The following is a 95,416-nucleotide window of genomic DNA, read 5'->3' as shown; positions in this document are numbered from 1 at the left end:
GTAGCCAGCAGGTCCTGGGTGCGGCCCATCACTCAGTCTGTCACCCTCTGCCATCCCTCTATCACCTCCCTCCAACCCTACCCCACCCCTTCTCCCCCTACCCCCCCCCCCGCCCCTCCCCCCCCCTCCCCCCGCCCCCTCTCCCCCTTTCCCCTCCCCCAGTGCGTCGTGCCCGGTGGCTCAGGTCTTGTGCCTGGAACCGCGGAACGAGGCCCACAGCATGTCGCCGACGCCGACGACCACCACCGCACCGATCAGCTGGAGCAGATGGCGGATCCAGTCGATGCCCTTGGTGTCGTTGACACCGATCCAGGTGGCGACGGCGTTGCCGAGGACGCTGCCGATGATGCCGAAAATGATCGTCAGCCAGAGTGGGATGCTCTGTTTGCCGGGCAGGATCGCCTTCGCGATCAGACCGAGCACCAGACCCACGATGATTGCCCACAACCAGCCCATGTCGCCTCCTCGTGCGACGCGATGTCGCGCATGTGCGCCCAGTCTCGGCCCGCGGGCCGCGCACCGCATGCCGGAGGGGTCCGTACGTGCGGCGCGGGTACCGATATGTACGAACAGGGCGTGCCCCGGTCTCGAGGCCGTCGGGTGCCGGGCGTACCGTGGATGCGGTCCGGTCCGGGGAGCGTCCGGCGCGGGAACGAGGTGTCCCCCGGCCCGCCAGGGTCTTTCGAACGAGAGACCCGAGGCGCTGGGGGAAGGGTGATGGAGACGTGATGCGGAAGCAGAGCGGTGGCGAGGTCTTCCGGATCACGGGGGCCCGGCAGGGGCTCGCGGACGATGTGCGCGGCAGGCAGCGGCGCTATGTGATCTCGATGTCCGTACGGACGGTTTCGGTGGTCCTGGCCGCGGTGCTGTGGAACGTCGAGCGGTATGTCGCGATCGTGGCGCTCGCACTCGGTGTGCTGCTCCCGTACGTGGCGGTGGTCATTGCCAACGCGGGCCGGGAGAACACCCCTTCGCTTCCCTCCACCTTCGTACCGGCACCGATGCGGCCGGTACTCGACGCGGCGCCCGCGGCCGGTGCCGCGGAATCCGGCCCGGAGGGTGACGGGGTCCGCCGCGGCGGGGAATCGGTCTGAGCCCGGCCGGGTGCGCACGGCACTCGATCCTCAAGAAAACCTCAGATCAATCATGAAGTTACGGTGCACCGCACCCCGGTCTGCGTGACATACTTCGTAAGCGCTCCGCATCCCCCGTCGGAGCGACGGACCGACGCCGGGCAGCTCCCCCCGTGGCTGCTCGGCGTCGTTTTTTCTCCGGCCGGGGATGCGGTCGGGCGCCGGCCTCGTGGGCCGGGCCGGGGGCCGGCACCGGCGCTGACCTAGGGTTGAGTCCGTGAACTCCCCTGAATCCGCGGCCGAGACCGCTGCCGCCGCACCCATCTGTTCCGCCAAGGGCTGCCGGGCCGACGCCGTATGGGTGCTCGCCTGGAACAACCCGAAGCTGCACACCCCGGAGCGTCGCAAGACCTGGCTGGCCTGCGAGGAACACCGGGAGCACCTCTCCTCGTTCCTCGACGTCAGGGGTTTCCTCAAGGATGTGGTGACGCTGGCGGAGTGGGAGTCCCGCGCCGACAGGCCCTAGAGCCGGACCGGCGTCAGCCGCCGATCGCCGACATGGGCCGGTCGGGCTGCAGGAAGGACGGGTCGTCCAGACCGGATCCGGCCTTCTTTCCCCACATCGCGAGGGTCCAGATCCTGGCGATCTCCTCGTCCGGCGCGTCCGAGCGCAGGGCGCCGCGCAGATCGGTCTCCTCGCGGGCGAAGAGGCAGGTGCGCACCTGGCCGTCGGCGGTGAGCCTGGTCCGGTCGCAGGCCCGGCAGAAGGGGCGGGTGACGGAGGCGATGACGCCGACCCGGTGGGGGCCGCCGTCGACGATCCAGCGCTCGGCCGGGGCGGAGCCGCGCTCCCCGTCGCCCTCCTCGGTGAGGGTGAAGCGGGTGCGCAGCGACCGGAGTATGTCGCCTGCCGTGATCATGCCGTCGCGCTTCCAGCCGTGCTGGGCGTCGAGCGGCATCTGCTCGATGAAGCGGAGCTCGTAGCCCTGCTCGACGGCCCAGGCGAGCAGCTCGGGGGCCTCGTCGTCGTTGAGCCCCGGCATCAGGACGGTGTTGACCTTGACCGGGGTGAGCCCGGCGTCGCGGGCGGCTTCGAGGCCGGCCAGCACGTCGTGGTGGCGGTCGCGGCGGGTGAGGGTCTTGAAGACGTCGGGGCGCAGAGTGTCCAGCGAGACGTTGACCCGGTCGAGACCTGCGGCCCCGAGTGCGGCGGCGGTGCGCTTGAGACCGATGCCATTGGTGGTGAGCGACATCCTGGGACGCGGGTCGAGGGCCGCGCAGCGCTCGACCACGGAGACGAGCCCGGGGCGCAGCAGCGGCTCGCCGCCGGTGAAGCGGACCTCGGTGATGCCGAGCCGGGTGACGGCGATACGGATCAGCCGGACGATCTCGTCGTCACTGAGCAGGTCGGGCTTGGCCAGCCATTGCAGACCCTCTTCCGGCATGCAGTACGTACACCGCAGATTGCACCGGTCGGTCAGCGAGACGCGCAGGTCGGTGGCCACCCGGTCGTACGTGTCGATGAGCATGCGGACCCCCTCCCCTCATTGCTTCCCGGGTGCCGAGTCCGCTCTTCCGGCCGGCTCTTCCGGCTGACTCCTCCGAGACTACGCGAGAGCGGTGACAACGGCGGGGCCCGTTTGACACGAGGAGCGGCGTGGCCGTGTCGTAGGACTCTACGACACGGCCACGGAGCGGGAGGGCCGTCCGGGACGGGCGCCCGGTCAGTGCGCTCCGACACCGGTGAGGGACTTGACCTCCAGCTCGGCGTACTTGCCCTTGTCCGGCTCCTCCTTCGAGAGGAGGGAGCCGATCCAGCCGAGCAGGAAGCCCAGCGGAATGGAGATCAGGCCGGGGTTCTCCAGCGGGAACCAGGCGAAGTCGACGCCCTTGAACATCGATGTCTTCGGGTTGCCGGAGACGACGGGCGAGAACAGCACCAGGAGCACCGAGCCGGCCAGGCCGCCGTAGATCGACCACAGCGCGCCCTGGGTGGTGAACCGCTTCCAGAACAGGCTGTAGAGGATGGTCGGCAGGTTGGCGGAGGCGGCGACGGCGAACGCGAGCGCCACCAGTCCGGCGACGTTCATGTCACGGGCGAAGGCGCCCAGGACGATCGCGACCGCGCCGATGAGGACGGTGGCCCAGCGGGCGGCCCGCATCTCCTCCTTCTCGGTGGCCTTCCCCCTGCGGATGACATTGGCGTAGATGTCGTGCGCGAAGGAGGACGAGGAGGCGAGGGTGAGTCCCGCGACGACGGCGAGGATGGTGGCGAAGGCCACCGCCGAGATCACCGCGAGCAGCACGGCGCCGCCGGTGGAGCCGACCCCGCCCAGGTATTCGGCGAGCTGCGGGGCGGCCGCGTTGCCGGCCGGGTTCTTCGCCTTGATCTCGTCGGGACCGATGAGGGCCGCGGCACCGAAGCCGAGGGCGATCGTCATCAGGTAGAAGGCGCCGATGATGCCGATGGCCCAGTTGACTGACTTACGGGCGGCCTTGGCGGTCGGCACCGTGTAGAAGCGGATCAGGATGTGCGGCAGGCCGGCGGTGCCGAGGACCAGGGCGATGCCGAGGGAGAGGAAGTCCAGCTTCGAGGTGCCGGTGGCGCCGTACTTGAGGCCGGGCTCCAGGAACGCCGCTCCGTGGCCGCTCTTCGAGGCGGCCGTGCCCAGCAGGTCGGAGATATTGAAGTCGAACTTCAGCAGCACCAGGAAGGTCATCAGGAGGGCACCGGCGATGAGCAGTACGGCCTTGACCATCTGCACCCAGGTGGTGCCCTTCATCCCGCCGATGGTGACGTACACGATCATGAGTACGCCGACGAGGGCGACGATGAGGATCTTGCCCGCGTCGCTGGTGATGCCGAGGAGCAGCGAGACCAGGACGCCCGCGCCCGCCATCTGGGCCAGCAGGTAGAAGATCGAGACGACGATGGTGGAGACGCCGGAGGCGGTACGGACCGGGCGCTGGCGCATCCGGTAGGCGAGGACGTCGCCCATCGTGTAGCGGCCCGAGTTGCGCAGTGGTTCGGCGACCAGCAGCAGAGCGACGAGCCAGGCGACGAGGAAGCCGATGGAGTACAGGAAGCCGTCGTAGCCGAAGAGGGCGATGGCTCCGGCGATACCGAGGAACGACGCGGCGGACATGTAGTCGCCGGAGACCGCGAGTCCGTTCTGGAAGGCGGTGAACTGGCGGCCGCCCGCGTAGAAGTCGGAGGCGCTCCGGGTCTGCCGCCCGGCCCAGACGGTGATGCCCAGGGTCGCGGCGACGAACACGGCGAAGAGCGTGATGATCAGCGGCCGGTGCTCGGTGGTCGAGGAGGCGGCCAGCTGGACGGCGGGGTGCGAGTGGTACGCGGCGCTCATGCGTCGGCCTCCATACGGGACTTGATGACCTCGGCCTTCGGGTCGAGCTTCGCGGCCGCGTGCCGGGAGTAGAGCCAGGCGATGAGGAAGGTGGTGACGAACTGGGCGAGGCCGAAGACGAAGGCCACGTTGATGTTGCTGTACACCTTGGCGCCCATGAAGCCGCCCGCGTAGTTGGACAGCAGCACGTAGAGCAGGTACCAGAGGACGAACGCGATGGTCAGCGGGAAGGCGAACGAGCGGTACGAGCGGCGCAGTTCGCCGAACTCCTCGCTCTCCTGCATCGCGATGAACGCCTCGGTCGTGGGCGGGGCAGGGCGGGTGTCCGTACTGGCCTCGGGCGGCGGCGGTGCATCGGTAGCCACGGAATCTCCTCGCGACGCGGGTGCGGTGGTGTCGGTGACGGTGGATCTCACCGGGAAGGTCCGGTATCGGGGGTGTCGGTGCACCTCCCCCGACAACGGCACGAAGAGCGCGGCGAAGCGGTTCACCGCGGCTCCGTACTTCTCCCGCGCGCCGTTTCGCGCCCGTCCGGCCGAACCCGGTCCTGCGAACTCATTGATGAGCGGGGATGATCAGCGATAACTTCACTGGTCATGTACGCGACCGGACACGCCCGTGTCCGGTCGACCGGCACGGATGATGTGGAGACCCCATGGCTCATCTGGGATCCAGACGGACGCGCGCACTCACGTTGCCCGTCGGATTGGCACTCACGGCCTCGCTCGGCTTCCTGCCGACGGGTGCCGCCTCTGCCGCACCCATGGACGCGCAGCCAACGGCTGCGGTGTCGACGGACGGCCCGAAGCTCTCGTACGTGGTCAACACGCGGGGCGGTCACGGGACCGTCAAGCAGGTGAAGAAGGCGATAGCCGAGGCCGGTGGCACGGTGGTGGTCGCCTACGAGCAGATCGGCGTCATCGTCGCCCACTCGCAGAACCCGGACTTCGCGAAGACGGTCCGCCAGGCCAAGGGAGTGGATTCGGCGGGGGCCACCCGCACCAGCCCCATCGTCCCGCAGGCCACCACGGACACCGGGGTCGAGCAGCCGCTCACCGCCGCGCAGGCCAAGGTCGCGGCGGCGGAGGCGACGGCGGGCCAGGACCCGATGGAGCCCCTGCAGTGGGACCTGCCCGCGATCAAGGCGGACCAGGCGCACAAGAAGACGCTGGGCAGCCGCAAGGTCACGGTCGCGGTCATCGACACGGGGGTCGACGACACCCACCCGGACCTGGCGCCGAACTTCGACCGCGGGGCGTCGGCGAGCTGTGTTTCCGGGGCGCCGGACACGACGGACGGTGCCTGGCGGCCGAAGACCGGCGAGAGCAACCACGGCACGCATGTCGCGGGGACCATCGCCGCCGCGAAGAACGGCATCGGGGTGACGGGCGTCGCGCCGGGCGTCAAGGTCGCCGGGATCAAGGTGGCGAACCCGGACGGGTTCTTCTACACCGAGTCGATCGTCTGCGGCTTCGTCTGGGCCGCCGAGCACGGTGTCGATGTCACCAACAACAGCTACTTCACCGACCCGTGGATGTTCAACTGCAAGAACGACCCCGACCAGGGCGCCCTGGTCGAGGCCGTCGCACGTGCCACGCGGTACGCGGAGCGCAAGGGCACGGTCAACATCGCCTCGTCCGGCAACAGCAGCTTCGACCTGGCCTCCGACGCGATCGAGGACACGCAGAGCCCGAACGACAGCACGGCCGTCACCCGGACGATCGACCCGCGCGAGTGCCTGGACATCCCGGTGCAGCTGCCGGGCGTCGTGACGGTCTCGGCGACCGGTGCCAAGGGCCTGAAGGCCTCGTACTCGAACTACGGCAACGGCGTCATCGACGTGGCGGCCCCGGGCGGCGACTCCACGGCCTACCAGACGCCCGCCCCGCCGGCCACCAGCGGCCTGATCCTGTCCACGCTGCCGAACGGCCAATACGGCTACAAGGCCGGTACGTCGATGGCCTCCCCGCATGTCGCGGGTGTCGCGGCCCTGATCAAGTCGACGCACCCGCACGCCTCGGCGGCCGCGGTGAAGGCGCTGCTGCTCGCGGAGGCCGACGCCACCGCGTGCGGTGCCCCGTACGACATCGACGGTGACGGCAAGATCGACGCCGTCTGCGAGGGCGGCAAGAACCGCAACGGCTTCTACGGTGCCGGTGTGGTGAACGCGCTGAACGCGGTCCGCTGGTAGCGGCAACACCGCGCGGCGGGAGGGGCCGGAGTCTTCGGGCGGCCCCTCCCGCCTGGTGGCACTCAGTGCCATAGTGTGGGGATGACCGACGCACGAAAGTCCGGAACCGAGCAGGCATGGGCGGCGCTCGGCGGTGCTCCCGCACTTCTCGCGCACCTCGGGACGGACGGTCCCGACGGACTGCTCCCCGCCCGGCTGCCCGTCCTGGAACTGGCCCGATCCGCCGTCGCGGTCTGCTCGCTGGCCGCCGCCGAACTCGCCGCGCGCCGCACCGGGCGTCCTGTGCCGCAGGCCCGGATCGACGAGGGCGCGGTGGCCACGGCGTTCACCAGCGAGCGCCATCTGCGGATCGACGGACGCGCACCGACCAACTTCGCCCCGCTGTCCCGGTTCTGGCGCACCGCGGACGGCTGGGTCCGTACGCACGCCAACTACCCGCACCACCGGGCCCGGTTGCTCGCCACGCTGGGGCTGCCCGCGGACACCCCGGACGACATCGCCGTGGACACCGCCGCCGCCTCGTTCGCCGGGCGCCGGGGCGACGAGATCGAGCGGACGGTGTACGCGGCGGGCGGCCTGGCCGTGGCCGCCCGTACGCCCGGGGAGTGGGCGGCCGATCCGCGGGGCGCCGCCGTCGCGGGCACGCCGCTGGTGGCCCGGGACCGCATCGACGGCGCACCGCTGCGCCGGACCGCGCCGCTCACCGGTCAACCGCTGCTGCCCGCCGCCGGGTTGCGGGTCCTGGACCTCACCCGGGTGATCGCGGGGCCGGTCGCCACCCGTACGCTCGCGCTGCTCGGCGCGGACGTCCTGAGGATCGACGCCCCGCAGCTCCCGGAGAGCCCGGACGCGCACAGCGACACCGGTTTCGGGAAGCGGTCGGTGGACCTGGATCTCTCCAGCCGCTCCGGTGCGGCCGCCTTCGACGGGCTGCTGGCCGACGCGGACGTGGTCGTCATCGGCTACCGGCCCGGTGCGGTCGAGCGGTTCGGGCTGACGCCCCGGTCCCTGGCCGCGCGCAGGCCGGGGCTGGTGATCGGACGGCTCTCGGCCTGGGGGCACGGTCCGTGGGCCGGCCAGCGCGGCTTCGACAGCCTGGTCCAGGTGGCCACCGGCATCGCGTCGGTCGAGGCCGACGCGATGCCCGGCGGGCGGCCCGGTGCGCTGCCCGCCCAGGCGCTCGACCACGGCACCGGCTATCTGCTGGCCGCCGCCGTGCTGCGGGCGCTGACCGAGCAGCACGACGAGGGCGGCTCCCGGCTGGTGACGCTCTCGCTCGCCCGTACCGCCGCCTGGCTGCTCGACGAGCTGCCCGCCCGTCAGGAACCCGGCGCAGCGGCCGGAGGTTCGTACGACCCGGAGAAGTGGCTCACGGAGACGGACAGCCCGCTGGGCCGGCTGCGGCACGCGGTGCCACCGGTCGCCTTCGACGGTTCGCCCGCCGACTGGTCGCGCCCGCCCGGCCCGCTGGGGGCGGACGCGGCCGCCTGGCTCACGGCTTGATGAGCACCTTCAGCGCGGTGCGCTCGTCCATCGCCCGGTAACCGGCGGGGACGTCGTCGAGGCCCACGGTCAGGTCGAAGACGGGCGACGGGTCGATCGTGCCGGCCAGGATGTCGGGGAGCAGTTCCGGGATGTAGGTACGCACGGGGGCGACGCCGCCGCGCAGGGCGATGTTCCGGTCGAACATGACGCCGAGGTCCAGTCCGGTGCCGCTGCCGTGCGGTACGCCGACGTAGCCGATGGAGCCGCCGTCGCGGGTGATCCCGACGGCGGTGCGCATCGACTGCTCGGTGCCGACGGCCTCGATCACGGCGTGCGCGCCCTCGCCGCCGAGCAGTTCCCGTACGGCTTCGACGGCCGCCTCGCCGCGCTCGGCGACGACGTCCGTGGCGCCGAAGGTGCGGGCGATGTCCGTGCGCGCCCGGTGCCGGCCGAGCGCGATGATCCGCTCGGCGCCGAGCCGCTTGGCGGCCATGACGCCGCACAGCCCGACCGCTCCGTCACCGACGACCGCGACGGTGGAACCGGGCTGCACGCCCGCGCCGACGGCGGCGTGGTGTCCGGTGCCGAGCACGTCGGACAGGGCGAGGAGCGCGGTGAGCAGGTGGTCGTCGGCGCCCGCGGCGGCGGGGAGCTTGATCAGCGTGCCGTCGGCGAACGGGACGCGCACGGCCTCGCCCTGCCCGCCGTCGGAGCCGACCGAGCCCCAGAAGCCGCCCTGCGGGCAGGAGGTCGTCAGGCCCTCGGCGCAGTAGGCGCAGGTGCCGTCGGACCAGACGAAGGGGGCGACGACGAGGTCGCCCACGGCGAAGCCGGACACTTCGGAACCCGCCTCCTCGACGATCCCGAGGAACTCGTGCCCGATGCGCTGGCCGGGCTGCCGGGCGGACTCGCCGCGGTACGCCCACAGGTCGCTGCCGCAGATGCAGGCCCTCAGGACCCGCAGCACCACATCGGTGGGCTGCTGCACGGACGGGTCGGGCACCTCCTGCACGCGTATGTCGTGGGGGGCGTGGATGACGGTGGCGCGCATGCGTGGGGGTCCTTGCCGGTCTCAGCTGCTGATACTCCGTTCACGGTACGCCCCGGGGGTGGCACCGGCCCATTTCGGCCCCGGTGCGAGGATCCCGGCGGTCAGCAGGAACTGCGCCGCGATGTAGGTGAGCATGACCCAGAAGTCGGGGGCGGGCAGCTGCGGCCAGTCCGCGATGCCGGTGGCGATGAGCGCGTCGGAGAGCAGGAAGAGCGCCCCGCCCGCGGCCGCGTACCGGCCGAGGGTGCCGGCGCGGTACGCCATCGCCGTGAGCAGCAGGCTGTAGCCGGCCATCGGGATCCGCATCTCAGCAGGCAGTCCGGGCCAGAGCAGCGTGATGAAGCCGGCCAGGACGGCGGCGTACACGAGCCCGGCAGGCAGCGAGCCGCGGGCCCGTCCGAAGTGCCACAGGTAGCAGACGTGCCCCGCGGCGAAGGAGCCCATCCCGATGAGGAAGGCGGCATCGGCGTCGGGCAGCAGGAGCGTGTCGCCGCCCCAGCCGAACAGCAGCGCCGCGATGAGCAGCCGGGGGCCGCGCCGGGCGGCGGCGTACCCGGCCAGCAGCGGCATCAGCAGCGGCTTGGCGACGAGGTGGGCGACCGGGATGTCGGCGAGCACGCCGACGAGGTCGACGGCCGAGGCCACGAGGAAGGCGACGAACAGCGGACGTACGAGACGCTCCCGCCGGTCCGGGGCGGTGTCGGCGCTCATCCGGTGCGCTCCGCGGCGGGGGCGGCCGTACGGGCGGCCGTTCCGGCCGGCTGCCAGCCGGGCCCGCGGAAGATCCGTCCCGCCCGCTCGCTCCAACTGCCCGCCGCCCGCACGTCACGGGCGATGGCGGCGTACTCGTGGGTGGCGACCCGGAGCGGGTTGAAGGTGCCGATGTTCTTGGTGAGACCGAACACGGGCCGCTCGGTCTCGGCGGTGAAGGACCCGAAGAGCCGGTCCCAGAGGATGAGGATGCCGCCGAAGTTCCGGTCCAGGTAGCCGCCCTGCGACGCGTGGTGCACCCGGTGGTGGGAGGGCGTGTTGAGTACGTACTCGAAGGGCCTGGGGAGCTTGTCGACGCGTTCGGTGTGCACCCAGAACTGGTAGACGAGGTTCGCCGACGAGCAGAAGGCGAGCGCGGCCGGATGGACCCCGCACGCGATCATCGGCAGGTAGAACGGCCAGACGGTCAGCGACGTCCAGGGCTGGCGCAGCGCGGTGGAGAGGTTGAACTTCCGGCTGGAGTGGTGCACCACGTGGCAGGCCCAGAGGATCCGGATGACGTGGTGCCCGCGGTGGGACCAGTAGTAGAAGAAGTCCTGCGCGAGCAGCATCAGCGGGACGGTCCACCACAGCACGGGGACGCGGAGCGGGGTCAGTTCGTAGACCGCGGTGTAGATCGCGACGATGGGCACTTTCCACAGCAGGTCGAAGACCAGGCTGCCCAGCCCCATGCTGATGCTGGTGACGGTGTCCTTCGTCTCGTATCCGGCGGCGTCCTCATCGGGGTGGAAGTGGTGGAGGGCCATTTCCAGAACAGTGAGCAGGACGAAGGCCGGTATGGACCAGAGCACTACATCGGGCAGGTTCGTCGGCATGCCAGCACCGTAGAGCCGCAGGTCGGCCGGGGACTAGACGTTGTTACCAACAAGTATGCGAGACGCGGTGTCAGCAGTCTTTGGTGACTTCTGCCAATACGGGCGTCGTGCGATCCCTCCGCCGGGGATTCCACGGGGAGGGAACTGCCATGCAGGGACTGGAAGTTGCGCCGGTCCGACTGGCGACGACGGTGATCGGCACGGGAACCGGGTCGCGGATCGCGCCGAGGCCCGGCGCGGACCTCGTCCCGGACCCGGTGCGCTCCCTCTCCCGCCCGGCGAAGCCGGACCGGCCGGCGCGGGTGCTCGGCGACCGGCTGGCCCAGTCATACGCCGGACTGCCGGAGCACGAGCGGCCGGCCGCCGTGGACGCGGTGCGCGACGCCTTCGCCGCGGCGGGCGAACTGACGGCGGACCGGCTGTTCGCCGTGCACCTGGACCCGGAGCGGCCGGCCGCCGAGCTGCCGCCCGCCGCGGGGCTGTCGGACCGTGCGACCGGGCTGTACGGGGAGCTGCGCGCGGCGGAGCGGATGCGGGAACTGGTGGAGGACGTACGGGAACGGGTCGGCCCGCGCCCGGACGCGGCGGCGCTGGACTTCGAGCGGCGGTACGCGGAGTTCATGGCCGCGACGCACTGCCGGATGGGCCTGTTCGGGCTGACGCCGGGGCGGTCGGCGGGCGAGTGACCGCCGGAGACGGCCTACATCAGTCCGGCGGTGAGCGGGAGCGGTGCCCGGCAGAGCGGGCTGGAGCACCCGGCCATGGTGACGGTCTCCGTCGAGCAGGCGCTGTCCGGGACGGACCGGCTGCCGCTGCGGGGTCCGGCCGGTTCGGGCAAGAACACGCTGGTGCAGTGGCTCGCGGTGAACGCCGCCCGCCGTACGTTCGGCACCGACCTGATGGGCTGGAACCGCTGTGTGCCCTTCGTCCTGCGGTTGCGCGCGTTCACCTCGCACGGGACCCTGCCCACGCCCGAGGAGTTCCTGCGGGCGGCCGGCGTCCCACTGCACGGTTCGGCACCGGCCGGCTGGGCGAACGGTCTGCTGGCCTCGGGGCGGGGACTGGTGCTGGTGGACGGGGTCGACGAGGTCCCGGCGCGGCTGCGCCGGCGTACCGAGAAGTGGCTGAAGGACCTGGTCGTCGCGTACCCGCCTGCCGCACGGACTGGAGCCGCTACGGGAACTGCCCACGCTGACGCGGCTCCATCTGTACGCCGAGCCCGAAGACGCCCCCTACGACCTGCCCTCCTGGCCGGTCTCGACGGACTCACGATCGCCCTCGGCAGCGAAACAGAAGCCACGGGCACCGACCTCTTCCCGCCCGAGCGGATCGTACGGCTCGCACAGGGCGCTCACACCCCCACCGCCCCCAGCAACTCCCCCGCCCCATAGGTGACCGCCATGGCCACCGCGCCCCCGCCCATGTTCCGCAGCACCGCCGGCCCCACCGCCGCCTCGCCCAGCCGTGCGCTCCACCAGCCGGTGAGTGCGAGCGCCGCCAGTACCGACAGCACGGTCACCAGGAGCCGCAGCGACGACGGCGGCAGCACGATCGCCAGCAGCGGCAGCAGCGCGCCCACCGTGAACGCCAGGAAGCTCGCACCCGCGGCGTGCCACGGGTTCGTCAGCTCGTCCGGGTCGATGCCCAGTTCGACCTCCGCGTGAGCGCGCAGCGCATCGCGTTCGGTGAGCTGGAGGGCGGCCTCGCGGGCGACATCCCGGCTCAGCCCCTTGCTCTCCAACAGGCCGGTCAGCTCGGCGAGTTCCGCCTCCGGTGCCTCCGTCAGCTCCCGCTTCTCCGTCGCGAGGGCCGCTTGTTCCGAATCGCGCTGGGTGGAGACCGAGACGTACTCGCCCGCGGCCATCGACATGGACCCGGCCAGCAGTCCGGCCAGGCCCGCCGTGAGCAGGGCGCCGCGGTCGCCGGTGGCGCCGGCCACGCCGACGACCAGGCCCGCAGTGGAGACCACACCGTCATTGGCACCGAGGACCGCGGCACGCAGCCAGTTCAGCCGCGCGCCGAGCCCGTTGCCGTGCGGTTCGTCGTGCGTCCGGGTATCCGTCACCCGGGGATGGTCTCACCCTGCGCGGCGACCGGGCGCGTACCGACCCGCCCGACGCGGAGTCAGGGTGTGTGAGTGCCACCGGAGGACAAGACGGCCGAATAGGAGACTGTCGGTCGCGGCCCGTATTCTCTGTGACCATGCTCGACGACCGCCAGACCGCAGCACCGTGGCCGACCGCCTACCCGCAGGGGTACGCGGTCGTCGACGTGGAGACCACCGGACTCGCACGGGACGACCGGATAGTGTCCGCTGCCGTCTACCGCCTGGACGCACAGGGCAATGTCGAGGACCACTGGTACACCCTCGTCAACCCCGAACGCGATCCCGGCCCGGTCTGGATCCACGGGCTGACCACTGATGTCCTCGAAGGCGCCCCGCTCTTCCCGGAGGTCGCCGCCCAGCTCTCCGAGCGGCTCGCGGACCGCGTCCTCGTCGCGCACAACGCGGCTTTCGACTGGTCGATGCTGGCCCGGGAGTACGCACGGGCCTCGGTCGTCGCCCCCGTCGAACAGCGGCTGTGCACCATCGCGCTCTCCAAGGAACTGCGGCTGCCGCTGCCCAACCACAAGCTGGAGTCGCTGGCCGCGCACTTCGGCGTCGTGCAGCAGCGCGCCCACCACGCCCTGGACGACGCCCGGGTGCTGGCCGAGGCGTTCCGGCCGAGTCTGCACGCGGCGGCGCGGGGCGGGGTGCGGCTGCCGCTGCTGGAGTGCCGGCCGCTGACCGAGTGGTCGGACTCCCCCGTCACACCGCGGATCGGCTACCAGCCCTCGTACGGTCAGAACAGCTGGCGCGCCTCGCGCAAGCGCCCGGCGTGCCCGTATCCGAACCCCGGCCGGTACGAGAAGGACAAACCCCTCATGCAGGGCATGCGGGTGGCCTTCTCCGGGGACACCTCCGTCGACCGCGAGCTGCTGGAGGACCGGGCCGTGGAGGCCGGGCTGCATGTGGCGACCAGCGTGTCCCGGCTGACCAGCCTCCTGGTCACCAACGACCCGGACGCGGCGACGTCGAAGACGGTCAAGGCCAAGTCGTTCGGCACACCGATCCTGGACGAGAGCGCCTTCACCCATCTGCTGCGCGACGTGGCACCCGCGTCGGCCCAGGACGTGTTCGAGAAGTCCCGTCCGTCTCGCGGGGTCTGAAACACGCCCTGGGGTTCTCCGTGCGGATCGGGCCTGATCCGCACGGAAGACCTCAAGGTACCCGCGCCGTCATCGGAGTGAACCGGCAGCGACTCGCCCGCCCGCCGCTCGCCCGCCGCCGCCCCCGCGTCCCACCCTGTGGCGCATGGCACGTTGCGAGGTTTGCGGAAACGACTACGGCATGTCCTTCGAGGTGCACGCGCAAGGTGCGATGCATGTCTTCGACTGCTTCTCCTGCGCCATTCACCGCATGGCGCCCATCTGCGAGCACTGCCGGGTCCAGATCATCGGCCAGGGCGTCGAGGTCGACGGGCACTGGTTCTGCGGCGGTCACTGCGCCCGCGCCGAGGGGAAGGTGGGCATCATCGACAAAGTCTGAGCAGCGGCCGCCGCGGCTCCTTCCCCCACCCCCTGCGCGATGCACCCCACGGCACAGTTGTACCGTCGTGGGGTGTACCGCTTCCTGTTGACCCGGCAGTGGCTGATCCTCGCCCTCCTCGCCCTCGTCCTGATTCCCACGATGGTCGAGCTGGGCTTCTGGCAGCTGCACCGGCATGAGCACAAGGTCGCGCAGAACTCCCTGATCTCCCGCAACCTCAAGGCGAAGCCGGTTCCGGTCTCCTCGCTCACCGCTCCGGGGCACACGGTCCCGCGCTCCGACTACTGGCGGACGGTGACGGCCACGGGCACGTACGACACCGCGCATCAGGTGGTCGTACGCCGCAGGACCTCCACCGACGGCCGGATCGGCGTCCATGTGCTGATCCCGTTCGACCTCAAGGGCGGCGGCACGGTCCTGGTCAACCGCGGCTGGGTGCCCTCCGCCGACAGCCAGCGCGCCTTCCCCGATGTGCCGGCCGTGCCCGGCGGCGAAGTGACCGTCACCGGACGGCTCAAGGCCGACGAGACGACGAGCGCCAGCGGCATCAAGGACATCTCGGACCTGCCGGACCGCCAGGTGATGCTGATCAACAGCGCCCAGGAGGCCAAGCGGCTCTCCCGGCCGGTGCTCGGCGGCTACATCGAGCAGACCGCGCCCGAGTCCGCGGGTGGCTCCCCGGAACTGATCGAGGCCCCGGACGACAGCTCGATCGGCCCCCACATGGCGTACGCCGTGCAGTGGTGGCTCTTCGCCGCCGGTGTCCCGGTCGGGTTCGTGGTCCTGGCCCGCCGGGAGAAGCGCGACCGGGTGGAGGCAGCGGCCAAGGAAGCCGCCGGGGCGCAGCAGCCCTGCGAACCGGAGAAGCCGGAACCCGCCACGGCGTGACGCCGTGTCCGCCGGATGCGGGCCGGAGCGTTCCGGCCGGGTGACCCCCGCCGTCCGGGTTTGCTTAACGAGGCCCAGGTTCGGGAACACGCCAGAACGTGACTCCACGCATCGAGGACTACGCCCTCATCGGCGATCTCCAGACAGCCGCCCTGGTCGGCAGAAACGGTTCTGTCGACTGGCTCTGTCTGCCCCGCTTCGACTCGGGCGCCTGCTTCGCCGCCCTGCTCGGCGACGAGGACAACGGCCACTGGCGGATCGCCCCGAAGGGGGCGGAGACCTGTACCCGGCGCGGCTACGCGGGTGAGTCCCTCGTCCTGGAGACGTTCTGGGAGACCCGCACCGGCACGGTCAAGGTCATCGACTTCATGCCGCAGCGCGACCGGGAACCCGACGTCATGCGGATCGTCGAGGGCATCAGCGGCACGGTCGAGATGAGCTCCGTGATCCGGCTGCGCTTCGACTTCGGCTCGGTCGTGCCGTGGGTGCGCCGCTCGGAGGGGCACCGGGTGGCGGTCGCGGGGCCGGACTCGGCCTGGCTGCGCAGCGAGCCGCCGGTCAAGACCTGGGGCCAGCAGTTCTCCACCTGCTCGTCCTTCACCGTCTCCGCGGGCGAGAAGGTGGCGTTCGTACTGACCTGGCACCCCTCGCACTCGCCCCGCCCCGAGCTCGTCGACCCCCACCAGGCCCTGGAGAACACTCTGTCCGACTGGGCCGAGTGGTCCTCGCGGTGCAAGTACCGGGGTCCGTACCGGGAAGCGGTGATCCGCTCGCTGATCACGCTGAAGGCGCTGACCTTCGGCCCGACCGGCGGCATCGTGGCAGCGCCCACCACCTCGCTCCCGGAGGAGATCGGGGGCGTACGGAACTGGGACTACCGCTTCTGCTGGCTGCGGGACTCCACGCTGACCCTCGGCGCCCTCATTTCGGCCGGCTATCTGGAGGAGGCCGCCGCCTGGCGGGACTGGCTGCTGCGGGCGGTCGCCGGCGACCCGGCCGACCTGCAGATCATGTACGGCCTCGCGGGCGAACGCAGACTGCCCGAGGCGGAGCTGCCGTGGCTGCGCGGATACGAGAGCTCCGCCCCGGTCCGGATCGGCAACGCCGCGGTCCGCCAGCGCCAGCTCGACGTGTACGGGGAGGTCATCGACTCCTTGCGGCTCGCGCGCGAGGCGGGTCTGGACGACAAGCCGCACGCCTGGAATCTGCAGCTCAGTCTGCTCGGCTTCCTGGAGTCCACCTGGCGCGAGCCGGACGAGGGGCTGTGGGAGATCCGCGGCCAGCGCCGCCACTTCGTGCACTCCAAGGTGATGGCCTGGGTCGCCGCCGACCGTGCCGTACGCACCCTGGAGAACAACCCCGCGCTGACCGGCGACCCCGACCGGTGGCGGGCGATGCGGGACGCCGTGCACCGGGAGGTGTGCGAGAAGGGCTACGACCCGGAACGGAACACCTTCACGCAGTCCTACGGCTCCCGGAACCTGGACGCCGCGACGCTGCTGATCGCCCGGACGGGCTTCCTGCCGCCGGACGATCCCCGGCTGATCGGAACGGTCGACGCGGTCCGGGCCGAGCTCGGCAGCGACTGCCTGGTCCGCCGCTACAGCACGGACGGCTCCTCGATCGACGGGCTGCCCGGCAGCGAGGGCGCCTTTCTGGCGTGCTCGTTCTGGCTGGCCGACGCCCTGCTCCTGACCGGGCGCGCCGAAGAGGCCAGGGATCTCTTCGAGCGGCTCCTGGCGCTCCGTAACGATGTGGGGCTGCTCGCCGAGGAGTACGACACCGCCGGATGCCGTCAGCTGGGCAACTTCCCGCAGGCGTTCAGCCACATCGGCCTCGTGGGCACCGCCATGGCACTGGCCGGGGAGGACACGCTGGAGCCCGACGCGGCAGGATAGGGCCCATGGATCTTGGACTGAAGGACCGTGTGTACATCGTCACCGGAGCGACCCGGGGGCTGGGCAACGCCACGGCGCGGGCGCTCGCCGACGACGGCGCGAGGGTGATCGTCACCGGCCGGGACGGGAAGCGTGCCGAGGCCGCCGCCGCCGAACTGGGGCCGGACGCGGTCGGCCTCGCCGCCGACAACGCCGACCCCGCGTCCGCACAGCGCCTGGTGGACGCGGCGCACGAGCGGTTCGGGCGGCTCGACGGCATTCTCATCAGCGTCGGCGGACCGGCTCCCGGTTTCCTGGCCGACAACACCGACGAGCAGTGGCAGTCGGCCTTCGAGTCGGTGTTCCTGGGCGCGGTACGTCTCGCCAGGGCCGCTGCGGCCGTGCTCGGCGAGGGCGGTGTCATCGGCTTCGTGCTCTCCGGATCCGTGTACGAGCCGATCCCCGGGCTGACCATCTCCAACGGCCTGCGTCCCGGCCTGGCCGGTTTCGCCAAGTCCCTGGCCGACGAGCTCGGTCCCCGCGGCATCCGGGTGGTGGGCGTGCTGCCGGCCCGGATCGACACGGACCGGGTGCGCGAACTGGACGCCCTCGCGGGCGACGCGGAGGCTTCCCGGGCGGCGAGCGAGGCGCGGATCCCGCTGCGGCGCTACGGCACGCCGGAGGAGTTCGGCCGGACCGCGGCGTTCCTGCTCTCGCCTGCGGCGTCGTATCTGACGGGCATCATGGTGCCGGTCGACGGCGGCTCCCGGCAGGGCTTCTGAACCGGAGCCCGTGCCCGGTCGCCGGCCGGCCCGTCCGGCGACCGGCTGTCAGCTCACCCGCTCCGCACGGTGCTTGACGGCCCTCAGCCGTACCTCGGCCGGCAGCTCGGCCAGCCCCGCCGAATCCCGCGCATGGGCCAGTGCCTCGTCGGCGAGGCGGCCGAGCGCCTCGTCCGGCGCCGCGTGCGGCTCCATCAGCAGGCGGATCCGGGCATGCGGCGAGCTGCGCCGGCCGGTCAGCGCGACCTGGGCGCGGGCCACCCCGTCCAGCGTCCCCGCCTCGTCGGCGAGCACCCCTTCCAGGGCCCGGCCCCGCAGCAGCGCCCCCTCGCCGTCGCCGCTGTCCACCAGCACCTCGGCGAGGTGGGCGCGACGCAGCTGGGCCAGCAGCCACCACAGGGCGAGGACGACCACGACGGCGAGAACGGCGATGACCGTCGGCCACCACCAGCCCTGGTCGCGCCAGCGGTCCCGGTCGGCCGCGCCGATGAGCACATCGCGCTTGCCGTGCCAGGGCCACCAGGACGGTACGGAGAGGCCGAGACCGGCGGCGAGCACCGCGCCGCCGCCGCAGATCAGTACCAGCCCGGCCAGGCCGAGCAGTACCCGGTTGACGGTCCTGAGCAACGGGCTCACCCCTTCTTCGCGGGCCGGCGGACATGCACGGACAGGCTGGGCGGCCTGGCCAGCCCCAGTTCCCTGATGCCGGTCCCGAGCACGGTGTCCAGATCGGCCCGTACGTCGTCGAGTTCACGGAAGTGCGACACGGCGCGCACCACCGCCCTGCTCCGCCCCATCCGGACCCGTACCGACTGCACCCCGGAGACCTCGACGGCCCGGTCGCGCAGGACCAGTGCGGCCGCGGACCGGTCGAGGGCGGCCCGTACGCCGGGACGGTCGCGGCGCATCGGCAGCAGGTCGCGGAGCCCGGGGGTGACGGCGAGCACGAGCAGCCACAGGCCGATCGCCACGGCGACCGCCGCGGCGCCGAGCAGCCAGGCACTCTCCAGCGGGCGCCGGGCGAGCTCGTCGGCCAGCGCCCTGCGCCACCGCATCGCGGGGCGGTCGGCCCGCACCGCCACCACGTCGTAGAGCAGCAGGCCGCTGCCACCGAGGACCACGAGCGCGAGGACCGCGGCGGGGACGCGGCGCGCGGACCAGAAGCGGCCCGCCCTGCCGCCGCCCTCCCGCTGTGCGGGCACCGAGTCGTACGCGGCGGACGAGGCGGACTGGTCGAGTTGGGGCACATCCCCCTTCTCTTCGAACGCATCCCTCTTCCCGGCCTCTTCGACCGGGCCGGTGGTCGGCAGTCGTCGCGTGGGGTGCTCGGGTTCATGGGGCTCGGTCATCGGATCCTCCCCTGTGCCGCGATGCTCGCTCCCGTCGGATGCAGGCGCTCGACCTGTACGGCCACCTCGGGCACTTCCATCCCCGCCAACGCCTTTACCCGCTCGGCGACATGCCGACGCACCCCGCCGCACTGGCGGCCGATGTCGGAGGGGTATCCGAGCTCCAGGCTCACCCGGACCCGGGCGGTGTCCCGATGCACCGTGACCGTGGCGTGCGGTGCGGCGCCCTCCTCCGGCGGCTCGTCGATCGCCTCCTTCGCCGCCTGTGCGGCGATCTTCGCGACCACCCGGTCGGCGATCCGGGTCTCCCCGCGCTCACCTGCGGCGATCCGGCCGCTCGCCCCCGACAACGCCGTCACCGCCGTCGGTCGCCGTGCTCGCGACTCCGGAAGAAGTCGCCGGGTTCCAGGTCGCCCTCCAGGAAGCGGCCGACGACGAAGCCGACCGCTCCCAGGGCCGCCACCAGCAGGAAGGCCCCGAAACCGCCGAAGTACCCGGCGAATCCGAGTGCCATGCCGGCCACCATGCCGACCACAGCCATGCTCATCGTGCGCTCCTCAACTGCCTCGCTCCGGAGGCCTACTGGAGACGTGGCTCGGGCTGGTCGTCGTCATCGGCCTCGTCGGGCAGCTTCACGTCGCTCACCGCGATATTGACCTCGACGACCTCCAGACCGGTCATCCGCTCGACCGCCGCGACCACGTTCTCCCGTACGTCACGGGCGACATCGGCGATCGCAACGCCGTAGTCGACGACGATCTCCAGGTCGAGAGCGGTCTGGGACTCACCGACCTCCGCCTTCACCCCGCGGGTGACGGACTTGCCACCACCGGGTACCCGGTCGCGCACCGCTCCGAAGGTGCGCGAGAAACCGCTGCCCATCGCGTGGACGCCGACCACGTCGCGGGCCGCCATTCCCGCGATCTTCTCGACCACTCCGTCGGCGATGGTCGTACGGCCACGGGTGGCGGGGGCTCCCCCGCCGCGCTTGGTGAGCGGGCTCGACTCCTTGTCGGGGCTCTCGGGCCGGTTCCACTGTGTGGTGTCGGTCATCGCCGTTCTTCCCTTCGGGGCAGGTTGGGACCCAGGGCCTCTCGTCCGGACCAGGCCGGGCTCGCGGGGGTCTGGCGCTGCGCCCAGATCTGCCCTGATCCGCCCTGATTCAAATGAAAGGCCCTCTTCGCCCACATTAGGTGCGCTTGCCGCGTCCCGCGCCGTGGATGCGGCAGGCTGGGGAAATGACGACGGCTGACGGCCCGCGAGGGGCCGACGGATGGGCAGCGGCGGTCCGGCAACGGCTCGGCCTCGGCCGGCTGCTCCCGCTGGGCGGTCCGGCGGACGGGGCCTGGATCTCCGAACGGGCCGCGGCCACGGTGCTGCGCGGCGTGGTGGCGGGACCGGGCCCCGGCCCCGTGCTCGGGGAGCTCAGGATCTCGGTGGCCGATCCGGACGGGGCACCGGACGCGGAGGTGGAGCCGCCGCCCAGCGCGCTGCCGCCGGGGCCGCTGCGGATCGAGGCGACCATGTCGGCCGTGTCCGGTCAGCCGCTGCCCGTCGCGGCCGAGGCGCTGCGCTCGGCACTGCTGACGGCGGCCTCGCAACGGCTCGGCCTGGTGGTGGCCGCGGTGGACGTCCGGGTGACGGAGCTGCTGGACACACCGCCCGAACGGCCTGCTCCGGCCCCGGCCGAGGTGCGCGGGGCACGGGCGGAGGGGGTGGCGGCGACGGCGGCTGCGGGTGTTCCGGGTGTGGTGACGCTGACCCGGGTGCTGGGCCATGCGGTGCACACGGGCCCGGACCAGGTGCGGGTCGAGCTGGCGACGGACCCGGGCCACCGGGCGCTCGACGTGGCCCGTGCGGTGCGGCACGCCGTGGCGAACGCCGTGGAGGGGCACCCCTCGGTCGCGGTGCTGGTCACCGCGGTGGTGGAGCGGGGCTGAGCGCGGGGCGGGCCCGGGGCGCCGGGCCCGCCCGCGATCGTGGGACGGGCGCTCAGTCGGTGATGCCCGCCAGATCGCGCAGCCGACGGCCCTGCGCGGCGCGTTCGGCGACGCGCTGCTCCTCGTAACCACGGGAGAGGGCACCGCTCAGCAGCGCCTTGGTCTCCACGACGGCGTCGCGCGGGGCGGCCAGCAGCGCGCCGGCCAGGTCGCGGGCCGCGGCGTCCAGCTCACCGGCGGGGACGACGAGGTTGGCCAGGCCGGTGCGCTCGGCCTCCTCGGCGTGCACGAAGCGGCCCGTGGCGCAGATTTCGAGCGCGCGGGCGTACCCCACCAGGTTCACCAGGGGGTGCGTGCCGGTGAGGTCGGGCACCAGACCGAGGCTGGTCTCGCGCATGGCGAACTGCACGTCCTCGGCGACGATCCGCAGATCGCAGGCGAGGGCGAGCTGGAAGCCGGCACCGATCGCATGTCCCTGGACGGCCGCGATCGACACGATGTCGTTGCGGCGCCACCAGGTGAACGCCTCCTGGTACTCGGCGATGGTCGCGTCGAGCTCGGCCTCCGGGCCGCGCGCCATGTCGAGGAAGGACGGCTCGCCGTCGAACCCCTCGGGGGTGAACGCCTGCCGGTCGAGTCCCGCGGAGAAGGACTTGCCCTCGCCGCGGAGCACGACGACCCGCACGCTTCCGGGCAGTGCCCGTCCGGCCTCCGTCAACGCCCGCCACAGAGCGGGGGACTGAGCGTTGCGCTTGGCCGGATTGGTGAGGGTCACCGTGGCGACCGCGTCGTCGACGGTGAGTCGTACGCCGTCCTTGTCGAACACAGAGTCGAGCGAGGTCATGGAGCGCCTCCGGATCGGTTCAGTCAGCATGCAGAGCTAAGTGACTGAACAGTAACCACCCGGCCGACATCACTGCCGACCGGGTGGCCACCGCCGAAACCGGTGAGCCCCGGGACGGGCCGGACGACCCGCCCCGACCGCCTGGGGCGTCAGGCCGTTGCGGCCTTCTTGCCCCGTGTCGCTCCGCCGCGTCCCCGCAGCGTGACTCCGGACTCACTGAGCATCCGGTGGACGAATCCGTAGGAGCGGCCGGTCTCTTCGGCCAACGCCCGGATGCTCGCACCGGAGTCGTACTTCTTCTTCAGGTCTGCCGCGAGCTTGTCACGCGCGGCGCCGGTAACCCGGCTGCCCTTCTTCAGAGTCTCGGCCACCCGTGCCTCCTCATGGGAAGTGCGCTCTGGACTCTCATGATCACCCCTCGGGAGCTTCCTGGCCACCCATTCGGCAAGGTCCGTGCAACCCGGCTCCCGGCCAGGGAAGGGCTCCACACGACCGGAATCCCACATTCCGCAGGGTCGCGGCGACCGGTGGGGCAGGGTCCCGGAAGAACCGGCAGGTCAGGGCCACACGGGGTGCGCGGCCCCCATATGGGTGCGCCCGGCAGGTATCTGCCGGGCGCCGCGCCGGGGTACGAGACGTACTCACGCAGATGATGGATCACGCGTAGGCCGAATGATCCAGACGGAGTGGATCAGACGGACAGCGGGGCGGGATCAGGCCAGTGCGACCAGGTCCTGGTAGTCCGCGCCCCACAGGTCCTCGACGCCGTCCGGCAGCAGGATGATGCGCTCCGGCTGGAGGGCCTCGACCGCTCCCTCGTCGTGCGTGACGAGGACGACGGCGCCCTTGTACGTGCGCAGCGCGCCGAGGATCTCCTCGCGGCTGGCGGGGTCGAGGTTGTTCGTCGGCTCGTCCAGGAGCAGCACGTTGGCGGAGGAGACCACCAGGGTCGCCAGCGCGAGACGGGTCTTCTCACCGCCGGAGAGGACACCGGCGGGCTTGTCGACGTCGTCGCCGGAGAAGAGGAAGGAGCCCAGCGTCTTGCGGACCTCGACGAGGTCGAGGTCGGGCGCCGCGGAGCGCATGTTCTCCAGGACGGAGCGGTCCGGGTCGAGGGTCTCGTGCTCCTGGGCGTAGTAGCCGAGCTTGAGGCCGTGGCCCTCGATCACCTCGCCGGTGTCGGGCTTCTCGGCGCCGCCGAGCAGCCGCAGCAGCGTGGTCTTGCCCGCGCCGTTGAGGCCGAGGATGACGACCCGGGAGCCCTTGTCGATGGCGAGATCCACATCGGTGAAGATTTCGAGGGAGCCGTACGACTTGGACAGGCCCTCCGCCATCAGGGGGGTCTTGCCGCACGGAGCGGGCTCGGGGAAGCGGAGCTTGGCGACCTTGTCGGAGACCCGGACGGCCTCCAGACCGGAGAGCAGCCGATCGGCGCGCTTGGCCATGTTCTGCGCGGCGACGGTCTTGGTGGCCTTCGCGCGCATCTTGTCGGCCTGCGAGTTGAGGGCGGCGGCCTTCTTCTCGGCGTTCTGCCGCTCGCGCTTGCGGCGCTTCTCGTCGGCCTCGCGCTGCTGCTGGTAGAGCTTCCAGCCCATGTTGTAGATGTCGATCTGCGAGCGGTTGGCGTCGAGGTAGAAGACCTTGTTGACAACCGTCTCGACGAGCTCTTCATCGTGGGAGATCACGATGAAGCCACCGCGGTAGGTCTTGAGGTAGTCGCGCAGCCAGACGATCGAGTCGGCGTCGAGGTGGTTGGTCGGCTCGTCGAGCAGCAGGATGTCGGCGTCCGAGAAGAGGATCCGGGCCAGCTCGACACGGCGGCGCTGACCGCCGGAGAGCGTGTGGAGCGGCTGGCCGAGCACCCGGTCGGGCAGGCTGAGCGCGGCGGCGATGGTGGCGGCCTCGGCCTCGGCGGCGTATCCGCCCTTGGTGAGGAACTCCGTCTCCAGGCGCTCGTACTTCTTCATCGCCTTCTCGCGGGTGGCGCCCTTGCCGGTCGCCATCCGCTCCTCGTTCTCCCGCATCTTGCGCAGGGTCTCGTCGAGGCCGCGGGCGGAGAGGATGCGGTCGCGAGCCAGCACGTCGAGGTCGCCGGTGCGGGGGTCCTGCGGGAGGTAGCCCACCTCGCCGGAGCGGGTGATGGTGCCGCCGACGGGATTGCCATCGCCCGCGAGGCACTTGGTGAGCGTGGTCTTGCCCGCTCCGTTGCGGCCGACGAGGCCGATGCGGTCGCCCTTGGCGATGCGGAAGGAGGCGGACTCGATGAGGATGCGGGCGCCGGCGCGCAGCTCGATGCCGGAAGCGGTGATCACGGTAAAACTCCAGGGCGGTTGGACGGCTGACGGGACGAGGGCGGAGGTGTCTCGACGCCGCTAATGCACAAGGAGAATTGCCATACGGGCCATTCTACTGGCGGTGTGCAACTGCTTTTCCGCATGCATCCATGGCACGTGCCCGGTGCACCTATGGAAGGTGCCCGGCCGTCGCCCGGTGTCGCCGCCCCACTCCACCGCGCGACCAAAAAGGGCATCACGGTGTGAACTACCCGATACTCGGCGGAGGTGGCGAGACCACCGCGGCCGGAGCGGAGGGTGGTGCCCCATGCAGTTCGACGACGACGCCGACCTGGACACGTCCGAGGTCCAGGATGTGCGCGGCAACCGGATCCCGGGCGGCAGGGCCACCGTGGGCGGCGGCATCGTCGGCATCATCGCACTGATCCTGGGGCTGCTCTTCGGTGTCGGCCCCGACCAGCTCGGCCTCTCGTCCGGCGGACCGGACACGACGGCGACCGCGTCGACGGCGGCACAGGTGGAGCAGTCCTGCCGGACCGGACGGGACGCGAACACCAGGGACGACTGCCGGACCGTGGCGGTGGTCAACAGCGTGCAGGACTTCTGGAGGCAGGAGTTCCGGCGGCGTCGGGGCGCGTACACGCCTTCGCGCACGGTCCTGTTCAGTGACCGGATCGGCACCGCGTGCGGCTCCGCGACCTCGGCGGTCGGGCCGTTCTACTGCCCGGGTGACCGGCAGGTCTACCTGGATCTGGGGTTCTTCGACGAACTGCGGACCAAGTTCGGCTCCAGCGGCGGCCCGTTCGCCGAGGCCTATGTCGTCGCCCATGAGTACGGACACCATGTGCAGGACCTGATGGGGACGCTGGACCGGTCCCAGGACGGCCGGACCGGTGCGAACAGCAACGCGGTCCGGGTGGAGCTGCAGGCGGACTGCTACGCCGGGGTCTGGGCGCATCACGCGACGACCACACCCGACGAATCGACCGGGCGGCCACTGATCACCTCACTGACGCAGGCGGACATCCGGGACGGACTCGACGCGGCGGCCGCGGTCGGCGACGACCGGATCCAGGAGAAGTTCCAGGGCCGGGTCACGCCGGAGTCCTGGACGCACGGTTCGGCCGCGCAGCGCCGGCAGTGGTTCACCACCGGCTTCCGCAGCGGCGACATGGCCGACTGCAACACCTTCCGCTGAGCCCCGGGCCCCGGGACCGCGCCGGGCCGTTGTCAGTGGCCGATGGAAGACTGAGACACAGATCACAGAAGCGGGTCACGGGAGTACGAGACGAGGTGAGCGTCATGGCAGGCGCACAGGCCGGTGTTCCGACGATCTATCCGACGATTCTGTACGACGACGCGAAGGCCGCGATCAGGACACTGACGGAGGGCCTCGGCTTCACCGAGGAAGCGGTGTACGAGGGCGAGGGCGGCCAGGTGCTCCATGCCGAGCTGTCCTGCGGCAACGGCAGGGTGATGCTGGGCTCCAAGGGCCGCGAGGGCGTCTTCGCCAAAGCGATGCAGGGCGCGGGTCCCGCCGGCGTCTACGTCGTGGTCGACGAGGTCGACGCGCACCACGCCAGAGCCGTGGAGCACGGGGTGGAGATCCTGATGCCGCCCACCGATCAGGACTACGGCTCGCGTGACTACATGGCACGGGACGCCGAGGGCAATGTGTGGAGCTTCGGTACGTACGCGCCGGGGTCGGCGGACTGACGGCCGGACGGGCCGGGGCGGCCCGTCCGGCGCGGGGTGTCAGGCGCCGCCGGTGTGCACCTGGAACGCGGCCCGGCGCACCGCCTTGGCCAGCGCCGGGTCCGGGTGCGCGGCGGCCAGGGCCACCAGCACCTGCACGGTGCGCGGGTGGCCTACGGCCCGTACCTCGTCCAGCAGGGCCGGCACCGTGCCCTGGACGGCCGAGTCGAGATGGCGGACCAGCAGCCCGGTCTCGCCGTGGTCCGCGACGGCCGCCGCGGTGTCGACCCAGAGCCAGGTGGCCTCCTCCCGGCTGAGGACGTCCTGGGCGTCCTCGGGGTCGGCTCCGTCGTACTCGGCCAGCCAGAGCAGCGCGTAGGGGCGCAGCGAGGGGTCGGCGACGACGGAGCGCACCTCGGGCTCGGCGGGGGCGCCGACGACTCGGAGCGCCTCGAAGGCGAGCCCCCGCAGGAGCGCGTCCTCCCCGCGGGCGACGGCGAGGAGTTCGGCGACGGCGCTGCCGACCGGGCGGGCGGCCAGCCAGGCCCGGTATTCGTCGCGGGCCGGGCCGGGGGTGAGCCGGGCGCAGCCGAGCAGCATGTCGGCGGCGGACTGCTCGATGTTCCCGGCCGGGCTCTGGGCCGCGACGCAGATCTGTTCCAGCTTGACCCAGACCGCCCAGTTGCCGAGCGGGGTGAGGGTGGCGTGTCCGGCGCCGAGAGTGAGCGCGCCGACGGCGGCCAGCCCCTCCAGGGCCCAGTCCAGCAGCAGCGCCACCAGGGCGGCCGGGTGCCCGGCGGGAGCGGACTCGGCCGGGACCGGCAGCGACTGGGGCCCGTAGGGCACTTCGCAACGCTCCTCGCGGAGTTCCGCGACGCGCTGGCCGAGCAGGTCCAGCAGGGCGGGCACGGTGACCGGGCCCGCCGAGAGCTGGAGGAGGGAGAGGACCTGCGGCACGGCCTCGACGGCCTCGGCGACCGCGGTGGACTCGATGTCCACGGGCGCCGGGTGGACGAGCGACCAGGCGTCGAAGAGCGCCACCCAGCCGCGGAGCACGGCGGAGTCGTCGCGGTCCCAGGCGCGCAGCCGCCACCCGGGGCGCGCGGTGTCGCCGTGCAGTTCGACGAGGCCGGCGAGCCTGGCCCGGTCCCAGCCGGAGCGCACCTGGGCCGGGGACAACTCCAGAGCTGTCGCGGCCCGTTGGAGCGCCTGGGCGGCGAGCGGTGGTGCGCCGGGGATCGCGCCGTCGGCTGCCCAGTGGGCGATCCGTACGGCATCGGCGAGGGCCGTCCTGGCCTGCCGGGCCAGTTCCGACCGGGGCGGGGTGCCCTCCGGAGGGCGGGGGGCCGGCCTGGTGCGCCGGGTGGTCACGGCCTTGCGAGCGGTGGCAAGGGGTCGCGGGCGGACAAGTCGCAGCCTGGAGTCGCGCGGGTTACGGGACGTCACGGGGAGCAGTCTTGCTCCTGACGGCCCGAAAGCCCAAACGGAACCCGAATTCCCGGTGGAGGGGCCGGTGGACGGGGCCCGGGACCAAATGGCCGATCCCCCTCATCAGGTCACATCAGGGGCGTCAGGAAGCGGCGCAGGGTCTCTTCGTAGTGGGCCGGGTCGGCATTCCACATCGCCGCATGCGGAGCCTGTGGCACGGCGTGCAGGGCGATCAGGTCCGGGCGGCGGGCGGCGAGATCGCGGGACGGCTGCCAGGGGGCGAGCCTGTCGTCGGGGCCGTGGAAGATCAGGGTCGGGGCCTGCAGGGCCGGTGCGAGGGAGCCGTCCAGCAGCCGGGCGCCGTGCAGTCCGGTCTGCCCCTCGGCGGCGCGGACGGCGAGCGGCAGCAGGGCGGCCGGGACGCCCCGCGCGACGGCCAGGGCGCGCAGCGTGGCGACCCAGTCCAGCACCGGGGAGTCGAGGACGAGACCGCAGATCCGGTCGCGCAGCGCGGAGTTGACGGCCGCGTGCAGCGCCATCGAGGCACCGGTGGACCAGCCGTGCAGGACGACCTTCTCGGCTCCGTACCGCACGGCGAAGCGGATCGCGGCGTCCAGGTCGCGCCATTCGGATTCGCCGAGATGAGCGAGGCCGTCGGGGGAACGCGGGGCTCCGGTGTCGCCGCGGTAGGCCAGGTCGAGCACGGGCAGGCGCAGGTCGTGCAGGAACCTCATGACGTTCATGGGGTGTTCCCTGGTGGTGCCGAGGCCGTGCACCGTGATGACCCAGGTGTCGCGGGGGCCGGGCAGGAACCAGGCGGGCAGGGCGCCGAGTTCGCCGGGGATCTCGACCTCCCGGTGATGGAGGCCGAGCGCCGAGAACGGGTCGCCGCTGTGCAGCTGCGGGGTGACGCGGACCTTGGCGCCGGTCTCCAGGCTGCCGCGGTCGACGCGTTCCAGTCTGCGGACGACGGTGTCGGGGGCGTGGTGGGCGTGCTCGATCACCGGGCCGACCACGGCATGGACGTCCTTGCTCACCAGTCCGTACATGCCGGGCCGCAGGGCGGTGAAGGAGCGGGTCAGGGTGACCTGCCCGGCCGCCGTGGCGTGCACGGTGAGTCTGCGGTCGGCGGGGAGCGGTCGTCCGGACGGCGCCCTGAGGGCGGCGTCGCTGGCGAACCGGCCGGCCGCGACCGCTGCCGCACCGACGCCGAGGATCGTGGTGACGGCTGCTGCCGTAACTGTTGCCGGGCGCACTGCTCCAGTGTCGTGGGCAGCGCGGGACCCTGCCAGCGGACGGGGCTGTCCGGCGGATCGGGCCGGCCGGGTCAGCCCGGCTGTCCGTACCCCTTGAGCGCCTCCTGCACATCGCGCAGCTGCTCCGGCGAGAGCAGGTTCGGGGTGTGTCCGGGGACGGAGCTCGCGGTGAGCCAGAGCCGGCAGAGCCATTCCAGCTGGGCGGTCCGGTCGTACGCCTCGTCCAGGGTGGTTCCGTAGGTGACGGTTCCGTGGTTCTGGAGCAGGCAGCCGGTACGGCCGTGCAGGGCGGCGAGCATGTTCTCGGCCAGTTCCGCGGTGCCGTAGCGCGCGTAGGCCGCGACGCGGACGGGGCCGCCCAGCACGGCGGCGGCGTAGTGGATCGACGGGACCTCGGGGACCAGTGTGGAGACGGCCGTGGCGTGCACCGCGTGGGTGTGCACGACGGCGGCCGCGTCGGTGTTCCGGTAGACGGCGAGGTGGAGCGGCAGTTCGCTGGTCGGGGCCAGTTCGCCGAGTACGCGGTTGCCTTCCGGATCGACGCCGACGGCGTCCTCGGGACCCAGCCGGTCGTACGGCACTCCGCTCGGCGTGACCAGGATGGTGTCGCCGACCCGTGCCGACACGTTTCCCGAGGTCCCGACGACGAGGCCCTCGGCCGCCGTCCGCCGGGCGGTGGTGACGACACCGTCCCAGGCGCGCCTGATCGCGTCCCGCTGCTGCTCGCTCATACGCCGATCCTGTCAGCCCCGGAGGCGAACGGGTATGCGATCGGCCACAGCCGCGCCCCGCCGGAAAGCCGGGCCACGCCTCGCCCGGACACAAGCGGAATGCTTCCGCTCCGGTTTGGAACACCCCGACGCCCCGCCTAGTTCACCTTCCGTTCACCCAGGTTGCCTACGGTCCACATGCCAATGACGTCGAACGATTGCCTGGGTAAATGGAACACATCACGCTGCTACTCGCGATTGTGATCGTGACAGCTCTAGTGTTCGATTTCACGAACGGTTTCCACGACACCGCGAACGCGATGGCGACAACCATCTCGACCGGTGCACTCAGACCGAAGACAGCGGTGGCCATGTCCGCCGTTCTCAATCTCGTCGGCGCGTTCCTGTCGGTGGAGGTCGCCAAGACGATCTCCGGCGGGATCATCAACGAGGACGGGCTGCGAACAGAAGTCATCTTCGCGGCACTCGTCGGCGCCATTCTGTGGAATCTGCTGACCTGGCTGGTCGGACTGCCGTCCAGCTCCTCGCACGCCCTGTTCGGCGGTCTGATCGGCGCGGCCGTGATGTCGGCGGGCTGGTCGTCCGTCAACGGCGGCACCGTCGTCACCAAGGTGCTGCTGCCCGCCCTCGCCGCCCCGATCGTCGCCGGTCTGGCCGCGCTGCTGGCCACCAGGCTGACGTACCGGATCGGCGGGAAGGTCCGCAACGACGCCCAGGAGAAGGCCACCGCCAAGGGGTACCGCGCGGGCCAGATCGCCTCGGCCGGACTGGTCTCCCTCGCCCACGGCACCAACGACGCGCAGAAGACCATGGGCATCATCACCCTGGCCCTGGTCACCGGCGGTGTCCTGCACCCGGGCGCCAACCCGCCGGTCTGGGTCATCGTCTGCGCCGGTACGGCCATCGCGCTCGGCACCTACCTGGGCGGCTGGCGCATCATCCGCACCATGGGCAGCGGCCTCACCGACCTCAGGCCGCCGCAGGGCTTCGCCGCCCAGACCAGCGCGGCCACCGTCATCCTGGCCTCCTCGCACCTCGGTTTCTCCCTCTCCACCACCCAGTCCTGCTCCGGCGCCGTGATGGGCGCGGGCCTCGGCCGCCAGGGCGGTGTGGTCCGCTGGTCCACCGCCACCCGGATGTTCGTCGCCTGGGGTCTGACCCTGCCGGCCGCGGGTCTGGTCGGCGCGGGCGCGGAGCTCCTCACCAAGCAGGGCACCTGGGGCGTCGTGGTCGTCGCGGTGCTGCTGGTCGCGGGTTCCGGCGCGATCTGGCTGGTGTCGCGCCGCAAGCCGGTCGGCCACGACGACGTCGCGCCGGCGGACGTCGGCATCGAGCCCGCGGGTGTCGTCACCACGGCCATCGCCGCCGTCAGCCCGCCGCCCACCGCGGCCCAGGCGACGGCCCAGAACCTCATGACCACCATTCCGGCCCCGGCCGGAACCACCCAGGACCCGGCGCGACCCGCCACCGTCTGACCCGGCCGTCTAAGGATTCAGCATGAACATCGACTGGGCAGCCCTCGGCTCCGTATTCGGCGTCTCCCTCGTTGTCACCGTCGCGCTGGTGGGCCTCTTCACCCTGGGCATCGTCGGCCTCTCCAAGCAGCCGGAACCGGCGGCGCAGGGCGGCTCCGGCGGCTCGCTGCTGCTGGCCCGCGCCGGCGCGTACGTCTGCTTCACGCTGTGCGCGGCGGCCGTCGCGTACGGCATCTATCTGATCGTCGCCTGAGCCGCTCCCGCGCACGCTCTCCCATCGGGCCGGACACCACGGGTGTCCGGCCCGATGTGGGTCTCAGCACACTGCGCCGTCGCAGGTCAACGGCAGGTTGACGGGCGTTCGCAGAGCGTGGTGGACTGCCGGAGCCAATTACGGCGACAGCAGAGGAAGCCGGTGCGAATCCGGCGCGGTCCCGCCACTGTCACCGGGGAGCGGTCCCCCACACCGGAAGTCACGGCACGCGCGAGCGGGCTGGAAGGCCGGGGGAACCGCGGATCCGGGAGCCAGGAGACTCTCGTCGCCGGTCACGTCGAACCAGGGCGCGGACCCTGAGTGAGGACATATCGCCATGCCTGGCCGCCCTGCGTCCGCTGTTCCGGCGCTCTCGACGAGAGCCGCCTGTACGAAGGTCCTCCGAGGCGCGACGGCCGGTTGAGCCGTGCGAGCCGACCGCATCTTCGCGTACGGCGCCACGGCCGGTCTGATCGGCGATCTGCTGCTCGGTGACCCCCGCAGGGGACACCCGGTCGCCGCCTTCGGGCGGGCCGCGGCGGGCGTCGAACGCCGTCTGTGGCGCGACCACCGCGGGTGGGGCGCGCTGCACACCCTCGTCTGCGCCGGAGGCGCCGCAGGTGGTGCCGCGCTGATCGCCCGCGCCGTACGCCGCAGCCCCGCCGCCTCCGTGGCGCTGACCGCGGCCGCCACCTGGTCCGTCGTCGGCGGTACGTCCCTGGGGCGCGAGGCGCGGGCCATCGGCGACGCCCTGGCGGCCGGTGACCTCGACCTGGCCCGCGAGCGGCTGCCGCATCTGTGCGGGCGCGACCCGCAGTCCCTGGACGGGCCGCAGATCGCCCGCGCCGTGGTGGAGTCCGTGGCGGAGAACACCTCGGACGCCGTGGTCGGCGCCCTGGTGTGGGGCGCGCTGGCCGGGGTCCCCGGGCTGGCCGGCTTCCGGGCCGCCAACACCCTCGACGCGATGGTCGGTCACAAGTCGCCCCGCCACCGGCGCTACGGCTGGGCCTCGGCCCGCCTCGACGACCTCGCGGGCTGGCCCGGCGCCCGGCTCACGGCCCTGCTCGCCGTGGCCGCCGGCGGGCGGCCGGGCGGAGCGGTCCGCGCCTGGCGGGCCGATGCCGCCAAGCACCCGAGCCCCAACGCGGGCCCGGTGGAAGCCTCGTTCGCGGGTGCGCTCGGCGTGCGCCTCGGCGGAACCCTCGCGTACGGCGGCCGGATCGAGCACCGCCCCGTGCTCAACGGGGAGACGGGCCGGGCCGTGGAGACCGAGGACATCGAGCGCGCGGTACGGCTGTCGCGCCGGGTGGGCGCGCTGGCCCTCGGCGTGTGCGTGGCGGGACGGATCGGCGCGGCCCTCGCCGCACGACGGATCGCGGGGCGCCGGACGGCAGCGCCTCGCATCGCAGGACGGAGAAGCACATGAGCGGCGGACTGCTGGTCGCCGGAACCACTTCCGACGCGGGCAAGAGCGTCGTGACGGCAGGCATCTGCCGCTGGCTCGTGCGCCGGGGCGTGAAGGTGGCACCCTTCAAGGCGCAGAACATGTCGCTGAACTCTTTCGTCACCCGCGAGGGTGCCGAGATCGGGCGCGCCCAGGCCATGCAGGCCCAGGCCGCCCGCGTCGAGCCGACCGCGCTGATGAACCCGGTCCTGCTCAAGCCCGGCAGCGACCGCTCCAGCCAGGTCGTCCTGATGGGGAAGCCGGTCGGCGAGATGAGCGCGCGCGGCTACCACGGGGGCAGGCAGGAAGCGCTCCTCTCCACGGTCGTGGACTGCCTGGAGCAGCTCCGGGGCACGTACGACGCGGTGATCTGCGAGGGGGCGGGCAGCCCGGCCGAGATCAATCTGCGGCGCACGGACATCGTGAACATGGGCATCGCACGGGCGGCGCGCTTCCCGGTGGTGGTCGTCGGCGACATCGACCGCGGCGGCGTCTTCGCCTCCTTCTTCGGTACGACGGCGCTGCTCGCCGCGGAGGACCAGTCGCTGATCGCCGGCTATCTCGTCAACAAGTTCCGCGGCGACGTGTCGCTGCTGGAGCCGGGCCTGGAGATGCTGCGGGACATCACCGGGCGGCCGACGTACGGGGTGCTGCCCTTCGCCCACGGCCTCGGCATCGACGAGGAGGACGGTCTGCGGGTCTCGTTGCGCGGAGCCGTGCGCGAATCGGTCGTCGCGCCGCCGCACGGCGAGGACGTGCTGCGCGTCGCGGTGTGCGCGGTGCCCCTGATGTCGAACTTCACCGATGTGGACGCGCTGGCCGCCGAGCCCGGCGTCGTCGTCAGATTCGTGGACCGCGCCGAGGAGCTGTCCGACGCCGACCTCGTCGTCGTGCCGGGCACCCGCGGCACCGTGAAGGCGCTGGCCTGGCTGCGCGAGCGCGGCCTCGCCGACGCACTGGCGCGGCGCGCGGCCGAGGGCCGGCCGGTCCTCGGCATCTGCGGCGGCTTCCAGCTCCTCGGCGAGCGCATCGAGGACGAGGTCGAGTCCCGGGCCGGGCTGGTCGAGGGCCTCGGCCTCCTCCCCGTACGCGTCCGCTTCGACCGCGAGAAGACCCTGGCCCGGCCCGTCGGCGAGGCGCTCGGCGCGCCGGTCGAGGGGTACGAGATCCACCACGGCGTGGCGGACGTACGCGGCGGAGAGGCGTTCCTGGACGGTTGCCGGGTCGGCGCCGTGTGGGGCACCCACTGGCACGGTTCGCTGGAGAGCGACGAATTCCGCCGCCGCTTCCTGACCGAGGTCGCGCGGGCCGCCGGCCGGCGCTTCGTCCCCGCTCCCGACACCGGGTTCGCGGCGCTGCGCGAGGAACAGCTCGACCGCCTCGGCGATCTCGTCGAAGAGCACGCGGACACCGACGCGTTGCTGCGGCTCATAGAGTCGGGCGCGCCGTCGGGGCTTCCCTTCATCGCCCCCGGAGCGCCCGGAGCCCCCGGAGGCCGCCGATGACCCCGGGCGCCGGCCGAGGCCGCCTTGTTCATGCCCATACACCCGCAGGAAGGATCGCCTCGTGAGCACGCATTTCCCGTTCACCGCCGTCGTCGGGCAGCAGGACCTGCAACTCGCCCTGCTGCTCAACTCCGTCGCACCGAACATCGGTGGCGTGCTCGTAAGGGGAGAGAAGGGCACCGCGAAGAGCACCGCCGTGCGCGCGCTCTCGGCGCTGCTGCCGGGGGTGGACGTCGTGTCCGGATGCCGTTTCTCCTGCGCCCCCGCGTCGCCGGACCCGGCGTGTCCCGACGGGCCCCATGAGGCGGGGACCGGTGTGTCGCGGGACGCCCGGATGGTGGAGCTGCCCGTCGGCGCGTCCGAGGACCGGCTCGTCGGGGCGCTCGACATCGAGCGGGCGCTCGCGGAGGGTGTGAAGGCGTTCGAGCCGGGCCTGCTCGCCGACGCGCATCGCGGGATTCTCTACGTCGACGAGGTCAACCTGCTCCACGACCACCTCGTGGACCTGTTGCTGGACGCGGCCGCCATGGGTGCCTCGTACGTCGAGCGCGAAGGCGTCTCGGTACGGCACGCGGCGCGCTTCCTGCTCGTCGGGACGATGAACCCCGAGGAGGGCGAACTGCGGCCGCAGTTGCTCGACCGCTTCGGGCTGACCGTCGAGGTCGCCGCGTCCCGGGAGACGGATCAGCGGGTCGAGGTCGTGCGGCGGCGTCTCGCGTACGACGACGACCCCGCGGCTTTCGCAGCCGGCTGGGCCGACGAGGAGGACGCGCTGCGGGCGAGGATCGTCGCCGCGCGTGCGCTGCTGCCCGAAGTGCGGCTCGGGGACGCGGCGTTGCGGCAGATCGCGGCGACCTGCGCGGCCTTCGAGGTCGACGGGATGCGCGCGGACATCGTGATGGCGCGGACGGCCACCGCACTGGCCGCCTGGGCGGGACGTACGGATGTGCTCGCCGAGGACGTGCGGCAGGCGGCCCTGCTCGCGCTCCCCCACCGGCGCCGGCGCAATCCGTTCGACGCGCCGGGGCTGGACGAGGACAAGCTCGACGACACGCTGGAGCAGAACCGCGGCGAGGACGAGGACCCGGACCCGGACCCGGACGGCCCCGGTGGCGGCCGGCCCCCGCGGGGCGACGGCCCCGACACGCCGCCGCAGCCCGAGGGCGAGGCCGGCGACACGCCCGCGCCGTCCGTGCCCGAGCAGGGGCAGGAACAGGGGCAGGGCCAGTCCTCCGGGGACGGTGAGCAGCAACCGGTGCGCGCCGGCGAACCGTTCCGCACGAAGATGCTGAGCGTTCCCGGTCTGGGCGAGGGCGCGGCGGGGCGGCGGTCCCGGGCGCGCACCGAGCACGGGCGTACGACCGGTGCGCGGCGTCCGCAGGGCGCCCTGACCAAGCTGCATCTGGCGGCGACGGTGCAGGCCGCCGCCCCGCATCAGCGGGCGCGGGGGCGGTCGGGGCGCGGGCTGGTGGTGCGGCGGGACGATCTGCGGCAGGCGGCCCGGGAGGGGCGCGAGGGCAATCTCGTGCTCTTCGTGGTGGACGCCTCCGGGTCGATGGCGGCCCGGCAGCGGATGGCCGCCGTGAAGGGTGCGGTCCTCTCGCTGCTGCTGGACGCGTACCAGCGGCGGGACAAGGTCGGGCTGATCACCTTCCGGGGCAAGGACGCCGAGGTGGCGCTGCCGCCGACGTCCTCGGTGGACGCCGCGGCGGCGCGGCTGGAGCTGCTGCCGACCGGTGGGCGCACCCCCGTCGCGGCCGGGCTGCTGAAGGCCCATGAGGTGCTGCGGGTGGAGCGGTTGCGTGATCCGTCGCGTCGGCCGCTGCTGGTCGTGGTGACCGACGGGCGGGCGACCGGGGGGCCCGATCCGGTGGCGCTGGCGACCCGGGCGGCGCGGCTGCACGAGGCGGAGGGCATCGCGTCCGTCGTCGTGGACTGCGAGTCGGGGCCGGTACGGCTCGGCCTCGCGGGAAGCCTCGCGCACGATCTCGGGGGCAGTGCCGTCACGCTCGACGAGCTGCGGGCCGACTCGATCGCCGGGCTCGTCAAGGACGTTCAGGAAACCAACAGGAGGGCCGCGTAATGCCACAGGGACAGCCGACCACCGTGCCCGACGACGGGCTCACCACCCGTCAGCGCCGCAATCGTCCGCTGCTGATGGTGCACACCGGCATCGGCAAGGGGAAGTCGACGGCGGCCTTCGGGCTCGCGCTGCGCGCCTGGAATCAGGGGTGGCCCATCGGCGTCTTCCAGTTCGTCAAGTCGGCGAAGTGGAAGGTCGGCGAGGAGAACGCGCTGAAGGTCCTCGGCGCGAGCGGCGAGGGCGGGTCCGTCGTCTGGAACAAGATGGGCGAGGGCTGGTCGTGGGTGCAGCGCGACGGCCAGATGGACAACGAGGAGGCGGCGCGCGAGGGCTGGGAGCAGGTCAAGCGCGACCTGGCCGCCGAGACGTACCGGCTGTACGTCCTCGACGAGTTCGCGTACCCGATGCACTGGGGATGGATCGACACCGACGAGGTGATCGACGTGCTGCGCGACCGCCCCGGGGCGCAGCACGTGGTCATCACCGGGCGCAACGCACCGCAGAAGCTGCTGGACGCCGCCGACCTGGTGACCGAGATGTCGAAGGTCAAGCACCCGATGGACGCCGGTCAGAAGGGTCAGCGGGGCATCGAATGGTGAAGGACCGACGGTGAACGTTCCTCGTCTGGTGATCGCCGCGCCCTCGTCGGGCAGCGGCAAGACCACCGTCGCCACGGGGCTGATGGCGGCCTTCGCGGGGCGGGGCCTCGCCGTGTCCCCGCACAAGGTCGGGCCCGACTACATCGACCCCGGCTATCACACGCTGGCCACGGGCCGGCCGGGGCGGAACCTCGACGCGTACATGTGCGGCCCCGATCTGGTCGCCCCGCTGTTCGCGCACGGGGCGCGGGGGTGCGACCTGGCGGTGGTCGAGGGCGTGATGGGGCTGTACGACGGGGCTGCGGGACAGGGCGAACTGGCGTCGACCGCCCAGGTCGCGAAGCTGCTGCGGGCGCCCGTGGTGCTGGTCGTCGACGCGTCGTCGCAGTCGCGTTCCGTGGCCGCGCTGGTGCACGGCTTCGCCTCGTGGGATCCGCAGGTGCGGATCGGCGGGGTGATTCTGAACAAGGTCGCCTCCCAACGGCACGAGGCGCTGTTGCGGGACGCCCTGGACGAGTCCGGTCTGCCGGTCCTGGGGGTGTTGCGGCGGGCCGAGCAGGTGGCTGTGCCGTCGCGGCATCTGGGGCTGGTGCCGGTGGCCGAGCGGCGCGGCGACGCGGTGGGCGCGGTGGGCGCGATGCGGGAGCAGGTGGTGGCGGGGTGCGATCTGGACGCGCTGATGGCGTTGGCCGGGTCGGCGCCCGCGCTGCCGGGTGAGGTGTGGGACGCGACGGAGGCGATCGGCGCCTGCGGCGGGCCTGTTCCGCCGTCCGCCCCCGTCGGTGGCCGGGGCCCGGTCGTGGCCGTGGCCTCCGGCGCCGCGTTCACCTTCTCCTACGCCGAGCACACCGAGCTGCTCACCGCCGCCGGGGCCGAAGTCGTGCCGTTCGATCCCTTGCGGGACGAGGCGTTGCCCCGGGGCACGCGTGGGCTGGTCATCGGCGGAGGTTTCCCGGAGGTGTACGCCTCCGAGCTGTCGGCCAACACGGCGCTGCGCAAGGCGGTCGTCGAGCTGGCGGGGTCGGGGGCTCCGGTCTCCGCCGAGTGCGCGGGGCTGCTGTATCTGGCGCGTTCGCTCGACGGGCTGCCGATGTGCGGGGTCCTCGATGCCGAGGCGCGGATGTCGAAGCGGCTGACGCTCGGCTACCGGCAGGCCGTGGCGGTCTCCGACAGTGTGCTGGCGGCGCCCGGCACACGGGTGCGCGGGCACGAGTTCCACCGGACCGTGCTGGAGCCGGGTGCCGGGGCCGATCCGGCGTGGGGCATGCACCAGCCGGAGCGGCGGGTCGAGGGGTTCGTGCAGGGCGGCGTGCACGCCAGCTATCTGCATACGCACTGGGCCTCGGAGCCCGGCATGGCCCGCCGGTTCGTCGAGCGGTGCGGGGGATGAACCGCGGCCGTGCTGCGAGCAGGGCGACCGGCGTCGGGCCGGCCGGCCCGGCACCGGCGCGGTGCTCAGTCCGCGATGCCCACCACGAGCCAGATGAAGCCCACCCCGGCCACGGTGCACAGCAGCGTGGAGCGGGCCGGGTGTTCGTGGTGTGCCTCGGGAAGGATCTCGGCGGCGGCGAGGTAGAGCAGTGCGCCGCTGAAGAAGCCGAGATAGCAGCCGAGGAGTTCCGCCGGAAGGGTGAACAGCAGGGTCGTCGCGGCGCCCACGAGCGGCGCCAGGGCGTCCGCGAACAGCATGAGCACGGCCTTGCGGCGGGCGTTCCCGTACAGGCTGGTGATCGTGTAGGTGTTGAAGCCGTCGGCGAAGTCGTGCGTGATGACGGCGAGGGCCACGGTGGCTCCCATGCCGGCGCCCACCTGGAACGCCGCGCCGAGTGCGACGCCGTCCATCAGGCTGTGGCCGACCATCGCCGCCGCTGCCGTGAGCCCGACCTGCGGCACCCGCTCCTCGCCCGCGCCGTGTGCCGCCTGGCGTACGGCGAGCAGCCGCTCCACGAGGTGGGCGAGGAGGAAGCCGCCCACGAACAGCAGCAGGCCGGCCGGGACCCCGAAGACGGGTCCGCCCGCGGCGTCGATCGCCTCCGGCAGCAGGTCCAGGCCGACCACTCCGAGCATCAGCCCGCCGGCGAAGCCGAGCACGAGGTGGCGGCGGTCGGTGACGCGCTGGGCGACCCAGCCGCCTCCCAGGGTCATCAGGAACGCGCCGAGCGCGACGAACACCGCCATGCGCTCTTGCTAGCCGATTGACCCCGGTGCGCGCATCTCAGCGCGCCCTGCCGCCCGCCCGGCGTCGCTCCTTCCCTCTCCCGCATTCCGAAAGGACCCCCGCTCCATGTCCGAAGCCGTCGACGCAGCCTCCGTGTTGCGCCCCGCGTCGCTCGCCGTCGGGGTCGGCGCGTCCAGGGGCGCATCGGTCGACGAGATCCTCGGGCTGGTCCGGGACACCCTGCGCGAGGCCGGACTCTCGCCGCTGGGCATCGCGGAGCTGGTGACCGTGGACGCCAAGGCGGACGAACCGGGAATCGTCGCCGCCGCCGCCGCGCTCGGCGTGCCGCTGCGTACGTACCCGGCCGGGGAGCTGGCCCGTATCGAGGTGCCCGGTCCGTCCGGCGCACCGCTCGCCGCTGTCGGAACGCCGTCGGTCGCGGAGGCCGCGGCGCTCGCGGCGGGGGGTGAGCTTCTCGTACCGAAGCGGAAGTCGGCCCCGCAGGGGCGGGCTCCGATGGCGACCTGTGCGGTGGCGCGCCGCGATCCGCGCGGGCGGTCGGCGGCCGTCGCGCTCCCGGCGCCGGACGTGCCGTCCGGTCCCGACCGTTGCGTGGAACCGGGTGCCGGGCGCATAGTCGTTCTGCCGGACTTCGAGGACGACGTGGGACTGCCGCAGCAGCCGGCCTCCCACCCCGACGACGACGGCCATCACCACCACCCCACGGCGGCCATGCACACTCCCACGGAAAGTCCCGACGCGACCGGCGCGGGCACGCACGATCTGCGGCACCACGGTGACGCGGAAGTACGGGGACGGGACCGGGATCTGACCGATCTCGCCGTCAACGTACGGGCCGGTACTCCCCCGGCCTGGCTGAGGGAGCGGATATCCGCGTCACTGGGCTCGCTCGCCGCCTATCCGGACGGCCGTCCGGCGCGGGCGGCGGTCGCGGAGCGGCACGGGCTGCCGGTGGAGCGGGTGCTGCTGACGGCGGGTGCGGCGGAGGCGTTCGTGCTGATCGCACGGGCGCTGCCGGTCCGCCGTCCGGTCGTGGTCCATCCGCAGTTCACCGAGCCGGAGGCGGCGCTGCGCGCGGCCGGGCACAAGGTGGGGCGGGTGCTGCTGCGGGCCGAGGACGGGTTCCGGCTGGACCCCTCGGCGGTGCCCGAGGACGCGGATCTGGTGGTGGTCGGCAATCCGACCAACCCCACGTCCGTGCTGCATCCGGTGGCGGTGCTGGAGCAACTGGCGCGTCCCGGCCGGACGCTGGTGGTCGACGAGGCGTTCATGGACGCGGTGCCGGGCGAGCGCGAAACACTGTGCGGGCGTACGGACGTCCCGGGGCTCGTCGTGCTGCGGAGCCTCACCAAGACCTGGGGGCTCGCGGGGCTGCGGATCGGTTACGTGCTGGCCGACCCGGGGACCGTCCGCGCGCTGGAGGAGACCCAGCCGCTGTGGCCGGTGTCGTCCCCGGCTCTGACGGCGGCCGAGGCGTGCATGGAGCCGCGGGCCCTGGCCGAGGCGGCTGCCGCCGCGGAGCGGATCGCGGTGGACCGGGCCCATCTGGTGGCGGGGCTCATGGAGTTCACCGAGGTGCGGGTGGCGGAACCGGCCGAGGGGCCGTTCGTCCTGGTGCGGCTGGAACGGGCCGCCGAGGTGCGGGAGCGGTTGCGGATGCTGGGGTTCGCGGCGCGCCGGGGAGATACGTTTCCCGGGCTCGGCCCCGAGTGGCTGCGGCTGGCCGTGCGCGACCGGGCCACGACCAACCGCTTCCTGCAGGCATTCGACCAGGCACTCCAGGCGCTGGGTGCGGCCATGCGCTGACGGGGCGCCCGCGGGGAGCGGCACCCCGTCACAGGAACGCCGCTCCCCTCGGGCCCCGGAAAGGGTCAGCCCTGGGCGCGCCGCCTGGCCACGACCACCGCCCCGGCGCCCGCCGCCAGCAGTGCGACCGCGCCGCCCGCGATGTACGGAGTGGCGGAACTGCCGCCGGTCTCGGCGAGGTTGGAGTCGACGGCCGGTTCGTGGCCGGTGCCGGTCTGCGGCTTCACACCGCCGTCGCTGTTGCCGCCGCTGCCGGAGGCGCCGCCGTCACCGGAACCACCGCTGCTGGAACCTCCGTTGCCGGAACCGCCGTCGCTGGAGCCGCCATCGCTCGACCCACCATCGCTCGACCCGCCGTTGGTCGACCCGCCGTTGGTCGACCCGCCGTTGTCGCTGCCGCCCGGTCCGGTCGACTTCGGCGTCTCGCAGGTCGCTTCGACGAGCGTGATCTCGCCCTGCACATCGGCGACGTTCAGCTTGAGCGGGTTGACGGAGACCTTCAGCCGCAGCGCGGTCGCCGCGGCGGTGCGCGAGGTGGTGTGCGTCTTCGAGAGGTCGAGGGTCACCTCGCCGACACCCGGAACGCTGACCTGCGTGGTGCCGCCCGCGGTGAGGTCGATCCGCTTGCCGAGGATCGACACGTGCCCCAGCACGTTCGACTCGGCGACCGGCTTCCGGCCCACCTCGCAGACCGCCTTGGACGTGACCTTCTCCACCTCGATCAGTGAGAGCAGCGGCAGTCCGGGGACGTGGACCCGGGCCTTCGCCACATTGCTGTAGCCCTCGGCCCGGTGCTTGTCGACGGTCGCGTTCGCGGTGGCCACATCGGCGGCGAGCACGCTGACCGGCCGGCCGCCGTCCACCCCGTCGAGCCGCACGCTGAGCGCGGTCTCCTTGGCGTCGGCGGGCGCCTTCACCTCGTTGAGCGTGGCCCTGAGCGGCACGTCGACCGTCTTGTTCAGGAGCGAGACGTCGAGTGCGGCACGGAGTACGACCGCGCTCGCCTTCCCGTCGCCGGTGGTCGTGGTGGTCGCGGTGGCGGCCTGCGCCGGAACGGCGACCAGCAGGGCGACGGGAGCGGCGGCGACCGCCAGGGCGGCCAGGCGGAAGGTGTTGCTGTTCAAAGTGTGGAACCCCCACAGGAGACATGGAGCCACCGGTGCCGTCCAATGGGGGACATCGAGAGCTCCGGTGGCCTCGACCCCGAAAGCTTTACGCACGGAGGGTGAACTGGTGGACACCTGACGTGAGTTCACCCCAAAGGGGGGTTTCCGTGCCTGTATTCGATTATCTCGGGACGTTCGTTCCTCCGGGTCACCCGATCCGCTGAGCGCGGTCGGCGCCGGAGCCGACTGCGCCGGGGTGCGCGCGAAGGTGTTTCAACGACGGGGCAGAGGTTCGGTAACTGCCCGTCAATACGGCGCACCCCGGCCGGAGGGCCGCCGGACTCAGCCGATCACCCGCCCGTTCAGCACCACCCGCCGCGGCGCCGCGAGCACCCGTACGTCCGCCCGCGGGTCCTCGTCGTACACCACCAGGTCCGCCGGGGCGCCCTCCTCCAGCACCGGCCGCCCCAGCCACTGCCGGGCGCCCCAGGTCGTCGCGGAGAGCGCGTCCAGGGCCGGGATGCCCGCCTTCACCAGCTCGGCGACCTCGTCCGCCACCAGTCCGTGGGCGAGCACACCGCCCGCGTCGGTGCCGACGAAGACCGGGACCCCGGCGTCGTACGCGGCGCGCACCGTGTCGTAGCGCCGCTCGTGCAGCCGCCGCATATGGGCCGACCAGCGGGGGAACTTGGCGTCGCCGCCCGCCGCGAGCGAGGGGAACGTGGCGATGTTGACCAGGGTGGGGACGATCGCGACCCCGCGCTCGGCGAACAGCGGAATGGTGTCCTCGGTGAGCCCGGTGGCGTGCTCGATGCAGTCGATCCCGGCCTCGACGAGATCGCGCAGCGAGTCCTCGGCGAAGCAGTGCGCGGTGACCCGGGCGCCGAGCCGGTGCGCCTCGGCGATGGCCGCCCGGACCGCGTCGCGCGGCCAGAGGGCGGTCAGATCGCCCACCTCCCGGTCGATCCAGTCGCCGACCAGCTTCACCCAGCCGTCGCCGCGGCGCGCCTCCTGCGCGACGTACGCGACCAGCTCCTCCGGCTCGATCTCATGGGCGTAGTTCCGGGTGTACCTGCGGGGCCTGGCGATGTGCCGGCCGGCCCTGATGATCTTCGGCAGGTCCTCGCGGTCGTCGATCCACCGGGTGTCGGCCGGTGAACCCGCGTCCCGCAGCAGCAGCGCGCCCGCCTCCCGGTCGGCGAGGGCCTGCTTCTCGCTGGTCGCCGCGTCGACGGCGCCGTGGTGGTCGAGCCCCACGTGGCAGTGGGCGTCCACCAGGCCCGGCAGCGCCCAGCCGGTGAGGGTCACCGCCCCGTCCGCGCCGGCCGGCCTCCCGTACGAGATCCGTCCGTCCACCACCCAGAGCTCGTCCCGTACGTCCTCGGGACCGACGAGCACCCGCCCCTTCACGTGCAGCACCTGCGATGCCTTGTGATCACTCATGGGCAGCACTGTACGAGGCGGCGCGCGGGGCCCTGGGTACGCTTCGACGGAAGCACCGCCCGTACGCGCCACCGCGCACCGACCCGCCCCGACCCGACCCGACCCGAAGAGAGCACCACCGTGACGCACCCCTTCCTCGACCTCGCCCCGCTCACCGCCGCGCACTTCGCGGCCATCGAGCAGCGGGTGGCCGGCCTCCTCGCCACCGAGCAGGACGTCGTCATCATGCAGGGCGAGGCGCTGCTCCCCCTCGAAGGCTGTATCCGGGGCGGCGCCCGGCCCGGCTCGACCGCGCTGAACGTCGTCACCGGGCCGTACGGGCAGACCTTCGGGAACTGGCTGCGGGACTGCGGTGCCAATGTGGTCGACCTGGCGGTCCCCTTCCACACGGCGGTCACCGCCGACCAGGTCGCGCGGGCGCTGGCCGAGCACCCGGAGATCGACTTCGTCTCCCTGGTCCACGCGGAGGCGGCGACCGGCAACACCAATCCGGTCGCCGAGATCGGCGAGGTGGTCCGTTCGCACGGGGCACTGTTCATGCTGGACGCCGTCGCCTCGGTGGGTGCCGAGCCGCTGCTGCCGGACGTGTGGGGCGTCGATCTCTGCGTGATCGGCGCGCAGAAGGCGATGGGCGGCCCGGCCGGGGTGTCGGCGGTGTCGGTGAGCGGGCGCGCCTGGGAGCGGATCGCCGCCAACCCCGAGGCTCCGCGCCGCTCGTACCTCTCGCTCCTGGACTGGAAGGAGCGCTGGATCGACGGGGGCCGCAAGGCCCTGCTGCACGCCCCCGCCCAGCTGGAGATGCTGGCGCTGGAGGCCTGTGTGGAGCGGATCGAGGCCGAGGGCCTGGACGCGCTGATGGCCCGCCACGCCGCGGCCGCCGCGGCGACGCGTGCGGGCGCGGTGGCGCTCGGCGGCGGCCTCTCGCCGTACGTGCACGCGGCCGGGGAGGCGGCGCCGGTCGCGACGACGCTGCGCGCCCCCGAGGGGGTCGACGCCGCCGAACTGGTCGCACGGGCACTCGCGGCCGACCCGTCCTTGCCGCTGATCGCGGGCGGGGGCGCACTGTCCAAGGAGATGATCCGGGTCAATCACTACGGCGTGGACGCGACGCGGGGCGCGGTGCTGTCCTCGCTCGCGGCACTGGGGGCGGCGCTGGCCGATGCGGGCCGGCAGGTCGACTTCGAAGCTGCCCGCAAGGCCGTCTCGGAAACCTGGCCGAGCGAATAGATACGCACCGGCACGCCAATATTTCATAAATGCGGGGAGCTGCCTTATTCAGAGCAGCTCCCCGCATTCTTCTGCCCGCTTTCCCGGACCCTAAACACCCCGGTTTCCAGGAGCTGCTTCCACACAATTCCGTTGCGTCGCCCGCGAGTTACGCCCATGTGACCGACTCCACACCGCGACCGTTATGGCGGATAAATGACATACGAAACGGGATAAAACACATCGGGCTCGCGCCGGGGCACGCGCCCGCCTGATAACACAGGGAACCGCTCCACCCAACCCTTCACGTCGATGCAATTTCAGAATTTGCTGGGTAAATTCAATTCGCATGACCGCCGCACCAGCAGATTTTGCACGTGCCCGAAACGAATTCATCACCATCGACACCCCACGAGTGGAGGACGGGGCCGCGATCTGGCGCATAGCCCGCGACTCCGAGGTCCTGGACCTCAACTCCTCGTACAGCTACCTGCTGTGGTGCCGTGACTTCGCGGCGACCTCCGTGGTCGCCCGCGACGAGGCCGGCGAGCCCATCGCCTTCGTGACGGGATACCTCCGGCCGGACCGCCCCGGGACGCTCGTCGTCTGGCAGGTGGCCGTCGACCACGGCCACCGCGGCACCGGCCTGGCGGGCAAGCTGCTGGACGCGCTGACCTCGCGGGTCGCCGCCGAACAGGGCCTGGCCTCGGTCGAGACGACCGTCACCCCGGACAACACCGCGTCGGACCGGCTGTTCACCTCCTACGCACAGCGCCACGACGTGGCCCTGGAACGCAAGGTGCTCTTCGACGGCGGACTGTTCCCCGAAGACACGCACCTGCCCGAAGTCCTGTACCGCATCGGCCCGTTCCACGCGTGAGCGCCTTCGCGCCGCCCCGTGCCACGCCCGAGCCCGCCCGCACCGCCGCCCGTCACACACCCCCCGCAAGCAGGAGATCCCCTGTGACCATCACCCCGCCCGCCCTGAGTGTCTTCGAGACCCTGGAGTCGGAGGTACGGAGCTACTGCCGCGGCTGGCCCGCGGTGTTCGACCGTGCGCAGGGCGCCCGGCTGACCGACGAGGACGGCCACACCTACCTGGACTTCTTCGCCGGCGCGGGATCGCTCAACTACGGCCACAACAACCCGGTCATGAAGCGCGCGCTGATCGACTACATCGAGCGCGACGGCATCACCCACGGCCTCGACATGGCCACCACCGCGAAACGCGCCTTCCTGGAGTCCTTCCAGAACAACGTGCTGCGTCCGCGCGACCTCCCGTACAAGGTGATGTTCCCCGGACCGACCGGGACCAACGCGGTCGAGGCCGCACTGAAGCTGGCCCGCAAGGTGAAGGGACGCGAGTCGATCGTCTCGTTCACCAACGCCTTCCACGGCATGTCGCTGGGTTCGCTCGCCGTCACCGGCAACGCCTTCAAGCGGGCCGGGGCCGGCATCCCCCTGGTGCACGGTACCCCGATGCCGTTCGACAACTACCTCGACGGCCGGGTACCCGACTTCCTCTGGTTCGAGCGGCTCCTTGAGGACCAGGGCTCCGGTCTCAACAAGCCCGCCGCGGTGATCGTCGAGACCGTGCAGGGCGAGGGCGGCATCAATGTGGCGCGCCCCGAGTGGCTGCGGGCGCTGTCCGAACTGTGCCACCGCCGCGACATGCTCCTGATCGTCGACGACATCCAGATGGGCTGCGGACGTACCGGGGCGTTCTTCTCCTTCGAGGAGGCCGGCATCACCCCCGACATCGTCACCCTGTCGAAGTCCATCAGCGGCTACGGCCTGCCGATGTCGCTCTGCCTGTTCAACCCGGAGCTGGACATCTGGGGACCGGGCGAGCACAACGGCACCTTCCGCGGCAACAACCCGGCGTTCGTCACGGCCACCGCCGCGCTGGACGCCTACTGGGCGGACGGCCAGATGGAGAAGCAGACCCTGGCCCGGGGCGAGCAGGTCGAGCAGACGCTGCTCGCGATCTGCGACGAACACACCCGGCTCGGTGCGCGGTTCCGGGGCCGCGGCCTGGTGTGGGGCATGGAGTTCACCGACGCGTCGCGCGCCGCCGCGATCTGCGCCCGTGCCTTCGAGCTGGGCCTCCTGGTCGAGACCTCCGGCCCGAGGAGCGAGGTCGTGAAGCTGCTGCCGCCGCTGACCGTCACCCCCGAGGAGCTGGACGAGGGGCTGCGCACGCTGGCCCGCGCGGTCCGCGACACCGCCTGATCCCGGGCCCGCCCCGACGCGGGTCCGACGAGAAACACCGCTGCAGAGAGAAAGGCACCGACCCACCGTGATCGTCCGATCGTTCCGTGACATAGAGAACACCGACCGGCATGTGAAGGCCGCTTCCGGCACCTGGGAGAGCAAGCGCATCGTGCTCGCGCAGGAGAAGGTGGGCTTCTCGCTCCACGAGACAACGATGTACGCGGGCACCGAGACGTCGATGTGGTACGCGAACCACATCGAGGCCGTCCTGTGCGTCGAGGGCGAGGCCGAGCTCACCAACGACGAGACCGGCGAGAAGCACTGGATCACCCCCGGCACGATGTATCTGCTGAACGGCCATGAACACCACACCATGCGGCCGAAGACCGACTTCCGCTGCGTCTGTGTCTTCAACCCACCGGTCACCGGGCGGGAGGAGCACGACGAGAACGGTGTCTACCCGCTGCTCACCGAGGAGGGCTGAGCCATGACCACCGATGTGCGCGCCGACCTTTACCCGACACGCGGCACCGCCGAGATGACAACCCCCCGCCAGGATCCGGTGATCTGGTCCGCGCCCGGCGCCCCGGGGCCGGTGGGCGTGAAGGATCTCCAGGCCTTCGAACGCGACGGCTTCCTCTCCGTGGACCGGATGATCACGCCCGACGAGGTGGCCGTCCTCCACACCGAACTGGAACGTCTGATCGCCGACCCGGCGGTCCGGGCCGACGAGCGCTCGATCGTCGAGCCGAAGTCGCAGAAGGTGCGGTCGGTCTTCGAGGTCCACCGGATCAGCGAGGTCTTCGCCCGGCTGGTGAGCGACGAGCGGGTGGTGGGCCGGGCCCGTCAGATCCTCGGCTCGGACGTGTACGTCCACCAGTCCCGGATCAACGTCAAGCCGGGCTTCGGTGCTTCGGGGTTCTACTGGCACTCGGACTTCGAGACCTGGCACGCCGAGGACGGTCTGCCGAACATGCGGGCGGTCTCCGTATCGATCGCGCTGACCGAGAACCACGACACCAACGGCGGGCTGATGATCATGCCTGGTTCGCACAAGTCGTTCCTCGGCTGTGCGGGCGAGACGCCGAAGGACAACTACAAGCAGTCCCTGAAGATGCAGGACGCCGGCACGCCGTCCGACGAGGCGCTGACGAAGATGGCCGACCGGCACGGCATCAAGCTCTTCACGGGCAAGGCGGGTTCGGCGACCTGGTTCGACTGCAACTGCATGCACGGCTCGGGCGACAACATCACTCCGTACCCCCGCAGCAATGTCTTCATCGTCTTCAACAGCGTGGAGAACGCCGCCGGGGAGCCGTTCTCGGCACCGGCGCGGCGGCCGGAGTTCATCGGGGCGCGGGACTTCACGCCGGTGAGGTGAGGAACTGCCGGGCCGAATCGGGACCGGGCGGGCGGTGCGGCGGTGTCGCACCACCCGCCTCCGCCGAAAGCCGGTGGACCACGACAGCCCCGCCCGGAGACAGTGGGGCCCATGACCTCACTCGTACGTCACATCACGATCGACTGCGCCGACGCCTACGGGCTGGCCGGTTTCTGGGCCGGAGTGCTCGGCGCCCGCATCTCGGACGGGGACGCCCCCGGTGATCCCGAGGCACTCGTCGAGTCCCCCGGTACCGCGCTGCTCTTCGTCTCGGTGCCGGAGCCGAAGAGCGCCAAGAACCGTGTCCACCTGGACATCCAGCCGCAGGACCGGACCAGGGACGAGGAGGTCGAGCGGCTGCTCGGCCTGGGCGCCGCCCTCGTCGCCGACCACCGCAGGCCGGACGGGCGGGGCTGGGCGACGCTCGCGGACCCCGAGGGCAACGAGTTCTGCGTCGAGTGCGGTGCGGCGGAACGAGCGGCCCTGACCGGAACCCGGCTGCCGGTCACGGCGGACGACGTCACCACCGCGGTACGGCTCGCGGTCGCCGCGCTCCAGAAGTCCCCGGTGGAGAACTGGGACGTCCCGGCGGGGTCGTTGGAGTGGAGCTGCTGGGAGACCGCGGAGCACCTGAGCGACGACCTCTTCTCCTACGCGACCCAGCTGGGCCCGCAGCGGCCGGCGCTGGACGCGTACGTCCCGTACCGCTGGAGTCCCGAGCGCGAGGGCGGTCCGTGGAACGCGGTCTTCGCGGACCGGTCGGCCGGACCCGTCGGGCTGCTGCGGACGCTGGAGGCGAGCGGCGCGCTGCTCGCCGCGATGGTACGGACGGCCCCGCCCGAACTCCGCTCGTACCACTCCTACGGGGTGTCCGACCCGGAGGGCTTCGCCGCGATGGGGATCGTGGAGACCCTGGTGCACACGCACGATCTCGCCGCGAGCCTGGGTGTCGCCTGGACGCCGCCCGCCGACCTCTGCGACCGGGTGCTGGCCCGGTTGTTCCCGGACGCCCCCGAGGACGCCGACCGGTGGGCCGTGCTGTGCTGGGCCACCGGCCGCGCCGAGCTGCCCGGCCGCCCTCGCGTCACCTCGTGGAAGTGGCACAGCGCGCCGCTGGACGAGTCCGGCCGGGAGTAGCGCGAGGCGGGGTCCGGGCGGCCGGCCGGTCACGGCGACTGCCAGAATCGATGCCGTGAGGCATCAACAGATCCTGGACAAGCTGGCCGCCCGGGGACTCGTCCGGGCGATGGACGAGGAGCTCGCCCGCTGGGTGAAGCATCAGATGCTCCACCCGGGCCGGTCGCGGGCCGAGATCGAGCGGGGCGTGATCCCCCGGTCCTGCTGAGGTGGCGCTGCCTGCTCGACGCCGAGGACATCGGCGCGGCGACGAAGAACGTCACCCGGGTCGCGCTCGCCACGCTGCTGCACACATACGGATTCCAGGACCCCGGCACCACGGCCGGCGCCCTGGAGGCCGTTGACGAGCTCAACCGTCAGGTGGTGCTCTCCGACGCCTTCGAGCGGCAGTCCCCGGAGATCAAGAAGCTGCTGGAGTCGGTGCCGGTCCCGCTGACGCGCCGGCCGCGCGCCCCCCGGACGCTGTCGTTCCTGCGGGCCGGTGATGTGATCTCCTTCGAGCTCTCCGGGCGTACCACGCCGCTTTCGTGCGCGAGATGTCCGGCACCAACGAGTTCCCCGTGATCGAGTTCTACGCCGGTGCCTTCACCCGGCCGCCCACCTGGGCGGACCTGTCGGGCCGTGCCGCGGCCGCCGGGCGGGGCCGGGCCCGCTTCGGCGTCGTGGGCCTGACCCATATGCCCGACCCGGCCCGCCAGGTGCTGGCCGTCGAGGCGCAGCGGCCCCACCCGCCGCACGGTGAGGAGCCCCGGCCGGGCGAGGGCCTCTGGCGGTTGTCCGACCTCATGAGCCTCCAGAAGGATGTGTCGGCGCTCTTCGGGGGCAGCCCTCAGGGCGCGTCCAGCGCCGGGTAGTCGACGTACCCCTTCGCGTCCCCGCCGAAGAAGGTCGACGGGTCCGGGGTGTTGAACGGGCCGCCGGCCTTCAGCCGGGCCGGCAGGTCCGGGTTGGCGATGAACAGGGCACCGTACGCGATGATGTCGGCGACCCCGTCGTCGACGAGGGCGTGGTCGTCCGGTCCGGTCGGCCCGTCCGTCAGCGCGTTGAGGACGAAGGTGCCGGAGAACTGCTTGCGCAGCGCGAGGGTCAGCTCGCGGATCTCCGCCGCCTCCAGGACGTGCAGGTAGGCGAGGCCGAGCGGCTCGATCTCCCGTACCAGCGCGGTGTATACGGCCTCCGGCGCGGGCTCGTCGATGTCGTTGTACGGGTTCCCGGGCGAGATCCGCAGCCCGGTCCGCGCCGCGCCGATCTCGGCGGCGACGGCCTTGACCACCTCGACGGCGAACCGGATGCGGGCCTCGTCCGAGCCGCCCCACTCGTCGTCGCGCAGGTTGGTGTTGGGGGCGAGGAACTGGTGGATGAGGTAGCCGTTGGCGCCGTGCAGCTCAACCCCGTCGAAGCCGGCGTCGACCGCGTTGCGGGCAGCCGTCGCGAAGTCGGCCATGGTCTGCCGGACCTCCTCGCCGGTCAGTTCGCGCGGTGTGGTGAAGTCCTTCAAGCCCGTGCCGGTGAAGAGCCGGCCCGCGGGCCGGACCGCCGAAGCGCTGACCGGGGTCAGCCCGTCCGGCAGCACGTCCGGGTGGCCGATCCGGCCGGAGTGCATGAGCTGGGCGAAGATCCGGCCGCCCGCCGCGTGCACCGCGTCGGTGACCTTGCGCCAGGACACGACCTGCTCGGCGCTGTGCAGCCCCGGGGTGGAGGGGTAGCCCTGGCCCACCACCGACGGCTGGACGCCCTCCGTGATGATGAGGCCCGCCGAGGCGCGCTGGGCATAGTACTCGGCGACGAGCTCCGTGGCGGTGCCGCCCTCACCGGCCCGGCTGCGGGTCATCGGAGCCATCGCGATGCGGTTGGCGAGCCGGGTGCCGGAAAGGTCGATCGGGTCGAATGCCGTGGTCATGGGGGCTCCCGAAAAATTTATATGGTCGGCCAACTATCTCTGCTCGGGTCACTGTAGTCCATTGATTGGCCGACCAATGTAAAGTTCGCAGAAAGCCGCCGGACCCGGCACCAGAGCCGGCCGGAGCGTCGCCCCGAGGAGTCCCCATGAAGGCCGAACCCGCCGACCCCGCCTGTACCGCCCTGCCGAGCGCCGCCCTCGGCGGCCCCGTCAGCCACGCCCTCTCCCGGGTCGCCCGGCTGCACCGGATCGCCGCGGGCAAGCTGCTGAAGGAGCTCGGGCTCTACCCCGGCCAGGAGTTCCTGATGATGTACCTGTGGGATGCCGGTGCGGTGCGCCAGTCCGAGCTGATCAAGGCCGTCGACCTCGACCCCTCCACCGTCACCAAGATGCTCCAGCGCCTCGAACAGGCCGGGCACGTGCGCCGCCGCCCCGACCCGGACGACCGCCGGGCCGTCCTCGTCGAGGCCGGCGACAGCTGCGCGCTGCACTCCGACGTCCGGCGGGCCTGGACGGATCTGGAGGAACACACCCTCGCCGGTCTCGAACCCGCCGAACGCGAGGAGCTGACCCGGCTGCTCGCCAAGGTCGAGGAGAACCTCTGCCGGGAGACCGGGGACTGCCCCGAGCGCTGCTGATCCCCCGGCGGGCGGGCTCAGCCGGAGAGCACGTCCAGGACCTGGTCCACATCGGCCTCCGTGTTGTACAGGTGGAAGGCCGCGCGCAGACTCCCCGCCCGGTTCGAGACCACCACGCCGGCCCGCGCGAGCCCCGGCTCCCGCCCGCCCAGTCCGGGCACGGCCACGATCGCCGACTCCCCCGGCACCGTCTCGTGCCCCAGCCCGGCCAGCCCCGCCCGCAGGCGGGCCGCGAGCCCGGTGGCATGGGCGTGGATGGCCTCCACCCCGATCTCGCCCAGCAGCGCGAGGGACCGCTCGGCGCCGTGGTACGCGAGGAAGGCGGGCGGTTCGTCGTAGCGGCGCGCGGTCCGGGAGAGCTGCTCGACCGGGCCGTACGTGCTGTTCCAGGGGTCGTCGGCGGCGGACATGCCGACGAAGACCGGCGGCAGAGCCCGCTGCGCCTCCTCGGTGACGGTGAGGAACGACGCGCCCCGCGGGCAGAGCAGGAACTTGAAGCCGCCGGTGACGGTGTAGTCGTACTCCCCGGCGTCCAGCGGCAGCCAGCCGGCCGACTGGGTGGCGTCGAGCAGTGTCCGGGCACCGTGGGCGGCGGCCGCCGCGCGCACCGCCTTCAGGTCGGCGATCCGGCCGTTGGCCGACTGCACGGAGGAGAAGGCGACGAGCGCGGTGCCCGGCCCCACCGCGTCGGCCAGCCGGTCCAGCGGGACGTAGCGCATCCTGAGGTCGCCGCGGACCGCGAAGGGACTGACGACGGAGCTGAACTCTCCCTCGGGTGCCACGATTTCGGCCCCCGGGGGCAGCGAGGCGGCGATCAGTCCGACATGCACGGAGACCGAGCTGCCCACGGCGACCCGGTCGGCGTCCACCCCGGCGAGGCGGGCGAAGCCGGCCCTGGCCGCTTCCACCACTTCAAAGTCGCCGGAACCGTCCGTGACGCCCGAGGCGATGGCCTCGGCGAGCGCCGTCACGGCCGTCACGGTCCGCCGGGGCAGCAGCCCGCAGGTGGAGGTGTTGAGATAGGTCGTCCTCGGCGCGAACTCGGCGTCCGCCGCACGGCTGAGCGAAGTAGTCTCCATGCGCCCAGCCTGGGGCCCCCTCAACCTCTGGTCAATCACGAAAGGTTGAGGGGAGCACCCGGGCGCTGCTCGTCCGTGTCGTCGGCAGCGCCTCCGGACATGGTGCCTCAGGCTTGCGGAACCTCGCAGGAGCCGTCGGCGTCGCACGCCGCGGCGTCCCCGCCGATCGCGGTGAGCGGACGGTCCTTCCACGCCTGCTCCAGCGCCTGGGCGAAGACCTCCGCGGGCTGGCCGCCGGAGATCCCGTAGCGCCGGTCGAGCACGAAGAACGGCACCGCGTTGGCACCCAGCTCGGACGCCTCCCGCTCATCGGCCCGCACCTCGGCCGCGTAGGCCTCCGGGTCGGCGAGCACGGCGCGCGCCTCGTCGGCGTCGAGCCCCGCCTCGACGGCCAGCTCGACCAGCACGTCGCCGTCGTAGACGGACCGCTCCTCGGCGAAGTTCGCCCGGTAGGCGAGGCTCAGCAGCTCGTCCTGGCACCCGCGCGCCTTGGCCAGGTGGAGCAGCCGGTGGATGTCGAAGGTATTGCCGTGGTCACGGCCCTCGGTGAGGTAGCCGAGCCCTTCGGCCTGCGCGTTGGCCGCGACATTCGCCTCCATGGCCTGCGCCTCTTCACGGGTGCGCCCGTACTTCTGCGCCAGCATGTCGATCACCTGCGCGGTCTCCCCCTTGGCGTGACCGGGGTCGAGCTCGAAGGACCGGTGCACGACCTCGACCTGGTCGCGGTGGGCGAACCCGGCCAGGCCCTTCTCGAAGCGGGCCTTCCCGATGTAGCACCAGGGGCAGGCGATGTCGCTCCAGATCTCGACGCGCATGTCTCTTCTTCTCTCCGTGTCCTCGTACGTACAGCTCAAGTGGTGGCGGAGCCACCCTCCGCTCCCGTGCACAACGCAGGAGCGGACTCCCACATTCCCCGTCGTCATTCCCCGTCGTCGAGCTCGACGATCGGCCGGTCGGCGACCACGGCCACCAGGATCATCGGTGCGTCGCCGTCGCACTGGTTGAGGGAGACCGCGACCCACCGGCCGTCCACCGGCCCCCACACCGCCAGGTCGCCGCGGCAGTCCGTGTCGCACAGCGCCCGGTACAGCGGCGGCAGGGGCTCGCCCGCGAGGTCGCGGAAGATCGGCACCCGCATGCCCGCCATCCGATGGGTACCCCACCGGCGGTCCAACTCGCCGACGAGCTCGGCGCGATGACCCGAGGCGGCCTCCTCGGCCTCCTCCCACTCGGGTCCGTACACGCCCACGAGATCGTCGCTCTCCCAGAGCGGCACGAGCCGGAAGCCCTCGCCCGCCGTCGCGCTCCACTCCCCGGTGTCCGGCTCCCCCTCGGCGACCGTCGGCCCCGCGGCCGGTACGGGCCCGGCGAGCAGCGCCTCGATGTCGGAGACCGCGCGCCCGGTCCCGAAGGTCTCCCCGCTCCGGGCGGTCACAGCGCCGCCGCCCCGGCCGGTGCGGCGAGTCTGCTGAAGGAGGCCCGGTACGCGCTGGGGGTGAGGCCGAGACGGCGCTGGATGTGCTGGCGCATCGAGTCGGCGGTGCCGAGGCCGCTCTCGCGGGCGACCCGGTCCATGGGGAGCGTGGTGGTCTCCAGCAGCTCGCGGGCCCGCTCGATGCGCTGGTGGAGCAGCCACTGGAGGGGGCTGAGCCCGGTCTCGGCGTGGAAGCGCCGGGAGAGCGTCCGTACCGAGACTCCCGCGTCGCGCGCCAGGTCGGTGAGGGTGAGCGGCTCGTCGAGGTGCCGCATCGCCCAGGCGCGGGTGCAGGCGAAGGAGACGCCGCGCTCGGGCGGCAGCGGGGTGTCGGTGAACTGTGTCTGGCCGCCGGGCCGTACCGGGGCGACGAGGGTGCGGCGGGCGACGCCGTTCGCGACGGCCGCGCCGTAGTCGGTGCGGATGATGTGGAGGCAGAGGTCGATCCCGGCGGCGTAGCCGGACGAGGTGAGGACCGGTCCGTCCTGGACGAAGAGCACGTCCTTCTGGAGGTCGACGCGGGGGTAGCGGTCGCCGAGCTCTTCCGTGTACGACCAGTACGTGGTGGCGGCGCGGCCGTCGAGCAGGCCCGCCTCGGCGAGGGCGAAGGCGCCGGTGCAGATGGAGGCGATGCGCTTGCCGTCGGCGGCGGCCCGGCGCAGTGCGGCGAGAATGCGCGGATCGGGCTCCTCGCGGGAGCCCGCACCGGCGATGATCACGGTGTCCGCGGTCCCGATGACCTCCAGGCCGTCGGCCATGTGCACATCGAGTCCGCCGCTGGTGCGGACGGGGCCGGGTTCCGGGGTGCAGAAGAGCGTCTCGTACCCCGGGGAGCCGTCGATCTCGACCTTGCCGAAGAGCATCTCGGGGATGGCGATGTTGAACATGGACACGGGCGGTGTCGCGATGACGACGACGCGGTGCGCGGGCGGCATGGCCAGAACCTCCGGAGGTATGGCGTTCAGGCCAGTACCCTACCCATGCCCCGGTGGCCAGGCTGGGCACATGCCCATACGGAACTCCCTGCGCACACCCGACACCACCGCCGAACTGCCGCACGCCCGACGCGCGTCGGCCCCCTCCCCCGCCCTGACCCTCACCGCCTCGCTGCTCGGCTTCGCGCTGATCATGCTGGACGCGTCGGTGGTCAATGTGGCGCTCCCGTCGATGGGTTCGGACCTCGGCGGCGGGATGGCCGGGCTGCAGTGGGTGGTCGACGCGTACACGATCGCCTTCGCGGCGCTGCTGCTCTCGACGGGCGCGTTCTCGGACCGGATCGGCGCGACGCGTGCGTACACCGTCGGGATCACCCTGTTCACGCTCGCGTCCGTCGCCTGCGGGCTGGCCCCGAACCTGCCGGCGCTGATCGGCTTCCGGGTGGTGCAGGGCATCGCGGCCGCGGTGGTGCTGCCGACGACGCTCGCCCTGGTGCGCCAGGCGTACGCCGATCCCGCGCAGCGCGGCCGTGCGGTGTCGCTGTGGGCGGCGGGCGGCACGACGGCGGCGGCGCTCGGTCCCGTCGCGGGCGGTGCGCTGACCACGGCCTGGGACTGGCGGGCGATCTTCTTCATCAATCTGCCGGTGGGCCTGGTCGCCCTCGCCCTGACGTTCCGCGCACCGCGCTCGCCGCGACGCCCCGCGCCGCTGGACCTGCCGGGCCAGCTGACCGCCGTACTCGCACTGGCCGCGCTGGCCTTCGCGGTGATCGAGCGGGGAACGACCGCCCTGGTGGCGCTCGGGGTGGCGGTGGTGTCGCTGGCCGTCTTCCTCCGCATCGAGTCGCACCACCCGCACCCGGTGGTGCCGCTGGGCCTGTTCCGTGACCGGACGGTGGCGGTGGCGGTGACCTCCGGCTCCGCGCTGAGCGTCGCGTTCTACGGGATGATCTTCGTCTTCAGCCTCTACTTCCAGCAGGTGCGCGACCGCTCGGCGCTCGCCGCGGGCCTGATGTTCCTGCCGATGACCGGGCTGCTCGTGGTGGTCAACGTGCTGTCGGGCAGGCTGGCCAACCGCTACGGCCCCAGGCTGCCGATGCTGACCGGCCAGCTGCTCTCGGTGGGCGGCCTGTTGCTCCTGCTGTTCGTCGGCACGGACACCCCCCTCCTCCTGACGTCCGCACTCCTGGTGCCGCTCGCCCTGGGCGCGGGCCTGGCCCTGCCGCCGCTGACCGCGGCCATGATGGAGGCCGTCCCGACGGACCGGGCGGGCGTCGCAGCGGGCGTCCTGAACGCCGCCCGCCAGGTCTCCGGCGGCCTGGGCGTGGCGGCGTTCGGCGCCCTGGTCGCGGGCGACTTCAAAACCGGCCTGCGGACCAGCCTGGTGATCAGTGCCGCACTGCTGACGCTGACGGCCCTGGCGACGACCCGGCTGGCGCGGGGCGGGGCGGGGAGCTGATCAGCTCCCGTCCCGCAGATCTTCCGGCCCCGTCGCACGGAACGCGATCCGGTCGAAGGACGCCTCGCAACCCTCGCCCGTCGGCGACTGGACCAGGAAGCCGATCGACGCCTCGGCCGCGCGCTGCGGGGTGCCGAGGGCGAAGACGCGGACGAAGGTCCACTTCTCGCCGTCGGATGAGGCGTGGAAGGCGAACGCGTTGCCCGTGCGGCTGAGGCGCAGCCAGCAGCTGTCGCCGTCCACGACGAAGGAGTTGACGTCGTCGGAGTGGCCGCGGGTGACGACCGTGCAGACGGTGGGGCGGTCCGGGGAGAGCTCCAGGCAGATCTTGGCCCACTCCCGTTCCCCGACGTGCAGGTAGAGCACCCCGGCGTCGAAGGCCGCCGCGAAGCCGACCTTCACCCGGGCGAGCAGCTGGAAGTCGCCCCGGGGTGCGGGGCCGAGCAGGCGGGGGGCGTCGCTCGCGGAGTCGAGGGTGTCGCCGCCCGGCGGTACGAAGCGGTCCTGGCGGGCGCCGGCGCGGCCGGTCAGGGTGCCGTTCTCGTACGTCCAGTCGCCGCCGGGGCCGAACGGGCTGAGCTCGAAGGGGAGTTCGGGAAGTTGCGGGGTCATGCGCGTCGTCCGTCCACTCGGCGGGGAAGGCCGAGGGGGTTGTCCTCCCGGAGCTCCGGCGGGAGCAGGGCCTCGGGGGTCGTCTGGTAGGTGACCGGGCGCAGCCAGCGTTCGACCGCGGTGGCACCGACCGACGTGGAGGTGGAGGTGGAGGCCGGGTAGGGGCCGCCGTGGTGCTGGGCGGGGGCGACGGCGACGCCGGTCGGCCAGCCGTTGACGAGGACCCGGCCGGCCAGCGGGGCGAGGGCCGCGAGGAGTCCGGGGGCGTCGGCGTCGGCGCCGTCCGTGGCGGTCTGGAGGGTGGCGGTGAGGTTGCCGGGGAGGCGGGAGAGCACGGCGGTGATCTCGTCGGGGGAGGTGTAGCGGGCGACGACGGTGACGGGGCCGAAGCACTCCTCCAGGAGTTCGTCGTGCGGGCCCTCGGTGGCGAGGAGCTGCGCCGGTACGGTGAGGAAGCCGGCCGAGACGGTGTGGTCGCCGCCCGCGCCGGGGGTGACCGGGGCCGCCACGCCGGGGAGTTCGGCCCGGGTCCGTACGCCCGCGACGAAGGCGTCGCGCATCCGGTGGTCGAGCAGGACCGCGGCCTCGGTGTCGCTGACCGCGTCGGTGAGGGACTTCAGCAGCCGGTCGCCCGTCTCGCCCGCCGGGGCCAGGACGAAGCCGGGCTTGGTGCAGAACTGGCCCGCGCCCATGGTCATCGAGCCCGCGAGCCCGGCGCCGATCTCCTCGGCGCGCTCGGCGGCGGCCGCCCCGGTGACGACGACGGGGTTGAGGGAGCCCAGTTCGCCGTGGAAGGGGATGGGGCGGGGGCGGGCCGCCGCGGCGTCGAACAGGGCGCGTCCGCCCCGGACCGAGCCGGTGAACCCGGCGGCGGCGACGAGCGGGTGGCGGATCAGCTCGATGCCCGCGTCGAAGCCGTGGACCAGGGTCAGCACGTCCTCGGGCAGGCCGGTCTTCGCCGCCGCCCTGCGCAGTACGGAGGCGCACAGTTCGGAGGTGGCGGGGTGGTCGGGGTGCGCCTTGACGACGACGGGGCAGCCGGCGGCCAGCGCGCTCGCGGTGTCGCCGCCGGGGACGGAGAAGGCGAGCGGGAAGTTGCTGGCCGCGTAGACGGCGACGACACCGAGCGGGACCTTGTAGCGGCGCAGGTCGGGCCAGGGCGGGGTCCGGGTGGCGTCCGCGTGGTCGATGTGGATGTCGAGGAAGGCGCCTTCGTCGACGATCTCCGCGAAGGCCCGCAACTGGGCGGCGGTGCGCGCGAGTTCACCGGTCAGCCGGGCCGGGCCGAGCGCGGTCTCCGCGTCGGCGGCCTCGATGACGTGCTCCCCGGCCTCGGTGAGCAGATCGGCCGCGGTGCGCAGGAAGGCGGCGCGCACCGTGCGGTCGGCGAGCGATTCACGTACCGCGTGGGCGGCCCGGACCGCGCGGTCGACCTCCTCCGCTGTAGCCTCCACGGCAACCTGCTCACGCGGGTTCCCGGTGCGGGGGTCGACGCTCCAGACTGGTGCTGCTGCCACCGTGATTCCTTCCGCTCACTGCCACACATCAGAAGTTGTTCGGTATTCTGAACATTGTTCCTGATCGTGAATATGAAGCGACTCTATTTCCGGGCGTTCAGTGTTGGCAAGGACGTCCAGTGTTGGCAAGAAGTCGCCGGTTCAAGAAGTCTCAGGGTTTCGCAAGTGGGCTGGAAGGGGCGTAGGGCGATGTCGGTTGCCGAATCCGGTGGGGCACAGGTCAAGTCCGCCGTACGGACGGTGGAGCTGCTCGAATACTTCGCGGGGCGGCCCGGCATGCACTCGCTCGCCGCGGTGCAGGAGGCCGTCGGCTATCCCAAGTCCAGCCTCTACATGCTGCTGCGCACGCTGGTGGAGCTGGGCTGGGTGGAGACCGACGCGACGGGCACGCGGTACGGGATCGGCGTACGGGCCCTGCTCGTCGGCACCTCCTACATCGACGGCGACGAGGTCGTCGCGGCGGCCCGGCCGACCCTGGACCGGCTCTCCGACGACACCACGGAGACCATCCACCTGGCGCGTCTCGACGGGACGAACGTGGTGTACCTCGCCACCCGCCAGTCGCAGCACTATCTGCGCCCCTTCACCCGCGTCGGCCGCCGGCTGCCCGCCCACTCCACCTCGCTCGGCAAGGCGCTGCTGGCCACCCACAGCGACGAGCAGGTCCGCAAGCTGCTCCCCGAGACGCTGCCCGCGCTGACCGAGCACACCATCACCGACCGCGAGAAGCTCATCGAGGAGCTGCACCTCATCCGCGAACAGGGGTACGCGGTGGACCGCGAGGAGAACACCCTCGGACTGCGCTGCTTCGGCGTCGCCGTCCCGTACCGCACCCCCGCCCGTGACGCCATCAGCTGCTCGGTGCCGGTCGCCCGGCTCACGCCCGCGCACGAACAGATGGTGAAGGACGCGCTGTTCGACGCCCGGGACCGGCTGACGCTCGCCACCCGGAGGCTCTGACCGTGCGGATCGCCCTGCGCAAGGTGCACGACAGCGATCTGCCGCTGTTCTTCGCGTTCATGTCCGACCCGGAGTCGGTCAGGACGGCCGCCTTCACCAGCGAGGACCCCACCGACCGGCAGGCCTTCGACGCCCATTGGCGGCGCGTCCTGGCCGACGGCTCCGTGGTGATGCGCACGGTGGTCGCGGACGGCGCGGTGGTCGGCAACGCCGGGGTGTACGGGCCCCCGGGCGACCGCCAGGTCACCTACTGGATCGACCGGGCGCAGTGGGGCCGCGGGCTCGCCACGGCCGCGCTGTCGGCGCTGCTCGACGCCGTACCGGATCGGCCGCTGCACGCACGGGCCGCGGCCGACAACACCGGCTCGCGCCGGGTGCTGGAGAAGTGCGGATTCGCCGTCACCGGCAAGGACCACGGATACGCGCACGCCCGCGGCGAGGAGACCGACGAGCTGCTGTTCACGCTGCCGGAATGACCGGACGGCAGCCCGCGCGCACCCAGGCGGTGACAGCGGCGTACGAGTCGGGTTTCATCGCCCCCGGGCGCCCCGGCCCGCCATGAGAAACCGGTGAGAATCGCCGCATTCGGGAACGGTGCGCGGCGCCCCGCTCGTCCCTCGGGCGGGATGAACAGAACGATCAGGCGCGCTTCGGTCTTCTGCCTGCTGCTGGTCCTCGCCCTGCTGGGGCGGGCGACCTGGGTGCAGGCGTACCAGGCACGGGCGCTCGCAGACGACGACCACAACCGGCGGAACACCATCGCGCAGTACGCGCAGCCGCTCGGCGACATCATCGTGGCCGGAAACCCGGTCACCGGATCGAAGAGGACGGTGGGCAGCGACCTCGCGTACCAGCGCACATACACCCAGGGGGAGCTCTACTCGGCCGTCACCGGCTACAGCTCGCAGGCATACGGCGCCACGCAGCTCGAAGGGATCTACAGCCATGTGCTGGACGGCACCGACGACCGGTTGAAGAACCCGGTGGGCGCGTTGACGCGCAAGCAGGCGGCCCCGGGCAACGTCCTGACGACGATCGACCCGGACGTGCAGAAGGCCGCGTACGAGGCGCTCGGCGACGACAAGGGGGCGGCGGTCGCGATCGACCCGAAGACCGGCCGGATCCTGGGCATGGTCTCGACCCCCTCGTACGACCCGTCGGCGATCAGCGGGACGACGGACGGCGAGGCCTGGCAGAAGCTGCTCGACGGCGAGGACAAGCCGATGGTCAACCGCGCGCTGCGGCAGCCGCTGGCGCCCGGCTCCACGTTCAAGCTGGTGGTGGCGGCCGCGGCGCTGGAGGACGGGCTGTACGGCTCGGTCGACGAGCGCACGGACAGCCCCAATCCGTACACGCTGCCCGGCACCAGCACCGTCCTGCGGAACGAGAGCGCGTCGGCGCCCTGCGAGAACGCCACGCTGCGCACCGCGCTCCAGTACTCCTGCAACAACGTCTTCGCGAAGGCCGCCGTCGACCTCGGCCAGGACAAGGTCAGGGCGATGGCGGAGAAGTTCGGCTTCAACACCGACAAGCTCGATGTGCCGGTACGGGCGTCCGCGAGCATCTACCCGTCCGGCATGGACAGGCCGCAGACGGCGCTCACGGGCATCGGCCAGTTCGAGGTCACCGCGACGCCGTTGCAGATGGCCATGGTCTCGGCCGCCCTCGCCAACGGCGGCGAACTGGCCGCGCCGCACATGGTGTCCGAGGTGACCGACTCCAAGGGCGGCACGCTTCAGGAGTTCGCGGACGGCGACACCGAGCGGGTGGTCTCGCAGTCCACCGCCGAGCAGCTGCGCAGCGCCATGGTGACCGTCGTCGAACAGGGCACCGGCACCAACGCCCGGATCGCCGGGGCCGAGGTGGGCGGGAAGACGGGTACCGCGCAGAACGGCGTGGGCAACAGCAAGACCCCGTACGCCTGGTTCACCTCGTACGCGAAGGACGCGTCCAGTGGCAAGGAGGTCGCGGTCGCCGTGGTCGTCGAGGACTCGGGCGCGGCGCGCTCGGAGGTCAGCGGCAACGGTCTGGCGGCGCCGATCGCCCAGAAGATGATGAAGGCGGCACTGGCGGGCTGAGAGGGCGGCGGGAGCCGTACGCCGGATCCGGCGCGGGCGCGTGGCCCCGGGCCCGCACCCGCGCCGGACGTGTTCACGGACGTCCGGCATGTGCCCTACTCCCCGCGCGGGGCCGGTTCCTCGCGCCGGGTGCGGAATAGGGCATCCTCCCGATGCCGCCGGGGCACCTCGGTCAGCAGCCTGGACCCATGACGAAGGCGCTGGTCGGGAGGGTTCGGTGGGTGCGGTGGGTACGGTGACGGGGTCGGCGACGGTGCGGGTGCTGCGGGACCGTACGGCCGGGCTGTTTCTGGTGGTGGTCGTCGTCTCGGGTTTCGGGACCTCCGCGATGTGGCTCGCGGCCGGGGTCTGGGTCAAGTCCCTGACCGGGTCGGACAGTCTGGCGGCGCTCGCCGTGTTCGCCATGTGGCTGCCGGTGCTGGTCGGGCCGGCGCTCGGGACGATCGCCGACCGGATTCCGGCGAAGCCGCTCCTCGTCGGGGCGAACCTCGTCATGGCGGGGCTGCTCACCTCGCTGACGACGGTCGATTCGGCGGGCCGGATCTGGGTCCTCTTCGTCGTGCTCGTCCTGTACGGCGCGAGTTTCGTCCTGATGGGCGCGGCCGAGTCGACGCTGATCGCCGGGGCCGTCGACGCCCGGCTGCTGGGTGATTTCAACGGGCTGCGGATGATGGCGAGCGAGGGCATGAAGCTGCTGGCGCCGCTGGCCGGTGCCGGGCTGTACGCACGGTTCGGGGGCGGGGCCGTGGCGCTGCTGGACGCGGCGTCGTTCGCGCTGGCGGCCGGGGTCTGCGTGCTGCTGCCGGCCCGGGAGCCCGCCGAGGCCGCACCGGCCGGCCGGCGGGGCGAACTCACCGCGGGCATACGGCAGGTGTGGGGTTCGCCGGTGCTGCGGCCGCTCGTGCTGGCGGGCTCGGTGGCGATGCTGTGCGCGGGGCTCAACGGGGCTGCGATCTACGCCGTCATCGACGATGTGCTGGGGCACTCCCCCACGTACGCGGGTGTGCTGTACGCGGTGCAGGGCGCCGGGTCCGTCGTGGTCGGGCTGCTGGCCGGTCCGCTGCTGCGGCGGCTTGCGGAGCGGGTGTTCACGGCGGCCGGGATCGCGCTGTTCGCGGTGGCGGTGGGGGTGCGGGCACTGCCGTACGACGCGGTGGCACTGGTGGCGAGCGCGGCCATCGGGGCCGGGCTGCCGTGTGTGCTGATCGCCGCGATGACGGCGGTGCAGCGGGAGACCCCGGAGGCCGTGCTGGGCCGCACCGCCGCGACCGCCAACACGATGATGATGGTGCCGAACGCGGTGGCACTGGCACTCGGCGCGGGCCTGATCGCGCTGGTGGACATCCGGGTGCTGCTGCCGCTGGTCGGCGCGGCGGGACTGCTGACCGCGACCCTGCTGGTGACGGGCCGGCGGGGGAGGCTGACGGACGCCCCCACCGGCCCGCTTCCTTCATCGGCGGAGGCGTGAAAGCGCTCCGGCGACGGCCCGGAGGTCGGGGTCGGACGCCAGCCCGGCGTGGTACAGCCGCAGTTGGTCCGCGCCGAGCGACGCGGCGTGCGCGGCGTCCCGCTCCAGCGTGGCGGGGCTGCCGCCCATCCCCGTGACCACGGAGAAGTTGGCCGCGAGCACCCCGTCGTGCCCGGCGAACGGGCCGAGTACGGCCTCGCGCGCCGCGTCGCCGCCGGTGCAGGGCAGCACCACGCCGTCCGCCACGGACAGGATGTGCTCCGGGTCGACACCGACGTTCGCACCGGTGCGGTGGGACGCGGGGTCGGCGTGCAGCAGCACCTGGAACCCCGGCTCCCCCGCCGCCCGTACGGCGGCGACCGCGGACTCCTGGAGCGTACGGGCGGCCTTGCCGCGCCACTGGAGGGTGGCGGCGGCGAGGTCGGCGCCGAGGAGCCTCCCGATGCCCGCCCGGCCGGCCTCCGCGGAACCGGAGCCGGCCCAGACCGGTTCCAGCGCCGCGCGCACGGCCGCGGCCAGCCCGTCGGCGTCCAGGCCGTGTGCGGCATAGCCGGTCCGGCAGTCGGAGCAGAAGCAGAGCGACATCAGGTACTGCGCCGCGTCCCCGAGCCCGACACCCGCGATCTTGTCGTGGGCGTGCAGATGCGCGAAGCCGTACCAGCCGCAGGACTCCAGTTCGGTGCCGCGCGCACCGGCGCGCACCGCCGCCTCCGCCGCCAGTGCGACCAGGTATTCGCGGACCGCGGGCCGGGCGATGCACGGGGCCCAGGGGTACCGGTCGCCGTAGGCGTTGACCACGGAGGTGTCCGGATGTTCGGCGCCCAGCCGGGAGTTGTGGGCCAGGACCACCCAGGTGTGGACCTCCAGACCGGCGCCGGCGAGGGCCTCGGCGGCCTCGGCGAACGGATCGTCCGAGGCCACCCAGGACTGCGGGTGGGGGCGCAGTTCGCGCCCCGCCCACCGGGCGGGGTCCGGCGGGTAGAGCACCGCGGCGTGCTCGGCGGTGACGATGCGGCGGGCGGGGTGACGCGGGGTCAGCGCCCGGGTGGAGTGGTAGGCGGCGGCGAGCGTCACCTGCTGGACACCCAGGTCCGCGACGCGGGCGGCCGCGTCCGGGTCGCCGATGACGTCCCAGGGGTAGAGGAAGGCCGAGGTCTTCACCCGCGCCGCTCCTGCCCGTACTTCTCCAGCAGGGCCCGGCCGCGCGCGATGATCGCGGCGAGCTCCTCGACGTGGGCGGCGGGCGGCTCGGTGAGCGGGGTGCGGACCTCGCCGACGTCCAGGCCGCCCAGCCGGACTCCCGCCTTGACGAGCGAGACGGCGTAGCCGCGGCCCTTGGCGCGCAGTTCGACGAGCGGGCGGTAGAAGTGGTCGAGCAGGGCGCCCGTCAGTTCGTCGTCGCCGGAGTCCATCGCCCGGTAGAAGGCGAGCGCGATGTCGGGCGCGAAGGCGAAGACGGCGGAGGAGTAGAGCGTGACGCCGATGCCGCGGTAGGCCGGGCCGGTGAGTTCGGCGGTGGGCAGCCCGTTGAAGTACAGGAAGTCCCGGCCCGGCAGTTCGGTGCGGACGGCGCTGACGATGCGCTGCATCAGATCGAGGTCGCCGTAGCCGTCCTTGAGACCGATGACGCCGGGCGTCCCGGCCAGTGCGACGACGGTCGCGGGGGTGAAGACGGCGTTGTCGCGCTGGTAGACGATCGTCTCCAGGGAGGTGGCCGCGGCGAGCGCGGCGTAGTGGCCCAGCAGCCCTTCCTGGTCGGCGACGACGAGATACGGGGGCATGGCGAGGAGCCCGTCCGCGCCCGCTTCCTCGGCGAGCTTCGCGTACTGGATCGCGAGCGCCGTGCCGTATCCGGCCCCCGCGACGACGGGCACCTCTCCGGCGGTCTCCTCGACGGCCGCGGCGACGACACGGCGGAACTCCTCCGGCGTGAGCGCGTGGAACTCACCGGTGCCGCAGCAGGCGAAGACCGCCGCCGCGCCGGCGTCGACACCGGCCCGCACATGCGCGCGGAAGGCGTCGAGGTCGACGGCGCCGTCCGGTCCGTACGCGGTGACGGGGAAGAAGAGCGGCCCGGCGACACGGCCGAGTCGGGCGGCAAGAGGGGCTGAGGTCACTGGCGCTCCCTGAGCGGGTTCAGGCGTGCACAATTCTGATCGGTGTCCATATTCATGAACACCTTCACGCTAAGGCAGCCGTCCGGCACAGGTCAAGGAGGGGAACGCGCGAGACAGCCGACCCCGAAGGCGGAGTTGAGGCGGAGTCACAGACTCCGGGCGAGCGGCACCCGCCCCCGGGCCGCACACTTGACTCCGTACGCCAGGGCTTCTTAGCTTGTCCACGCATATGAATGTCGTCCATGGATTTGATGTCCCGCGGGCAGGTGTCGCAGGTACCGCAGGGGCCGTGCCGCGCGCCCAGGCCGCGCGTGGGCACCTACGTACCGAGGAGATCCGCGTATGCCCGCTCCCCGCACCGTCCTGCTCACCGGCGCCGCCGGCGGCCTCGGCACCCTGATGCGCGGACTCCTGCCCGCGTACGGCTACGAGCTCCGCCTCTTCGACGTCGTCCCCGTCGAGGGCGAGCCGGACGCGATCACCGCCGATCTCGGCGACCGGGAGGCGCTGCGCGAGGCCGTGCGGGGTGTCGACGCGATCATCCACCTCGCGGGCATCTCCCTGGAAGCCTCTTTCGACAAGATTCTCCGGGCGAACATCGAGGGCACGTACAACCTCTACGAGGCCGCGCGCGACGAGGGCGTGCGGCGCATCGTGTTCGCCTCCTCCAACCATGTCGTCGGCTACACCCCCCGGCCGCTGCCCGGCGACCCGCTGATCCCCATCGGCGCCCCGCGCCGCCCCGACACCTTCTACGGCCTGTCCAAGTCGTTCGGGGAGGACCTCGCCCAGCTGTACTGGGACCGGCACGGCATGGAGACCGTCTCGGTGCGCATCGGCTCCTGCTTCCCCGAGCCGACATCGGTACGGATGCTCTCGGTCTGGATGAGCCCCGCGGACGGCGCCCGGCTCTTCCACGCCGCGCTCACCGCCGAGGACGTGCGGCACACCGTCGTCCACGGCTCGTCCGACAACACCCGGCTGTGGTGGGACCTGACGACGGCCCGCTCGCTGGGATACGAGCCGCGGGACGACTCGGAGCCGTACGCGGCCCGGCTCGTCGCCGAACAGGGCGAACTGGACCCGGACAACCCCGACCACGCCCACCTCGGCGGCCACTTCTGCACCAACCCGCCGATCTGGCCGCGCTGACGACGGCTCGGGGCCGCGGAGATCCGCGGGTCCGGGGAAATCCGCGCGACGGAGCGGCCGTGCGGCGGGCAGGATGCGGAGCCATGCCGAGACCTTCCGGATTCCTGTACGAGCAGCACGGCGACGCGAGCGTCACCCTCACCCACCACGGCCGCCCCGCGGGCACACTGCGCGGCGGCCGGGCGGAGAAGTTCCTGGCCGAGGTGGAGTCGGGGGACGCACAGCTGGTGATGGCCCGCTGGACGGGGGCGTACAAGCACGGCAACGAGCGCGCCGCCCGCAACCACCCCCGCAACCGCTGACGGGGCGTACGGGCGGGCGCCCGCCCCGCACGGCCGAAGATCCACGAAGATCCACGGAGGCCGGCCGAAGAGCCGCGAAGGTCGGCGAAGGTCGGCGAAGGTAAGGGAACGGCAAAGCGAAGTCGTTCGTTACCCCGAGCATGACCGCTATGACCCCCGGCTCGAACATCCCTCTCTCCGCGGCCCGCGTGGCAGTGGACGTCTCCGCACCGGTGCGGCTCGACGTTTCGGGCCTGCTGCTCACCGTCGACGGCAAGGTCCGCTCCGACGACGACTTCATCTTCTACAACCAGCCCAACGGCCCCGGCGTGACCTACCGCTCCGGCGGCGGCACCGCGCCGGACGCGATCGTGGTGGACACCGCCGCGGTCCCGCCCGGCATCGAGAAGATCGTCGTCACGGCGAGCCCGGACGCGGCGGGCCAGACCTTCCAGGGCATCGAACCCACCGCGACGGTGCGCAACGCCGACGACGGCAGCGTGCTCGCCACGTTCACCCCGCCCCGGCTGGGCACCGAGACGGCGCTCGTGGTCATCGAGGTCTACCTCCGCAACGGCGCCTGGAAGGCCCGCGCAGTCGGCCAGGGCTACGCGAACGGACTGGCCGGTATCGCCACGGACTTCGGCGTCTCGGTCGAGGAGGAGCCCGCCGCCGCACCGGCCCCCGCGCCCGTGGCGCCCCCGGTGCCCGCCGCCGCACCGGTGGACCCCCGGATCGCCGCGCCCCCGGTCCCCGCCGCCCCGCCGGCTCCGCCCGCCGCCCCGCCCGCGCCCGCCGGCGGCAAGATCAACCTCGACAAGGGCCGGGTCAGCCTCCAGAAGAACCAGACGGTCTCCCTGGTCAAGGGCGGCCGTCCGCTGCTCTCCCAGGTCAAGATGGGCCTCGGCTGGGAGCCCGCGTTCCGGGGCAAGGACATCGACCTCGACGCCTCCGTGATCGCCTACGGCCCCAACCGGAACCACCTGGACAGCTGCTACTTCGGCAAGCTCTCCATCCTGAACGGCGCGATCAAGCACTCCGGCGACAACCTCACGGGCGAGGGCGCGGGTGACGACGAGGTGATCGTCGTGGACCTGGGCCGGATCCCGGCGGAGGCGACCGGCCTGGTCTTCACGGTCAACTCGTTCACCGGCCAGAAGTTCACCGAGGTAGCCAAGGCCTACTGCCGACTGGTCGACGCGGCCACCGGCGAGGAGCTGGTCCGCTTCGACCTGACCGGCGCCGAGCCGCAGACCGGCGTGATGATGGCCAAGCTGATCAAGCAGTTCTCCGGCGAGTGGGAGATGACGGCCATGGGCGACTTCGTGAAGTCGCGCACCGTCCGCGGCATGGTGAAGCCCGCCGCCCAGGCGCTGTGAACGGGGCGTAGACCTCCCGATACGGCTTCAGGGGCACCTGCGGGTGCAGGTGCCCCTGAAACCGGAGAGCGTGACGGGGACGCGGACGCTGCGCGTACTCGCCGCCTCTCCCCGAGCCCGGTCGGCTCTCGGAGCTTGGCCGGCTCTCAGAGCTTGGTCAGCTTGGAGTACGGGCTCAGGATCCTCCCCTGTCGCCCCGAGAAGTCGATGAGCACCGCGTCGTTGTCGCCTTCGACGGCAAGGACGCGGCCGAGACCGAACTGGTCGTGCGACACCCTGTCGCCCACATCGAACAATTCGACCGGTGGGGCCGCCTGGGCCGGGCGGTTGAAGGGACTGGACGGCAGGTGGCGCCGGGAACCGGCTGACTGTTTCATTACCTTGAGTATGCGCCCTGGGAACGCCCGACGCCATGCCCGTTCGCCCCTGGGGGCGCACTGATGCCGGATTCGTGACCCGCCGGAGGCGGGCGGTTCCGCGCCCCGGCCCGTCTCCGGCGGCGACATCATGCGCGACGCCGCGTCCGAAAGACCCCCGAAGGTGTGGCGCATCCCGCCCCCCGGCGGGGCGTGTCCGGCCCCCGCCACCGGCCCCTGGCGTGGGCCTCCCGCGCCGGGGGGCACCCGTACGAGCTGCCGCCGCGCCGGGGGCAGCCGTACGAGCTGCCGCTACTTCTGCGGCTGGCGCTTCCACGGGCCGGTGATGGCGAGCATGATGCCCGGCGTCTGGATGTTGGCGTACAGCGTCCGGCCGTCGGGCGAGAACGTGACACCGGTGAACTCGCTGTACTCCGGCTCCGCCTCGCTGCCGATGTTCAGCTCGTTGCGCGCGATGGGGTAGGTCCGGCCGCTCCCGGTCGCCCCGAAGAGGTGCTGGATGCCGTCGCCGTCCTCGGCGATGACCAGGCCGCCGTACGGCGAGACGGTGATGTTGTCCGGGCCGTCGAAGGCGCCGTCCTTCGACGGGTCGGCGTTCACGCCGAGGAGCACCTTGAGCGTCAGCGTGCGGCGCTTCGGGTCGTAGAACCAGACCTGGCCGTCGTGCTGGACGGGGCTCTCGGAACGGGCGAACGAGGAGACGATGTAGGTGCCGCCGTCGCCCCACCACATGCCTTCGAGCTTGCGGGCGCGGGTGACCTCGCCGTCGGCGAACTGCTTGCGCACCGAGACGGTCCTGGCGTCACGGTCGGGCACGTCGACCCAGTCCACGCCGTACACCGTGCCGATCTTCGTGGCGCGGGACAGGTCGTCGACGAACTTGCCGCTGCTGTCGAAGCACTTGGTGGCCTGGAGGACACCGGCGTCGTCGGCGAGCGTGCGCAGCTTGCCGCGGCCGTGCCGGAAGCCGTGCGGCGGGACCCAGCGGTAGAGCAGTCCGTTGGGACCGGAGGCGTCCTCGGTCAGGTACGCGTGGCCGCGCTTGGGGTCGATGACGACGGCCTCGTGGGCGTACCGGCCGAACGCCTTGATCGGGTGCGGGTCGCGGTTGGCGTGCCGGTCGTACGGGTCGACCTCGAAGACGTAGCCGTGGTCCTTGAGCAGGCCGTTCTTGCCGGCCTTGTCCTCGGTCTCCTCGCAGGTGAGCCAGGTGCCCCACGGGGAGGCGCCACCGGCGCAGTTGGTGGACGTACCGGCGATGCCGACCCACTCGGCGGTGCGGCCGTCGCGGCGGGTCTCCACGACGGTGCAGCCGCCGGCCGCGACCGGGTCGTAGACGAGGCCCTCGGCGAGCGGCACCGGGTGCTCCCAGCCGGCCCGGGTGCCGCTGAGCTCGTGGTTGTTGACCAGCAGGGTGACGCCGCGCGGGCCCTCGAAGGTGGCCGTGCCGTCGTGGTTGGAGGGGGTGTACTCGCCGGACTCCAGCTTGGTGACACCGCTGTGGGTGATGACCTTGTACGAGAAGCCGGCGGGGAGCGCGAGCAGGCCCTCGGGGTCGGCGATCAGCGGCCCGTAGCCGGGCTCGCGGCCGTGCCCGTGACCGTGGTCGTGCCCGTGGCCGTCGTGGCCGTCGTGGCCGTGACCGTGCTTCGGGTCCCCGGCGGCCAGGGCGCCCGGGGCCGTGGCCAGCGCCGCGACGGTACCGGTCAGCGCGATGCCGGCACCGGTGAGGGCGGACTGTCTGGTGAATTCCCTGCGCGTGAAGGACATCACGTACTCCTGGGGGGACTGGGCGGGTTGTTGGCGCGCCCACAGTCGCGCCCCCGCGCCAACACCAGTTGAACTGCGGGCGACGCCGAGGGGCATCCTTCCTGTGCACTTGGCCGGAATGAATGCCCTGAAGTCGCCGTTCGCCGCCGACCGACCCGTTCGCGCCGCCCGCGTCATGCCTGGCCGGGCAGTCAGGACCCCTTGCGCGACCGGGCCTTGAACGCCGCCTTGCGGGCCTCCTTGGCCTTCTTCTTGTCGCTGTGCAGCCGGCCCATCGCTTCGAGGACGTCCGCGGTCGCCGGGTGCTCCACCCGCCAGGCCTCGTCGAAGAAGCCGCTGTGCTGGCCCGCCAGGCCCTCGACCAGGCCCTGGAGTTCGTCCAGATCGCCGTCGGCCTCCAGCTGGGCCGCGATCGTGTCGATGGCGAGCCAGAAGATCATCGACTCCGGCGGTGCGGGTACACCGGCCGCGCCCAGCTCCGCGAGCCAGACCCGGGCGAGGCCGCCCAGCTCGGGGTCGTCCAGCACCGCGCGCACCGCGGGCTCCGCCTCCGCGCCGACCAGGGCGAGCGCCTGCTGGCAGTGCAGCCTGCGCAGCGGTGCCTGCTGATCCGTTCCGCGTGCCGCCGAGAGGAGTTCGGCCGCCGCACCGTCCGCACCGCCGCGCCGGGCGAGCCACAGCTCGACCTCGCTGCCGGCCGCCGCCTCGGGGTAGTACGCGATGCCGCCGAGCAGTGCGTCGGCGCCCTTGTCCGCCAGGTCGCCGATGGCCGGGGCGTCCACCCCGGCCTCCAGCATCCGGGCCCGCAGGCCGTACAGGCCGAGGGGGGTGAGCTTCACCATTCCGTACCGGGTGACGTCCTCGTCGTCGGCCGGCGGGGTGGCCTCCTCGCCCTCCTCGACCAGCAACGCCTCGTCCACCGGGCGGTATTCGACGATCCCGATGGGTTCGAGGACCCGGAACTGGTCGTCGAGGCGCATCATCGCCTCGGACACCATCTCCAGGACGTCGTCGGTGGGTTCGCCCATGTCGTCGGGCACGATCACCGAGGCGGCGAGGGCGGGCAGCGGCACGGGAGCGGGGTCCGTGCCACCGTGGCCGTCGCCGACGGTGAGCAGATACAGATTGCCGAGGACCCCGTCGAGGAATTCCGCCTCGATCTCCGGGTCCCAGTCCAGGGACTCGAAGTCGATCGAGCCGTCCTCGCCGATGAGTTCGGCGAGGTCGTCGAAGACGGGCGCGGTGGCGTCGGCGTGGACGGCCTCCAGGCCGTCGAGCCAGATCGACAGGATGTCCTTCGGCGAACCTCCGGTGACGAGCGCCAGGTTCTCACCGGCGGTCGCGGTCCCCTCCGCGTCCGGTCCGGCGTCCTCGCCGGGGTCCTCGACGTCGATGAGCCCCGCGTCGACCGCGAGCCGCCACGCCTCGCTCGCCTCCGCCGCACCGTCCTCGTCGGCCGCCAGGCCGAGGTGCTCGGCCGCCGCGGGCAGTTGGGCGTCGACGAGCTCGCCGCCGGCGCCGACCCGGGTCCCGTCGCCCGCCCAGCGGGCGAGCCGGACGGCGCGGGCGAGCAGCGGCGCGGCGAGCGCGTCCCGTGCCAGCTCGGCCTCGGTGAGCAGCCGTACGGGCGGCAGGGTGGGGCGCTCTGCGGACATCAGGTGACTCTCCTCGGGGCGTGCCGGGCGTACGGATCGGGCGTACTGGGCGTACGGATCGGGCGGCCCAAGCGTAGACGTATTTCGCCCCATGCCGCCCGGTTCATGCAACGGACAACAGCAGTCCACCCGGGAGACCTTGACAACGGCCTTGCGCACACAAGAGATTGACGCGCGTAGACCTCCACTCAGACCCTCGATACCCCCGGAGCCCGTGATGCCTGCCGCATCGTCCAGAACGACCGCCGTCTCCGCCGTAGTCACCGCCGCGCTCGCCGCCGGTCTGCTCACCGGCGCCGCCACCACCTCCGCGTCCGCCTCCGCCACCCCCGCCCAGGCCGTGGACGGCCAGGTCCGGATCCACGACATCCAGGGCTCCACCCGGATATCCCCGCTCGTCGGCCGGCAGGTCGGTGAGGTGCCGGGCATCGTCACCGGAGTGCGGACGTACGGCTCGAAGGGCTTCTGGTTCCAGGACCCGAACCCCGACGCCGACCCCGCCACCAGCGAGGGCGTCTTCGTCTACACCGGCTCCGCGCCCACCGTCGCGGTCGGTGACGCGGTCACCGTCTCCGGCACGGTCACCGAGTACGTCCCGGGCGGCCTCGACTCCGGCAACCAGTCGCTCACCCAGATCAGCAAGCCCACCGTCGCCGTGGTGTCCTCCGGCAACGCCCTGCCCGAGCCGGTGCGGGTCTCGGAGCGCTCGGTCCCCTCCCGGTACGCCCCGGAGGGTGATCCCGCCGCGGGCGGCTCCGTCAACGCGCTGACCCTGCGGCCGTCCCGCTACGCCCTCGACTACTACGAGTCGATCGAAGGCATGAACATCCGCGTCGGCACCTCGCGGGTGGTCGGCGCCACCGACGCGCACGCCGAGCTGTGGGTGACGGTGAAGCCGCGCGAGAACGACGCCCGCCGCGGCGGCACCGTCTACGGCTCGTACGACGCGCAGAACACCGGACGGCTGCAGATCCAGTCCCTGGTGCCGCTCGCCGAGCAGCCCTTCCCCAAGGCCGACGTGGGCGACGTGCTGTCCGGTACGACCGAGGGCCCGCTCGACTTCAACCAGTACGGCGGCTACACGCTGACCGCCCGCACCATGGGCACGGTCACCGCCAAGGGCCTGCGGCGGGAGGTCACCCGCAAGCAGCGCGGTGGCGAGCTGGCCGTGGCGACGTACAACGTCGAGAACCTCGACCCGACCGACCCGCAGGAGAAGTTCGACGCGCTCGCCGCCGCGGTCGTCGACAACCTCGCCTCGCCCGACATCGTGGCGCTGGAGGAGATCCAGGACAACAACGGCGCGAAGAGCGACGGCACGGTCGCCGCCGACCTGACGGTGAAGAAGTTCACCGACGCGATCGTGGCGGCGGGCGGCCCGGCGTACGAGTGGCGCTCCATCGACCCGCAGGACAAGAAGGACGGCGGCGAGCCCGGCGGCAACATCCGCCAGGTGTTCCTCTTCAACCCGGAGCGGGTCTCGTTCACCGACCGGGCCGGCGGCGACGCGACGACGGCGACCGATGTCGTACGGGAGCGGGGCCGCGCCGCCCTGACCTTCTCCCCCGGCCGGATCGACCCGGCGAACGCGGCGTGGGAGAACAGCCGCAAGCCGCTCGTCGGCGAGTTCGGCTTCCGCGGCCGTCCGGTCTTCGTCGTCGCCAACCACTTCGCGTCCAAGGGCGGCGACGAGTCCATCTTCTCGGAGCACCAGCCGCCGTCCCGTTCCTCGGAGGTCCAGCGGCACGCGCAGGGCCAGGCGGTCAACACCTTCGTCAAGAAGCTGCTGAGCGTCCAGAAGAACGCGGACGTCCTGGTCGTCGGCGACATCAACGACTTCGAGTTCTCCGGCACGGCCAAGGCGCTGACGGCCGGGGGCGTGCTGTACCCGGCGATCAAGTCCCTGCCGCGCTCGGAGCGTTACAGCTACGTCTACCAGGGCAACAGCCAGGTCCTCGACCAGATCCTGACCAGCCCGTCGATCCACGACTACCACTACGACAGCGTGCACATCAACGCCGAGTTCGCCGACCAGAACAGCGACCACGACCCGCAGGTGCTCCGCTTCCGCCCGTAGCGGCGGACCTACGCGCCCGCCCCCGGCCGGATGCTGAGGGCGGGCGTGTACCGGTGCACCCCGCCGCCGGTCACCCCCGGGTACGACCGCACCCGTTCCCACTGCGGCGTGAGCGACCCGATCCCGGCACCGGGCGCGGCCAGGGCGTCGATGTGGGCCCCGGCACTCTCCCATTCGGCGTAGTTGAGCACGCGCGTCCCGTCGGTGCTCACATGGAAGTGCCCGGAGATGCCGCCGGGGGCGTGCGCCGGGTCGGTCCCCAGCGCCTCGAACACGGTGTCCACCCAGTCCCGTTGCCGGGCCTTGTCCGCACCCTCGAACTCGACGTCGACGATCACGACGCAGCCCGGCTCCCGCCCGTCTCCCTCACCCGGCGACACGGAACGGTAGAGCTCCAGGGTGTGCAGCCCGAGCCGCCGGATGCCCGGCACCGCGGCGTCGATGTCCGCGTTGCGCTCGTCCCTGCCCTGCCGGAAGAAGTCCTGGTACGCCTGCTCACCACTCCACTGGCTGTAGTGGAACAGGGTCTTCCCGTCCTCACCGGCATGGACGGTGTACGAAAGAAGTCCCGGATGGGGCCACTCCCGGCCGTCCCACGCCTCACGAATGGCCTCGATCGTCCGCCGCATGCGCTCCGGGGTGCCGACATCCCAGGTGCTCGCCTTGGCGAGTCCGACATCGTTTCGGGCAAGATCGGGACGGGATTGGAATCGCACGCTCATGCCTGGTCCTCCTGACCGGGGCGCCCGGGTGGTGCGCCGTTGCCGACCACCCTGGTACGTCAAGCGCGCTTGAGGTCAACAGCACGCCCCGTCGACACCGTCAGGCCCACCGACAGCACAACGAACGGAGTACCGCATGGCACCCCACCTCAGGACGATCAGCCGCGAGGAGCATCTGGCGTTCGTCGCGAGCCGTCCGGCCGCGAGCCATATGCAGGTTCCGTCGTGGGGCGATGTGAAGCCCGACTGGCGCGCGGAGAGCATCGGCTGGTTCGAGCGGGACGCTGCGGGCGGGGAACGGATCGTCGGAGCCGGGCTCGTCCTGTACCGGCCGATCCCCCGGGTGAAGCGCTATCTGGCCTATCTGCCGGAGGGCCCGGTCATCGACTGGCACAACACGGAGCTGGGGCAGTGGCTGGAGCCGATGCTGGCGCATCTGAAGGCACAGGGCGCGTTCTCGGTCCGCATGGGCCCGCCGGTGGTCGCCCGGCGCTGGGACGCCCGTACCGTCAAGGACGCCATCGCCGACCCGGCCTCGGGGCGCCTGCGCGACGTGCCACCGGACGAGGAGGAGCCGCGGGCCGCCGAGGTCGTGGAGCGGCTGCGCGGGCTGGGCTGGCGACGGGGCGAGGAGGAGAGCGAGGACGGTTTCAGCGCGGGACAGCCCCGGTACGTCTTCCAGGTCCCGTTCGCCGGGCTGTCGCTGGAGGAGATCCGGGGCAATCTGAACCAGCAGTGGCGCCGCAACATCAAGAAGGCGGAGAAGGCGGGCGTCAAGGTCGTCGAGGGCGACTACGAGGACCTCCCGGCCTTCTACGAGCTGTACCGCGAGACGGCCGAACGCGACCGCTTCATCCCTCGTCCGCTCGCCTACTTCCAGCGCATGTGGACCGTGCTGCGGGCCGAGGCCCCCGACCGGATGCGGCTCTACCTCGCCCAGCACGACGGGGAGACGCTCTCCGCGGCGACGATGCTGACCGTGGGGAACCACGTCTGGTACTCCTACGGCGCCTCGACCGGCCGCAGGCGCGAGGTCCAGCCCAGCAATGCCATCCAGTGGCGCATGATGAGCGACGCGCACGAACGGGGCGCGGCCGTCTACGACCTGCGCGGCATCACCGACACCCTGGACGAGAGCAACCATCTGGTGGGCCTGCTGCGCTTCAAGGTCGGCACGGGCGGCCGGGCCGCGGAGTACATCGGCGAGTGGGACTACCCGATCAACAAGGTGCTCCACAAGGCCTTCACCCTCTACATGGCCCGCCGCTGAGCGGCGCGGCACCCGTGGCAGACTCCGGAACATGATCCTTCGCACCGCCACCCGGGCCGACCTGCCGGCCGTCCTCGCCCTGCTCGCCGACGAGGAGCGGGTCCTCGATCCGGCCTCGGTCGCGATCGACGACGCGTACGAGAGGGCCTTCGCCGCCATCGAGAGCGACCCGCGCAACGAGATGCTGGTGCTGGTGGACGGTGACACCGTGCTGGGCTGCGCCCAGGCGACGTACATACCGGGGCTCGGCAGGAACGGCGAGGAGCGGGTGCTGATCGAGGCGGTACGGGTCAGGGCCGACCGGCGGGGCGGCGGGCTGGGGCGGGAGCTGATGAGGCAGGCCGTCGACCGGGCCCGGCTGCGGGGGTGCGGGCTGATGCAGCTGACCAGCGGCAAGCCGCGCGCGGACGCGCACCGGTTCTACGAGTCGCTGGGCTTCGCCCGCAGCCACGAGGGCTTCAAGCTCGCCCTCTGAACCCGCGCCGCCGTGCTGCCGCCGGGGCCCGGCCGACTCCGACCCGGCCATGATCCGGATTACGGGACAGCCCTCAGGCGGAATCGGCCCGCCACGCGGTCATGTTGAGCTCGTCGAGCAGCCGTACGTCGCTGCCCTTGAGCGGGAAGGTGCGCGCCTCCAGGCCGGGGGTCGGTGCGATCTCCAGGGCGTCGCCCTCGATGAGGTCGCCGCCGGTCGGGGTGGAGACCCAGGCCAGCAGTGATCGCATCGTCCTGCCCGGCTTCAGCATGACCTCCTGCGGCCCGCGGTCGCTGCCCATGTAGGAGGAGCCCGGGTTCACCGGGACGGGCAGCGGGTCACCGGCCTCGTCCAGGGCCCGGACGGACGGGTAGCCGTGGACCCGGTACGGCTTGCTGCCGCAGTTGGTGAGGGTGAGCCCGACGGCCCGGTGGCCGAGCGCCGCCTCCACCTCGCCCATGTCGACGACGACGCCGGAGGACGGGCAGCCCGCCCGGACGGTGGGTGCGGGGCCGGGTCCCTGTGCGCCCGGCGGCCGGTCGGAATGCGCGGCCGGGACGCTGGGGAACGGTGTCGGCAGCTTGTCGGCGTGCACCCCGCCGGGCAGCCGCGACACGCTCGGCGTCGGTTCGGGCTCGCCCTCGCCCGCCGGTACGAGGAACCCGGCGCATCCGGAGAGCGAGAGCCCCAGCACCCCGGCCAGGAGCACCGCCGTCACCGGCCTTCGTCTCCCGTGCCCCGTTCCGGTCCCCGCCCCTGCCAGTCCTCGCACGCTCACGCACCCACCCCGGTCTCGGCCTGCCGCATAGGCGTTCGATCATGCCAGAGCGCGCGGCCCGGCCCCGGCGACTGTTGAGTGCTGCTTCCCCCACACCCCAAGCAGATCTAAGTGGACCTTCACGGTCCGGTCGACCGAGACTTCGGTATGACCGCACCCACAGCCCCCTTCGGCCGCGCGCTCTGCGCCATGATCACGCCGTTCACCGCCTCCGGCGAGCTGGACCCGGACGCGGCCGGGAAGCACGCCGCCGCCCTGGTCGCCGATGGTTGCGACGGCCTGGTGCTGAGCGGCACCACCGGCGAGTCGCCGACCACCACCGACGCCGAGAAGACCGCGCTGCTGCGGGCGGTCCGGGCGGCGGTCGGTGACGGCGTGCCGATCGTCGCCGGGGTCGGCAGCGCGGACACCCGGCACACCGTGGACCTCGCCCGACAGGCCGAACAGGCAGGCGCGGACGGCCTGTTGGTCGTGGCGCCGTACTACAGCCGGCCGCCGCAGGCCGCCGTCGAGGCACACTTCAGGCGCGTCGCCGACGCGACCGGGCTTCCGCTGATGCTGTACGACATCCCCGGCCGCACCGGCACCCGCATCGAGCCGGAGACCCTGCTGCGGCTCGCGGAGCACCCCCGCGTCGCGGCCGTGAAGGACTGCGCGTACGACCTGCTCGGCTCCACGAAGGTGATCGGCGCGACCTCGCTGGCGTACTACTCGGGCTGCGAGGAGCTGAATCTGCCGTTGTACGCGGTGGGCGCGGCGGGCTATGTCAGCACGGTCGCCAATGTGGCGCCGCGTCGGCTGAGGGCGGTCCTGGACGCGTTCGACGCCGGGGACACCGCCGGGGCCGCCCGGCTCAACCTGCTGAACGCTCCTCTCGCGGAGGCGATGATGGCGTCCGGGCTGCCCGGCACGGTCACGGCCAAGGCACTGCTCGGCGCCGGACCGGTCCGCGAACCGCTGCAGCCCGCCGGGCGCGAGGCGACCGACGGGCTGCGGCGGGTCTACGAGGAACTGCTGGCCGCCACGGATTAGTTGTGGCTGTGCAGGACGTCGTTGAGGCCGTCCCAGACCGCGTTGTTCGGGCGGGCCTCGACGGCGCCGGAGACCGAGTTGCGGCGGAAGAGGATGTTCGAGGCGCCGGAGAGCTCGCGGGCCTTGACGATCTGGCCGTCCGGCAGCGTGATGCGGGTACCGGCCGTGACGTAGAGCCCGGCCTCGACGACGCACTCGTCGCCGAGCGCGATCCCGACGCCGGCCTCGGCGCCGATCAGGCAGCGCTCGCCGATGACGATGCGCTCCTTGCCGCCGCCGGAGAGGGTGCCCATGGTGGAGGCGCCGCCGCCGATGTCGGAGCCGTTGCCGACGACGACACCCGCGGAGATGCGGCCCTCGACCATCGACGCGCCGAGGGTGCCCGCGTTGAAGTTGACGAAGCCCTCGTGCATGACGGTCGTGCCGGCGGCGAGGTGCGCGCCGAGGCGGACCCGGTCGGCGTCGGCGATCCGGACGCCCTTCGGCGCGACGTAGTCCGTCATCCGGGGGAACTTGTCGACCGAGGTGACCTGGAGGTGCAGGCCCTCGGCGCGGGCGTTCAGCCGCACCTTCTCCACGTCGTCCACGGCGACCGGGCCGAGCGAGGTCCAGGCGACGTTGGCGAGGAGGCCGAAGAGTCCGTCCAGGTTCTGGCCGTGCGGCCGGACGAGGCGGTGCGAGAGGAGGTGCAGGCGCAGGTACGCGTCGTGGGCGTCGAGCGGCTTGTCGTCGAGCGAGGCGATGACCGTACGTACGGCGACGATCTCGACACCGCGGCGGGCGTCCACGCCGATGGCCTTGGCGGCCCCCTCGCCGAGGAGGTTGACGGCCTGGTCGGGGGTGAGCCGTTCGGTTCCGGCGGGGCCGGGCTCGGCGGTGAGCTCGGGGGCGGGGAACCAGGTGTCGAGAACGGAACCGTCGCCGGCGATGGTGGCGAGGCCGGCGGCGACGGCGCCGGTGGTGCGAGCAGGAGTCGTGTCGGTCATGACACGAAACCTAACCGGCCAGGCACCGCGGGAGCCAACCGGTCCCGCCGGATGGTCGCGGCGCGGGCCCCGGAGCCCGCCCGGTGGTCGCGACGTGGCACCCGGCGCCCCCGGCCACCCGGTCAGCCGGGCTGCGCCTGCCGTTCGGGGGTACGCACGGGAGCCTGCTCGCGCACCGGCCCCCGCAGCCGCCGCGCCGCCAGCACCGCCGCCCCCGCGCCACAGGCCAGCACCGCGCACGCGGGCCAGAGCAGTGAGGGCGCGTGGGCGTAGAGCGCACCGCCGAGCGGCGGCGCCAGCACCTGGCCGCTGATGGAGGCGCCCGCGTACAGGCTCTGGAAGCGGCCCTGCGCATGGGCGGGAGCCTGATCGGCGACGTACGCCGTCGCAGTGGTCTTGTAGAGGATCTCGCCCGCGGTCAGCGAGGCCATCATGGTGATGGCGAACAGCGCCCCGGCGCCCGGGATCAGCACCGCGTAGCCCAGCCCCACCAGCAGCAGCCCGGTGCCCACGATGCCCAGCGGCGCCCGTCGGCGCAGCGCGTGCGCCGCGGGGAGTTCCAGCAGCAGGATGACGCCGCCGTTGACCGACAGCAGCCAGCCGTAGAACTGGGCGCCGTGGCCGTGCTCGGTGAGGAAGACGGGCAGGGTCGAGTACTGCTGCCGGTAGACGAGGTCGACGCAGAGGATCGCGGCGAGCAGGACCAGCACGGCGGGCCTGGCCCGCAGCTCCCGCCAGAGGCCGGGCGCGCCGGGGTCGTGGGCAGGCAGGCTGTGCGCGGTGCCGTGCGCCGGGAGCACCGTCGCCGCGTACCCGGCGAAGAGCAGGGTCCCGAGGCCGTCGGCGACGAACAGCCAGTCGTACGAGAAGCGGGCGGCGATCAGCGCGCCCAGCGGCGGTCCCACGGCGAACGCGGCATTGCCCGCGGCCCGCACGAGGGCGAAGCTCTGGCGCCGTCCGCCTTCGGGGACGGAGACCGCGACGAGTGCGGAGTTGGCCGCGCGCACGACGCCCGCCGCGTACTGCGCGAGCGGCAGCACCCCGTACATCGCCGCGATCGGAAGGACCGGCAGGGACGCGAGCGCCGCCCCGCTGACCAGCGCGCCGGTCAGGAGCATCCGGCGGTGGCCGTAGCGGTCGCCGAACCAGCCGCCGGTGAAGTTCCCCGCGACGAGGCCGATGCCGCCGATGCCCGCGACGACTCCTGCCTGCGGGACGCTCAGCCCGCGCGGGCCGGTCAGATAGACGAAGAGGTAGACGAAGGTGAAGCTGACGACTCCGTTGAGAAAGGAGCCGAAGGCCAGCAGCCGCACCGTGCGCGGTACGTCCCGCACGATCCCGAAGAAACTCATCCCCAGCACCCTCCCCAGTAAGTTTCCTTTGGGAACGGACTATGACATCATGCTTTCCTGCTGGTCAATCCGGTAAGAGGCGGATACGGAGACCGACGGAGGAGCCCATGCCCCAGCGCACCAGCCTGGCCGACGCCGACTGCGCGATCGCCCAGGCGCTCGATGTCGTGGGCGACTGGTGGACCCTGCTGATCGTGCGGGACACGGCGCGCGGGGTGCATCGCTTCGACGCGCTCCAGGAAGAGCTGGGCGTGTCCCGCAAGGTGCTGGCCGAGCGGCTGCGGCTGCTGGTCGACGCGGGGGTGCTCTCCCGGGAGCCGTACCAGGACCGGCCGCCCCGGTACGAGTACCGGCTCACCCGGCGGGGCCGCGCACTGCTGCCCGTACTGATCGCGCTCCAGGACTGGGGCGACACCTGGGTACTGGGGGAAGGGGAAACGATGGCGACGGCCGCGGAGAGTTCGAAGGAGGCGGCCCGGGTGCACGCCCTGGTGGGTACCCGCCTGCCCGCACTGCGGCTGCTGGACCACGACGGCGCGCCGCGCGATCCGGTCGCCGACACCCCGTACACCGTCCTGTACTTCTTCCCCGGCGCCTATGCCCGCCGGGACGCCTATCCGCCGGGCTGGGCCGAGATCCCGGGGGCGAGCGGCTGCACGCTCGAATCCTGCACGTACCGCGACCAGTTGGCCGAGTTCACGGCGGCCGGCGCGACCGTGCACGGAGTCTCCGCCCAACGCCCGGACGAGCAGCGGGCCTTCGCGGACGCGGAGCGGCTGCGGTTCCCGCTGCTGTCCGACGCGGAGCTGGAACTGACGGCGGCGCTGCGCCTGCCGACCTTCCGCGCGGGGGGAACCAGCCGGATGAAGCGGCTGACGCTGGTGGTGGACCGCGACCGGACGGTTCGCGAGGCGCTGTATCCGATCACGGACATCGAGGCGAGCGTCCGGGCGGCCCTGACGGCGGTACGGAGCGGGGAACCGTCCGGCGCCTGAGGAACGCCCGCGGGCGGAGCGGCCCGCGCGTCGCGGTCACCCGACGCCCGGGGGTGCGGCCCCGGGCATCGGGTCCGCACCGGCGGGCGGAGCCGTCATCCGGCGATCCGCCCCAGCATCTCGCGCGCGTACGCCTCGTCGTACGCGCCGCCGGTAAGCAGTACTTGCAGACAGATCCCGTCCATGAGCGCGATCAGCGCCCGTGCCGTGGCCGGATCGGTCCGCCGGGACAGCAGCTCGGCGGTGCCGTCGGTCCACTCGGCGGCGACGGGCCGCAGCGCGGGCCTGCGGAGTGCGGCGAGATACAGCTCGTACTCCAGCTCGGCCCGTCCGCGCCCGCCGGAGAAGTACGCCCCCAGCAGCCCGGCCAGCTCCGCGGCGAGGTCGGACTCCGGGTCGGTCAGAGCCCCGCTCTCCTGCATGACCTCGGCGAAGTTCTCGTTCGACCGGCGCAGCGCGGCGATCAACAGCTCGTCCAGCGAGGCGAAGTGATACGTCGTCGAGCCGAGCGGCACATCGGCCTCGGCCGCGACGGAGCGGTGGCTCAGCCCCGCGATGCCCCCGGCGCCGACCACCCTGATCGCGGCGTCGATGATCCGGTCGCGCCGCTCGGGGTCGTAGCGGCGCGCCATCAGTGGGCCCCGCCCAGATTCAGCACCACCACTCCGGCGATGACCAGCGCTATGCCCGCCAGCTTGACCGGGCTGCCGGACTCCCCCATGAAGAGGATGCCGATGGCGGCGACCGCCGCGGTGCCGATCCCGGCCCAGATGGCATAGGCGGTGCCCACCGACAGCGTCTTCAGCGTCTGGGCGAGCAGCCCGAAGGCCACCAGGTATCCCGCGACGGTGATCAGCGAGGGCCAGAGCCGGGTGAATCCCTCGCTGTACTTCATGGCCGTCGTACCGGCCACCTCCGCCGCGATCGCCGCGGCCAGTAGTCCGTAACCCATGTGTACGAGTGTACGCATCGCCGTCCGCACCACGGCACGGGCACTTCCCGCCGGCCGGGACGCTACGGTGTCCCGACCAGCACACCGGACAACGACATACGACGGAGCAGCAGTGGCGCAGGACGCAGGGTGGGGCGGCGGAGCACCGTACGGAGGGCCCCCGGGACCCCCGGGGTGGGGCGGCTGGATGCCACCGCCGAAGCCCGGGGTAATACCGCTGGTGCCCCTGAAGCTCGGGGACATATTCAGCGGCGCCTTCAGCACGATGCGGCGCTACTGGAAGCAGCTGTTCGGCATCGGCGCGGTCGTGTACGGCGGGTCGCTGGTGTTCATGGCCGCCGTGGTCCTGATCGGGTACTCGGCGGTCGGCGGTCATCTGCACCGGATCATCGCGCTCAGCGCGGACGAGGACCCGGCGTCGTCCGACGTGGTGCCGATCGTGGTCGGTCTCGGTGTCGTCTGGCTGCTCGCCCTGATCGTCTTCGCGGTCGGAACGGCCATGATGTACGCGACCGTTCCCGCGATTCTGCAGGAGGCGGTGCTGGGCAGGCCGACCACCTTCTCCGTCATCTGGCGCCGGGCCTGGTCCCGCGTGCCGGCGGTGTTCGCAACGGTGGTCCTGACCTTCCTGATCGCGATGATCCCGACGGTGCTCATGGTGGTCGGCTTCTTCGCGTTCGTGATCGGCGCCATCACCCTGGCGCACGGGGGCGATGTCGCGTTGTGGGCCGCGCTCGGCTTCCTGGGCGCCCTGGGCACCGCCCCGCTCGCGATCTGGCTCTGGGTGAAGTTCTGCCTGGCGCCCTCGGCCGCGGTGTTCGAGGGGCAGTCCCCGGTGGCCGCGCTGCGACGCTCCTCGCAGTTGGTGCGCGGCGACTGGTGGCGGGTCCTCGGGATCACCCTGCTCGCCCTCGCCCTGGCCGCCGCGGCGAACTACATCATCCAGATCCCGTTCTCGTTCCTCGGCATGTTCTCCGGCATCATCGGCGGATCGACCCTGGACGAGGACCCGAACCCCGCCGCGATCATCTTCGCCATGAGCGGCTACCTGGTGATCATGGCGCTGGGACAGCTGATCGGTCAGTTCATCTCGGCGACGTTCCCGCAGCTGGTGACCGGGCTGCTCTACGTCGACCGGCGCATGCGTACGGAGAACCTGGGCCCGGCCCTCGCCGAGGCGGCGGCCGAACCCCCGCAGTACGGCCCCTAGGGCGGGCCCGCGAAGGCCCGCCCGGTTCCGCTCTCAGTCGATGAGCGAGTTCTTCGGCGTCAGCACACAGAACTCGTTCCCCTCGGGGTCCTCCAGCACCACCCAGGACACATCCGGCTGCTGCCCGATGTCGGCCCGCCGTGCCCCGAGCCCGATGATGCGCTCGACCTCGGTGTCCAGGTCGTCGGGTGCGAGATCGATGTGCAGCCGGTTCTTGACCGTCTTCCCCTCCGGTACGGGAACGAAGGTGATACCGGGGCAGGCGGACTTGTCGGCACCGATGACGATCTCGTCCTCGGCCTCGAAGAGCAGCTGCCAGTCGAGCACTTGGCACCAGAAGCGGGCGAGCGACGGCAGATCGTGGGTGTCGACGACGATGCTGTAAAAGGAAACGGCCATGCCCGCCAGTCTGTCCGGCGGGCATGGCCGTTCGCAAGATCGAACCGCAAGGGCGTTCGACCCATCAGCCGCCGACGGTGAACCAGACGGCCCGGGACTTCTTCCATTCGGCGTGGTCGAGATCCTTCGCCTCCGTGCCGTCCCCGTACAGATCGGCCGATCCGGCATCCGTGATCAGCTGCGCCCGGGTGCCCGGAACCGTCAGGTCCGGCACCTCCACGACGGCCTCCCAGCCGCCCGGGTCAGCCGTCGGCAGATCGGCCCGCTTGACCGGCGCGTGCGCGGCGACACCGTCCCAGGTGTAGAGGGCGTACGGGTCGGAGTTGTCGTCCGCAGCCCAGGAACCGGCCACGATCAGATACTGGTCGGCGGCGTTCTTCCGGATGTCCCGGATGCTGAGCCCGCCGAGGTCCAGCTCGATCGGCGCGCCCATGACCGCCTTCGCCCCGCTGCCGGCCACCTTGTCGAAGTTGGTGACGGGCACGATCAGGGCCTTGCCTCCCGACTTCGGCGGCACCAGGGGCGCCCGGAAGCCGAGATACGCGGTGGTCGTCGAGCCGGGCGCGAACTCCAGGCCCTCGATGTTGAACCCGTCGATCTGCTTGGGCGCTTCACCGTCCGCCGTCCCCGCGGCGAAGCCGAGCCGGTCGCCGTTCGCCTCGTCCCAGGCGACGAGGTCGTCACGGAGCTTCCTGTACGAGCCGCCCACCGTCAGCTGGGTGGCGGCGCCCGACCCGGTCACCGTCGTGGTGAAGACGGTGTTGCGGCCGGACTTGTACTCGCCGTCCTTGTTGTTGCCGAGCGAACCGGTCCAGTAGATGGTGTCGCCGGCCCGTGCCGCGCCCTCGATGTCGATCTCCTTCGACACCCCGAGCTTCGAGCCGACGTCCCAGGTCTTCACCGGCGCGCCGGAGGCGGAACGGTCGTACAGGCGCAGCGTGTTGGACTCGTCGTCGGCCACGACCACGTAGCCGCCACCGACGTCGACGGCGGCCGAGGAGTCCGAGGAACCGGTGAGGTAGCGGGTGTCGGCGGCGTTCTGCACGGCGGCGGAGGCAGCGTAGTGCAGCGTCCTGGTGGCGGTCTTGCCGCCGAGTCCGGTGACCTTGATCGTGAGGTCGGTGTAGCCGCGCCCGTGCGCGGCGACCGTGAGCTTCCGGGTGCCCCCGGTCCCCGTCACGGTCACATCACCGGTCCCGGCGACGGACGGCTTGGAGCTGGCGGACGCCGCCACGCCGAGCGCGGTCGCCTCGGCCCCGCTCTGCGCGACGGTGACGGTCACCACGGGGTCACCGGTCGCGCCGACGGCGCCGGAGAGGTAGGAGACCGAGAGCCCGATCGTCGGCGTTCCGTAACTCGCGGCGTGCGCGGGGGTGTTGACCCCCAGGGCGGCCAGCAGGAGAACGCCGCTCGCGGCGGCGGCCGCCCTGCGGTCGGGGAGCGAAAACTGATGCAGCACGGCATGCCTCTCGTCGGCGTGGTGTCGCGGGTACGTTCCGGTACCCATGCCAACGAGGGACACACATCATGCGTACGACAGACGAAGCAACGACGAAAAGCGGCCCCCGGCACCGAGCCGGGGGCCGTTCGTCGTCGGCGGTGGGCTCAGACGTTGAAGCCCAGGGCGCGCAGCTGCTCGCGCCCGTCGTCCGTGATCTTGTCGGGGCCCCACGGCGGCATCCAGACCCAGTTGATCCGCAACTCGTTGACGATGCCGTCGGTCGCGGACTTCGCCTGGTCCTCGATGACATCGGTCAGCGGACAGGCCGCGGACGTCAGTGTCATGTCGAGGGTGGCGATATTGGCGTCGTCGATGTGGATGCCGTAGATCAGGCCCAGGTTGACGACGTCGATGCCCAGCTCGGGGTCGACCACGTCGTACAGCGCCTCGCGGACCTCCTCCTCGGAGGCCGGCTTGGTGGTGAGAGTCTCGTTGTCGCTCATGCCGTCTTCCCTTCGGACAGCGCTTTCGCCGTCGCGTCCTTCCACGCCATCCAGCTCAGCAGCGCGCACTTCACCCGGGCCGGGTACTTCGAGACGCCGGCGAACGCGACCGCGTCCTCCAGCACCTCCTCCATCGCGTCGTCCGGCTCCAGCTGGCCCTTGGACTGCATCAGCTCCAGGAAGGTCTCCTGGATCTTCTGCGCCTGGCCCAGTTCCTTGCCGACCAGCAGGTCGTTCAGCACGGAGGCGCTGGCCTGGCTGATGGAGCAGCCCTGGCCCTCGTACGACACGTCGACGATGGTCTCGCCGTCGTACTTCACCCGGAGAGTGATCTCGTCGCCGCACGTCGGGTTGACGTGGTGCACCTCGGCGTCGCCGTCCCGCAGGCCGCGCCCGTGGGGGTGCTTGTAGTGGTCCAGGATCACTTCCTGGTACATGGAATCAAGCTTCACCAGTCAACCCTCAGCCGCTCTGCCAATTAACCGAAAAAGTTCCGTACGTGTTCCAGTCCGTCCACCAGGGCATCGACCTCGGCGGGCGTGGAGTACAGATAGAACGACGCTCGCGTCGTCGCAGGAATTCCGTACCGCAGGCAGACCGGCCGTGCGCAGTGGTGTCCGACCCGGACCGCGATGCCCTGTTCGTCGAGTACCTGGCCCACGTCGTGCGGGTGGATGTCGCCGAGCGTGAAGGAGATCGTGGCGCCGCGGTCCTCGGCCGTCGCCGGACCGATGATCCTGAGGTCCGGGACCTCCAGGAGCCGCTTCACCGCGTACTCGGTGATCGCGTGCTCGTGCCGGTAGATCTTCTCCATGCCGATCGCCGAGAGGTAGTCCACGGCCGCGCCGAGGCCGACGGCCTGGGCGATCGGGGGCGTACCGGCCTCGAACTTGTGCGGCGCGGGGGCGTAGGTCGACGAGTGCATCGACACGGTCTCGATCATCTCGCCGCCACCGAGGAACGGCGGCAGGTCCTCCAGGAGCTCCTGCCGTCCCCAGAGCACGCCGATGCCGGTCGGACCGACCATCTTGTGACCGGTGAAGGCCACGAAGTCGGCCTGCAGCGCCTGCACGTCGAGCACCATGTGCGGGGCGGCCTGCGAGGCGTCGATGCAGACCAGCGCGCCGACCTGCTGGGCCCGGCGGATGATCTTCTCGACCGGGTTGATCGTGCCCATGATGTTGGAGACCAGGGTGAAGGAGACGATCTTCGTCTTCTCCGTGATGATCTCTTCGATGTCGGACAGGTCGAGGCGGCCGTCGTCGGTGATGCCGAACCACTTCAGCTTCGCACCCGTGCGCTGCGAGAGCAGCTGCCACGGCACGATGTTGGAGTGGTGCTCCATCTCCGTGGTGACGATCTCGGTGTCGTGGTCCACCCGGTAGGGCTCATCGGCCCAGCCGAGCATGTTGGCCACGAGGTTGAGCGACTCGGAGGCGTTCTTGGTGAAGATCACCTCGTCGCGGCTGGGCGCGTTGATGAACGCGGCGACCTTGTCACGGGCGCCTTCGTACAGCGCCGTGGCCTCCTCCGCGATCGTGTACACACCGCGATGCACGTTGGCGTTGTGCCGCTCGTAGTACTCGTTGAGGGCGTCGAGCACCTGGCGCGGCTTCTGCGAGGTCGCGGCGCTGTCCAGGTAGACGATCTTCTTCCCGTCGTGGACCGTACGATCCAGCAGGGGGAAGTCCTTGCGGATCGCCTCGGTGTCGAGGAGGCCCGGCAGCTGTGTCACGCGGAAGCGCCACCCTTCACATATGCCTCGTAGCCCTCGTTCTCCAGCTTGTCGGCGAGCTCGGCGCCGCCGGACTCGGCAATGCGGCCGTTGGCGAAGACGTGCACGAAGTCGGGCTTGATGTAGCGGAGGATCCGCGTGTAGTGCGTGATCAGCAGGGTGCCGACCTCGCCGGTCTCGCGGACCCGGTTGACGCCCTCGGAGACGATGCGCAGGGCGTCGACGTCCAGGCCGGAGTCGGTCTCGTCGAGGATCGCGACCTTCGGCTTGAGAAGCTCCAGCTGGAGGATCTCGTGGCGCTTCTTCTCACCGCCGGAGAAGCCCTCGTTGACGTTGCGCTCGGCGAACGCCGGGTCCATCTGGAGCCCGGCCATCGTCTCCTTGACCTCCTTCACCCAGGTACGCAGCTTGGGCGCCTCGCCGCGGACGGCGGTGGCGGAGGTACGGAGGAAGTTGGAGACCGAGACACCGGGGATCTCGACCGGGTACTGCATCGCGAGGAACAGACCGGCGCGGGCGCGCTCGTCGACGGACATCTCCAGGACGTCCTCGCCGTCCAGGGTCACCGAACCACTGGTGATCGTGTACTTGGGGTGACCCGCGAGGGAGTACGCGAGGGTGGACTTGCCGGACCCGTTGGGGCCCATGATGGCGTGGGTCTCGCCCTGCTTCACGGTCAGGTCGACGCCCTTGAGGATCTCCTTCGTGGCGTTGTCGGCCTCGACGGAAACGTGCAGGTCGCGGATTTCAAGCGTTGCCATGGGTGACTCAGGACTCCTGGGTGACGGAGACGAGCACATCGTCCCCTTCGATCTTGACGGGGTATACGGGGACGGGGCGCGTCGCGGGAAGGCCGGACGGCTTGCCGGTGCGCAGGTCGAAGCTGGAGCCGTGCAGCCAGCACTCGATCATGCAGTCCTCGACCTCTCCCTCGGACAGTGAGACGTTCGCGTGCGAGCAGATGTCGTTGATCGCGTACACCTCGCCCTCGGTACGGACGACGGACACCGGGACGCCGTCGAGCTCCACCCGCTTGGGGGTGTCGTCCTCCAGCTCACTCAGCGCGCAGGCTTTGACGAAGGCCATCAGACGGATGCCTTCAGCTCGGCCTCGATCTTCTCCAGCAGCCGCGCCTCGACGTCCGGCAGACCGATCTGCTGGACGAGCTCGGCGAAGAAGCCGCGCACGACGAGCCGGCGGGCCTCCTCGGCCCCGATGCCCCGGGACATCAGGTAGAAGAGCTGCTCGTCGTCGAACCGGCCGGTCGCGGAGGCGTGGCCGGCGCCGACGATCTCGCCGGTCTCGATCTCCAGGTTGGGCACGGAGTCGACCCGCGCGCCGTCCGTGAGGACGAGGTTGCGGTTCATCTCGTAGGTGTCGGTGCCCTCGGCCCTGGCCTGGATGAGGACGTCACCGATCCACACGGCGTGTGCGCCCTCGCCCTGGAGCGCGCCCTTGTAGGCGGCGTTGGACTTGCAGTGCGGGGTGTTGTGGTCGACCAGGAGGCGGTGCTCCTGGTGCTGGCCCTTGTCGGTGAAGTACAGACCGAAGAGCTCGGCCTCGCCGCCGGTGCCCGCGTAGCTGACGCGCGGGTGGAGCCGGACGAGGTCGCCGCCGAAGGTGACGACGATCGACTTGAACGAGGCGTCCCGGCCGACCAGCGCGTTGTGCTGGCCGACGTGGACCGCGGTCTCGTCCCAGTCCTGCACGGAGACGACGGTGAGCTTGGCGCCGTCGCCGAGGACGTAGTCGACGTTGGCGGCGAGCACCGCGTCACCGGTGTGGTCGATGACGACGACGGCCTCGGCGAAGGCACCCAGCTCGATGACCTGGTGGCCGTAGGCCACGCCGCCCTCGCCGTGCACCGCGATGCGGATCGGCTCGGTGAGCACGGCCTCCTTGGCGACCGTGACGACGGACGCCTGCTCGAAGGACGTGTACGCCTGGGCGGCGACGCGGTCCACCGGGATGCCGGCCTTGCCGAGCCGGGCGTCGTCGCGGCCGACGGTCTCGACCGTGACGCCCTCGGGGGCCTCGATCGCGACCTTCACACCGCCGCCGGTGGCGACGGCCGTGCCGTCGTGCAGCCCGCGCAGCCGCTCCAGCGGCGTGAACCGCCACTCCTCCTCGCGGCCGTGCGGGACCGGGAAGTCCGCGACGTCGAAGGACGGGGGCGCGCTCATGCGCGTGGCGACGGTCGACTCGGCGGCCACCGCGATGGACCCGGTGGTGGTGGACCCCGCCGGAATGTTCTGAGCCTCAGCCATGGCTGTCGTAGTGCTCGCTTTCTCTGTCAAAAGTCGGGGGATTCGGTCGTCGGGCCGTGCTAGCCGACCGAGCCCTCCATCTGCAGCTCGATCAGCCGGTTGAGCTCGAGGGCGTACTCCATCGGCAGCTCCTTCGCGATCGGCTCGACGAAGCCGCGCACGATCATCGCCATCGCCTCGAACTCCGTCAGACCACGGCTCATCAGGTAGAAGAGCTGGTCCTCGGAGACCTTGGAGACGGTCGCCTCGTGCCCCATCGACACGTCGTCCTCGCGGACGTCGACGTAGGGGTAGGTGTCGGAGCGGGAGATCGTGTCGACCAGCAGCGCGTCACAGAGAACGTTGGACTTCGCGCCCGGCGCGCCCTCGCCGATCTCGATCAGACCGCGGTAGGAGGTGCGGCCACCGCCTCGCGCCACCGACTTGGAGACGATGTTGGAGGAGGTGTTCGGCGCCATGTGGACCATCTTGGCGCCGGCGTCCTGGTGCTGGCCCTCGCCCGCGAAGGCGATGGACAGGGTCTCGCCCTTGGCGTGCTCGCCCATCAGGTAGACGGCCGGGTACTTCATGGTGACCTTGGAGCCGATGTTGCCGTCGACCCACTCCATGGTCGCGCCCTCGTAGGCCACGGCGCGCTTGGTGACCAGGTTGTAGACGTTGTTCGACCAGTTCTGGATCGTCGTGTAGCGGCAGCGGCCGCCCTTCTTCACGATGATCTCGACGACCGCGGAGTGCAGCGAGTCGGAGGAGTAGATCGGGGCGGTGCAGCCCTCGACGTAGTGGACGTAGGCGTCCTCGTCGACGATGATCAGCGTCCGCTCGAACTGGCCCATGTTCTCCGTGTTGATACGGAAGTAGGCCTGCAGCGGGATGTCGACGCGGACGCCCTTGGGCACGTAGATGAACGAGCCGCCGGACCACACGGCCGAGTTCAGCGAGGCGAACTTGTTGTCGCCGACCGGGATGACGGTGCCGAAGTACTCCTTGAAGAGCTCCGGGTGCTCCTTCAGCGCGGTGTCGGTGTCGAGGAAGACGACGCCCTGCTCCTCCAGGTCCTCACGGATCTGGTGGTAGACGACCTCGGACTCGTACTGCGCGGCGACACCGGCGACCAGGCGCTGCTTCTCCGCCTCCGGGATGCCGAGCTTGTCGTAGGTGTTCTTGATGTCCTCGGGCAGGTCCTCCCAGGACTCCGCCTGCTTCTCGGTGGACCGCACGAAGTACTTGATGTTGTCGAAGTCGATGCCCGAGAGGTCGGAGCCCCAGTTCGGCATGGGCTTCTTGTCGAAGAGCCGCAGGCCCTTGAGGCGCAGCTTCAGCATCCACTCGGGCTCGTTCTTCTTGGCCGAGATGTCGCGGACGACCTCCTCGGAGAGTCCGCGCTTGGCTGCGGCACCCGCCGCGTCGGAGTCGGCCCAGCCGAATTCGTACGTGCCCAGACCCTCGAGCTCAGGGTGGGCAGTCTCCGTAGGGAGCGTCATGCGGGGTTCCTCCCGGCCGTGCTTGCAGATGCTGAATTGGTGGTCTGTGGTGCTGAGTGGCCGCTGCGCGGAATGTACGTCGTGCACACACCGTCGCCGTGGGCGATGGTGGCCAGACGCTGCACATGCGTCCCGAGGAGGCTGGAGAAGAACTCCGTCTCCGCCTCGCACAGCTGCGGGTACTGCTCGGCGACATGGGCGACCGGGCAGTGGTGCTGGCACAGCTGCTCGCCCTGCTGCGGACCGGGCGCGCCACGCGCCGTAGCAGCGTACCCGTCGGCCGACAAGGCCTTGGCCAGCGCCTCGGTGCGGGCTTCGGGGTCCGCGGCCTCGACCGCGGTGCGGTACGCCTCGGACTGGGCCGCGATCCTGGCGCGGGCGAAAGCGGTGACCGCCTCCTCGCCCGCGGTCTCGGCGATCCAGCGCAGGGCGTCCGCCGCGAGCTTGTCGTAGGACTGGTCGAAGGCGTCCCGGCCGCAGTCGGTGAGGGCGAACACCTTGGCCGGGCGGCCACGGGTCCGCGCCCCGTAGACCCGCTGCTCACGGGCCTCTACGACGCTGTCGGAGACGAGGGCGTCGAGATGGCGGCGGACCGCGGCCTGGGTGAGGCCCAGGCGCTTGGCCAGCTCGGCGACGGTGGACGGGCCGTGGTCCAGGATGGAGCGCGCGACCCGGTTGCGCGTCGAGCGCTCACCGGTCGCGAGTTCCTCCTGCGGAGCCTCGCCAACGTATTTCACAACGCCATTGTTGCGTAATTCATCCGGCCCTGACAACCACGGTCCGAAACGATCTACGGTGCCATTCATCACTTAGGGTTACCTAATCCGGCCCCGGGAGACGGGGTCGTCCCGCCCCTGCCTAGACTTACCGGCCATGAAGAGCGAGTCGGCCGTTGAGGTCCGCGGCCTGGTGAAGCGGTACGGCCGCAAGACCGCCGTGGACGGCCTCGACCTGCGTGTACGCACCGGCGCCGTCACCGCCGTCCTCGGCCCCAACGGCGCCGGCAAGACCACCACCGTCGAGACCTGCGAGGGCTACCGCCGCCCCGACGCCGGGACGGTACGGGTCCTCGGTCTCGACCCGGTCGCCGACGCCGCGAAGCTCCGCCCCCGGATCGGCGTGATGCTCCAGTCGGGCGGTGTCTACTCCGGAGCACGCGCCGACGAGATGCTCCGCCACATGGCGAAGCTCCACGCCCACCCGCTGGACGTCGACACCCTGATCGAGCGCCTCGGCCTCGGCAGCTGCGGCCGTACGACCTACCGGCGGCTCTCCGGCGGCCAGCAGCAGCGGCTCGCCCTGGCGATGGCCGTCGTCGGCCGCCCCGAACTGGTCTTCCTCGACGAGCCGACCGCCGGCCTCGACCCGCAGGCCCGCCGCTCCACCTGGGAGCTCGTACGCGAACTGCGCACCGACGGGGTGTCGGTCGTCCTCACCACGCACTTCATGGACGAGGCCGAGGAGCTCGCCGACGACGTCGCCGTCATCGACGCGGGCAAGGTCATCGCCCAGGGCAGCCCCGAGACGCTCTGCCGCGGCGGCGCCGAGAACACCCTGCGCTTCACCGGTCACCCCGGCCTGGACCTCGGGTCGCTGCTGAAGGCGCTGCCCGACGGCACCGGGGCGGCCGAGCTCACCCCCGGCGCGTACCGCATCAGCGGTGACGTCAACCCGGAGCTGCTGGCCACCGTCACCTCCTGGTGCGCGCAGAACGGAGTGATGCCGTCCGGCATCTCCGTGGAGCGGCACACGCTGGAGGACGTCTTTCTGGAACTGACCGGCAAGGAGCTGCGCGCATGAGCGCCGGTACGTACACCCCGCAGCCGGGCGCCGCCCCGCTGGGCCGCATGATCACCGCGCAGACCGCCCTGGAGACGCGGATGCTGCTGCGCAACGGCGAGCAGCTGCTGCTGACCGTGATCATCCCGACGCTGCTGCTGGTGCTGTTCAGCGCGGTCGACATCGTGGACACCGGCGCGGGCGAGTCCGTCGACTTCCTGGCCCCCGGCATCCTCGCGCTGGCCGTGATGTCCACGGCCTTCACGGGCCAGGCCATCGCCACCGGTTTCGAGCGGCGGTACGGGGTGCTGAAGCGGCTCGGCGCCTCGCCGCTGCCGCGCTGGGCGCTGATGACCGCCAAGACCCTCGCGGTGCTGGTCACCGAGGTGCTGCAGGTGGTGCTGCTCACGGTGATCGCGTTCGCGCTGGGCTGGTCGCCGCACGGCAACCCCTTCGCCGTCCTGCTGCTGCTCGTGCTCGGCACGGCGGCCTTCTCCGGGCTCGGGCTGCTGATGGCCGGGACGCTCAAGGCGGAGGCGACGCTCGCCGCGGCCAACCTGGTCTTCCTGCTGCTGCTGGTCGGCGGCGGGGTCATCGTGCCGCTGGACAAGTTCCCGGACGCGGTGCAGTCGGTGCTCGGGCTGCTGCCGATCGCGGCCCTGTCGGACGGTCTGCGGGAGGTGCTCCGGCACGGGGCGTCGATGCCGTGGGGCGACCTCGGCATCCTGGCGGTGTGGGCGGTCCTCGGGCTGGGCGCGGCGGCGAAGTTCTTCCGCTGGGAGTGAGGCCGCCGGAAGTGCGGCCCCTGGGAGTGAGGCCGCGAACGCGCTCCGTCGACGTTTCGGGCAACTCGTCCCCCTCGTGAAAGCTTGCACAAGCCGCCGCCTACGATGGTGCGCGTGCCCAAGCTGACCCGAGCCGAAGTCGCTCAAGCCGCGCGGAACCCGCTCCTGTACATCGCCGAGCGATGGACCCCCACCCCCCGCACGGTCCGCCGTGCGGCCATGTCGGCCGTCGTCATGGCCGTAGTCATCGTCGTGACCGGTGGCGCGGTACGGCTGACCGGCTCCGGCCTCGGCTGCCCGACCTGGCCCAAGTGCACCGACGAGAGCCTCACGGCGACGAGCGAGATGGGCTTCCACGGCGTCATCGAGTTCGGCAACCGGATGCTGACGTACGTCCTGTGCGCGGCCGTCGGATGGGCGATCATCGCCGCCCGGTCCGCCAAACCCTGGCGACACAGCCTGACCAGGCTCGGCTGGGTGCAGTTCTGGGTGGTCATGGGCAATGCCGTGCTCGGCGGCATCGTGGTGCTGGTCGGCCTCAACCCGTACACCGTCGCGGCGCACTTCCTGCTCTCCACGGCCCTGCTCACCGTCGCGATGGTGACCTGGCAGCGGGTCCGCGAGGGCGACGAGGAGCCCCGGCCGCTGGTCGGCAAGGCGGTGTCCCAGCTGACCTGGCTGCTCGCCGTCGCCGCGGGGCTGCTGATCGCGGTCGGCACGGTGGTCACGGGCGCCGGACGGCACGCGGGCGACTCCAGCGACGTGCACCGCATTCCGATCGACTGGAAGATGATCACGCAGCTGCACGCCGATCTGGCCTGGGTCGTGGTGGCCCTGACCGTGGCGCTCTGGTTCGTGCTGAAGGCCGTCGACGCGCCGATCGGCCCGCTGCACCGCGCCCGCGACCTCTTCCTGGTGCTGATGGCGCAGGGCGTGATCGGGTACGTGCAATATTTCACCGACACGCCGGAGATCCTGGTCGGCCTGCACATGCTGGGCTCGTGCCTTGTGTGGATCGCGGTCGTGCGGGTGCTCCTGTCGCTGCGTGAGCGTCCCGTGACCGTCGCCGCG

Annotated in this window: 99 protein-coding genes and 1 riboswitch (1 of these 100 running past the window's edge); of the genes, 49 read left to right on the top strand and 50 right to left on the bottom strand. The window is 71.9% G+C overall.

The features are described 5' to 3' along the window. Positions 1-180: 180 nt before the first annotated feature. Positions 181-456, bottom strand: a complete 276-nt coding sequence (locus ACFV8T_RS26055; protein ID WP_266421159.1) for a GlsB/YeaQ/YmgE family stress response membrane protein — start codon at positions 454-456, stop codon at positions 181-183. A gap of 272 nt (positions 457-728) precedes the next feature. Between ACFV8T_RS26055 and ACFV8T_RS26050 the strand changes: the two genes are divergently transcribed. Continuing rightward, positions 729-1,094 (top strand): DUF3099 domain-containing protein, encoded by a 366-nt coding sequence (locus ACFV8T_RS26050; RefSeq protein ID WP_385331756.1) that lies wholly within the window; start codon positions 729-731, stop codon positions 1,092-1,094. A gap of 256 nt (positions 1,095-1,350) precedes the next feature. Next, the gene (locus ACFV8T_RS26045) at positions 1,351-1,599 is read left to right on the top strand and encodes a hypothetical protein (RefSeq protein ID WP_385331754.1); all 249 of its coding nucleotides are present in this window, start codon (positions 1,351-1,353) and stop codon (positions 1,597-1,599) included. Between the two features lie 13 nt (positions 1,600-1,612). Here ACFV8T_RS26045 and moaA read toward each other — a convergent pair whose 3' ends face one another. From moaA to ACFV8T_RS26030, 3 genes are all read right to left on the bottom strand, one after another. Beyond that, positions 1,613-2,602, bottom strand: coding sequence for a GTP 3',8-cyclase MoaA (gene moaA / locus ACFV8T_RS26040; protein ID WP_385331751.1), 990 nt, complete (start codon positions 2,600-2,602; stop codon positions 1,613-1,615). Between the two features lie 195 nt (positions 2,603-2,797). Next, the gene (locus ACFV8T_RS26035; RefSeq protein WP_385331749.1) at positions 2,798-4,438 is read right to left on the bottom strand and encodes a cation acetate symporter; all 1,641 of its coding nucleotides are present in this window, start codon (positions 4,436-4,438) and stop codon (positions 2,798-2,800) included. Beyond that, complete coding sequence (locus ACFV8T_RS26030; protein WP_385331747.1) at positions 4,435-4,803, bottom strand: DUF485 domain-containing protein; 369 nt, start codon at positions 4,801-4,803, stop codon at positions 4,435-4,437. Before ACFV8T_RS26030 ends, ACFV8T_RS26035 begins: the two co-directional genes overlap by 4 nt. A gap of 290 nt (positions 4,804-5,093) precedes the next feature. On the opposite strand from ACFV8T_RS26030, the gene ACFV8T_RS26025 reads away from it, so the two are divergent. Both ACFV8T_RS26025 and ACFV8T_RS26020 read left to right on the top strand, forming a co-directional pair. Then, a complete protein-coding gene (locus ACFV8T_RS26025; RefSeq protein ID WP_385331745.1) occupies positions 5,094-6,629 on the top strand; it encodes a S8 family serine peptidase in 1,536 nt (511 codons plus the stop codon). Positions 6,630-6,710: 81 nt separating this feature from the next. Then, on the top strand, positions 6,711-8,132 hold the full coding sequence (locus tag ACFV8T_RS26020) for a CoA transferase (protein WP_385331742.1): 1,422 nt from the start codon (positions 6,711-6,713) through the stop codon (positions 8,130-8,132). Here ACFV8T_RS26020 and ACFV8T_RS26015 read toward each other — a convergent pair. From ACFV8T_RS26015 to ACFV8T_RS26005, 3 genes are read right to left on the bottom strand one after another with little or no spacing between them, the layout of a single operon-like run. Then, positions 8,122-9,165, bottom strand: coding sequence for a zinc-dependent alcohol dehydrogenase family protein (locus tag ACFV8T_RS26015; protein WP_385331739.1), 1,044 nt, complete (start codon positions 9,163-9,165; stop codon positions 8,122-8,124). The genes ACFV8T_RS26020 and ACFV8T_RS26015 overlap by 11 nt on opposite strands. A gap of 21 nt (positions 9,166-9,186) precedes the next feature. Then, a complete protein-coding gene (locus ACFV8T_RS26010; protein WP_385331737.1) occupies positions 9,187-9,876 on the bottom strand; it encodes a lysoplasmalogenase in 690 nt (229 codons plus the stop codon). After that, a complete protein-coding gene (locus ACFV8T_RS26005; protein WP_266421134.1) occupies positions 9,873-10,751 on the bottom strand; it encodes a sterol desaturase family protein in 879 nt (292 codons plus the stop codon). The genes ACFV8T_RS26010 and ACFV8T_RS26005 overlap by 4 nt, the downstream gene beginning before the upstream one ends. A gap of 149 nt (positions 10,752-10,900) precedes the next feature. Between ACFV8T_RS26005 and ACFV8T_RS26000 the strand changes: the two genes are divergently transcribed. Both ACFV8T_RS26000 and ACFV8T_RS25995 read left to right on the top strand, forming a co-directional pair. Continuing rightward, positions 10,901-11,437: a hypothetical protein gene (locus ACFV8T_RS26000; protein ID WP_385331734.1), complete on the top strand. Its 537-nt coding sequence runs from the start codon at positions 10,901-10,903 to the stop codon at positions 11,435-11,437. 30 nt (positions 11,438-11,467) lie between these two features. After that, positions 11,468-12,142 carry an NACHT domain-containing protein gene (locus ACFV8T_RS25995; RefSeq protein ID WP_385331731.1) on the top strand — a complete coding sequence of 225 codons (675 nt, stop codon included), beginning with the start codon at positions 11,468-11,470 and terminating at the stop codon, positions 12,140-12,142. Here ACFV8T_RS25995 and ACFV8T_RS25990 read toward each other — a convergent pair. Beyond that, positions 12,103-12,816: a VIT family protein gene (locus tag ACFV8T_RS25990; protein ID WP_385331728.1), complete on the bottom strand. Its 714-nt coding sequence runs from the start codon at positions 12,814-12,816 to the stop codon at positions 12,103-12,105. The two genes, ACFV8T_RS25995 and ACFV8T_RS25990, sit on opposite strands and share 40 nt — an antisense overlap. 131 nt (positions 12,817-12,947) lie before the next feature. On the opposite strand from ACFV8T_RS25990, the gene ACFV8T_RS25985 reads away from it, so the two are divergent. The 5 genes from ACFV8T_RS25985 (at position 12,948) to ACFV8T_RS25965 (ending at position 17,887) form a co-directional block, all read left to right on the top strand. After that, complete coding sequence (locus ACFV8T_RS25985) at positions 12,948-13,961, top strand: DEDDh family exonuclease (protein ID WP_385331725.1); 1,014 nt, start codon at positions 12,948-12,950, stop codon at positions 13,959-13,961. A gap of 145 nt (positions 13,962-14,106) precedes the next feature. Continuing rightward, positions 14,107-14,340 (top strand): hypothetical protein, encoded by a 234-nt coding sequence (locus tag ACFV8T_RS25980; RefSeq protein ID WP_266421122.1) that lies wholly within the window; start codon positions 14,107-14,109, stop codon positions 14,338-14,340. 72 nt (positions 14,341-14,412) lie between these two features. Beyond that, on the top strand, positions 14,413-15,228 hold the full coding sequence (locus ACFV8T_RS25975) for an SURF1 family protein (protein ID WP_385331722.1): 816 nt from the start codon (positions 14,413-14,415) through the stop codon (positions 15,226-15,228). Between the two features lie 98 nt (positions 15,229-15,326). Further along, positions 15,327-17,126 (top strand): glycoside hydrolase family 15 protein, encoded by a 1,800-nt coding sequence (locus ACFV8T_RS25970; protein WP_385331719.1) that lies wholly within the window; start codon positions 15,327-15,329, stop codon positions 17,124-17,126. Positions 17,127-17,131: 5 nt separating this feature from the next. Continuing rightward, on the top strand, positions 17,132-17,887 hold the full coding sequence (locus ACFV8T_RS25965) for an SDR family oxidoreductase (RefSeq protein WP_385331716.1): 756 nt from the start codon (positions 17,132-17,134) through the stop codon (positions 17,885-17,887). Positions 17,888-17,935: 48 nt separating this feature from the next. Here ACFV8T_RS25965 and amaP read toward each other — a convergent pair whose 3' ends face one another. The 5 genes from amaP to ACFV8T_RS25940 are packed head-to-tail and all read right to left on the bottom strand — an operon-like array spanning position 17,936 to position 20,289. Continuing rightward, positions 17,936-18,514, bottom strand: coding sequence for an alkaline shock response membrane anchor protein AmaP (gene amaP / locus ACFV8T_RS25960; protein ID WP_385331810.1), 579 nt, complete (start codon positions 18,512-18,514; stop codon positions 17,936-17,938). 5 nt (positions 18,515-18,519) lie between these two features. Continuing rightward, positions 18,520-19,236: a DUF6286 domain-containing protein gene (locus ACFV8T_RS25955; RefSeq protein WP_385331713.1), complete on the bottom strand. Its 717-nt coding sequence runs from the start codon at positions 19,234-19,236 to the stop codon at positions 18,520-18,522. Further along, the gene (locus ACFV8T_RS25950) at positions 19,233-19,595 is read right to left on the bottom strand and encodes a hypothetical protein (protein WP_385331710.1); all 363 of its coding nucleotides are present in this window, start codon (positions 19,593-19,595) and stop codon (positions 19,233-19,235) included. The genes ACFV8T_RS25955 and ACFV8T_RS25950 overlap by 4 nt, the downstream gene beginning before the upstream one ends. Further along, the gene (locus tag ACFV8T_RS25945) at positions 19,592-19,783 is read right to left on the bottom strand and encodes a hypothetical protein (RefSeq protein ID WP_385331707.1); all 192 of its coding nucleotides are present in this window, start codon (positions 19,781-19,783) and stop codon (positions 19,592-19,594) included. Before ACFV8T_RS25945 ends, ACFV8T_RS25950 begins: the two co-directional genes overlap by 4 nt. A 32-nt stretch (positions 19,784-19,815) precedes the next feature. Further along, a complete protein-coding gene (locus ACFV8T_RS25940; protein WP_385331704.1) occupies positions 19,816-20,289 on the bottom strand; it encodes an Asp23/Gls24 family envelope stress response protein in 474 nt (157 codons plus the stop codon). Between the two features lie 185 nt (positions 20,290-20,474). Here ACFV8T_RS25940 and ACFV8T_RS25935 point away from each other — a divergent pair, with 185 nt between their 5' ends. Further along, positions 20,475-21,176, top strand: a complete 702-nt coding sequence (locus tag ACFV8T_RS25935; RefSeq protein ID WP_385331703.1) for a hypothetical protein — start codon at positions 20,475-20,477, stop codon at positions 21,174-21,176. 52 nt (positions 21,177-21,228) lie between these two features. Here the strand turns inward: ACFV8T_RS25935 and ACFV8T_RS25930 are convergent, their stop codons facing one another. From ACFV8T_RS25930 to ACFV8T_RS25920, 3 genes are all read right to left on the bottom strand, one after another. Next, a complete protein-coding gene (locus ACFV8T_RS25930; protein WP_385331701.1) occupies positions 21,229-22,020 on the bottom strand; it encodes an enoyl-CoA hydratase/isomerase family protein in 792 nt (263 codons plus the stop codon). A gap of 149 nt (positions 22,021-22,169) precedes the next feature. Next, complete coding sequence (locus tag ACFV8T_RS25925; RefSeq protein ID WP_018518904.1) at positions 22,170-22,391, bottom strand: helix-turn-helix domain-containing protein; 222 nt, start codon at positions 22,389-22,391, stop codon at positions 22,170-22,172. Positions 22,392-22,733: 342 nt separating this feature from the next. Beyond that, on the bottom strand, positions 22,734-24,332 hold the full coding sequence (locus tag ACFV8T_RS25920; protein ID WP_385331698.1) for an ABC-F family ATP-binding cassette domain-containing protein: 1,599 nt from the start codon (positions 24,330-24,332) through the stop codon (positions 22,734-22,736). Positions 24,333-24,621: 289 nt separating this feature from the next. On the opposite strand from ACFV8T_RS25920, the gene ACFV8T_RS25915 reads away from it, so the two are divergent. Together ACFV8T_RS25915 and ACFV8T_RS25910 are read left to right on the top strand one after the other, a co-directional pair. Next, complete coding sequence (locus ACFV8T_RS25915; protein WP_385331695.1) at positions 24,622-25,512, top strand: neutral zinc metallopeptidase; 891 nt, start codon at positions 24,622-24,624, stop codon at positions 25,510-25,512. Positions 25,513-25,616: 104 nt separating this feature from the next. Beyond that, positions 25,617-26,030: a VOC family protein gene (locus tag ACFV8T_RS25910; RefSeq protein WP_385331694.1), complete on the top strand. Its 414-nt coding sequence runs from the start codon at positions 25,617-25,619 to the stop codon at positions 26,028-26,030. Between the two features lie 39 nt (positions 26,031-26,069). On the opposite strand, the gene ACFV8T_RS25905 is transcribed toward ACFV8T_RS25910, so the two are convergent. From ACFV8T_RS25905 to ACFV8T_RS25895, 3 genes are all read right to left on the bottom strand, one after another. Then, positions 26,070-27,380, bottom strand: coding sequence for a hypothetical protein (locus ACFV8T_RS25905; RefSeq protein WP_385331808.1), 1,311 nt, complete (start codon positions 27,378-27,380; stop codon positions 26,070-26,072). Between the two features lie 185 nt (positions 27,381-27,565). Next, positions 27,566-28,693, bottom strand: coding sequence for an alpha/beta hydrolase (locus ACFV8T_RS25900; protein ID WP_385331691.1), 1,128 nt, complete (start codon positions 28,691-28,693; stop codon positions 27,566-27,568). 71 nt (positions 28,694-28,764) lie between these two features. Further along, positions 28,765-29,424 carry a class II aldolase/adducin family protein gene (locus ACFV8T_RS25895; RefSeq protein ID WP_385331689.1) on the bottom strand — a complete coding sequence of 220 codons (660 nt, stop codon included), beginning with the start codon at positions 29,422-29,424 and terminating at the stop codon, positions 28,765-28,767. 209 nt (positions 29,425-29,633) lie between these two features. Here ACFV8T_RS25895 and ACFV8T_RS25890 point away from each other — a divergent pair, with 209 nt between their 5' ends. The 7 genes from ACFV8T_RS25890 to ACFV8T_RS25860 all read left to right on the top strand — a co-directional run bounded on the left by ACFV8T_RS25890 (position 29,634) and on the right by ACFV8T_RS25860 (position 38,173). Continuing rightward, complete coding sequence (locus ACFV8T_RS25890; protein WP_385331686.1) at positions 29,634-30,899, top strand: anion permease; 1,266 nt, start codon at positions 29,634-29,636, stop codon at positions 30,897-30,899. A gap of 22 nt (positions 30,900-30,921) precedes the next feature. Continuing rightward, positions 30,922-31,152, top strand: a complete 231-nt coding sequence (locus ACFV8T_RS25885) for a hypothetical protein (RefSeq protein ID WP_266421086.1) — start codon at positions 30,922-30,924, stop codon at positions 31,150-31,152. A gap of 151 nt (positions 31,153-31,303) precedes the next feature. Beyond that, positions 31,304-31,435: riboswitch (cobalamin riboswitch) on the top strand. Between the two features lie 144 nt (positions 31,436-31,579). Next, positions 31,580-32,578, top strand: coding sequence for a cobalamin biosynthesis protein (locus ACFV8T_RS25880; protein WP_385331682.1), 999 nt, complete (start codon positions 31,580-31,582; stop codon positions 32,576-32,578). Beyond that, entirely contained in the window at positions 32,575-34,101 is a 1,527-nt protein-coding gene (locus ACFV8T_RS25875) for a cobyric acid synthase (RefSeq protein WP_385331680.1), read from the top strand. Before ACFV8T_RS25880 ends, ACFV8T_RS25875 begins: the two co-directional genes overlap by 4 nt. Before the next feature lie 61 nt (positions 34,102-34,162). Next, positions 34,163-36,184, top strand: coding sequence for a putative cobaltochelatase (locus tag ACFV8T_RS25870; RefSeq protein WP_385331677.1), 2,022 nt, complete (start codon positions 34,163-34,165; stop codon positions 36,182-36,184). Then, positions 36,184-36,783 carry a cob(I)yrinic acid a,c-diamide adenosyltransferase gene (gene cobO / locus ACFV8T_RS25865; protein ID WP_385331674.1) on the top strand — a complete coding sequence of 200 codons (600 nt, stop codon included), beginning with the start codon at positions 36,184-36,186 and terminating at the stop codon, positions 36,781-36,783. The genes ACFV8T_RS25870 and cobO overlap by 1 nt, the downstream gene beginning before the upstream one ends. A 10-nt stretch (positions 36,784-36,793) precedes the next feature. Beyond that, on the top strand, positions 36,794-38,173 hold the full coding sequence (locus ACFV8T_RS25860; protein WP_385331671.1) for a cobyrinate a,c-diamide synthase: 1,380 nt from the start codon (positions 36,794-36,796) through the stop codon (positions 38,171-38,173). A 65-nt stretch (positions 38,174-38,238) separates the two neighbouring features. Here ACFV8T_RS25860 and ACFV8T_RS25855 read toward each other — a convergent pair whose 3' ends face one another. Next, positions 38,239-38,961 (bottom strand): ZIP family metal transporter, encoded by a 723-nt coding sequence (locus ACFV8T_RS25855; RefSeq protein ID WP_385331668.1) that lies wholly within the window; start codon positions 38,959-38,961, stop codon positions 38,239-38,241. 106 nt (positions 38,962-39,067) lie between these two features. Between ACFV8T_RS25855 and cobC the strand changes: the two genes are divergently transcribed. After that, positions 39,068-40,768: an Rv2231c family pyridoxal phosphate-dependent protein CobC gene (gene cobC / locus ACFV8T_RS25850; protein WP_385331665.1), complete on the top strand. Its 1,701-nt coding sequence runs from the start codon at positions 39,068-39,070 to the stop codon at positions 40,766-40,768. 65 nt (positions 40,769-40,833) lie between these two features. On the opposite strand, the gene ACFV8T_RS25845 is transcribed toward cobC, so the two are convergent. Beyond that, positions 40,834-41,892, bottom strand: a complete 1,059-nt coding sequence (locus ACFV8T_RS25845; protein ID WP_385331663.1) for an SCO1860 family LAETG-anchored protein — start codon at positions 41,890-41,892, stop codon at positions 40,834-40,836. A gap of 324 nt (positions 41,893-42,216) precedes the next feature. Continuing rightward, a complete protein-coding gene (locus ACFV8T_RS25840) occupies positions 42,217-43,293 on the bottom strand; it encodes an amidohydrolase family protein (RefSeq protein ID WP_385331805.1) in 1,077 nt (358 codons plus the stop codon). Between the two features lie 144 nt (positions 43,294-43,437). On the opposite strand from ACFV8T_RS25840, the gene ACFV8T_RS25835 reads away from it, so the two are divergent. The 9 genes from ACFV8T_RS25835 (at position 43,438) to ACFV8T_RS25795 (ending at position 50,109) form a co-directional block, all read left to right on the top strand. Then, positions 43,438-44,544, top strand: a complete 1,107-nt coding sequence (locus ACFV8T_RS25835; protein WP_385331661.1) for a pyridoxal-phosphate-dependent aminotransferase family protein — start codon at positions 43,438-43,440, stop codon at positions 44,542-44,544. Between the two features lie 328 nt (positions 44,545-44,872). After that, a complete protein-coding gene (ectA, locus tag ACFV8T_RS25830; RefSeq protein WP_385331658.1) occupies positions 44,873-45,403 on the top strand; it encodes a diaminobutyrate acetyltransferase in 531 nt (176 codons plus the stop codon). Positions 45,404-45,486: 83 nt separating this feature from the next. Further along, a complete protein-coding gene (gene ectB, locus ACFV8T_RS25825; protein WP_385331655.1) occupies positions 45,487-46,755 on the top strand; it encodes a diaminobutyrate--2-oxoglutarate transaminase in 1,269 nt (422 codons plus the stop codon). Between the two features lie 67 nt (positions 46,756-46,822). Then, entirely contained in the window at positions 46,823-47,221 is a 399-nt protein-coding gene (locus ACFV8T_RS25820) for an ectoine synthase (protein ID WP_385331652.1), read from the top strand. 3 nt (positions 47,222-47,224) lie between these two features. Continuing rightward, complete coding sequence (gene thpD, locus ACFV8T_RS25815) at positions 47,225-48,118, top strand: ectoine hydroxylase (RefSeq protein ID WP_385331649.1); 894 nt, start codon at positions 47,225-47,227, stop codon at positions 48,116-48,118. 111 nt (positions 48,119-48,229) lie between these two features. Further along, the gene (locus tag ACFV8T_RS25810; RefSeq protein WP_385331647.1) at positions 48,230-49,255 is read left to right on the top strand and encodes a VOC family protein; all 1,026 of its coding nucleotides are present in this window, start codon (positions 48,230-48,232) and stop codon (positions 49,253-49,255) included. 55 nt (positions 49,256-49,310) lie between these two features. Continuing rightward, on the top strand, positions 49,311-49,463 hold the full coding sequence (locus ACFV8T_RS25805; protein WP_385331644.1) for a hypothetical protein: 153 nt from the start codon (positions 49,311-49,313) through the stop codon (positions 49,461-49,463). A gap of 155 nt (positions 49,464-49,618) precedes the next feature. Then, the gene (locus tag ACFV8T_RS25800; RefSeq protein WP_385331642.1) at positions 49,619-49,819 is read left to right on the top strand and encodes a hypothetical protein; all 201 of its coding nucleotides are present in this window, start codon (positions 49,619-49,621) and stop codon (positions 49,817-49,819) included. After that, positions 49,792-50,109: a hypothetical protein gene (locus ACFV8T_RS25795; protein ID WP_385331639.1), complete on the top strand. Its 318-nt coding sequence runs from the start codon at positions 49,792-49,794 to the stop codon at positions 50,107-50,109. The genes ACFV8T_RS25800 and ACFV8T_RS25795 overlap by 28 nt, the downstream gene beginning before the upstream one ends. On the opposite strand, the gene ACFV8T_RS25790 is transcribed toward ACFV8T_RS25795, so the two are convergent. After that, positions 50,085-51,155: an alkene reductase gene (locus ACFV8T_RS25790; RefSeq protein ID WP_385331637.1), complete on the bottom strand. Its 1,071-nt coding sequence runs from the start codon at positions 51,153-51,155 to the stop codon at positions 50,085-50,087. The two genes, ACFV8T_RS25795 and ACFV8T_RS25790, sit on opposite strands and share 25 nt — an antisense overlap. Before the next feature lie 146 nt (positions 51,156-51,301). Here ACFV8T_RS25790 and ACFV8T_RS25785 point away from each other — a divergent pair, with 146 nt between their 5' ends. Continuing rightward, the gene (locus tag ACFV8T_RS25785; protein ID WP_385331634.1) at positions 51,302-51,793 is read left to right on the top strand and encodes a MarR family winged helix-turn-helix transcriptional regulator; all 492 of its coding nucleotides are present in this window, start codon (positions 51,302-51,304) and stop codon (positions 51,791-51,793) included. A 17-nt stretch (positions 51,794-51,810) separates the two neighbouring features. Here ACFV8T_RS25785 and ACFV8T_RS25780 read toward each other — a convergent pair whose 3' ends face one another. From ACFV8T_RS25780 to ACFV8T_RS25765, 4 genes are all read right to left on the bottom strand, one after another. Further along, entirely contained in the window at positions 51,811-52,872 is a 1,062-nt protein-coding gene (locus ACFV8T_RS25780) for an aminotransferase class V-fold PLP-dependent enzyme (RefSeq protein WP_385331631.1), read from the bottom strand. Between the two features lie 107 nt (positions 52,873-52,979). After that, the gene (locus ACFV8T_RS25775; protein ID WP_385331629.1) at positions 52,980-53,687 is read right to left on the bottom strand and encodes a DsbA family oxidoreductase; all 708 of its coding nucleotides are present in this window, start codon (positions 53,685-53,687) and stop codon (positions 52,980-52,982) included. A gap of 104 nt (positions 53,688-53,791) precedes the next feature. Continuing rightward, a complete protein-coding gene (locus ACFV8T_RS25770; protein WP_385331626.1) occupies positions 53,792-54,307 on the bottom strand; it encodes a hypothetical protein in 516 nt (171 codons plus the stop codon). Further along, positions 54,304-55,281 carry a GlxA family transcriptional regulator gene (locus tag ACFV8T_RS25765; RefSeq protein ID WP_385331623.1) on the bottom strand — a complete coding sequence of 326 codons (978 nt, stop codon included), beginning with the start codon at positions 55,279-55,281 and terminating at the stop codon, positions 54,304-54,306. The genes ACFV8T_RS25770 and ACFV8T_RS25765 overlap by 4 nt, the downstream gene beginning before the upstream one ends. Positions 55,282-55,351: 70 nt before the next feature. Here ACFV8T_RS25765 and ACFV8T_RS25760 point away from each other — a divergent pair, with 70 nt between their 5' ends. Further along, positions 55,352-56,740, top strand: a complete 1,389-nt coding sequence (locus ACFV8T_RS25760) for an MFS transporter (protein ID WP_385331621.1) — start codon at positions 55,352-55,354, stop codon at positions 56,738-56,740. On the opposite strand, the gene ACFV8T_RS25755 is transcribed toward ACFV8T_RS25760, so the two are convergent. Together ACFV8T_RS25755 and ACFV8T_RS25750 are read right to left on the bottom strand one after the other, a co-directional pair. Next, positions 56,741-57,352 (bottom strand): DUF1349 domain-containing protein, encoded by a 612-nt coding sequence (locus ACFV8T_RS25755; protein ID WP_385331618.1) that lies wholly within the window; start codon positions 57,350-57,352, stop codon positions 56,741-56,743. After that, positions 57,349-58,869 (bottom strand): aldehyde dehydrogenase (NADP(+)), encoded by a 1,521-nt coding sequence (locus ACFV8T_RS25750; protein ID WP_385331616.1) that lies wholly within the window; start codon positions 58,867-58,869, stop codon positions 57,349-57,351. Before ACFV8T_RS25750 ends, ACFV8T_RS25755 begins: the two co-directional genes overlap by 4 nt. Before the next feature lie 189 nt (positions 58,870-59,058). Here ACFV8T_RS25750 and ACFV8T_RS25745 point away from each other — a divergent pair, with 189 nt between their 5' ends. The 4 genes from ACFV8T_RS25745 to ACFV8T_RS25730 all read left to right on the top strand — a co-directional run bounded on the left by ACFV8T_RS25745 (position 59,059) and on the right by ACFV8T_RS25730 (position 63,375). Further along, positions 59,059-59,829, top strand: coding sequence for an IclR family transcriptional regulator (locus ACFV8T_RS25745; protein WP_072483027.1), 771 nt, complete (start codon positions 59,059-59,061; stop codon positions 59,827-59,829). A gap of 2 nt (positions 59,830-59,831) precedes the next feature. Continuing rightward, the gene (locus ACFV8T_RS25740; RefSeq protein ID WP_385331613.1) at positions 59,832-60,305 is read left to right on the top strand and encodes a GNAT family N-acetyltransferase; all 474 of its coding nucleotides are present in this window, start codon (positions 59,832-59,834) and stop codon (positions 60,303-60,305) included. A 150-nt stretch (positions 60,306-60,455) separates the two neighbouring features. Next, complete coding sequence (locus ACFV8T_RS25735; protein ID WP_385331610.1) at positions 60,456-61,907, top strand: peptidoglycan D,D-transpeptidase FtsI family protein; 1,452 nt, start codon at positions 60,456-60,458, stop codon at positions 61,905-61,907. A 235-nt stretch (positions 61,908-62,142) separates the two neighbouring features. Next, the gene (locus ACFV8T_RS25730; RefSeq protein WP_385331802.1) at positions 62,143-63,375 is read left to right on the top strand and encodes an MFS transporter; all 1,233 of its coding nucleotides are present in this window, start codon (positions 62,143-62,145) and stop codon (positions 63,373-63,375) included. On the opposite strand, the gene ACFV8T_RS25725 is transcribed toward ACFV8T_RS25730, so the two are convergent. Both ACFV8T_RS25725 and ACFV8T_RS25720 read right to left on the bottom strand, forming a co-directional pair. Next, positions 63,358-64,536, bottom strand: a complete 1,179-nt coding sequence (locus ACFV8T_RS25725; RefSeq protein WP_385331608.1) for a hypothetical protein — start codon at positions 64,534-64,536, stop codon at positions 63,358-63,360. The genes ACFV8T_RS25730 and ACFV8T_RS25725 overlap by 18 nt on opposite strands. Then, on the bottom strand, positions 64,533-65,492 hold the full coding sequence (locus tag ACFV8T_RS25720; RefSeq protein WP_385331606.1) for a 5-dehydro-4-deoxyglucarate dehydratase: 960 nt from the start codon (positions 65,490-65,492) through the stop codon (positions 64,533-64,535). Before ACFV8T_RS25720 ends, ACFV8T_RS25725 begins: the two co-directional genes overlap by 4 nt. 342 nt (positions 65,493-65,834) lie before the next feature. On the opposite strand from ACFV8T_RS25720, the gene ACFV8T_RS25715 reads away from it, so the two are divergent. From ACFV8T_RS25715 to ACFV8T_RS25705, 3 genes are all read left to right on the top strand, one after another. Then, a complete protein-coding gene (locus tag ACFV8T_RS25715) occupies positions 65,835-66,644 on the top strand; it encodes an NAD-dependent epimerase/dehydratase family protein (protein ID WP_385331603.1) in 810 nt (269 codons plus the stop codon). A gap of 83 nt (positions 66,645-66,727) precedes the next feature. Beyond that, positions 66,728-66,946, top strand: a complete 219-nt coding sequence (locus ACFV8T_RS25710) for a hypothetical protein (RefSeq protein WP_385331601.1) — start codon at positions 66,728-66,730, stop codon at positions 66,944-66,946. 140 nt (positions 66,947-67,086) lie between these two features. Beyond that, entirely contained in the window at positions 67,087-68,304 is a 1,218-nt protein-coding gene (locus ACFV8T_RS25705) for a TerD family protein (protein WP_385331599.1), read from the top strand. A gap of 146 nt (positions 68,305-68,450) precedes the next feature. On the opposite strand, the gene ACFV8T_RS25700 is transcribed toward ACFV8T_RS25705, so the two are convergent. The 3 genes from ACFV8T_RS25700 to ACFV8T_RS25690 all read right to left on the bottom strand — a co-directional run bounded on the left by ACFV8T_RS25700 (position 68,451) and on the right by ACFV8T_RS25690 (position 72,106). After that, the gene (locus tag ACFV8T_RS25700) at positions 68,451-68,681 is read right to left on the bottom strand and encodes a hypothetical protein (protein ID WP_037711258.1); all 231 of its coding nucleotides are present in this window, start codon (positions 68,679-68,681) and stop codon (positions 68,451-68,453) included. Between the two features lie 291 nt (positions 68,682-68,972). Next, positions 68,973-70,451, bottom strand: coding sequence for an alkaline phosphatase PhoX (locus ACFV8T_RS25695; protein WP_385331597.1), 1,479 nt, complete (start codon positions 70,449-70,451; stop codon positions 68,973-68,975). Positions 70,452-70,642: 191 nt separating this feature from the next. After that, positions 70,643-72,106, bottom strand: a complete 1,464-nt coding sequence (locus ACFV8T_RS25690; protein WP_385331594.1) for a hypothetical protein — start codon at positions 72,104-72,106, stop codon at positions 70,643-70,645. Positions 72,107-72,323: 217 nt separating this feature from the next. On the opposite strand from ACFV8T_RS25690, the gene ACFV8T_RS25685 reads away from it, so the two are divergent. Further along, on the top strand, positions 72,324-74,183 hold the full coding sequence (locus tag ACFV8T_RS25685; RefSeq protein ID WP_385331592.1) for an endonuclease/exonuclease/phosphatase family protein: 1,860 nt from the start codon (positions 72,324-72,326) through the stop codon (positions 74,181-74,183). An 8-nt stretch (positions 74,184-74,191) separates the two neighbouring features. On the opposite strand, the gene ACFV8T_RS25680 is transcribed toward ACFV8T_RS25685, so the two are convergent. Continuing rightward, complete coding sequence (locus ACFV8T_RS25680; RefSeq protein ID WP_385331589.1) at positions 74,192-74,905, bottom strand: antibiotic biosynthesis monooxygenase; 714 nt, start codon at positions 74,903-74,905, stop codon at positions 74,192-74,194. Between the two features lie 136 nt (positions 74,906-75,041). Here ACFV8T_RS25680 and ACFV8T_RS25675 point away from each other — a divergent pair, with 136 nt between their 5' ends. Together ACFV8T_RS25675 and ACFV8T_RS25670 are read left to right on the top strand one after the other, a co-directional pair. After that, complete coding sequence (locus ACFV8T_RS25675; protein WP_385331586.1) at positions 75,042-76,175, top strand: lipid II:glycine glycyltransferase FemX; 1,134 nt, start codon at positions 75,042-75,044, stop codon at positions 76,173-76,175. Positions 76,176-76,206: 31 nt separating this feature from the next. Continuing rightward, positions 76,207-76,650, top strand: coding sequence for a GNAT family N-acetyltransferase (locus ACFV8T_RS25670; protein ID WP_385331584.1), 444 nt, complete (start codon positions 76,207-76,209; stop codon positions 76,648-76,650). Between the two features lie 73 nt (positions 76,651-76,723). Here ACFV8T_RS25670 and ACFV8T_RS25665 read toward each other — a convergent pair whose 3' ends face one another. Then, positions 76,724-77,359 carry a DUF4232 domain-containing protein gene (locus ACFV8T_RS25665; protein ID WP_385331799.1) on the bottom strand — a complete coding sequence of 212 codons (636 nt, stop codon included), beginning with the start codon at positions 77,357-77,359 and terminating at the stop codon, positions 76,724-76,726. 216 nt (positions 77,360-77,575) lie between these two features. Here ACFV8T_RS25665 and dapA point away from each other — a divergent pair, with 216 nt between their 5' ends. Further along, complete coding sequence (gene dapA, locus ACFV8T_RS25660; RefSeq protein WP_385331581.1) at positions 77,576-78,460, top strand: 4-hydroxy-tetrahydrodipicolinate synthase; 885 nt, start codon at positions 77,576-77,578, stop codon at positions 78,458-78,460. Here dapA and dapD read toward each other — a convergent pair. Beyond that, a complete protein-coding gene (gene dapD / locus ACFV8T_RS25655) occupies positions 78,457-79,446 on the bottom strand; it encodes a 2,3,4,5-tetrahydropyridine-2,6-dicarboxylate N-succinyltransferase (protein WP_385331578.1) in 990 nt (329 codons plus the stop codon). The two genes, dapA and dapD, sit on opposite strands and share 4 nt — an antisense overlap. 122 nt (positions 79,447-79,568) lie before the next feature. Beyond that, entirely contained in the window at positions 79,569-80,798 is a 1,230-nt protein-coding gene (locus ACFV8T_RS25650; protein ID WP_385331577.1) for an MFS transporter, read from the bottom strand. Between the two features lie 107 nt (positions 80,799-80,905). On the opposite strand from ACFV8T_RS25650, the gene ACFV8T_RS25645 reads away from it, so the two are divergent. Continuing rightward, the gene (locus tag ACFV8T_RS25645) at positions 80,906-81,793 is read left to right on the top strand and encodes a winged helix-turn-helix transcriptional regulator (protein ID WP_385331574.1); all 888 of its coding nucleotides are present in this window, start codon (positions 80,906-80,908) and stop codon (positions 81,791-81,793) included. 95 nt (positions 81,794-81,888) lie between these two features. On the opposite strand, the gene ACFV8T_RS25640 is transcribed toward ACFV8T_RS25645, so the two are convergent. Both ACFV8T_RS25640 and ACFV8T_RS25635 read right to left on the bottom strand, forming a co-directional pair. Continuing rightward, positions 81,889-82,425 (bottom strand): TetR/AcrR family transcriptional regulator, encoded by a 537-nt coding sequence (locus ACFV8T_RS25640; RefSeq protein WP_385331571.1) that lies wholly within the window; start codon positions 82,423-82,425, stop codon positions 81,889-81,891. After that, positions 82,425-82,745 carry a multidrug efflux SMR transporter gene (locus tag ACFV8T_RS25635; protein WP_124718537.1) on the bottom strand — a complete coding sequence of 107 codons (321 nt, stop codon included), beginning with the start codon at positions 82,743-82,745 and terminating at the stop codon, positions 82,425-82,427. Before ACFV8T_RS25635 ends, ACFV8T_RS25640 begins: the two co-directional genes overlap by 1 nt. Positions 82,746-82,932: 187 nt before the next feature. Here ACFV8T_RS25635 and ACFV8T_RS25630 point away from each other — a divergent pair, with 187 nt between their 5' ends. After that, positions 82,933-83,955 (top strand): hypothetical protein, encoded by a 1,023-nt coding sequence (locus ACFV8T_RS25630; RefSeq protein ID WP_385331568.1) that lies wholly within the window; start codon positions 82,933-82,935, stop codon positions 83,953-83,955. A gap of 33 nt (positions 83,956-83,988) precedes the next feature. On the opposite strand, the gene ACFV8T_RS25625 is transcribed toward ACFV8T_RS25630, so the two are convergent. The 10 genes from ACFV8T_RS25625 to ACFV8T_RS25580 form a co-directional block, all read right to left on the bottom strand. Continuing rightward, positions 83,989-84,354 (bottom strand): VOC family protein, encoded by a 366-nt coding sequence (locus tag ACFV8T_RS25625; protein ID WP_385331566.1) that lies wholly within the window; start codon positions 84,352-84,354, stop codon positions 83,989-83,991. 64 nt (positions 84,355-84,418) lie between these two features. Further along, a complete protein-coding gene (locus tag ACFV8T_RS25620) occupies positions 84,419-85,813 on the bottom strand; it encodes a hypothetical protein (protein ID WP_385331563.1) in 1,395 nt (464 codons plus the stop codon). 146 nt (positions 85,814-85,959) lie between these two features. Further along, a complete protein-coding gene (locus ACFV8T_RS25615; protein WP_093539690.1) occupies positions 85,960-86,298 on the bottom strand; it encodes a metal-sulfur cluster assembly factor in 339 nt (112 codons plus the stop codon). Then, positions 86,295-86,750: a Fe-S cluster assembly sulfur transfer protein SufU gene (sufU, locus tag ACFV8T_RS25610; protein ID WP_189541171.1), complete on the bottom strand. Its 456-nt coding sequence runs from the start codon at positions 86,748-86,750 to the stop codon at positions 86,295-86,297. Before sufU ends, ACFV8T_RS25615 begins: the two co-directional genes overlap by 4 nt. Before the next feature lie 26 nt (positions 86,751-86,776). After that, positions 86,777-88,033 (bottom strand): cysteine desulfurase, encoded by a 1,257-nt coding sequence (locus tag ACFV8T_RS25605; RefSeq protein WP_385331560.1) that lies wholly within the window; start codon positions 88,031-88,033, stop codon positions 86,777-86,779. Next, positions 88,030-88,794, bottom strand: a complete 765-nt coding sequence (gene sufC / locus ACFV8T_RS25600; RefSeq protein ID WP_385331558.1) for a Fe-S cluster assembly ATPase SufC — start codon at positions 88,792-88,794, stop codon at positions 88,030-88,032. The genes ACFV8T_RS25605 and sufC overlap by 4 nt, the downstream gene beginning before the upstream one ends. A 7-nt stretch (positions 88,795-88,801) precedes the next feature. Next, entirely contained in the window at positions 88,802-89,119 is a 318-nt protein-coding gene (locus ACFV8T_RS25595) for a bifunctional 3-phenylpropionate/cinnamic acid dioxygenase ferredoxin subunit (RefSeq protein WP_072483053.1), read from the bottom strand. Next, positions 89,119-90,300 carry a Fe-S cluster assembly protein SufD gene (gene sufD / locus ACFV8T_RS25590; protein WP_385331556.1) on the bottom strand — a complete coding sequence of 394 codons (1,182 nt, stop codon included), beginning with the start codon at positions 90,298-90,300 and terminating at the stop codon, positions 89,119-89,121. Before sufD ends, ACFV8T_RS25595 begins: the two co-directional genes overlap by 1 nt. Before the next feature lie 59 nt (positions 90,301-90,359). Then, positions 90,360-91,781, bottom strand: coding sequence for a Fe-S cluster assembly protein SufB (gene sufB / locus ACFV8T_RS25585; RefSeq protein WP_385331553.1), 1,422 nt, complete (start codon positions 91,779-91,781; stop codon positions 90,360-90,362). Beyond that, positions 91,778-92,518 carry a helix-turn-helix transcriptional regulator gene (locus ACFV8T_RS25580; RefSeq protein ID WP_385331550.1) on the bottom strand — a complete coding sequence of 247 codons (741 nt, stop codon included), beginning with the start codon at positions 92,516-92,518 and terminating at the stop codon, positions 91,778-91,780. The genes sufB and ACFV8T_RS25580 overlap by 4 nt, the downstream gene beginning before the upstream one ends. Before the next feature lie 136 nt (positions 92,519-92,654). On the opposite strand from ACFV8T_RS25580, the gene ACFV8T_RS25575 reads away from it, so the two are divergent. The 3 genes from ACFV8T_RS25575 to ACFV8T_RS25565 all read left to right on the top strand — a co-directional run. Further along, positions 92,655-93,581, top strand: a complete 927-nt coding sequence (locus ACFV8T_RS25575) for an ABC transporter ATP-binding protein (protein ID WP_385331547.1) — start codon at positions 92,655-92,657, stop codon at positions 93,579-93,581. Beyond that, complete coding sequence (locus ACFV8T_RS25570) at positions 93,578-94,345, top strand: ABC transporter permease (protein ID WP_385331544.1); 768 nt, start codon at positions 93,578-93,580, stop codon at positions 94,343-94,345. The genes ACFV8T_RS25575 and ACFV8T_RS25570 overlap by 4 nt, the downstream gene beginning before the upstream one ends. A 105-nt stretch (positions 94,346-94,450) precedes the next feature. Next, a protein-coding gene (locus ACFV8T_RS25565; protein ID WP_385331541.1) for a heme A synthase crosses the window boundary here: on the top strand, positions 94,451-95,416 show its 5' portion. It continues 54 nt past the right edge of the window; only the first 966 of its 1,020 coding nucleotides appear in the window; its start codon is at positions 94,451-94,453; the stop codon falls past the right edge of the window.

The sequence above is a fragment of the Streptomyces sp. NPDC059832 genome (assembly GCF_042731715.1).
Lineage (GTDB): Bacteria > Actinomycetota > Actinomycetes > Streptomycetales > Streptomycetaceae > Streptomyces.
The sequence above is the reverse complement of the archived record's forward strand: the minus strand, read 5'-3'. Positions and strand labels throughout refer to the sequence as shown.

Coding starts and splice junctions, on each gene's coding strand:
- ACFV8T_RS26055 (WP_266421159.1), bottom strand. CDS start 456: ATGGGCTGGTTGTGGGCAATCATCGTGGGTCTGGTGCTCGGTCTGATC.
- ACFV8T_RS26050 (WP_385331756.1), top strand. CDS start 729: ATGCGGAAGCAGAGCGGTGGCGAGGTCTTCCGGATCACGGGGGCCCGG.
- moaA (WP_385331751.1), bottom strand. CDS start 2,602: ATGCTCATCGACACGTACGACCGGGTGGCCACCGACCTGCGCGTCTCG.
- ACFV8T_RS26035 (WP_385331749.1), bottom strand. CDS start 4,438: ATGAGCGCCGCGTACCACTCGCACCCCGCCGTCCAGCTGGCCGCCTCC.
- ACFV8T_RS26025 (WP_385331745.1), top strand. CDS start 5,094: ATGGCTCATCTGGGATCCAGACGGACGCGCGCACTCACGTTGCCCGTC.
- ACFV8T_RS26020 (WP_385331742.1), top strand. CDS start 6,711: ATGACCGACGCACGAAAGTCCGGAACCGAGCAGGCATGGGCGGCGCTC.
- ACFV8T_RS26015 (WP_385331739.1), bottom strand. CDS start 9,165: ATGCGCGCCACCGTCATCCACGCCCCCCACGACATACGCGTGCAGGAG.
- ACFV8T_RS26010 (WP_385331737.1), bottom strand. CDS start 9,876: ATGAGCGCCGACACCGCCCCGGACCGGCGGGAGCGTCTCGTACGTCCG.
- ACFV8T_RS26005 (WP_266421134.1), bottom strand. CDS start 10,751: ATGCCGACGAACCTGCCCGATGTAGTGCTCTGGTCCATACCGGCCTTC.
- ACFV8T_RS26000 (WP_385331734.1), top strand. CDS start 10,901: ATGCAGGGACTGGAAGTTGCGCCGGTCCGACTGGCGACGACGGTGATC.
- ACFV8T_RS25980 (WP_266421122.1), top strand. CDS start 14,107: ATGGCACGTTGCGAGGTTTGCGGAAACGACTACGGCATGTCCTTCGAG.
- ACFV8T_RS25965 (WP_385331716.1), top strand. CDS start 17,132: ATGGATCTTGGACTGAAGGACCGTGTGTACATCGTCACCGGAGCGACC.
- ACFV8T_RS25955 (WP_385331713.1), bottom strand. CDS start 19,236: ATGACCGAGCCCCATGAACCCGAGCACCCCACGCGACGACTGCCGACC.
- ACFV8T_RS25945 (WP_385331707.1), bottom strand. CDS start 19,783: ATGAGCATGGCTGTGGTCGGCATGGTGGCCGGCATGGCACTCGGATTC.
- ACFV8T_RS25940 (WP_385331704.1), bottom strand. CDS start 20,289: ATGACCGACACCACACAGTGGAACCGGCCCGAGAGCCCCGACAAGGAG.
- ACFV8T_RS25935 (WP_385331703.1), top strand. CDS start 20,475: ATGACGACGGCTGACGGCCCGCGAGGGGCCGACGGATGGGCAGCGGCG.
- ACFV8T_RS25930 (WP_385331701.1), bottom strand. CDS start 22,020: ATGACCTCGCTCGACTCTGTGTTCGACAAGGACGGCGTACGACTCACC.
- ACFV8T_RS25915 (WP_385331695.1), top strand. CDS start 24,622: ATGCAGTTCGACGACGACGCCGACCTGGACACGTCCGAGGTCCAGGAT.
- ACFV8T_RS25910 (WP_385331694.1), top strand. CDS start 25,617: ATGGCAGGCGCACAGGCCGGTGTTCCGACGATCTATCCGACGATTCTG.
- ACFV8T_RS25895 (WP_385331689.1), bottom strand. CDS start 29,424: ATGAGCGAGCAGCAGCGGGACGCGATCAGGCGCGCCTGGGACGGTGTC.
- ACFV8T_RS25890 (WP_385331686.1), top strand. CDS start 29,634: ATGGAACACATCACGCTGCTACTCGCGATTGTGATCGTGACAGCTCTA.
- ACFV8T_RS25885 (WP_266421086.1), top strand. CDS start 30,922: ATGAACATCGACTGGGCAGCCCTCGGCTCCGTATTCGGCGTCTCCCTC.
- ACFV8T_RS25875 (WP_385331680.1), top strand. CDS start 32,575: ATGAGCGGCGGACTGCTGGTCGCCGGAACCACTTCCGACGCGGGCAAG.
- cobO (WP_385331674.1), top strand. CDS start 36,184: ATGCCACAGGGACAGCCGACCACCGTGCCCGACGACGGGCTCACCACC.
- ACFV8T_RS25855 (WP_385331668.1), bottom strand. CDS start 38,961: ATGGCGGTGTTCGTCGCGCTCGGCGCGTTCCTGATGACCCTGGGAGGC.
- cobC (WP_385331665.1), top strand. CDS start 39,068: ATGTCCGAAGCCGTCGACGCAGCCTCCGTGTTGCGCCCCGCGTCGCTC.
- ectA (WP_385331658.1), top strand. CDS start 44,873: ATGACCGCCGCACCAGCAGATTTTGCACGTGCCCGAAACGAATTCATC.
- thpD (WP_385331649.1), top strand. CDS start 47,225: ATGACCACCGATGTGCGCGCCGACCTTTACCCGACACGCGGCACCGCC.
- ACFV8T_RS25810 (WP_385331647.1), top strand. CDS start 48,230: ATGACCTCACTCGTACGTCACATCACGATCGACTGCGCCGACGCCTAC.
- ACFV8T_RS25795 (WP_385331639.1), top strand. CDS start 49,792: ATGTCCGGCACCAACGAGTTCCCCGTGATCGAGTTCTACGCCGGTGCC.
- ACFV8T_RS25790 (WP_385331637.1), bottom strand. CDS start 51,155: ATGACCACGGCATTCGACCCGATCGACCTTTCCGGCACCCGGCTCGCC.
- ACFV8T_RS25785 (WP_385331634.1), top strand. CDS start 51,302: ATGAAGGCCGAACCCGCCGACCCCGCCTGTACCGCCCTGCCGAGCGCC.
- ACFV8T_RS25780 (WP_385331631.1), bottom strand. CDS start 52,872: ATGGAGACTACTTCGCTCAGCCGTGCGGCGGACGCCGAGTTCGCGCCG.
- ACFV8T_RS25775 (WP_385331629.1), bottom strand. CDS start 53,687: ATGCGCGTCGAGATCTGGAGCGACATCGCCTGCCCCTGGTGCTACATC.
- ACFV8T_RS25765 (WP_385331623.1), bottom strand. CDS start 55,281: ATGCCGCCCGCGCACCGCGTCGTCGTCATCGCGACACCGCCCGTGTCC.
- ACFV8T_RS25760 (WP_385331621.1), top strand. CDS start 55,352: ATGCCCATACGGAACTCCCTGCGCACACCCGACACCACCGCCGAACTG.
- ACFV8T_RS25755 (WP_385331618.1), bottom strand. CDS start 57,352: ATGACCCCGCAACTTCCCGAACTCCCCTTCGAGCTCAGCCCGTTCGGC.
- ACFV8T_RS25745 (WP_072483027.1), top strand. CDS start 59,059: ATGTCGGTTGCCGAATCCGGTGGGGCACAGGTCAAGTCCGCCGTACGG.
- ACFV8T_RS25735 (WP_385331610.1), top strand. CDS start 60,456: ATGAACAGAACGATCAGGCGCGCTTCGGTCTTCTGCCTGCTGCTGGTC.
- ACFV8T_RS25715 (WP_385331603.1), top strand. CDS start 65,835: ATGCCCGCTCCCCGCACCGTCCTGCTCACCGGCGCCGCCGGCGGCCTC.
- ACFV8T_RS25710 (WP_385331601.1), top strand. CDS start 66,728: ATGCCGAGACCTTCCGGATTCCTGTACGAGCAGCACGGCGACGCGAGC.
- ACFV8T_RS25705 (WP_385331599.1), top strand. CDS start 67,087: ATGACCGCTATGACCCCCGGCTCGAACATCCCTCTCTCCGCGGCCCGC.
- ACFV8T_RS25700 (WP_037711258.1), bottom strand. CDS start 68,681: ATGAAACAGTCAGCCGGTTCCCGGCGCCACCTGCCGTCCAGTCCCTTC.
- ACFV8T_RS25695 (WP_385331597.1), bottom strand. CDS start 70,451: ATGTCCTTCACGCGCAGGGAATTCACCAGACAGTCCGCCCTCACCGGT.
- ACFV8T_RS25690 (WP_385331594.1), bottom strand. CDS start 72,106: ATGTCCGCAGAGCGCCCCACCCTGCCGCCCGTACGGCTGCTCACCGAG.
- ACFV8T_RS25685 (WP_385331592.1), top strand. CDS start 72,324: ATGCCTGCCGCATCGTCCAGAACGACCGCCGTCTCCGCCGTAGTCACC.
- ACFV8T_RS25680 (WP_385331589.1), bottom strand. CDS start 74,905: ATGAGCGTGCGATTCCAATCCCGTCCCGATCTTGCCCGAAACGATGTC.
- ACFV8T_RS25675 (WP_385331586.1), top strand. CDS start 75,042: ATGGCACCCCACCTCAGGACGATCAGCCGCGAGGAGCATCTGGCGTTC.
- ACFV8T_RS25670 (WP_385331584.1), top strand. CDS start 76,207: ATGATCCTTCGCACCGCCACCCGGGCCGACCTGCCGGCCGTCCTCGCC.
- dapA (WP_385331581.1), top strand. CDS start 77,576: ATGACCGCACCCACAGCCCCCTTCGGCCGCGCGCTCTGCGCCATGATC.
- dapD (WP_385331578.1), bottom strand. CDS start 79,446: ATGACCGACACGACTCCTGCTCGCACCACCGGCGCCGTCGCCGCCGGC.
- ACFV8T_RS25650 (WP_385331577.1), bottom strand. CDS start 80,798: ATGAGTTTCTTCGGGATCGTGCGGGACGTACCGCGCACGGTGCGGCTG.
- ACFV8T_RS25645 (WP_385331574.1), top strand. CDS start 80,906: ATGCCCCAGCGCACCAGCCTGGCCGACGCCGACTGCGCGATCGCCCAG.
- ACFV8T_RS25640 (WP_385331571.1), bottom strand. CDS start 82,425: ATGGCGCGCCGCTACGACCCCGAGCGGCGCGACCGGATCATCGACGCC.
- ACFV8T_RS25635 (WP_124718537.1), bottom strand. CDS start 82,745: ATGGGTTACGGACTACTGGCCGCGGCGATCGCGGCGGAGGTGGCCGGT.
- ACFV8T_RS25630 (WP_385331568.1), top strand. CDS start 82,933: ATGCCACCGCCGAAGCCCGGGGTAATACCGCTGGTGCCCCTGAAGCTC.
- ACFV8T_RS25625 (WP_385331566.1), bottom strand. CDS start 84,354: ATGGCCGTTTCCTTTTACAGCATCGTCGTCGACACCCACGATCTGCCG.
- ACFV8T_RS25615 (WP_093539690.1), bottom strand. CDS start 86,298: ATGAGCGACAACGAGACTCTCACCACCAAGCCGGCCTCCGAGGAGGAG.
- sufC (WP_385331558.1), bottom strand. CDS start 88,794: ATGGCAACGCTTGAAATCCGCGACCTGCACGTTTCCGTCGAGGCCGAC.
- ACFV8T_RS25595 (WP_072483053.1), bottom strand. CDS start 89,119: ATGGCCTTCGTCAAAGCCTGCGCGCTGAGTGAGCTGGAGGACGACACC.
- sufD (WP_385331556.1), bottom strand. CDS start 90,300: ATGGCTGAGGCTCAGAACATTCCGGCGGGGTCCACCACCACCGGGTCC.
- sufB (WP_385331553.1), bottom strand. CDS start 91,781: ATGACGCTCCCTACGGAGACTGCCCACCCTGAGCTCGAGGGTCTGGGC.
- ACFV8T_RS25575 (WP_385331547.1), top strand. CDS start 92,655: ATGAAGAGCGAGTCGGCCGTTGAGGTCCGCGGCCTGGTGAAGCGGTAC.
- ACFV8T_RS25570 (WP_385331544.1), top strand. CDS start 93,578: ATGAGCGCCGGTACGTACACCCCGCAGCCGGGCGCCGCCCCGCTGGGC.